We start from the raw sequence: 115,343 nt of genomic DNA, 5'->3' as shown, positions 1-115,343 counted from the left end.
CAGCTCGGCAGTGTTCCAGGCACTGTGGGCCTCACCGATACTCGCCAGCATTTCACAGACGACGTTGAGGTGCCCCTCGAGGGCAAAGTGGCCGTGCTGGCAGACACGCTCCAGGTCCGCGAGGCAGCGCTCGGCGTCTTCGAGGCGCTCACCGATGAAATCGTTGGCGCGGGCCAGCTGCTCGGCATCGGTGAACAGCTCGGCATTGATCTCGTGCACGCGGTTACGCACAGCTTCGATCGCATCGTTCCAGCTGCGATCTTCGTTCGCATCGGCAAACAGGGCAAAAATCCCCGGGCGGCCGGATTTCTTATGCTCCAGCAGCATGTCGGTGATGCCGCCGTAGGCGGAAACCACAAATACGCGCTGGTACAGCCCATCGTTGCCGGCCTTGCCGTTCTTGTAAATGATGTTGTCGCGAACTGCGGCATAGTCACTCATTGACGTGCCGCCGATTTTTTCTACCGTATGGAGGTTCATGGTCTTCCTGTAAGGTTTGTCGTGAGCTCGGGTGAAAAAGCGGCGCCCGCAGGCGCCGCTTCAGGACACAACACCTTTATTTCTTGTCGGAAACCTCTTCAGCTTCCAGTTCGTAGGCGCCTTCCGCGTTATGGACTTCCTTGCCATGCAGCGGCGGGTTGAACACACACGCCATCTTCATTTCTTTCTTCGCACGCAGGATATGCTTGTCGTGCTTGTCGAGGATGTAGATGGTGCCCGGCTGGATCGGGTACACCTTGCCGTCCTCGATGGTTTCCACTTCACCCTCACCGGAGATGCAGTACACAGACTCCAGGTGGTTCTGGTAGTGCAGGTGCAGGTTTGCGCCCTCGTAAATGGTGGTGATGTGGAATGAGAAGCCCATGTTGTCGTTTTTCAGCAGCAGGCGGGTGCTTTCCCAGCCTTCGGAAACAATGCGACGGTCACTTTTTTCGGCTTCTTGAAGGTTTCTAACAATCATCTCTGTTCTCTCATCCAATCCTGTTAATTCGGCAAGCTCGTTCAAAGGGGCCGCGGATCAGGCGGCACCCGCGAGTGCTTCTTTGCTGGTCTCGCTACCGCTGTCATCGGCGAAGAAATCGTGCTCTTCCGGCACGTCGTTGCTCTTCAGCACTTTCTGTACCGCCGCCTCGACGATATCCAGGCCGCGCTTCAGGTTCTCATCGCTGATGGTCAGCGGGCACAGGGTCTTCACTACCTGGTCGTCGGCACCACTGGTCTCAATCACCAGGCCGTGCTTGAACGCTTCTTTGGTGATCTGACCGGCCAGATCACCGCTGATGCAGTTCAGGCCGCGCATCATGCCGCGTCCGCGGGTGGTCATGTTGCCCTCACCGTACTTCTCGACGATGGCGCTCATGCGCTGTTCGATGTACTCGCCCTTGCGCTGTACTTCCTTGGCAAACTTGTCATCGCTCCAGTAGTGGTCGATAGCAGCCTTGGCAGTGACAAATGCCAGGTTGTTCCCGCGGAAAGTGCCGTTGTGCTCACCCGGCTTCCACTGGTCCAGTTCCGGGCTCATCAGTACCACCGCGAACGGCAGGCCGTAGCCACTCAGGGACTTGGACAGGGTGACGATATCCGGCTTGATGCCCGCTTCCTCGAAGCTGAAGAAAGAACCGGTACGGCCACAACCCGCCTGGATGTCATCGACGATCAGCAGTACGTCATGCTTGCGGCACACCGCTTCCAGGTTGCGCAGCCACTCGATGCTGCACGCGTTGATACCACCTTCACCCTGTACGGTTTCCACCATCACAGCTGCCGGATGGTCGACACCGGAAGAGGAGTCGGACAGGACCTTGTCCAGGTAGGCAGTGGTGTCGATGTCGTCACCCAGGTAACCCTCGTAAGGCATACGGGTGATGCCGCTCATGCTCACGCCGGCCGCACCGCGGTGGTGGGAGTTACCGGTGGCAGCCAGGGCGCCCATGCTGCAGCCGTGGAAACCGTTGGTGAAGGAGATGATGTTCTCGCGACCCTTGTACTTGCGCGCGATCTTCAGCGCCGCTTCCACCGCATTGGTGCCGGTGGGGCCGGTGAACTGCATCACGTATTCCATGTTGCGCGGCTTGAGGATCTTCTCGGAGAAGGCCTCCAGGAACTCACCCTTGGCCTTGGTGTGCAGGTCCAGACCGTGGGTGATGCCGTCCGCCTGGATGTACTCCAGCAGGGCTTCCTTGAAGACCGGGTTGTTGTGACCGTAGTTCAGGGTGCCGGCGCCACCGAGGAAGTCCAGGTACTGGTTGCCTTCCTCGTCGTACAGGTATTCAGCCTGGGCCTTGTTGAAAATGCGGGGGAAAGCGCGGGCGTAGCTTTGTACTTCTGATTCGATCTCGTCAAAAACTTTCATGTTGGCAACCTTTGGTTGGTTAATTGTCAGTTCGCAAAAAGTTAAGAAATGGGGAGTGCGTCAATCGCCTCAGCACTGGGCCTCTACATCGAAGGGGCCGATACGCAGCAGCATCTCGCTGTCGTGGGCACCCTTGAAGTGACGCTCGCGGTCGAACATCACCGATTCCTTGCATTCGGTGCCCAGCTTGCGGGCGAGACCGCGGAACAGGGCCCAGGAGGCTTCGTTGTCGGGCGTGATCGTCGTCTCCAGGTAGCGCACCTGCGCACAGCCCGGGCGGGAGAGGATGTCGCGGATCATGCGACCGGCGAGGCCCATGCCGCGGCCTTCCTCTGCCACCGCCACCTGCCATACGAACAGGGTGTCAGGGCGCTGTGGGACCAGGTAACCGGAGACGAAACCGCCGAGCTTGCCGTCCACTTCAGCGGCGACGCTGGTATCGGCGAAATGGCTGGCCTGCAACAGGTTGCAGTAGATGGAGTTCTCATCCAGGGGCGGGCAACGGTTGATCAGGCGATGCACGTCGGCACCGTCCTCACTGACCGGTTGGCGCAGCAGGGCTTCCTTCTTGCCGGCGGAACCCTGCCGCGCGGTGACCTTTTCTTCGGGAGACTCGTCAGTCTTGCTGTCCGAGCTTCCGCTCTGCGGATTGGCAACGCTTGTGGCGCTCAAATCAATACCTTTAGTCGTCAAATGGTTAGAGTGCGTTTAAACGAGGGCTTTCGCACCTCACCTTAAACAAAAAAGGTCAAATTTGACCTTTAATGAAGATAATTGTTTACTGCTCTAAACAATTTTTTGCATAGTACTCTAAACAAACGCCACGACGCAAGGCCAAACCCCATGCAAGTTGATCAAAAAGCACGCAAACCCCGCACTGAGACGGACGCCCCGGGCGCCGCCAGCGGTGTTGCGCGCCGAAGGGAATCAGCCGCGCAAACAACATTTGACAATCACCGGGCAGGACATAAAGTCGCGCACAGGCACCTCTCCCGCCGCGAACTGCAGAGCCTGCTACTGATGGACAAGATTGAAGAAGTACTGATCACCCTCCGGCGCCTGATCCGGGCCACCGACCTGCACTCCAAGCAGCTGGTCAAGACAGCCGGCCTCACCGCGCCACAGCTGTTGCTGCTGCAGGCGATCCGTGAAAAGGGCCAGGTCACCATCGGTGCCCTGGCGAAAGAGATCAGTCTCAGCCAGGCGACAGTCACCACCATCCTCGACCGCCTGGAGAAACGCGGCCTCGTCTATCGGGAGCGCTCCTCCGAGGACAAGCGCAAGGTGCACGCCTATCTCACTGAAAAAGGCATGGACTTTATCCGGGACGCCCCGACCCCCCTGCAGGAGCACTTCGTGCGTCAATTCCGCGACCTGCGCGACTGGGAGCAGTCCATGATCATTTCCTCCCTGCAGCGTGTGGCACTGATGATGGATGCCGAGCACATCGATGCCTCGCCGGTGCTCGACGTGGGAGACCTGACCAGGAAGGTGAGCCGGCAACATCCGGAAGCACATGAGGGCCATGAAGACCGCGGGGATCATGACGACCACGAAGAGGGCGGGCGCTGAGCGGCGCAGATTCCCTTGCCCTCTCGCGACACAGCCGAATAATTCCCGGGATAATTTGCCACTTGGTGCAAGCTTCCGGCGATCTGGCCGAATAATTTATGCAATCGTTGCATTCCCCTTAGAGTCCGGTATAAAAGGGCCAACAACACTGGGCGGTTTCCGGTCGTAAACCGCGACCGCCAATCAGGGCAACAGACGCGCACCACACACAACAAGAAAAAAATTAAAAACACAATAAGTGGAAGAGTTCCCGGCATCAGCCAGTAAGGGAACCGAGCGCGCAGACAAACAGGCCGGCCAGCGCCCTGGCGCTTCCGACGCACTCCGGCTATTAGGGTTCCCGCCGTTTCATGGCCCGGAACCGGCACCCCTGCGCTGCCCAGTGAGCATGGAATTCGCCAACAACAAGAACCTGCCGCATGGCTGGCAAGGTTTAAGAAGAAGGCAGGGCGAGGGGATCACCACATGGCCTGTTTACAGCATCCGGACACGGAGCAGTCCGTCTACCTGCTGGCACATCACACCATCGGCCGCCGTCAGGGCGCTGCCGACACCCGCATTGCCAGCGCGGAGATTTCCGGTATTCACGCCGCCATCCAATGGACCGGCACCCACTGGAATGTCCGCGACCTGAGCCGCAACGGCACCTGGCTGAATGGCCAGCCCCTCATCCCCGCACGCAACTACCAATTGCAGCTCGGCGACAAACTGGCTTTTGGCCGCGCCACCAACCCGGCCTGGGTGGTGGAAAACCTCGATGCACCGACCAACCTGCTGATCGACCTCAATACCGGCGACGCCCAGGAACTGGAGCAATACCACCTGCTGCCGGATGAGGAGGACCCCGTCGCCAGCCTGCACTTCAACCCGGTCTCAGGCCAGTGGTTGTTCGAGCTTACCGGCCACGACGGCACCGGGGAGCACGCCCGCCCCGTCAAGCATGGCCAGCGGCTCGACTGCGGCCCCCACAGCTGGCAGCTGTTCCTGGCCGACAACGAGGGGGCCACCAGTGAAGTGGCCCTGCAGCAGCTCACCATCGCTGCGTTCAACCTGCGCTTCGCCGTCAGCCACCACGAGGAACACGTACAGCTGAGGGTCGCCCGCGAAGACATTGATGTCGACCTGCCGGCACGCAGCCATAACTACCTGCTGCTGTACCTCGCACGGGCGCGCATCCGCGACATGGAAAGCGGCGCAGATCCGGATGCCCAGGGCTGGGTGCCCATCCAGGTCGCCACCCGCGAGCTGGGGATCACCGTCAATCACCTGAACACACAGCTGTTCCGGGCACGCAAGCAGATCGGTGAGGCACTGCCGGATTCCATCGACACCTCCAATCTGGTGGAGCGGCGCACCTGGGAAATGCGTCTCGGCTGCAGACAGCTGGAAATCTACAAAGGGTCCAACCTCGAGGCGAGTACAGCAGAGATCAACGAGCCCGCCATATAAAACGCGGAAGCATCCGGCAGCGGGGATCCGGAAAAAGAACAACATCATGGCCAGGGATGGCAGAGCAAAATTAAGGGCTACTCAGCCAGACCATGACGTCAGAGCAACAACCGTTTTACATCGGCCGTTACAGGGTCACCGCGCGCCTCGGCGCTGGCGGCATGGGCGTGGTCTACCTGGCCACCGACGAGCGCCTGCATCGCCAGGTGGCCGTCAAGTGCCTGCAGGAAAACCCCACCAGCGCTAACGCTCCACAGCGCATCCGCCAGGAAGCGCTGTTACTGGCCCAGCTCAACCACCCGAACATCGTCCAGATCTATGACGTCGTCGAAGAAGAGACGGAAGACGGGGACAACCTGGCGCTGGTGATGGAGTTCGTCGACGGCTGCACCCTGAACCAGTGGCAGCGTGAACGCACCCCCAGCCTGCGCCAGCGCGTGGCGCTGTTAAAACAGATCTGCCACGGCCTCGCCCGCGCCCACAGCGCCGGCATCATCCACCGCGACCTGAAGGCAGACAACATCCTGGTGGACGAGAACGGCACCGCCAAGATCACTGACTTCGGCATTGCCAAAAACTGGCGCCAACACAGCGACCTGACCCGCGAGCAGCATATCGCCGGCAGCTGGGGCGCCATGTCACCAGAGCAGGCACTGGGCAAGCCGCTGGACAACCGCTGCGACCTGTTTGCCCTGGGGGTACTCGCCTACCGCCTGCTGTGTGGCCAGAACCCGTTTGGCGACCATGAAAGCCCGTTCGTGATTGTCGATCGTATCGTCAACAGCGAGCACCCATCCGCCTGCAAACTGAACCCGGACCTGCCGCCGGCGCTGAGCCATTTGCTCGACCGGCTCTTGGCCAAGGAACCGGATAAACGCCCGCTGCATGCCAGCGCCGTGGCCGAAGAGCTGGGTAATATCCTGCAACAGCTGGCCGGGGATGTCGGTGAGAGCACCGCCAGCCTGACCGCGACCGTCACCGCTGAAGCCTTTCACCAGCGGCGGCAACGCTTTGGCAGCCTGCGCCGATGGCTCGCGGGGGGCGGCATCGCCGCGGTGGCGAGCTCAATCGTGGCAGGCACACTGCTGCTCAGCCAGGCCAAACCGGAAACATCCGGGCAGTACATCGCCATCGTTGCCCCGGCAGAAAACAGCCTGAAAAGCCGCGAGACACGGCAGCTAGGCAACAACGTCCTGAGCGCACTGAAGCAGGATCTCTCCAACCGCGAGGGCCTGCTGCTGGTGCCCTATTCCGAATCCCAGCAGCTGGCCGGCAAATCACTGCGGGACCAGGCCGAGGCGCTGAACGCCGACCTGCTGCTGCACCCTTCCCTGAGCTGTAATATCGAGCAGTGCGAAACCGCGCTGGAACTGATCGATGCCGACAGCCTGGCGGTGGTCGCCAGCCGCAGCACTCTCCTGGCCGTGGACGAGAGCACCGAGAGCCGCGCGCGCATACTGCAGCAGATGAACAAGCTGCTGCCGGCCCACGCGACGCGCTCCAGCACTGTGGCATTTGACCTGAGCGACGCCGATTACGAGCGCTACCTGCGCGTGTTCGAGCTGCGTGATGACGACGCCCATGTGCCGCAATACCTGGACGAACTGGAGCAACTGCAGCAGCGCGCACCCGCTTTCACCCCGCTGTACCGGATGTTCGCCGAGCTGGCTATCGACCAGCGTTACAACAGCCGCGACCTGGCGGCCACCGAGCGGCTGGAAAAATTTATCGACCGCGCGCCACCAACAATCACCGACCACCCGGACCTGCTCAGCGCACGCTTGCGCCTCGCCGTCTACCGCGAAGACCGGGCCACAGCGGAGCAACTGCTGGAACGCCTGAAGCTGATCCTGCCGGATCGGGCCAACTACCACTTCCTCAAGGCCGCCGCCCACCAGCACCTGGGGGATTACGAAGAGGCGCTGGCCAACGCCGACCGCGCACTGACTCTGCGCCGCAGCTACACCCATATGGTGCAGAAAGCCATGGCGCTCAGTGCCGGCGGTCAGATGGAGGCCGCCAGGCCGCTGCTGCTGCAGGCCCTGACCATGAGCGAAAACAATATCGACGCCCTCTCCCTGCTGGCCGCCAACGAACTGGACTCGGGCAACCCACAGGAAACCCTGCGGCTGCTGGGTAGCCTGGGCCTCGACAACATGGGGCCGATGGATCTGTACAACCTCTGCCTGGCCCACTACATCGAGCGCCAGTTCGAGCGCGCAGACCAGTGCTTCGCCAAACAATCACAGTGGTCGCCGGGAGATGCGGAAACCCTGCTCTACCGCGCCGAAATCGCAAACGCACAGCAGAAACCTGAGCGCGCGCGAAAGTTTGCCGAACAGGCTCTGTCCGTGGTGGACGGGCGCGACGACTGGGAAGGACTGCTGATGCAGGCCCGCGCCCATGCCGAACTGGGTGAGTCCGCGCCGGCAATCGAAAAACTGATCCGCATCGGCCGCGATGCCCCGGACGATATCTACGTGAACTTCGCCCGCGCGCAGGTGTACGTCACCACCGGCGACCTGTACTCGGCCAAGGCGCACCTGCGCAAGACACTGGACCTGGGGCTATCGCCAATCTGGTTCGGGACCGCGCCTTTTGCACCGGTGTGCGAGCAGGAGCAGTTCGCCGACCTGCGCCGCGATTACCCGGATCTGTGCAGTGGTAACCGGGTGGCACGTACTGCAGCGGCCGGCACCGGCGAGGGCTGAGGCTCACTTATACCGGGCATCACTGCGCGGAATTAGTCGCCGCGGCGCAAAACCGGTAAACTGGCGCCTGCTCTCTCAGGGAAGACGGGAGCACCCGAATACAGGCTGGCCACAAGAATAAACCGTCATGGAAATCGCCGAACCCGAACAAAAACAGCTTGGCCGCTACCGCATCGAGCGCACGCTGGGCGCAGGCGGTATGGGCGTGGTTTACCTGGCCAATGACACCAAACTGCACCGCCCGGTGGCCATCAAGAAGCTGCGCGACGACGCCACCAGCGCCACCGCCCGCGCGCGCATCCAGTCCGAGGCGCAGCTGCTCGCCCGCCTGAACCACTCCAATATCGTGCAGCTGTACGATGTGCTGGAAGAGCGCGACGGCATCGCCCTGGTGATGGAATACGTCGAGGGCACCACTCTCAAGCAGTGGATGCGCGAGGCCAGCCCCACCCTACGGGACAAGCTCAGCCTGCTGATCCAGCTCTGCCACGGCCTCACCGAGGCGCACTCGCTTGGCATCATCCACCGCGACCTGAAGCCGGACAATATCCTCATCGCCCGCGGCGGCGCCGACGGCTTTACTGCCAAGATCACCGACTTCGGCATCGCCAAATCCCTGCAGGCCAGCGAGAGCATCACCCGCGAGGATCACGTCGCCGGCACCGTCGAGGTCATGTCGCCGGAGCAGCTGCAGGGCTACCCACTGTGCCCGCGCAGCGACCTGTTCAGCCTCGGCACCATCGCCTACGAACTGCTGTGCGGCAGCCGCCCGTTTGATCAAGGCGACAAGGGCGAAAACGGCCCCATGGCCCTGGCCCAGCGCGTGGTGCATGACCCACATATGCCGCCGCAACAGGCCAACCCGGAACTACCGGAACCCTTCGCCGCCCTGCTGGACCGGTTACTGGCCAAGAACCCGGAGCAGCGCCCGGAAACCGCCGAACAGGTGGCCGAAGCCCTGGGCTTTTTGCGCACCGAAGGCTCCAACACCATCACCGGCGACTACTCCGAAACCGTCACCCGCCTGCTGCGCAAACCACCCAACAAACGCAAGCGTCTGCTGGCCACACTGGCCGGCCTGGCCGTACTCGGCAGCGCCGGCTACTGGGGTTGGAAGGAAATTACAAAATTAGAGCCGCAATATATCGCTGTGCTACCGGTACAGATCGAAGGTGAGATCCGGGGAGGCCAGGAACTCAAATCTCTTACGAAAACAATGGTTAAGCAGGCACTAATCGGTTCAACATTGAATTTAAAGACCTCAGCACTTGTTGCTTATGAACCAGAGAAAGCTTCACCCCTCGAAACACAGCTCAGCGCCCTCAGGGATAAAGGGGCTACTGGTGCTATTTCCGCGAAACTTGATTGCGCACAGCAACGCTGTGACATCAACATAGAATTGATAAACCCAACTAATGAAAAAATAATCAATCAAGTCGGATTCACTATTCTCCCACTCAAGAGACCGGAATCGTCCTATCGAATATCAAGCGCTGCGCGGGAGCTTTTTACTGAGAAATACCGTAAAGAAACGCTCCCCCCTCCTATGCAGAAAGACGATTACGATACCTACCTTGCTATTGCTTCTCGAATAGAGAATAAAAATTCGTTCGCATCGGATGAGGCCAGCCTTGTAAGACTACTCAATAAGTACCCAACCCACCCAAACCTCTACAGAGCAGTTACGTGGCTTGCCATCAACCTATATATCGCGAATAACAACCTAGACTTTATTACTAAAGGCTTGGTAAACCTTGAAAGGGCGAAAGCACACAACGTCGATCAAGCACTGATTCTAGAGCTAGAGTTCCTGCTAAAAAGCCAGCAAGAAAACCCAGAAGGTCTAGACAGAATGATTGCAGACCTTCAGGCTCTAGACTTTCCATCTGCATCCTTACTGACAGAATACGCTCGGCTTTTGTACAGAAAGGGAGACCACAAGGAAAGCCTTCAAATTGCGAAAGATGCTTCCGTAATTAACCCTACTCCCGAAAGCCTCTACTTATTGGGTATAAACCAGTACATTCAGGGGGAGTACGAAAAGTCCATAAATACACTAATGAGATGCATAACACTTAACCCACAGCACTGGAGTTCGCAGTCGCTACTGGCAAGCATTTTTGTTGAGCAAGGTGATTACTTCAAGGGAGAGCAAGTTCTACTTAAAATACCAGCTGAGCAACTAACATGGTATGAGCATACAAATTTTGGCACCATTTATTTTTTCCAGAAAAAGTACAAAAAAGCACTCCAATCATACAATCAAGCGCTAATCATATCGCCTGACAACGCGACAACCCTCGGAAACATAGCGGACACTTATTTGTCGCTAGGTGACCATGAAGCGGCAAAAGAAACATTTCTGAAGTTGAAAAACGTTACCGCGAGCGCCAGCGACGCAGAAGGGAAAAAGTTCTTTGCGTTATCGTTGGCATATCTCGGAGAAATTGACCCCGCTATCAAGCTCACACATGCTCTAATCCAAGAATATCCAAACAACACAAACATAAAGTACATGGCGGCGCAAATATATGCTCTTGCGGGAGAAAACCGCTCAGCATCTTATTACATCGAGGATCTGATAGCCCAAGGCATGGACAGAGAGTGGTTCTCACTGCCAGTATTTAGCCAAGTCTGTGTAAGCGCGAGCGCAGCCGTAAAGGCTGCGCTATGCCAGTAATTAGACTGGCCTCACGGCCATGGTAGGGTCTGCCGACAACACGACAGCTCCAGTAGCATCTTGAGCGGCCCACTTGAATGAGAAGCCATTGGCGGTCTGCTTATTGGCCTTCAGGTCAATCTCGAGGAACTGCGGACTGCCGTTCATCTTCTTGGCTTTCTTGATCGCACCCAGACCACCATTCACTTCGTCATAGGTCTCCATGCCATCGTCATTGCCGCCGATCTTCTGGTGATCCGCAAAGACCAGCTCGGTACCGATCAGCTCAACGACCAGCGTGGCCTTGCCGGAATTTTCTGGATTTGCCTTGGCGCCTTCGAAAATGATGTGGATGGTCTCGATGGCCTCACCGCTGTTCTTATCCTTGAACTCCCACTGCTGGTCAGCGCCGGTGGGCTTGAGGGTGAAGTTGAAGGTTACATCCTGCTGTTCCGGTACGGTGTAAGCGGTTGCTACGTCTGTCATATTCCACTCCTGGAAATCTTCTGGTCATTGTTTCCCTGAATACCGCGCAGGGCATTGTTGTTCTCATTTACCGGCGCCCCCAAGACCCCGGTGGAAATGCGCGCTGGATAGGATAATGCCAACCGTGACCGGAACTCCATCACAAATTCATAAAAAAACCGGCAGTCAGTAGCCTGACTGCCGGCCGTAAATGATGGTCCCAGCCATCGACGGTTACAACAACACTATCAAGAGCGAAATGGAGCCTCCTTGCCCCCGCCAGGCCCTTCCCCATAACGCCGGCAGCTTGGGCTCTGTGGTTGCCGGGCCGGCCTGGCGATCCAGCTTGCGCTGAATCCTTTTTCCTTTACCGAGCTGTGCCACTGGGTGCACAGGATTCCGGTCCTTCGGAAAAACGTTGAGGAGTGGCATCCTGCCGGGGCACCGCGTAAACCCCCTACGCTGCCCGCTCCTCAACCTCGATGTGTACTTTACGGATGGAGCCATTACAGGTCGATCACACGCCATTACACGCCATTACACACAACCGCTCTCATCCAATGCAGCACGCATAAAGCCACAGCGCCCAATGCGAAGGCCGGGCGCTGGGGCGGGTATTTCGAACCGTCGGCGACAGGACGTCGCCGCCGGAGCGTACAGGGATGTATTCACAGCGTTTCGAAATACCCGCCCCTGCGCCCTGCCGCCCCTCATCTCCAAACAAATGCCGCTCCTCAAGTAATTCAGAACCAAGAGACACCCGCGAAAGGAACTCAGCCAGCTATAACAAAAGGAAGGACATTCACTGCCTGATCCCAAGCAGCACGGACAGCGAGGCCATGACCGATCCCATCGACGACGCCAAACGCCTCTCCCCAAGACGCAACAGCTCCCAGGCCACCAGCATGGCCGAGCTCGCCTATGAGCAGCTGCGCCACTTCGGCATCGCGCCGGAAAGCGACCACGGCGCCCTGTTGCAGGACGCGGCGCAACAGCTGTACCGCGCCCAGGGCAGCCTGGCGGAACTCTGCGTCCGCAGCGCCGAACTGCTGAAAGGCCTCGATTGCAACGACCGCATCGCCTATTTCAACGCCAAGCGCTTTATGAGCTTCCAGCTGGCGAAGATGCTGCACGACCTGCAGGGGCCATTGCGAGCGAGCTTCCGCGCGCTACAGGGCGAAGAGGATTTCAACGCAACGACACGGGGCGGCTACCCGCTGTTCGACAATATCCCCGCGATCTTTGCCGCCACCCCGGTGATCGCCCGCACCGCCACCTATATCTATGCCTGCACCGAATGGATCGACGACGCCTTCCGCGGCCGCGAACCCAGCCACGATATCTACTCGCGCCTGCTGAACCCCACTTCCATTGCGCTGGCCAACGCCATGGTCACGCTGGAGTGCGGCCCGTATGCGGGGGAATACCTGGCGTGGAATTTCAATTCCGGCATGGCCGCCATCGACGCCCTGCTGGCCAACCAGCTGTGCCGGGGCGATATCCTGATCGTCTCCCGCCATATCTATGGCGGCGTGCACCAGCTGCTGTGCGACCACTATGCCCGCTCTGACAAACTGGGGATTACCCTCGTCTGGTTCGACGGCATCACCGGCGAGGACTTCCAGCAGTGCCTGGACGCCGCCCGCCACATGCACCGGGATACGCTGGCCAATGGCGCGCGCATGCACGTGTATATCGAGTCCCCCTGCAACCCCCACGGCACCATGCTGGATGTGCCCGACATCTGCACCATCGCCCACGACCACGAACTGCTGGTGATGCTGGACTCCACCCTCGCCACCCCCTACCTGCACCAGCCACTGCGACGCACCGACCGCAACCGACGGCCGGACTTTGTCGTGCACTCCTACACCAAGGATATCGACGGTGGCGGCACCGCTACTGCCGGCGTGGTAATCGGCCCGGTGCACCGCATGTTTATCCCCAAGGGCGATACCGTGCAGGGGCTCGATTGGAGCCAGTGCCTGTTCTGGGATGTGTATTACATCAAGGGCGCGTTTCTGGACGCGGACAAGGCCTGGCAGGTGCATGAAGGCATGCGCACGCTGGAAATGCGTATGCTGAAGAAGTGCATCAACACCCTGTGCCTGAGCCACTTCCTCGCCAGCCACAGCAAGATCCGTGTCAACAGCCACGCGCTGGAGACCGACACCAATGCGCCACTGCGGGAAAAACTGCTGCGGTTCAAATTGCCGGTGCCGCTGTTCACCATCGACATGGAGGCGGCGCAGATTCCCACCGATGCCTTTAAGCGCTTTTTCGATGCACTGGAGCCGGCCTTCGGCCAGATGGTGAGTCTGGGGCAGACCAACACCATGGTGCTTTGTCCGGCGCTGACCTCCCACTCGGAACTCTCGCCTGAGGACCAGCGCGCAGCGGATATCTACCCCACCACGCTGCGCATTTCTGTCGGTGACGAGGACATGGCGCAGCTGGTAGCGCACCTGATCAGCTGCGCCAAGCTGCACCTGGACCCGGTGAGCCCACATTTCAGCAGCGGCTTTATGGGGCCGCGGGAGGCGGACGAAATTTTTGCGCGTTTTTATCTGGAAGTGCACGAGCGCGTGGCGCGGCATTTTCCGCGGGTGGCGGATTATTTGTGAGTGCTTACTTGCAGGCGCAGCGCCCTGCTCACTGGATACCGGCCTTCGCCGGCATGATGAGTGAGGTGGTTTATTGAGTCCGTCGTCACCCCGGCGCAGGCCGGGGTCCAGTTGCCACGGCGGTTCGACGCTGCACCGGCTCCTGTGCCACACCCACTGGATACCGGCCTGCGCCGGCATGACGGCATAAGTAAATAATCACTTGCACGACAAAGGGCACTGCCTCTCCTTCGTCACCCCGGCGCAGGCCGGGGTCCAGGTGCTGCGAAGGTTCGACTTGGCACCAGGTCCTGTGCCACAACCTCTGGATACCGGCCTGCGCCGGTATGACGGCATAAGTAAATAATCACTTGCACGACAAAGTGCACTGCCTCTCCTTCGTCACCCCGGCGCAGGCCGGGGTCCAGGTGCCACGGCGGTTCGACGCTGCACCGGGCCTTGTGCCACTCCCGCTGGATACCGGCCTGCGCCGGTATGACGAGTGAGGTCGTCTATTGAGACCGTCGTCACCCCGGCGCAGGCCGGGGTCCAGGTGCTGCGAAGGTTCAACTCTGCACCGGGTCCTGTGCCACACCCTCTGGATACCGGCCTCAGCCGGTATGACGAGTGAGGTGGTTTATTGAGACCGTCGTCACCCCGGCGCAGGCAGGGGTCCAGGTGCTGCGAAGGTTCGACGCTGCACCGGACCCTGTGCCACACCCTCTGGATACCGGCCTTCGCCGGTATGACGAGTGAGGTGGTTTATTGAGACCGTCGTCACCCCGGCGCAGGCAGGGGTCTAGGTGCTGCGAAGGTTCGACTCTGCACCGGACCCTGTGCCACACCCTCTGGATACCGGCCTGCGCCGGTATGACGAGTGAGGTGGTTTATTGAGTCCGTCGTCAACCTGTTACAGGCCGGGGTCCATTGACTGCGGCGGTTCAACTCTACGCCGGGTCCTGTGCCACACCCTCTGGATACCGGCCTCCGCCAGTATGACGAGTGAGGTGGTTTATTGAGTCCGTCGTCACCCCGGCGCAGGCCGGGGTCCAGATGCTGCGGCGGTTCGATTCTGCTCCGGGTCCTGTGCGAAACTTACTGGACACCGGCCTTCGCCGGTATGACGATGCTGGATGATTCTCACGCCTGCATCGTTAAGTCGCTTTCCGGATATACCCACAGCAAAGACTCACTCACCACCCCGGTGGCAATCGCTGCCACTCGTCGGCGACCAGGTACAATTGACAGGCAAGCCGGCCCACTCTGGACTAACTTACTTGTGCACGCATTACCGCCGCCGCACGCAGTCAGTGCGGTCTGGCGGAGCACAAAGCAAAGATAAAATGGTCTCGCGCGGGCGCCGGGGCGAAGCTTGTTGCGCCTGCCCTTATCCCGTAAGATCAAAGCCTTTCTGCCCATAATTTAAACAAAGCCAATGCCGAACCTTCGCGCCCGCCTGCTGGCCCTGTTGTTGTGTTGTATTCCCGGCTTCGCCATGGCGCAGAGCTACGAACAGCTCTATAGCGATTACCGCGGCGCCCTCTACCAGATCCGCCTGATCGAAAAATCCTCCAATTCCAAGGCCGGCCTCGGCTCCGGTTTCCAGATTTCCGCCGATGGTCTCGTGGCCACCAATTACCACGTGGTCGCGGACGCCGTGAGCGAACCGGAAAAATACCGGCTGGAATACCTGTCCGTGGATGGGGTCGAAGGCAGCCTGAGCCTGCTGGATATCGACGTCATCAACGATCTGGCCATCCTGCGCATGGACAAGCCCGGCAACCAGTACCTGATCCTCGCTGAAGAAACCCCGCGCAAGGGCGAGACCATCTTCGCCCTGGGCAACCCGCTGGACCTGGGCATGACCCTGATCCCCGGCACCTACAACGGTATTGCCAGTGGCAGCTTTTACGACCGCATCCATTTCGCCGGCTCCATCAACCCCGGCATGAGCGGCGGCCCGGTAATCAATTCTGCCGGCAACGTAGTGGGCATCAATGTGGCCACGGCCGGAAACCAGGTGAGTTTCCTGGTGCCGGTGGAAAAGCTGGCGAAACTGCGCCAGCACCTGGGCATCGAGGGCAAGGCCAAGAACCTGCAACAGGTGACCCACGAGCAGCTGCTGCAGAACCAGCAGGAGATCATCGACCAGGTCCTGAAAGCGGAGTGGAAACTGCGCCCGCTGGGAGACGCCGAAGTGGTGGGCGAGATCGTCCCCGCCATCCAGTGCTGGGGCAATACCCAGGAGGGTGACGACAACCCGGTGACCCGTATCGACAAAGGCTGCACCGGCCAGGATGTGGTGTACCTCTCCGAGACCTTCAACACCGGCCGCATCGAGTATGAATTTTTCTGGCTGGAGGCGGAGGAAGACCTGCTGCCGGCCCGCTTCTACAACTATTACGAAGACCAGATGAGCCGCTTCGCCCCAGGCAACGACGCGGGCGAGGATGACGTCACCGAATTCAAGTGCCGCCAGGCCTTCACAGAACAACCGCGCACGGCCGGCGAGAACGGCGAAAAGAGCACCCCCATCGTCGCCCGCACCAGCTACTGCGTGCGCCGCTACAAGGAATTCCCGGACCTGTACGACGTGTTCTACCTGAGCCTCAGTGTCGACAAGGAAGACCGGGCACTGGTGAGCCATTTCACGCTGTCCGGGTTCACCAAGGAATCCGCCGCCGCATTCTCTGAGAAGTTCACGAGCGAGATCCAATGGCACTGATCATCGAAGAGCTGAACCGCGCCCAGCGGGTACAGACCCGCTATCGCATGGACGGCGACCGCTTCACCATCGGCCGCGGCTACGACAACGACGCCATTCTCGAAGACGTGCACGCGGATGCCCACCATGTGGAGATCGTCCGCAGCGAGGATGGCGGTTACCTGCTGCGGGACAGGAATTCGGTCAACGGCACCCAGCTGATGCGCAACCAGCGCGAGACCGGGGTGGAGGCCGGCGAGGTTAGCGAGCGCCGTATCGTGTCCGGCGACGAGATCCAGCTGGGTCGCACCCATTTCCGCCTCGTGGATACCGAGGAGCCCATGGACGAAGCAGTGCCGCTGCACTCGCTGGAAAACCTGTTTTCGCGGCTGGCGAGCCCGGTCAAGGCCGTCTCCCTGCTGGTGCTGGCAGGGCTGCTGACCCTGTTGATCGCCTACCTGGGCACGGCGGAAGAGTTCCGCTGGACCGGCGCCATCAATATATTCTTCGGCAGCATCTTCGGCCTGCTGGTGTACGCCGGCGCCTGGGCGCTGATCGGGCGGGTGGTACACCACGAATCCATGTTTTTCACCCAGCTGGCGATCGCCGCGCTGGGTGCGCTGATCTTTGCCGGCTGGGAATGGTTCAGTACCTTCCTGGACTACAACTTCGCCATGGGCAACCTGGTGGAGATCATCAATGTGGCCATCCTGGCCATGTTACTGCCGGCCATGCTGTGGTCCGCCATCTATCTGGCGACGAACATCACCCCCAAGTGGCGCCTGGCCGCCGCAGTGATCCTGCCCTGGGGGTTCCTCGGCCTGACACTGCTGGAGCAGGTAGGCAACATGGCGGAGTTCGACGGCATTCCGCAGATCAGCACCGAGATCAAACACAAGGACATGCTGGTCCGCTCGCCGGTGCCGCTGGACGAATTCGTGGCCAAGACCCCGTCGCTGTTCGATATCCCCATCGAACAGGAAGACAAGGCCGCAGATGAAGCCGCAACCGAGAGTGAGCCGGAAGCCAAGGCCGCCAACGGCGATGACAGCACTCATAACCACACTGCCGGTAGTCGAGAGGAGGCAGCTGCGTGACCAATCCATTCTGGAGTCCCGCCCTGGCGGAACTGCAGCCCTATGTGCCGGGCGAACAGCCCCGCGGGCGCAAGCTCATCAAACTGAATACCAACGAGAACCCCTACCCGCCGTCAAAGCGCGCTATGGCCACCCTGGCCGACCCGGCGCTGCCGGAGGCACTGCGTCGCTACCCGGACCCCGAGTCGGTGGACCTGTGTGCGGCCATCGCCACTCACTGCGGCGTGAGGCCGGAACAGGTGTTCGTCGGCAATGGCTCCGACGAGGTGCTTGCGCACGCGTTCTACAGTTTTTTCCGCCGTGAGGAACCGCTGCTGTTCCCGGATATCACTTACAGTTTCTACCCCGTCTACTGCCAGCTGTACGGGATCGAGTTCGCCACTCCGACACTGCGCGACGATTTCACCGTGGACGTGGATGACTATGCCGGCCCCGCGGCCGGTGTGATCCTGCCCAACCCGAATGCGCCCACTGGCCGCATCCTGCCGCTGGACGAAATCGAGCGACTGCTGCAGCTGCATCCGGCCCGGGTTGTGGCAGTGGACGAAGCCTATATCGATTTCGGCGGCGACAGCGCTGCAGCGCTGATCGACCGTTACCCGAACCTGCTGGTGATCCGCACCCTGTCCAAGTCCCACGCGCTCGCGGGCCTGCGCCTCGGTTATGCCCTGGGCCAGCCGCATTTGATCGAAGGGCTGCAGCGCACCAAGAACTCCTTCAATTCCTATCCCATCGACAGCGTGGCCCAGCAGCTGGGCGCCGCCGCCATCAGCGACGAGACGTGGCTGGAGGAAACCAGCAGCAAAGTGATGGCGACCCGCAGCCGCGTGGCCGAGGCCCTGCACGAGCTGGACTTCGAGGTGGTGCCATCCATGGCCAATTTCGTGCTGGCCCGCCCGCGCGGGATGAGCGCAGAGAAGGTCTACGGTGCCCTGCGGGAATACGGCATTCTGGTTCGGTATTTCAACAAACCGCGCATCAGCGAGTACCTGCGCATCTCCATCGGCACCGATGAGGAAATGGACGCGCTGCTGGATGCGCTGCGGAAAATCCTGCCGGCAGCGGGCACTTCGCGGGGCCGCTGAGGTCTTTCCCTATAATGGGCGGCACCGGCGTGCAATTTTACATTGGCGCGTCCACCGCCCTAACCGAAGGAAATTTTGTCGCAGCCTATGGTTTTTGATCGTCTGAAAACTCTGCTCGCCACGCTTCTGGCGCTCTCACTCGCCGCGCCGGCCCTGGCCCAGCAGGAGGAGAACCCCTGGGCCAAAGTGCAGCGCCCGTCGTCACAGCAATCTGCCAGTATCGGTACCTACACCAACGGCTGCCTCGCCGGGGCCGCGGAGATGCCGATGCGGGGCGAAGGCTTCCAGCTGGTGCGCACCGGCCGTAACCGCCACTTCGGACACCCGGACACTATCCGTTTCCTGGAGGAGTTCTCCCGCCGGGTGGCCCGCAATGACCTTGGCCGCATCCAGATCGGCGATATGTCCATGCCCCGCGGCGGCCCGTTTAATTCCGGCCACCGCAGCCACCAGATGGGGCTGGATATCGATATCTGGTACAGCCAGGACTGGCGCGCGCAGGAGCGCCCGCTGACAGAGTGGGAGCGGGACAACGTTTCCCCGGTGCCGCTGGCGGACGAGCAGGAGCACCGCATGCTGGAGGAGAACTGGGACCCGCGCGTGCCGAAAATCCTGCGCATCGCCTCTGAGGACGAGCGGGTGGAACGCATCTTCGTACACCCGACCATCAAGCGGAAAATGTGCGAGCTGGCCGGTGACGACAACGAGTGGCTGCGCAAGGTGCGCCCCTGGTGGGGACACAACTACCATTTCCATGTGCGCCTCACCTGTCCCGAGGGTGATCGCACCTGCAAGCCCCAGCGCCCGCCCCGTGGTGATCCCTGCGGCCCGGATCTGGACTGGTGGTTCAGCGATGAGTTCTACGCCATGCTGCGCGGCGAGACGCCGACACCAGAGCGGCCCGAGCCCAAACCGTTGCCGAAACAGTGCCAGCAGGTGCTGATCGCCCCCTGATATTCCGGGAGCGAAAACTCCGACTAAGCTGAACCATGCCGGCCAGACCGCAGTGGGAAGCTGTCGTTTAAGGCCCTGCCTGAAGGCCGAAGAGAGAAGCACGATAAAAGGGAATTCCATGAGCCAGCCATCCCCCAACCCGATCCAGGTCTTGCTGATCTGCGGCGGCGGCAGCAGTGAACACGAGGTGTCCCTGCGCACGGCGGACTTCATCGAGAAGCAGTTGCAGGGCATCGGTGACATCACCCTCACACGGGTGGAAATGGACGGCAACGGCCGCCTGACAGACCGCGATGGCGGCGTGCACTACCTGAGTCAGCAGCGCCAGCTGGTAGGTGAGGATGGCAGCGGGTGGGATGTGCACTATGTCATTCCCTCCATCCACGGCTATCCCGGCGAAACCGGTGACCTGCAGAGCCAGCTGGAACTGTTTGGCATCCCCTATTTCGGCTGCGGCCCCGAGGCCAGCAAAGTCTGTTTCAACAAGATCACCACCAAGCTGTGGCTGTCCGCCCTAGGGATCGACAACACCCCCTATCAGTTCCTGTGCAGCAACGACGGCGAGGAGACCGCCAAGGCCACCATGGCCCTGCAGGAGTGGGGCGCAGTATTCGTCAAGGCTTCGAGTCAGGGCTCCTCGGTGGGCTGCTTCAAGGTGACCGAAGAAGAGCAGATGGCGGAGGCACTGGAGCAGGCCTTTGCCCTGTCACCCTATGTGCTGGTGGAAAAGTGCCTGAAGGTGCGCGAGCTGGAGGTAGCCGCCTACACCTACGAGGGCGAGCTGGTCATTACCCCGCCCGGAGAAGTCTGTGCGCCGGAAGATACTTTCTACAGTTACGAGGAAAAATATGCCGAGGGCAGTCGCGCCAGAACCTTTGTGGAGGCAGAAGGCCTGAGTGAGGCGCAACTGGGCTGGATACACGAAGCCTCCAAGCGCGCCTTTACCGGCCTGCAACTGGAGGATCTGTCGCGGATCGACTTCTTCCTGACCGCCAATGGCGATATCTATCTCAACGAAGTGAACACCTTTCCCGGCATGACGCCAATCTCCATGTTCCCGAAGATGCTCGCCAACGCCGGGCACGATTTCAGCCACTACCTTTCCAGCCTCATCCGCGAGGCCGTCAACGGCTGAGGTATCCATCCCACGTAATGCGATTCTCTCACCTCCAGGACTGGACCCCGGCCTTCGCCGGGGTGACGACACAAGGAATGCCCCCAACTCTCGTCATACCGGCACAGGCCGAATCCAGAGAGAAGTAGCCAACGCTCAGTCTAGGGTCAAAACACTCGAGCATATGGACCCCGGCCTGCGCCGGGGTGACGGGGGAGTGACAGAGAGAGTGACCGCCCACCCATGTCGTCATACCGGCGAAGGCCGGTATCCAGAGGGAGCGGTGAAGTGGCACAGACTTAATTCAGGGTCGAAACACACGAGCACATGGCTCCCGCCTGCGCCGGAGTGACGGGGGAGTGACGGAGAGAGTGGCCGCCCACCCCCTGTCGTCATACCGGCGCAGGCCGAATCCAGAGAGAAATAGCCAACGCTCAGTGCAGGGTCAAAACACTCGAGAATATGGACCCCGGCCTTCGCCGGGGTGACGGAGAGAGTGACCGCACCCCATGTCGTCATACCGGCGCAGGCCGGTATCCAGAGGAGGTAGCGAAGTGGCACAGACTCGATACAGAGTCGCAACACACGAGCACATGGCCCCGGCCTGCGCCGGGGTGACGAGGCAACTGGGCTCTTGGCCGGTCTTCAGACCAGCCAGCCCTCCTGGCGCATATTCGAAAATTGCCCGCGCAGGAATTCCATCTGGTCCCCGCGGATCCGGTCACTGTTGATCAGCGCCAGGTACTCCGCGGGGTTGGGACAGAACGGCAGGGCCAGCAGCTCCATATCGATATCCTGCAGCAACCGGTTGCCCTTGTGCTGGTTGCAGCGGCGACAGGCGGTGACCACGTTTTCCCAGACATCCTTGCCGCCCCGAGACACCGGCTGTACATGGTCGCGGGTGAGCTCTGAAAGCGTGAAATCCTTGCCACAATAGAGGCAGGTCTGGGCATCGCGGAAAAACAGGGCGCGGTTGGTGAGCGGTGGGCGGCGCCGTGGACGCGCCATGCGCTCGCCGCCACAGGCGATGATTGCCGCCAGGTCCAGAGTCGAGCGCTCACCCATGCGGTTGATACCGCCGTGCACCGTCTGCACTACCCCACCCAGTGACCAGGTCACCAGTTCGCGCACGTAGAGGCAGGCCGCCTCCTGCCAGTTGAGCCACTCCAGTGGCTGCCCCGCCAGGTTCAGGCGCAAGATTCTCGCTTCTCTCGCTTGCATAGGCGCTACTCCCCGGTTTCCCTGCTCAACAATGACTGTTTGCCGGACCGGCACGAACGGCCCGGTCGCGGGCGCACGGCAATGGCTGCGCCCGGAAAGCAACAGGGCCCCGTCGGTCTGCCGGCGGGGCCCTGGAAGGAATTCGGGGTAGAAAAGTCTGCCACTCGCGTAAGCGCTATGCGCGAGAAGAGCAGGAAATGTGTCAGCACTGAGTCACTGAACGCTTCACCCTCCGCCGGCCGCGGGGAAATTACTGGCCGGCTCCGTTTGATTAAAGCGGATAATTATTTCAGTTTCCAGACAGCAGACGGGATGATGGCGCCCAACACGGCGTCAAATTCATGTTGAGCCACTGGAAGACCGATTCTGCCCCCCCCCTGAACGTAAAACACCGCCCAGGCAATCCGGCCCGGGCGGTGCGTCTCACAGGATGGTGCCCATTTCCCTTGGGCGTGTGGTTCACTCCGTTGAACCGTGGGCTCGATTCCCTTGAGCCCTCTGCCCGCTTCCCTCGAGCGTTGCGGCACAGTCCTTTTTTCCTTCGCCGCCTTGCTGTCGTCCCTCTAAAAATCCTTTTTGTAGTCCCTTTTTCTTCCTTGTGCTTCCGTGCTTTTCCGCGTCCCTGCAGCCTGGCATCCTTGCCTTTCTGCGTCCCTGCTTTCAGGCTTCCATGCCCTTCTGCGTCCTTGCAATACCATTATCGTCCGCCGGCCAGAAGCTGCCAGAGGGAAAAAGCTGAATTTATTGTGCGATATGTCACACAGCCTGAAGACATCGGCCCGGGTATCGAAGCGCGCAGGGGGAGTAGAGGAGAGAATCCGAAGGGTAAAATGTAAAACACCGCCCAGGCAATCCGGCCCGGACGGTGCGTCTCACAGGATGGTGCTCAGTTCCCTTGAGCTGCGGCGCAGTCCCTTTATCCCTTGCCGCGGTTTTTGCAGTCCCTTAAGCATCCTTGCACTCTCATTATGGACATTGCGGCAAAAAAAAGTAGGGGAAATCGGCTGAATTTGTTGTGCGATATATCTCACAAGACGGAGACATATCTCACACGGACCGGGCGGGAAGGACGGGGCGACACCCCATGTGGTACAAAAGAATCAAATAGCGAACGGCCTTTACTATAGGCGCAATAATTACCGGATCAACCTTTACCGTGAACAACCTGTTGAAATACGCGCTCATTTTTATCGCACTAGTCATCTTCGGCGCATTCCTCCTTGTGGCGCTCATTCCCGGAGTCAATGTGCCCTGGCAGCAACTCACCGGCACGGCGGATACCGACGAAGAAACCGTGGAGCGTGAACTTGTGGTCGCGGATGGTTTCAGCGTCACACTCTTTGCCGATGATGTCCCCAATGCCCGCTGGCTGGCGGTCACCCGTAACGGCGATGTTCTGGTGTCGCAACCCCGGCGTGGTCAGGTAAGCCTGCTGCGCGCGGATGCCAATGAAGATGGGCGCGCCGACGGCCAACGGGTACTGATCGATGGTCTGCGCCGCCCCCATGGCCTGTTCCTGCACGAGGACTGGTTGTATATCGCCGAGAGCGATGCAGTGGGCCGGGTGCCGTTCGACCACTCGGACCGGCGCCTAGCCGGCAGCTACCAGCGCATCGTCAAGGGGCTCGATGACAGCGGCAATCACTGGACCAAGACCATCGATCTGGGGCCGGACGGCTGGGTCTACCTGAGCAGCGGCTCCAGCTGCAACGTATGCGAGGAAGAAAACCCGCGCCGCGCCACCATCATGCGCTTCAAGCCCGAGGGCGGTGAGCCGGAAATCTTCGCTACAGGCCTGCGCAACAGCGTTGGCTTCGACTGGTCGCCGGTGAGCGGTGAGCTCTACGCCACCGACAACGGCCGCGACTGGCTCGGCGACGACTTCCCGCCGGATGAACTGAACCGGGTTAAGAAAGGCGCCTTCTACGGATGGCCCTACGCCAACGGCAACCGGGTACCAGACCCGGATTTTGGCGTCGATGCCAGCGCGGAAATCGAGCAGAAAATCGACAAATCCACTCCGCCGGTGCACGGCTTCCGCGCCCACAACGCCCCGCTTGGCATCCATTTCCTCGAGAGTCCATTGCAGCCCAGAGGTTATTGGGATTCCGCCCTGGTGGCGCTGCACGGCAGCTGGAACCGCAGTGAAAAGGACGGCTACAAGGTGGTGTCACTACACTGGGACGCCAGTGGCAATATCCGCGAGCGCGACTTCCTGCAGGGCTTCCTCTCAGACGACGGCGAGACGGTTTTCGGTCGGCCGGTGGCTTTTGCCGAGGACGCCAATGGCAACATCTATATCTCCGATGATTATGCCGGTGCGGTTTACCGCGTCAGGGCGGGCAAGAATCCCAGGGGCGGCACCATTCCTGGCAACCGGCCGCCCATCCAGGCGCCGCCAAAGCCACAACCCATTGACAGTGGTGCGGCCCAGCGGGGTGAGGAGATCTATCAGCGCTTCGACTGTGCGCGTTGCCACGCTGAGCAGATGCCTCTGCGCAACCTGGCGAGGAAATATTCCCTGCAGCAACTGGCGGACTACTTTGACACCCCCACCCCACCGATGCCGAAGTATGATTTCAGTGCAACCCAGAAGCGGGCCCTGGCCCATTACCTGATGTCGCTGGAGCACAGAATCGAAAGCACAGCGCCTCTCAATTGACCACCTGTGCGCCAGCCGCTAAGGTTGCGCGCACGACGAGACCCGGGCCCACGAGTACCCTCAACAGCCCGATGCCAGAGCAGAGACAGGCAGGAACGGAATGGCGGCGAAGAAGCAAGCAGCAACCTTTGAGCAGGCCCTTGAGGAACTGGAGCAGCTGGTGGAGCGGCTCGAGGCGGGCGACCTGCCCCTGGAGGAGGCCCTGGCAGACTTCGAGCGCGGCGTGAAACTCACTCGCGAGTGCCAGCAGAAGCTGGCCAGCGCCGAACAGAAGGTCAAGGTGCTGATGGAGCAGAATGGCACTGTGCAGGAAGCGCCTTTCGACAGCGGTGACAACAGTGAGACAGGCGAAAACGACAACAACCCCGGGCAGGGTTTCTGACGCGTGCCGGCTTCCAACGCGGTGAGCCTTTCGGCTTTCCTCGAAGCGTCGTCGGAGCGGGTGGAGGCCCGGTTGCAGGCGGCGCTGGCCCCTTCGGTCCCCGCCGCAGACAACCTGTTTGCCGCCATGCACTACAGCGCCCTCGGCCCTGGCAAGCGGCTGCGGCCCGCGCTGGTCTACGCCTGTGCCCGTATCGTACAGGGCGAGCACTTTGACCCCGCCCGCTGCGACGGTGCTGCGGCAGCACTGGAGTGCATCCACGCCTACTCCCTGATTCACGACGACCTGCCGGCCATGGACGATGACGACCTGCGACGGGGGCGCCCCACGTGCCATATCGCCTATGACGAGGCCACTGCGATCCTCGCCGGCGATGCGCTGCAGACCCTGGCCTTCGAACTGGTACTGCACTCCGAAGCCGAGCCCCGCCTGAAGGTGCGCATATTGGAAGAGCTGACCGCGGGCGCCGGCGCCCGCGGTATGGTTTCCGGGCAGGCCATCGACCTGGCTTCGGTCAACCGCACACTGGACCTGGCCCAGCTGGAAGCCATGCACCGCCTGAAGACCGGCGCCCTGATCCGCACCAGCGCCCGCATCGGCGCCCTCCTCGGCGGCGCCGATGAAGTGCAGCTGGCCGCCGTCACCCGCTACGCCGAGGCGATCGGGCTGGCATTCCAGGTGCAGGATGACATCCTCGATGTGACGGCCGACACCGCCACCCTGGGCAAGACCCAGGGCGCCGATGCCGCACGCAACAAGCCCACCTATGTCTCGCTGCTGGGGCTCGAGGGCGCGCGCCAGAAGCTGGAGGGCCTGCACCGGGATGCCCGCGAGGCGCTGGAAACCGTGCGCGGCGACACAGGCCTGCTGGAACAACTCGCGGACTATATCGCCCATCGCAGTCACTGACTGCCGCGATCCGGTGCGCGGAACACCCCGACTACTGTGGCGGAGCGCGCCCCGGGGGCCGTTCAGGATGCAATCTCCCCCCCGCGGGCATACAATCCCTTTTCACACTTTTGTTGCAATTGATACGTTCGATGTTCGACGAAATCCCCCGTACTCGACCGCAGACACCGCTGCTCGATCGCATCGACAGCCCGGCCCAGCTGCGCGCCCTCGACGAGCGCCAGTTGCCCGAGCTGGCCAGCCAGCTGCGCGAGTACCTGCTTTACTGTGTCGGCCAGACCGGCGGCCACTTCGGTGCCGGTCTCGGCGTGGTGGAGCTGACCATTGCCCTGCACTACATCTACAACACCCCGGATGACCGTCTGGTGTGGGATGTGGGCCACCAGACCTACCCGCACAAGATCCTGACCGGACGTCGTGAGGAGATGCTGACGATCCGCCAGCAGGGCGGTCTGTCCGGTTTCCCTAAGCGCAGCGAAAGCCCCTACGATACGTTTGGCGTCGGGCATTCCAGTACCTCTATCAGTGCCGCCCTGGGGATGGCCCTTGGCTCGCCAGACGAGCGCAAGGTGGTGGCGGTGATCGGCGATGGCGCCATGACCGCGGGCATGGCCTTCGAGGCGCTGAACCACGCCGCCCATACCGGCAGGGACATGCTGGTGGTGCTGAATGACAACCGCATGTCGATCTCCAAGAATGTGGGCGGCCTCGCCACCTACTTTGCCAAGATCCTCGCCAGCAAGACCTACCTGTCCATGCGCGAGGGCAGCCGCCGCATCCTGTCCAAGATCCCCAAGGCGTGGCAGCTGGCGCGCCGCACCGAGGAACACGTGAAGGGGATGATCACCCCCGGGACCCTGTTCGAGGAACTGGGCTTCAACTACGTGGGCCCGGTGGACGGTCACAACCTCCACGACATGGTGCACACCCTGCGTAACCTGCGCGGCCAGCGCGGCCCGCAACTGCTGCATATCGTCACCACCAAGGGCAAGGGCTTCGGCCCCGCCGAGGAAGATCCGGTGGGCTACCACGCACTGAACAAGCTGGAGCCGGAGCCCAAGGTGCAGGTGGCCGTCTCCAGCAGCAAGCGCAAGCTGCCCAAGTACCAGGACATCTTCGGCCAGTGGCTGTGCGATACCGCCGAGCAGGATGAGCGCCTGATCGGCATCACCCCCGCCATGTGCGAGGGTTCGGGCATGGTGGACTTTGCCGAGCGCTTCCCGGAGCGCTTCCACGACGTGGCCATCGCCGAACAGCACGCCGTGACCCTGGCGGCGGGCCTGGCCTGCGAGGGCCAGAAACCGGTCGTGGCCATTTACTCCACCTTCCTGCAGCGCGGCTATGACCAGATGGTGCACGATGTGGCCATCCAGGACCTGGATGTTACCTTCGCCATCGACCGCGCGGGCCTGGTGGGCGAAGACGGCCCCACCCATGCAGGAAGTTTCGACCTCACTTTCATGCGCTGTCTGCCCAACCTGGTGATCGCTGCGCCCAGCGACGAGAACGAATGCCGGCAGCTGCTCTTCACGGCCTACCAGCATGAAGGGCCCGCCGCGGTACGCTACCCTCGCGGCACCGGTCCGGGCGTGGAGATCCAGCGCGAAATGACGGCGCTGCCCATCGGCAAGGCGCGCATGATGCGGGAAGGCAACCAGGTGGCGATCCTCAACTTCGGCACCCTGCTGGAGCCCGCCATGGCAGCGGCGGAGAAACTCGGTGCCACCGTGGTGGATATGCGCTGGGTGAAGCCACTGGACGAAGTGCTGATCGACCAGCTGGCCGCCAGTCACCAGCTGCTGGTGACCCTGGAGGAAAACACTATTGCCGGCGGCGCCGGCAGCGCGGTGATGGAATACCTCAACAGCACCGGTACGCTGATTCCGCTGCTGCAGCTGGGCCTGCCGGACAGGATCATCGAGCATGGCAAACACCCCGACCTTCTGGCCGGGATCGGACTCGATGCGACCGGTATCGAGCACAGCATCCACCGGCGCCTGCAACAACTTGACGACAAGCACTTTCGCGGCCAGGCCGCGGCCCTCTAGGGCCTGCGGCACCGCACATCAATAAAGAACCGCTTTCGCGCAAGCTGGCTACGACCAGAGCGCGCCTGACCAGATTTAAGGGGGGACTATGTCCTTGATGCGTAAAACCGCACTGGCCGCGGCGGCACTGTTTGCCGCCGCCGGCGCTTCCGCCATGGAGCAGGAAGCCTTCGACAAGGCCTTTGACGCCATGCCCAAGAAAGGGGCCGAGGCGAAACTCGAGGCCCTGCAGGACCTCCGCTACCAGTGGCTAATGGAAAGCTTCCCGAGCTGGGCCACCTACCAGGGCTACCCCGGGGTCAACGACCGCTGGACGGACGAATCCCTGGAGGGCATCAAGCGCCGCCGCGAGCAGACCCGCCGCATGCTGGCCGCCAGCCGCCATATCGATGCGGCCAAACTGCCGGATGAGCGCCAGCTGGACCAGCAGCTGCTGTACCAGGACCTGCTTAGCGAGGTGAAAGGCTTCCAGTTCCCGCAGCACCTGCTGCCAGTGACCCATATGAGCGGCATCCAGCGCAACGTGCCGGGTGTGCTGGCGGCCATGCCCAAGCGCAACGCGGCCGACTACGACGACATCATCATCCGCCTCGATAGCCTGCCCCTGCTGATCCAGCAGACCCGCGCGCTGATGGTGGAGGGACTGGAAAAGCAGATCACCCCGCCGCAGATCACCCTGCGCGACCTGCCGGCGCAGATCCGCGCCCTGATCCCGGAAGACCCGAGTGAGAGCCCGCTGATGAAGGCGTTCGCGGAAATGCCGGACAGTATTCCCGCCGCCCAGCAGAAGCGCCTGCGCAATCGCGCCCTTGCGCTCTACCACCGGGAGCTGGTGCCGGCCTGGCGCGACCTGGCGGAATTCGTCGAGCGCGAATACATCCCCGGTGCGCGGGTGGATACTGCCTTTACCAGCCTGCCGGACGGCGCCCGCTGGTATGCCCACAAGGTCCGCGACAACACCACCACCGCGCTGAGCCCGGAAGAGATCCATCGCATCGGCCTGGAAGAAGTGAAGCGTATCCGTGGGGAGATGGAGAAGGTCATCGCCAAAACCGGTTTTGACGGCGACTTCGCCGCCTTCACCGACTTTCTGCGCAACGACCCGCAGTTCTACCACACCAGCCGCGAAGACCTGATGCGCGATTACCGCGACATCGCCAAGCGCATCGATGGTGAGCTGCCGAAGCTGTTCCGTACCCTGCCGCGCCTCCCCTATGGTGTGAAACGCATCCCCAGCTACTCGGAGAAGTCGCAGACCACCGCCTATTACCAGCCAGGCTCCATGGAAGCCGGCCGCGCGGGAGTGTTCTTCGCCAACACTTACAACCTGGACAGCCGACCCAAGTGGGAGATGGAAGCGCTGACCGTGCATGAGGCCATGCCGGGCCACCACCTGCAGATCGCCCTGGCACAGGAAATCGAGGGTGTACACCCGCTGCGTCGCGTGAGTCGCTACACCGCCTTCGTCGAGGGCTGGGGTCTCTACTCCGAGAGCCTCGGCTATGACCTCGGCCTGTACACCGACCCCTACAGCGAGTTCGGCGCCCTCACCTACGATATGTGGCGCGCGGTGCGTCTGGTCGTGGATACCGGCATGCACCAGCTGGGCTGGAGCCGCGAGCAGGCCATCGAGTACTTCATGAATAACAGCGCCAAGCCGCGCCACGACATCACCGTGGAGATCGACCGCTACCTGGTGTGGCCGGGCCAGGCCCTGGCCTACAAGCTGGGCCAGCTGAAGATCAAGGACCTGCGCGCCAATGCCGAGCAGCAGCTGGGTAATAATTTCGATATCCGCAGCTTCCACGACGAGCTGCTGGGTGCCGGTGCCCTGCCGCTGAATGTGCTGGAAAGCCGCATGAACGACTGGATCGTGGCCCAGGGCGGCCAGGCCGCTGCCGCGCCCGGTGAGCCGACCCAGGCGGGCGAAGTGACCCCGAGCAGCTGACCCTCTCCCGTCTTTTCTACGTAAGGGCGAACCTCGTGTTCGCCCTTTTTCGTTGGCGAGCCCTCGCGCGGGCGTGGTGATGCGAAGACGCTGGTGTCGATCGCTAGCAGTGCCTTATTAAATAGCCGCATGCCCCGGAGCCAGAGTAGAAAAGGCGAACACAGGGTTCGCCCCTACATCGCCAGCAACTGCCCCACCATCGCGCCCAGCTGCATGTCGCTGAGGACGCCGAAATGGCTGAGGCTGATATTGCCGGCGCGATCCACCAGCACCGTGGAAGGTGTGCCCTGCAGGCCCAGTTTGGCCATGGTCACCGGCACCGGGCCGTTCTCTGCAGGCTGGTCGATGGCAATGGGAAACGGCACGCGGAATTCGGCGACGTAGACGCGCAGGGCATCGACGTCCATCACCCGGTGATGCTCAAACACCGTGTGCAGGCCGATCAACTGGAAGTCGTCCGCTGCAAAGCACTCAGCAACGGCCGACGCCTGGGGCGTGGCGCGGGTGACACAGGCCGGGCACAGCATCTGGAAGGCATGGAGCATGACGACCTTACCGCGCAGAACCTCGAGCCTGAGTGGCTCTTCCGTATTGAGCCAGCTGCTGGCCGTGATCTCCGGCGCGGGGGGGGAATGTCTGCGGCAAGACGGCCTCCTGGGCGAACGGGCGCAAGCGATGGTGACACCCGCTCAGTGTAGGCGGCCGCTACAGCCCCCGTCTTACTCACCCCCTAGGCTTACTCGTCACCGCGCTGTTTGCGCGTGCGGGCATGGCCCTGCACCTCGCGGTAAAACTGCCCCAAAGCCCGGTCCTCGGCCCTCTGCTCCGCCAGGGTGCGCTGGTTGCGGCTGATTTCCCGTACCAGCTTGCGCCAGTTACGCAGCCGCCGTTCATCCAAAGTCCCCAGCTCCAGCGCCGCCTGCACCGCACAACCGGGCTCCGCTTCGTGGACACAGTCCTTGAAACGGCATTGCCGGGCCAGGGCATCGATATCGTCAAATGCTGCGGTGATGCCCTCCTCGCCACCGGCCAGGCCCAGTTCGCGCATGCCGGGACTGTCCAGCAGCAGGCAGCCATCCGGCAGTGGGTAGAGCGCGCGGTGGCGCGTGGTATGCCTGCCCTTGCTGTCGTCCTCACGGATTCCGGCAGTCGCCGCCAGCTGCATGCCGGACAGGGTATTCAGTAGTGAGGACTTACCCACACCGGAGGAGCCCAGCATCGCGATGGTTTCTCCCGGACCAAACCAGGCACGCAGGGCCGCGACACTATCGGGTTCCAGGGCATTGACCGCCAGCACCGGCAGGTCCCGCAGCCCCTTCACGGCCTCCAGGTAGTCGCCGGTTTCGGCGCAGAGGTCGGCTTTGGTCAGCACCAGGTAGGCGCGGCTGCCCGCGGCCCGGGTCAGGGCCAGATAGCGCTCTATTCGCGAGAGATTAAAGTCCTGATTGCAGGAGGCCACGATCAACACGCTGTCCACATTGGCAGCGATCAGCTGCACCCGCTCCGCGCCCGGCGCCATACGCCGGAACAGGCTGCTGCGCTCCAGCAGGCGCCGGTAGCCACCGGTGCCGCGCTCCAGCAACAGCCAGTCCCCCACGGTGGGACGCTGCTCCACGGCAGCCGGCAGGTGAACTCCACCGAGGGAAAAGGAATGTTCACCGGTTTCGCCGGCCACTTCCAGACGGTTGCGGTGCACCGCCATCACCCGCAGCGGCTCGCACAGCTCATACTCTTCGAGGCTCAACTGTTGCTGGAAGAAAGGTTTCCAGCCCAGTTTTTCCAGCGGGGACTGCACCCGCTCCGGGGATAGGCGGCCGGGGCCGCTATTGCCGCGTCCGAAGGGGGGGCGGCGGGAAATCAACGATCGACTCACGGTACAAGACCTCATTGCGCACGTGGCGCACTACTGCCGCGGTGTTGTTCGCCACGGCATCGGACAAAGAGGATGGAAGGCTTCCGGAGAGGGAAACCCGACGTCAGGAAAAACCGTCAAGCCGGGCTCAGACGCGATTCAGCGGGGAACCCGGCGAAGGGAACACACAATCACTGGTCGTCCTCCGCTGGTAATGAATTCGGGGGGAGAATGTAGCACCACCCTCGGCGCCGGACAATTCCCCAGAAAAGCGAAAAGCCGGCAATTGCCGGCTTTCGTACCAAATTCTCGCAGGTGCATCACCTTTCTCGACCCACGAAAATCTGATGGTTTTGAGTGTAGACGCTGGGAGAAGTTCCGCACGCGTTTTACTCGAGAGTGAGGATCACTCAGGCAGATTGCTGTGCCGTGACGTTTTTATAAAAAATTTGTGACACTTCTCAAACCTTTCTCTAGACCCCAGTCAACTTACCATCTCCCTCCCCCCGGGGTGGGAGGCCCCGTCTTGCCCCCCGGGTTTCAATGAACTGATGGGGAGAAGTCTGTGGTACCCCCAATACCCGAACCGAAGATAACAAGAACCCCGGAACCATTATGCGACTGATGAAGAACACACCAGCAGGTGGCCGCCTTCCCTTTGCACTGGGCGCGCTGATCCTCGCTTTCCAGCAAAACGGCCATACCGCCGACACCCCCGACCCGACCTCGGTGAATATTCCCGGCACCATCCAGATTCAGATCGGCTGCCCCGGTGACTGGCAGCCGGAATGCGCCGCCAGCATGCTCAGCTACGACAGCTACGACGACAAGTGGCAGGGGAGCTTTTTCATCCCCGCCGGCTACTGGGAGTACAAGGCCGCTTTGAATGGCAGCTGGCACGAGAACTACGGCCAGGGCGCCAACCGCAACGGCGCGAACATCTCGCTAAACCTGGATGCAGGCGGCGAGGTGAAATTCATCTACGACCACGAAACCCACTGGATCACCGATAACGTCAACAGCACCATCGCCACAGTGGCGGGCAATTTCCAGTACCAACTGGGCTGTCCCGGCGACTGGCAGCCGGACTGCCTGCAGAGCTGGATGCAGGATGCCGACGGCGACGGCATCTACACCTTCATCACCAATGGATTAAAAGCCGGCAACTACGAGTTCAAGGTGGCGCTGAACGAAAACTGGGGTGAAAGCTACGGCAACAATGGCGGCAACGTGCCGTTCACCGTGGCCAATGACAACGATGAAATCTATTTCGCCTTCGACAGCGCCAGCAAACAGGTCACGGTCAGTACTGACGGCGTCCCCCGCGGCGACCTCAGCCTCGACAAGGCACACTGGGTCGATGGCGATACCTTTGCCTGGAACATCAGCCTGCAGGAGGGCGACACCGTCAAACTGCATTACAGTGCCGATGCCGAGCTACAGCTGACTGCCGACGGCGTCGCCGGTGATGGTGCCGTGGTCCTGCATTATCGTGCAGACAGTCTGCAGGGCGAAGCCGCCGAGAAATTCCCGCACCTGTCGGGCTTCAACCGCTTTAGCTTGCCCACAGGCGCCCCGTCAGCAGAAGACCTGGCGACACAGCAGCTGGCGCTCGCGGTCTACTCCGCCGACGGCGAACTGCGCGATGCGACAGGTGTGCAGATGGCCGGCGCACTGGACGACCGCTTCGCCTATGACGGTGAACTGGGGGCGATCGTCGGTGAAACGGATGTCGCCTTCAAGCTCTGGGCGCCCACCGCCCGCTCGGTAAAGCTGTATCTGTTCAGTGACGCCGGTCAGGAAAGTGCCGATACCGTCGTGCCGATGACCCGCAACGAAAACAGCGGCACCTGGTCTGCCAGCGTCGACAAGGGCTGGGACCGCAAGTTTTACCTGTACGAGGTGGAGGTTTACTCCTACTTCAGCCGCCAGGTGGAAACCAACCTGGTCACGGACCCCTACTCTCTCAGTCTGTCCATGAACAGCGGTAAGAGCCAGGTGGTGAACCTGGACGACGCCGACCTGAAACCGGCCGGCTGGGAGCAGGTGAAAAAACCCGCGCTCCACAATGCCGAAGACATCAGCGTTTACGAATTGCACGCGCGTGATTTCAGTATCGAGGATAACTCGGTTTCCGAAAAAGCCCGCGGCACCTTCGCAGCCTTCGCCGAGCGTGAAAGCCGCGGCATGGAGCACCTTGGCAGCCTGGCCCGTGCCGGCCTTACCCACGTGCACCTGCTGCCGGCATTCGACTTCGCTACCGTGAACGAGAACCGCGCTCAACAGGCGGAAGCCCCTGACCTCACCGCGTTCGCTTCAGACAGCACCGAACAACAGGCGGCGGTCACCGCCATCCGCGATGCGGACGGTTTCAACTGGGGCTACGATCCGCTGCACTTTACTGTGCCGGAGGGCAGCTACAGCACCGATCCCGACGGTGTAGCGCGCATCCGAGAGTTCCGCGAGATGGTGCAGTCCCTGAGCCGTTCCGGCCTGCGCGTAGTCATGGACGTGGTTTACAACCACACCAGCTCCTTCGGCCAGTACGACAATTCCGTCCTCGACAAGATCGTGCCCGGCTACTATCACCGCCGTAATCTGGAAGGCGGCGTGGAGATGAGCAGCTGCTGCGCCAATACCGCCAGTGAGCACACCATGATGGAAAAACTCATGGTCGATTCCATGCTGACCTGGGCCCGGGCCTACAAAGTGGATGGTTTCCGTTTCGACCTGATGGGCCACCACAGCCGCGATAACATCCTCAATACCCTGACCGCACTGCAGTCACTGACGCTGGAAAAGGACGGTGTGGACGGCAACAGCCTGTATTTGTACGGCGAGGGCTGGAATTTTGGCGAGGTCGCCAACGATGCCCGCTTTGTGCAGGCCCGCCAGTCCAATATGGCCGGCACCGGCGTGGGCACCTTCAATGATCGCCTCCGTGACAGTGTGCGCGGTGGCAACCCCTTCGGCGGCTTTGAGGAGCAGGGCTTCGGCACTGGTCTGTACACCGACTCCAATGGCAAGTTTGGAGGTTGGAATGAACGTGCAACGCTGCTCACCCTGGCGGACAAGGTCCGAGTCTCGCTGGCCGGTAACCTGCGCGACTATCCACTGCTGGATTCCTCGGGCAATGTGATCACCGGTGAGCAGCTGGTCTATAACGGCCAGCCTACCGGCTACGTCGATGATCCGCAGGAATCCATCAACTACATCGCCGCCCACGACAACGAGACCCTGTTCGACGGCGTGCAGCTGAAAGCCAACCGCACGGCCTCGCTGGAAGAGCGGGTGCGCATGCAGGTATTCAGCAACTCGCTGGTGCTGTTTGCCCAGGGCATTCCGTTCATCCACGCCGGGCAGGAATTCCTGCGCTCCAAATCCATGGACCGCGACAGCTACAATTCCGGCGACTGGTTCAATGCGCTGGACTGGAGTTTCGAAACCGGCAACTGGGGCGCGGGCCTGCCGATCGCGGACAAGAATGAGGACAAGTGGCCGTTGATGGCGCCGCTGCTGGCGAACCCGGATATCGCGCCGCAGAAATCCCACCGCCTGTGGACCAGCGCGATGTTCCGCGAGCAGCTGGCGATCCGCAACAGCTCACCGCTGTTCCGCCTGCCGACAGGGATGGCTGTGATCGACCACGTCAGTTTCCTGAATACCGGCCCGGCGCAGGTTCCGGGACTGATCGCCATGCAGCTGGACGATGCGCAAGCCGAATACGATGAAAAGAATCGTCGTATCCTGGTGCTGTTCAACGGTGACAACGATACGGTGCAGTTCCACCACGAAGACGTGGCCGGCCTGCCCTACCGCCTGCATCCCCTGCAGCAGGACAGCGCCGACCCGCGCCTGGCCGATGTGGCCTTCGACCGTGACAGCGGCACTTTCACCCTGCCGGGCCGCACAACGGCGGTATTCGTGCTGGGACGCAACGAGCGGACGGAGAAAATGCTGGCGAAGTAACATTTCCCGGTAACGGGAAAAGTCCAGGGGCGGCCAATCGGCCGCCCTTTTTGTTAAGGCGACTCCTGCCCCACTAATCGATATGAGGGCGGCAAAGCACCGGGGCGGGCATTTTGAAACGCTGTGAATACATCCCTGTACGCTCCGTCGGCGACGTCCCTGTCGCCGACGGTTCAAAATACCCGCCCCGGCCCTTTGCCTTCAGTTCAGGTTTCCGAGCCAGCTCTGCGCTCTTGATCTTTCAATGTAGTCACCGCAAAACCAAAAAGGACGGCCATTGCCGTCCTTTTGTCTCATCAAGCAAGGCCTGAAGGCCTTACTCTTTCTCGCCGGCCTCGTCCTCATCCTCGAACAGATGCCCCAGCTTGCCCTTCTTGGTGGACAGGTATTTCACATTGTGGGGATTGCGGCCGGTCTGGTGTGGCAGGCGCTCGGTGACTTTGATGCCGAGTTCCTCCAGCGCTTTCACTTTGCGGGGGTTATTGGTCATCAGGCGGATGGATTTCGCCCCCAGGTGCTTGAGCATTTCCTTGAGGATGGAATAGTCCCGCATATCGGCACCAAAGCCCAGCTGCTCATTGGCTTCCACCGTATCGGCTCCGGAGTCCTGCAAATGGTAGGCGCGGATCTTGTTCAGCAGGCCGATGCCCCGGCCTTCCTGGCGCAGGTAAAAGATGGCTCCGCGACCCTCCATGGCAATGCGGTGCATGGCATGCTGCAGTTGCGCACCGCAGTCGCAGCGGAGGGAAAACAGTGCATCCCCGGTGAGGCATTCGGAATGGATACGGGCCAGCAGCGGCTCATCGGTATCCGTATCACCCATGGTGAGGACGACATGCTCCTTGCCCGATTCCGTATCCTCGAAACCGTGCATTTCGAACATGCCCCAGGGAGTGGGCAACTTCGAGGACTCCACGAAACGAATGGTCAAACTCTTACCTCATTAATCCATGACGGCGAACACAGTGCACCGTCAAAAAGTCAGTTGCGTGCACGCAGGATCAGTACACCACGTTGCTGCTGCATATCCACCCGGCTGAGAAAGCTGTTGCCGAGCAGGGTAATTTCCGGGAAGTCACCGCCATGCACTGTGGCATCCACGTTGTGCAACTTGATGCCGCCGATGGTCACACTGTCGAGGGTCAGGCGATAGGCACTGGCGATGCCACTGGCGGTGGATACACGTATCGGCTGGGCCCGCTCCAGGTTCAGCCCCAGGCGCCGTGCGGTCGGATAATTGAAGGCGATACTGGTGGCTCCGGTATCCACCATCATATTGACCCTGCGCCCGTTGACCCAGCCACTGGTGCTGTAGTGCCCGCGGCTGTCCGGCATCAGACGGACCTCGGCACGGGAGGCCTGTTCGTAGCGCGCCGCCACCGGCGCCTCGAGCGTCAGCCGCTGCTGCCGCCCGCCGACGCGGATGAGGGCGTAACCGGCGCTGGCTTCCACCAGCTGCACGCCCTCAGGAGAAGTCTGCCCTGCCCTCAGCACGCGCTGCTTGCCGTCCACTTCCAGCATGGCACTGGTGCCAAACAGCGCCTTCAGCTGCACATCCTGGGCGAGGGCCGCCGGGGCGAGCAAGACAGACAACAAGAGAGAGGCAATTTTCTGCATCGGTCTTTCCTAACCAATGATCAGTGCGGTCAGCTGCAGGACCAGCGCTGCGTAAACGGCCGCCAGTATATCGTCCAGCATGATACCCACACCACCGTGCACCCGCCGGTCCACCCAGCCGATGGGCTGCGGCTTGGCGATATCAAAAATGCGGAACAGCACGAATCCATACAGGGCCCAGCCCCAGCCGGCCGGGGCCATGAACATGGTCAGCCAGTAACCCACCATTTCATCCCAGACGATACCACCGTGATCGTGCACGCCCATCCTGCGCGACGCCGCACCGCACAGGTAACAGCCCAGCAGGCCCGTGGCGACCACCACCCCCAGATACAGCGCTGGTGAAAGATGCTGCAGCGGCCACCAGAGGGGTATGGCGGCCAGGGTGCCGAAGGTACCGGGCGCTTTCGGGGCCAGGCCGGAGCCGAAACCGAAAGCCAGCAGCATGGTGGGGCTGCGCAGCAACTGGGAAAAGGTTGGCTGGTTCATCGAGTCCTGCTGTTCCGTGCCCGGTGTCCGCCGCGCGGTCCCGGTTGATCAAAAGTGCTGGTAGCCCGCATGCTTCGGGGCCCAGCTCTGGCCATGACGGCGCGCCAGCACCCGGGGTTCACCCGCGGCATCCACCAGGGTGCCGATGCGCACGGCACCGGTATCCATCTGCTCCAGTTCGGCCACCCTCGCAGCGGGCACGGTGAAACAGAGCTGGTAATCGTCACCGCCGGTTGCCGCCAGTTCCCGTGCCTGCGTTCCAGCAAGTTCCCGCGCCAGTGGTGCGACGGGCAGCGCCTCGAGTTCCACTTCTGCGGAAACACCGCTGGCCCGGCAGATATGGCCAAGGTCCGCCAGCAGGCCATCGGAGATATCGATGGCGGCACTGGCCAGTGGCGCGATGGATTCCGCCAACGCCAGCTGCGGTTCCGGCCAGTAAAAGGCGGCGTCAGCCGCCTGGGACAATTCGCTGTCCACCTGTTCTTTGCCCAGCACCACCCGCAATGCCGCCGCTGCGGCACCCAGAGGCCCGGAGACGTAAACCGCATCGCCGACAGAGGCGCCGTCACGGCGCAGCGGCTTCTGCGCGCAGCCGGTCACCTGGACGGTGATGGAAAGGGGACCGGCGGTGGTATCACCACCCACCAGGGAAATGCCATATTCCCGCGCAGTTTCCAGCAGGCCCCGGGAGAAGCCCTGCAGCCACTTGCGGCTGGCCGTGGGCAGCGTCAGTGCCAGAGTAAACCACAGCGGCTTGGCGCCCATTGCCGCAAGATCACTGAGATTCACCCGCAGCGCGCGACTGGCGATTTTGGCGGGATCGGCAGCCTCGGGAAAGTGCCGACCGGCCACCAGGGTATCGACACTGGTGGCAAGCACAGATCCCGCCGGCGGTTGCAGCAGGGCACAGTCATCGCCGATACCGAGGATCACGCTGTCACCCGTGGGGGCGCCGGCGAAATAATCGCGAATGATATCGAACTCACCGACGCGGGCCATGGGCGCTTACTGCTTGTCCGCTTTCACTTCTGCCGCGCGCAGGTCGGCGGCGGTCTTGTCGAGGATGCCGTTGATGAACTTGAAGGCGTCCGTCGGACCGAACTTCTTCGCCAGCGCCACCGCCTCGTTGATCACCACCTTGTAAGGCACGTCGATACGGTTTTTCAGCTCATAGGTCGACATGCGCAGCAGCGCCCGCGAAACCGGGTCCAGGTCTTCGATCTTGCGGTCCAGATGCGGCGCGAAGGCACCTTCGACTTCATCGAGGTTCTTTGCCACGCCGTAGAACAGGTCGCGGAAGTACTCCACGTCCGTCTTGCTCAGGTCGTTGTCGGCGTGAAACTCGGCCTCGATGGCATTGAGGCTGGCGCCAGCCATCTGCCATTGATAGAGCGCCTGCATGGCGTAGTGGCGCGCCTTGCGGCGCGCAGATGCGGTAACGGTCATTGTCAATTCCGATAATTACCTAGTTCGAGCGGCCATGCCGTTCTCTAAATTGAAAAGTCACGAGAGGGGACTCTGTAAAGCGTAGCGAGCGCGTGCCTGGTGGTGACCGCCGGAGCGGAGGAAGCGGAGTGTACAGCTAGTACATGAGCATTCCGAGCACCGCCGGCCGCCGCCAGGCATACGCGCAGTAGCTTTCAGAGTTCCCTAGATTTTGCCCAGCAGGGACACCATCTCCAGCGCAGTCTCAGCGGCCTCGCAGCCCTTGTTACCTGCCTTGGTGCCGGAGCGCTCGATGGCCTGCTCGATAGAGTCCACGGTCAGCACGCCAAAAGTGACCGGCACACCGGCGTCCAGGGATACCTGGGCCAGGCCCTTGGTGCACTCACCGGCCACGTATTCAAAGTGTGGGGTACCGCCGCGGATCACGGCGCCCAGGGCGATGATGGCATCGAACTTGCCGGTGGCCGCCAGTTTCTTGGCTGCCAGCGGGAACTCGAACGCCCCCGGGGCATAGTAGATGGTGATGTCTTCGTCCTTGATGCCCTTGCGGCGCAGGGTATCCAGGGCACCGTCTTTCAGGCTTTCCACCACAAAGCTGTTCCAGCGGCTCACCAGCAGCGCATACTTGCCGCCGCAGTTCACGAAATCGCCTTCGATGGTTTGAATATTGCTCATGGTCTGCTTTCCATTTCCCGGCGGGCTCACCGGTGGTTACCGATGTCCACCTGCTTCTGGCGCGGAGATCACTCTTCCCCGACGTTGATGATTTCCTCCACTTCCAGGTCGAAACCGGAAATGGCATTGAACTTGAAGGGCGCGCTCATCAGGCGCATCTTGCGCACCTTGAGGTCGCGCAGGATCTGCGAGCCGGTCCCCACCTGCTTGTACACCAGGTCGGAACTGGGGCGCTGCTGCTTGCCGCTGATCAGCCAGTCGATACTCTCTTCGATCTCTTCAGTGGTCTCGTTGTGGCAGATCACTACCACCACGCCCTTGCCCTCTCTGGCGACGCGTTCCATAGCGCGGCGGAAGGTCCAGGGCTCGAATTTTTCATCGCCGCGGCGGATGGTCAGAACGTCGCGCAGGGTGTTGGCCACGTGTACCCGCACCAGGGTCGGCTCCTCCGGCGTCGGCTGGCCGAGGATGAACGCGAAGTGGCGCTCACGGCGGGCCTTGTCGAGGTAGGTGCGCAGCTTGAACTCACCGAACTCGGTGTGTACCTGACGCTCGTTGGTGCACTCGACGGTCTTCTCGTTGAGAGCGCGATAGTTGATCAGGTCGGCGATGGTACCGATCTTCAGATTGTGCTTGTTGGCGAAGGTCTCGAGATCCGGGCGGCGCGCCATGGTGCCGTCCTCGTTCATGATCTCGACGATGACCGCTGAGGCCTCGAAGCCCGCCAGGCGCGCCAGGTCACAGCCCGCCTCGGTGTGGCCGGCGCGGCTCAGCACGCCGCCGGGCTGGGCCATGATCGGGAAGATATGGCCCGGCTGCACGATGTCGCTGGGCTTGGCGTTGCGGGCCACGGCGGCGCGAATGGTACGGGCGCGGTCGGCGGCGGAGATACCGGTAGTCACCCCTTCTGCTGCCTCGATGGACACGGTGAAATTGGTGCTGAACTGGGCGCCGTTATCGCGGGACATGAGCGGCAGGTCCAGCTGCTCGCAGCGCTCGCGGCTCATGGGCATGCAGATCAGGCCGCGGGCGTGGGTGGCCATGAAGTTGATGTCTTCGGCGCGTACCTGCTCCGCCGCCATCACGAGGTCACCCTCGTTCTCACGGTCCTCGTCATCCATCAGGATCACCATCTTGCCCTGGCGGATGTCGTCGATCAGTTCTTCAACCGTATTCAGTTCCATAAAACTCTCTAGTCTGTGACTTTCTGCCTGCAGCACAGGCACTGGCGGCGCTGCTACCGGTGTGTGCTTGCGGGACACGCCGGCATCAGCGCCTTCGCATCACCTGCAAGTATTCGTTCAGGGTTTGTAAAACCCGTGCTGGGCCAGGAATTCCATCGTCAGTCCTTCGCTCTGGGGCTCCGCGGCTTTATCACCCAGCAGCAGTCGCTCCAGGTAACGGGCAATCAGGTCCACCTCCAGGTTTACCCGGGTGCCGGCCTGGTAGCCGCCCATGATGGTCTCCTGCAGCGTGTGGGGCACGATGGTCAGTTCGAACTCGGCACCCTCCACCGCATTCACCGTCAGGCTGGTGCCATCGACGGTAATGGAGCCCTTGTGGGCAATGTATTTTGCCAGCCCCTGCGGTGCCCGCAGGCGGAATCGCTCCGCGCGGGCCTCGCGTTTGCGCCACGCCACCTCGCCGATGCCATCCACGTGGCCGCTGACGATGTGGCCGCCGAGACGGGTCTGCGGGGTCAGCGCCTTCTCCAGGTTGACCCGGTCGCCGCGCTGCCAGTCGCCCACCGTGGTCACCGCCAGCGTCTCGGCGGAGACATCCGCCCAGTAACCGTCGCCGGGCAGGTCGACCACCGTCAGGCACACACCGTTGGTGGCAATACTGTCACCGAGCTGCACATCGGAAAGGTCCAGCTTGCCGCTCTCCACCCGCACGCGCAGGTCACCCCCCTGGGGCTTGAGCTCGGTAATTCGGCCGACGGCCTCGATTATGCCGGTAAACATCGCGGGCACCTTCAGGGTTGTTCGGTTTGCGGCGCTAGCGCTCGATATCGGTGGTGGCAATGATGCGCCAGTCGTGCCCGACGGCACGCATCTCTGTAATGGTAATCGGCAACACCGATCCCATCCGGTCAATGGCCAGCTCAAACAGGGGCCGCCCGGTGCTGCCGAGCAGCTTGGGGGCCATATAGACGATCAGCTCATCCACATGGCCGCGGTACAGGAACTCGCCGGACAGGGTCGCGCCACTCTCCACCAGTACCTCGTTGCACTGGCGCCGGGCCAGTTCCTGCAACAGCGCCAGCAGATCCACACGACCGTTGCTGTCTGCGGGCAGCTCGATGACTTCGGCGCCGGCCTTTTCCAGGCGCTGACGCCGCTCGGCATCGGCACCTGGCGTCGTGACCACCAATGTGGGGGCATCACCCTGCAATATAAAGGCCCGCGACGGGGTGCGCAGGCGGCTGTCGACGATCACCCGCAGTGGCTGCACCTCGGCGGCGGATTCGGCCGCGAGCAATTCGAGCGCCATCTCGTCGGCGCGCACATTCAGGTTCGGGTTGTCGAAACGGACAGTCTCGACGCCGGTGATGATGGCACAGCTGCGGGCGCGCAGGCGCTGCACATCGGCCCGTGCCGCCGGTCCCGTGACCCACTTGGACTCGCCACTGGCCATGGCCGTGCGTCCATCCAGGCTCATGGCGGACTTGCTCCGCACCAGGGGCAGGCCCAGGGTCATACGCTTGATAAAGCCCGGGTTCAGGGCCCGGCACTGCTCCTCGAGCAGCGGCCCCTCCACTTCGATGCCGGCGTCTTTCAGTTTCTGCAGGCCGCTGCCGGCCACCGCCGGATTTGGGTCTTCCATGCCGAAGACCACCTTCGCTACGCCGGCCTCGATGAGGGCGTCGGCGCAGGGACCGGTCTTGCCGGTATGGCTGCAGGGTTCCAGCGTGACGTAAACGATCGCGCCGCGGGCCCGCTCGCCGGCATCCTTCAGCGCCTCGATCTCGGCATGGGGCAGCCCGGCGCGGCGGTGCCAGCCTTCGCCGAGAATATTGCCGGCGGCATCGGCGATGACACTGCCGACCCGCGGATTGGGCATGGTGGTGTAGAGGCCGTATTCAGCCAGCTGTATGGCCCGCGCCATCAGCTCCCTGGGAGTAAAACTCATGGACTCTCCGCACGCTTCTTGGTGGTCAGGCGGTCGATCTCCTCGGCAAACTCACTCACGTCCTCAAAGCGGCGGTATACCGAGGCGAAGCGGACATAGGCCACCTGGTCCAGTTCCCGCAGCTGCTCCATCACCAGCTCGCCGATGGTGCGGGCCGGCAGTTCGCGCTCGCCAGTGGCCTGCAGGGCATGCTTGATCTGCGCCACGGCGGACTCCACCCGTTCGGTGCTGACCGGGCGCTTTTCCACCGCCCGCTGGATACCGGCGCGGAGCTTCTCCTCGTTGAAGGGCTCGCGCTGGCCGTTTTCCTTTACCACGCGGGGCAGAAGCAGTTCGGCGGTCTCGAAGGTGGTAAAGCGCTCGTGGCACTCGAGGCACTCGCGCCGCCGGCGAACCTGGTCGCCCTCAGCCACGAGCCGGGAATCCACTACCTTGGTTTCTTCTGCGCTGCAGAAAGGACAGTGCATGGGAGTTTGGCCCTATCGGAAAATGGGCCGCAGTTTACCATAGCCGGCGCCCGACAGGGCGCCAGTCAGCGCGGGACCGCCGCAGGGCTAGAGGGTTTCGCGTTCGATGATGCGCTGCCAGAGGCGCTGGCGCAGGGCGAGGATATCCCCGTCGGTGGGAGGGGCCAGCCAGGCATTGCCCATATTGTCTGTGTCCGGGTAGACGATCGGATTCGCCAGCAGGGCATCATCCACCAGTTCCCGGGCCTCCAGGTTGGCATTGGCATACTGCAGCTCGTTGCTGATCTCGGCAATCACCTGGGGCCGCAGCAGGTAGTTCATGAACGCATACGCCTCGTCGACATTGGGCGCCGCTGCCGTCAGGGCCACCACATCGATCCACAGCGGGAAGCCCTCCCGCGGCGTGATATAGCGGATCTCGAAGTCATTGCCCTGCTCGCGGGCGTCGGCCTGTGCCTGCAGGATATCGCCACTCCATCCGTGTACCAGGCAGTGCTTGCCACTGGACAGGTTCTCCACATAGTTGCCGGAGTCGAAGTCGGTCACATGAAGGCGCACCTTCGCCAGCAGGTTGGCCACCATCAGCTGGTGCGCCGTGCTCATGCTGCTGGGATCCTTGCCAATGTACTTGAGGCCCACATCGAAGATTTCCTCCGGCGAGCGCAGCAGGGTCACACCGCAGTGATCGAGTTTGGCCAGCCGCTCCGGGTCAAACAGCAGGTCCCAGCTGTCCTCGGGCAACCGCCCTCCAAAGGCTTCACGCACGGCGGCCACGTTGTAGCCGATACCGACCGTACCCCAGAGAAACGGGAAGGCGTATCGGTTCTGGGGATCATAAACCTGAAGGCGCTCCAGGAAGCGGGGGTCATTGGCAGACCAGCGCGGCAGGCGACTGCGATCCAGCGGAGCAAGAAGACCGGCCTTGATGTAACTGGAGAGGCTTTCAGAACCGGGAATAATGATGTCGAACTGGCGCCCCCGGCTGATCCAGGTCTGTTCGAGCTCTTCGATATCGTCGAACTCGTAATAGTGCACCTTGATACCGGTCTCGGCCTCGAACCGGGCCAGGGTATTTTCGCCGATGTAGTCGGACCAGTTGGCGACGTGCAGCTCCCGGGCCTCCGCCAGCGGGACCAGCAGTAGCGAAAATGCGCACAACAGCAGATTCCTTGCTCTCACATTGACCTCCAGTTGGCATGCCGCCCCCGCGGACAGCCACTGTTCCTGTTACAGACATGTCACTCCGGGAAAGCAGTCCCGTGCGAATCGACCACTCCCGAAAAGCAACCGGATGCGGGCTACCTCGCGCAAGCCGGTCAGACCCACGACAACTGAAAGGAGACTCTACCCCAGCCGCCGCTCAATCACACCTCCCCCGGGCCACCTGGCAGCGACCCGGGGGGACACTTTCAGCCACTCAGCCCTGGTGAATTTCCTGGGCGGCACGCTCGCCGGTGCTGATGGCACCATCGATGTAGCCGAACATTTCCAAGGCGGTGTGCTCACCACAGAAATGAATGTTGCCTTCTTTCAGGCCTGCTGCCCCCCACCACTCGGTGTAGTCGCCGAAGGTCTGCGTGGAATAGGAGCCTTTGGACCAGGGGTTGGCCGCCCACTTGGACAGCATGGCCTTGCCGGTAAAGGCGGCGCTGGTGCCAGGGAACACATTATCCACGATACCGAAGAAGTGATTGAGATCCTTACTGGAGGGCGCAGCAAACGGCTTGTCGCTGCCAATCTGCTTGCCGTAATCCCCTCCGAAGAAATTCACCAGAATGCCATCAGTGCTGCCAGTGACAGAGGTGGAATCCCAGGTATCGAACAGCTCCGGTCGGCCGACATAGGTTACACCGTTCGGAGTGAACTGCTCGCCGTTGATGACGGTCGGCTGGGTCCATGGGCGGGTCGCGCCGTGCACCGCCAGCTTGCCGTTGGAACCAAAGGCCATGCGCTCGATCGCCATGCGCTTCTGCGGGCGGAAACCGCCATAGATGCGGGGATCGATATCCACATCCTTCAGCATGGAGAATGGGATTGCCAGCACCAGACGGTCGCAGGCGTGTTCGTAGCCGTCCTCGAACACCAGGTTGTAGGGGCCGTTGAGAGAACCCTGGACAGCCACCAGTTTGCGACCGGTTTCCACAGTGCCTTCCGGCAACTCGTCGACCATGCGGGTTACCAGCTGGTCGTTGCCGCCGGCGATACGGAAGCGCTCATCGGTGCCCGCCAGCGGCAGCGCGGTGTTCACCGGGTTCCAGGCCAGCAGGTAGATCAGGTTCAGCGCTGTGGTGTGCTCGGGCTGGATGCCGTATTCGGCGACGATATCCGCCTGGAACACCTGTCCCATATTGGAGTTGGCACCAATGCCGACATGGTCCAGCCAGCTGTTCACGTCGATGTAATCCAGCTCGCGGTGGAAGGCATTGTTCCACTCGTAGGTGGGAACCCAGGGAGCATCCTGCTGGGCACGCTTGAAGATCTTGTAAACTTCGCGCCACTCAGCGTTCAGCTGGTGCTCGGTGTAGTGCTGGCCATTGACGTAGTACAGCTCGTTGCCGCCGGGCACCGCATTGCCATTCACATCCTCAACATCCAGGCCCAGCTGGCTGGCCAGGTTACGGGCATAGGTATGCTCGGTGGAGATGAGCTCACCGCCCCGCTCTACCGGGCGACCGAAGATGCTGCGGTTGGTGCTGACGCGGCCACCGATCCGGGTGTTGCCTTCGAACACCTTGGAGGTAGCGCCGTTGTACTGGTACAGGCGGTGAGCGCAGCGAATGCCGGCAATACCGCCACCGATAATGGCGACGCGGCCGGGATCAGTGGCTCCGCCCGCAATCGCCTGCGCCGGACGCGAGACGGTGCTGGCGGCACCGGCGGTGCCCAGCACCGCAGCGCCCAGGCCCAGCTGCTTGAGGAACTGGCGGCGTCCCTCTTCAGAGGCATTCTTGCCCGCGAACCTGGAGCCTTCGTTGATGATATCGAGGCTCTCGTCGGCGGAGATACCGGTCTTGTCGGAGAGTTCTTCGGCAGCGCGCAGGCGGCGCAGGAGACCCGCGATAGGGGAGAGGGACTTTCGGCTCTTCATCTTCTTCTTCCTAAAGCCAGTAAGTTTCCGGCCCCCGAACCGCAGGGCCGCTGGTGAATCCGATCCTTAGCTGTCAGCACAAACGGCCCGGGTGGCGGAACTGCTTTCCAAAATTCCCGGCACTCTAGCGATAGCAGGCTGTTTTTTTATTCTGATTAGAAATATGTTGCGCGCTATTCTACATACCTGCCCGAAAAAATCGAACAATGATTCGAAAAAAGTCACAAAACTAGAAAAATAATCCAGCGGCAGAAGAGAACATCCGCACAGGGAGGCGCCAGAGCGCGGACTACGGGCACGGGGCAGGCGTCGGACAACGAGCAGGCAAAAAAAAGCGGCTCAGTGAGCCGCTTTCTCGGGGAGGGAAAATCAGTCTTTCTTGTAGACCGGGAACTTGGCGCAGATATCGAGCACCTTCTGCTTCACGTCGGCGATGGTCGCTTCAGCATCGCCCTTCTCCAGGGCATCCAGCACGTCACAGATCCAGTGGGTCAGCTGCTGGGTCTCGGCCACGCCGAAGCCTCGGGTGGTGATGGCCGGGGTGCCGACACGCAGGCCACTGGTGATGAACGGGGAGCGTGGATCGTTCGGCACCGCGTTCTTATTCACGGTGATGTTCGCACGGCCCAGGGCCTCGTCCGCGTCCTTACCGGTATACTCCTTGCCGATCAGGTCCACCAGCATCAGGTGGTCATCGGTACCGCCAGAGACGATGTTGATACCCCGATCCAGGAAGGTTTCCGCCATGGCGCGGGCGTTCTCCACCACTTTCTTCTGGTAGGCCTTGTAATCCGGGCTCATGGCTTCCTTGAAGGAAACCGCCTTGGCCGCGATCACGTGCATCAGCGGGCCGCCCTGGCCACCGGGGAATACCGCAGAATTGAGCTTCTTCTCGATGTCGGCATTGGCGCGGGCCAGGATGATGCCGCCGCGCGGGCCGCGCAGGGTCTTGTGGGTGGTGGAGGTCACCACGTCGGCGTGGGGGATCGGCGACGGGTACTCACCGGCCGCCACCAGGCCCGCCACGTGGGCCATATCCACCAGCAGGTAGGCACCGACCTTGTCGGCAATTTCGCGGAAACGGGCCCAGTCCATGATGCGGCTGTAGGCGGAGAAGCCGCCGACGATCATCTTCGGCTTGTGTTCCAGCGCCAGGCGCTCCACTTCCTCGTAATCCACCTCGCCGGTTTCCGGGTTGAGGCCGTACTGCACCGCGTTGTAGATCTTGCCGGAGAAGTTCACCCGGGCACCGTGGGTCAGGTGGCCGCCGTGGGCCAGGCTCATGCCCAGCACGGTGTCGCCCGGTTCACACAGGGCCTGGTACACAGCCGCGTTGGCCTGGGAACCGGAGTGCGGCTGTACGTTGGCGTAATCGGCACCGAACAACTGCTTGGCACGCTCGATCGCCAGCACTTCCACCTTGTCCACGTACTCACAGCCACCGTAATAGCGCTTGCCGGGATAGCCCTCGGCATACTTGTTGGTCATGGAGCTGCCCTGAGCCTCCATCACCATCGGGCTGGTGTAGTTCTCGGAAGCAATCAGCTCGATATGCTCTTCCTGGCGGCGGTTCTCCTCCTCGATGGCTTCCCAGACTTCCGGGTCAAAGGAGGAAAGTGTGACTGATGGATCAAACATGGTTTTCCCTCGGTAAAGCGAGCTGATGACTGACTGGGTCTATCGGCAGCGGCCGTACTACGGGGCCGGGGTCGCGGGCTATTACCCACCCTGCGGGATAGCGCGAAAAGTGCGAGCCGGGGCCGTCACCGAAAGCCTGGGTATTCTAGAAAGGCGCGCATTGTACACCAAGGCGGGAGCCAATGCGCCAGAACGAAGACGCGGCCCGGAGGCCGCGTGGAGACAGGGTCTTAGAAGGTCAGGGTCATGGTGCCGGACCAGAAACCGATGTCTTCCTCGATCATGGTGTACTCGAGTTCGACATTGGTGTTCGGGCTCATATCGAAGCCGATACCGCCGCCCAGGGAGATGCCGGTGTCATCGCTGCTGGCACTGCCAACGCTCACATCTTCATACAGCAGGCCAAAGCGACCCTTGAAGTAGATGTCGCCGTAGGAGCGGTAGGTGCCGTAACCGGCCAGGGTCTGCACGTCGACGTCGACGTCGTTCTGGAATACATCCGCCTCACCGCTGATCAGGGAGTTGGTGTACTCCGCCTCTAAGCCCCAGCCGGACGGCAGGGTGTAGCCGCCACGCAGGCCGACGTTGATCGGGCTGTCGGCGTTACGGAAGTCGATGTCCATCAGGCCAGCAGTCGCGCCCCAGTAGGCAGTTCCCTGGCTCTGGGCGTTGACGCCAGCAGAACAGGCCAGCAACAGCGCAGCGGCGCCGGTAGCAATCTTACGCATAGGATTTCCCCAATACTTGTTGTTCAGAAATTTGCGCGGATTCTAGCCGCGTTTTATCCCGCAGAACAGTTACCGGAGTCACAGTCGTACGCAGTAAACGCCGCAGGGCACTCTCTGACTGCCCGCCGGGACGATTGGTTCCACTGATCTATTTCCATTTAGCCGGCCTATGGAACACTATTCCGCCTCAATGGACACTGGCGAATCAGAATCAACAACCGGGACAGCAATACAGATCAATTGATCTAATTCCACCTTGGCGGCGACGGTACCCGGCACATTCACCGTGGTATCGGGACTCCCGCCGCAAGTTTACCGCGGGGTCCCTGTTCCATACTAACTGCCAACTACCGATCCCGGCCCTGCTCTATCGTCTGGCAGGAGCGCAGGGGCAGCTGCCACCCAAGAAGACACAGGCGCCGATCACCGCAGTGTTTGATCCAGGTCAAGTGTCCACTATCCCACTCTCCCAGAATGACGGTAAACCTTCAGCGCGGCCGCCACGGGAGATCGCCATGCATTACCTTTACCGCCAACTGTGCGATGACCATCACAACATGCAGAAGCTACTCGACGCCTTTGACCGGCTGCTGCGCGACCTGACCCGCAGGGACCGTGATCCGGAAACCCTGAGCCTGATTCTCGACGCACTGGATTACATCAGCATCTACCCCGATCGCTGGCACCATCCGGTCGAGGACCTGGCCATGCAGAAACTACTGGCAAAGGACGGCGCCGATTGCGAGGCGATCGAGACCACGCAACAGGAGCACCGGAAGATCACCGCCGCGACCCGGCGTATGAATGCGCTGTTTTATGCGGTCGCCAACGATGCTGCGGTGGAACGCAGTCGGCTGATGCGCGCCAGCCGCGACTATCTGCAGCTGCAGCGAGCACACATGCAACGGGAGAACACACGTATCTTCCCGCAGTTTGCCGCCATGCTCACTGCGGACGACTGGGCACAGGTGGAAGAGAAACTGCGACATCAACGGGACCCGTTGTTCAGTTCAGACCTGAGGCGACTGTACGAATCACTGCACCATTACATCGTCGATATCTACGAACCGGAACGCGTCACCGCCTGAGCCACTGGCCGGGAAGCGGGGGACACAGGAAAAACAGAGAAAAGGAAGCTGGAATGCGCAAACCCGACAAGCACGGCCTGTCTCTCGGCATCGAAAGGATTGGCCGCGAGTTCTTTCTCTACATCAGAGTCGTGGGCAAGCTGACCCACGATGACTATGAGATCATCACACCGATGCTGGAAAGCGCCCTGAGTGCCGTGGCCCACCCCCGCGTCAAGGCACTGGTGGACATCACCGAGTTACATGGCTGGGAATTGCGCGCGGCCTGGGACGATCTGAAACTGGGCCTGCGCCACGGAAGCGAGTTTTCCCATATCGCCGTGATTGGTGAAGAGGGCTGGCAGGAGCTGGCCACCAAGGTCGCCGGCTGGTTCACCGCCGCCAGCACCCGTTATTTTGAAGATCGCTGTGATGCGCTGGAGTGGCTGGCGGAAGCTGAAAAAACCGACGATGGCAAAATCGAAGAAAACACCGGTGCCTAGGCACCGGCGTCTTCGTAGCTACAGTGGGTGCCGGCGAGCTCGCTGAGCGCAATCAGATCGAGAATTTCCACCTCGCGACCGCGCACGGCGATCATCTTCTCGCGCTGGAACTTGGTCAGCAGGCGGCTGACGGTCTCGGCCGTCAGCCCCAGGTAGTTGGCAATATCCGTGCGCGGCATCGACAGCACGAAGGCAGTGGCCGAATAGCCGCGGCGGGAATAGCGGCTGGAAATATTCATCAACAGCGCAGCCATACGCGTCTCCGCGGAGCGCTTGCCGAGCAGCAACAGCGTCTCGTTTTCCTTTTTCAGCTCTTCCGAGAAGATGTTGTAGATCTGGTGCTGCAGGGCGGGCACTTCCTGAGCGAGCCCCTCAAGCTGGGCGAAGGGCAGCACACATACGGAACTGTCCTCCAGCGCCTCGGCGAAACTGGAGTGCATGCGGCCGCTATAGGCATCGAGACCCAGCAGCTCGCCGGGCAGGGCGAAGTGCGTCACCTGGGTATCGCCATCGGCGGCGATGACAGTCGACTTGAAACTACCGGAGCGGATTGCAAACAGATTGGTGAACGGATCGCCGGCCCGGTACAGGGCTTCACCAGCCCGCAGCATGCGGCGCTTGCCGGTAATCTTTTCCAGCCGGTCGATCTCCTCCCCTGACAGGCCCGCGGGCAGGCACAGGCGCCTGACCGAGCAGTTTCCACAATTTACCGCGGAGAGAGTGTCTTTCATGGGCGGGCGATCGACAGAAGGTGGCAAAACGCCATTGTAACGCCTCGGCGCAGGGCTGTCGCACCCCATCAGATCACCTTCGAGTAGCGCGGAGTCTCCGCACGATGGGCCAAATAGGCATCGAAGGCTGCGGCCACATGTCGCACGAACCAGCGCCCCAGCGGCGTGATCCACAGCCGCTGGTCATTCTCTCCGATCAGGCCATCCGCCCGCAGCGGCGCCAGTCGCGCCAGTTCCGGGGCAAAGTAAACATCAAAGGCCGCTCCCGCTCGGCGGGAGACCTCAGCCTTGTCCAGGCTGAGCCGGCACATCAGCTCCATGATCACGTACTGGCGCAGGCGGTCGTCGGCAGAGAGCTGCCAGCCGCGGAAGACCGCCGAGCCGCGCTCAGCGATCGCCCCGTTGTAGTCCTTGAGGCGGTGATGGTTCTGCCAGTAACCGTCGGCGCTGTAGCTGATCGCCGAGGCTCCGAGCCCCACCAGCGCATCGGCGGGCATCAGGGTATAACCCTGGAAGTTGCGCTGCAGTTCACCGGCGCGGGCGGCTCGGGCCATGGTGTCGTCGCGGCGGGCGAAGTGATCCATGCCCAGATAGTCGTATCCGGCCTCCTCCAGTGCCTGAACCGCGGCCAGCTGCATCTCCACTTTTTCCCGCGCGTCCGGCACCGCGTCGGTATCGATCAGGCGTTGGGCCCTGAAACGTTGAGGCAGGTGCGCGTAGTGATAGAGGGCGATGCGGTCTGGGGCCAGCTCCACGACCTGGCCGATGGTATCCCGCAGTGTTTCCAGGCTCTGGTGCGGCAGGCCGTAGATCAGATCGTAGGAGATGGATTCAAAATCCTGCCGGCGCGCCTCTTCAGTCAACTCCCGTACCTGCCCGGAGGTACAGATTCGATTGATCGCCCGCTGCACGGTCAGATCGAAATCCTGGATTCCGAGGCTCAGGCGGTTGAAACCCAGATCGCGCAGGGTGGCGAGGCTCTCCAGCTCCAGGGTGCGGGGATCCGCCTCGATGCCGTATTCCCGCCCCACGCCGCCGAGGTTGAACGTCTCGCCCAGCCCTTCGACCAGGCGTCGCAGGTCGCCGTCATTGAGAAAAGTTGGGGTACCACCGCCCAGGTGCAGCTGCACCACCGGCACATCGGCTACCCGCTCTCGGTAGCTGCGCGCTTCCGCCAGCAGCTGCTCCAGGTAGCCCGAGGCCAGCCCATACTGCTGGGTCACCACCTTGTTGCAGGCACAGAAGTAACACAGGGACCGGCAGAACGGGATATGCACATAGAGCGACAGCGTGCGGATGTCTTGCAGCGCGGCCCAGGGCTCGGCCCCGCCCAGATCGCCAAAGCGGTCTGCGGTGGGATAGGACGTGTAGCGCGGACAGGAAGAGCCGTAGCGGTTGAGGAGCGCCGCACTGGGTACGGAATCGGCATGCACCATTGGTTTACACCTGTGGAAAATCGATGGTGCAAGCCTAAGGGGACGGAACCGGGCGGCTCTTGATGCACATCAAGCCGCCCCCGGAGTCAGTCGCCGGCGGGGCGCCGGAACAGGTTCTGGATACTGGAGAAATCCAGCCGGCGGTTGGCATCGTCACCCCCGTGCAGCTGGTAGAGGTTCTTGGCCAGGGCTCCCAAGGGCGTGGATGTGGCGCTGCCGGCGGCGGTGTCCATGGCCAGGCCCAAGTCCTTCAGCATCAACGCCACGGAGAAGCCGCCGCTGTAGCCACGGGAGGCGGGCACCCCCTCCATGACACCCGGGAAGGGGTTGTATTTATCCAGCGACCAGTTGTCACCGGAACTGGCTTTCATGATGTCCGACAGCACTTTCGGGTCCAGGCCATTGTCCACCCCCAACTGCAGCGCCTCGGCGGTGCCGATCATGTGGATCGCCAGCAACATGTTGTTGCAGATCTTGGCCACCTGGCCGCAGCCGGCCGGCCCGGCATGGAAGATGTTGGCGCCCATGGCCGACAGTACCGGCCGTGCCGCTTCCACCGCCGATGCCTCACCTCCGCACATAAAGGACAGCGTGCCGGCCGCCGCGGCAGCGGTGCCACCGGACACCGGTGCATCGATGGCGCGGATACCACGCTCGCCCGCCGCGGCAATGAGCTGGCGTGCATCACTGGCGGCGATGGTGGAGCAGTCGATCACCCGGGTTTCAGGGCCCAGTACCTGCAACAAACCCCGTACGCCTAAGTAGAGTTCCTTGACGATGCCGCCATTGGGCAACATCGAGATCACCACGTCGGCACCGCTGGCAGCAGCGTGGGCACTGTCGGCCGCAGCACAACCGCCCTGCCGCGCCTGCTCCAGGGCTGGCGCGGCAGGGTCGAAAGCGGTGACCGCGAAGCCGCCTTTGACCAGGTTCGCGGCCATGGGGCCACCCATATTACCCAGGCCGAGAAATGCGATGTTTTCCATGAGGTTGTTCCTCTGCTTTTATTGCTCTTATTCCCTGATCCCCAGTCAGTAGCCCAACAACTGCAGGGCCTAGAGGTCCGCCAGTGGGTGGTCCCCGGACCAGGGGGGGGTGAAGCACCGCTCGACGGCCTGCCATTCGATCCCGGCCAGGTTTGCCGGCTGCCACTGGGGCGAGCGGTCCTTGTCGATCAGCAGCGCACGGACACCCTCGCGGAAATGCCCGCTGGCACACAGGTTAACAGCCAGTACCAGCTCCATCCGGAACACTTCCGCCAGAGACTGGTGGCGGCCGCGGCGCAGCTGCTCCCACACGATCCACGGTGTCAGCGGCGAGCCCCCTGCCAGAGTCTTCGCGGCTTTCAGCAACCACTCGTCGTCTCCGTCGTAAGCGGTAATGGCCTCACACACCTCGGGCAGGGTGGAAAAGTCGGTCAGGGCCTGGATCTGGTCATAGTGGGCACGCAGGTTGGAGGCGGGCTGGTGGTCCGGGCGCAGCTCCAGTCCCTTCAGGCAATCGCCAACCAGGCGATGGTTCTCACTCTCGTGTTCGCAGAATGGCAGATCAGCGAGGGCATCCAGGGTGGCCAGGCGCTCGTTGTCGGCAACCAGGCGGTCGGCCAGGCCGGCGAACAGGGCATCACTGCCGTTGAACTGGGCCCCCGTGAGGCCGAGGAACAGGCCCAGCCGTCCGGGCATGCGGTTCAGGAACCAGCTGCCGCCTACATCCGGAAACAGGCCGATGGTCACTTCCGGCATGGCCAGGCGGGTGCGCTCGGTAACGATGCGGTGACTGGCGCCGGCCATGATGCCGATACCGCCCCCCATGACGATACCGTCCCCCCAGACCACGATTGGCTTGGGGTAGGTATGGATGCGGTAGTCGAGCCGGTATTCGCGCGAGAAGAACTCAGTGGTGTAGTCGGTCTTCGGCGCCTCACCGTAGCCGTTGGAGGCCTTGTACAATGACACCACATCGCCACCGGCACAGAAGCCCTTTTCCCCACTGCCCTCAACCCAGATGCAGGCGACGCTGTCATCGGTCGCCCACTCCTGCAGCTGTCGGTCCAGCAGCTCGATCATCTCCAGGTTCAGCGCATTGAGCGCTTTGGGGAGGTTGAGGGTCGCCAGCGCCAGTGCGCCGCGGCGGGAAAACAGTACGGGGGGATCCTGATCCATGACTCTGCATTATTTGTATGACTTCCGGGCTGAAGAGTTAAACATACATCCTCCATTCCGTCAGCCGGCTGCCGCCGGTGGGTCCCCGAACGGGCCGGTTGCACTTTTCCGGCAACCTGCTAAGTTGCGCGCAAATTCTGAGCGATTCCCACCGTCCATCAAAAACGGAACTCCAACGGAACCCTAAATGGCTGAATACGTCTACACCATGAACCGGGTGGGCAAAGTAGTGCCGCCCAAACGCGAAATCCTCAAGGACATCTCCCTGTCCTTTTTCCCCGGCGCCAAGATCGGCGTGCTGGGCCTGAACGGCGCCGGTAAGTCCACCCTGTTGCGCATCATGGCCGGCGTCGACCAGGACTATAACGGTGAAGCCCGCGCCATGCCGGGCATCAAGGTAGGCTACCTGCCGCAGGAGCCGCAACTGGACCCGGCCAAGACCGTGCGCGGCAACGTCGAAGACGGCATGCGCGAAGCCATCGATGCACTGGCGGGCCTCGAGCAGGTCTACGCCGACTATGCCGAGCCGGATGCCGACTTCGATGCGCTGGCCAAGAAGCAGCAGCACTATGAAGACGTGATCCAGGCCTGGGATGCCCATAACCTGGAGCATCGTCTCGAAGTGGCCGCAGACGCCCTGCGCCTGCCACCGTGGGATGCCGATGTGAACAATCTGTCCGGCGGTGAAAAGCGCCGCGTGGCCCTGTGCCGCCTACTGCTGTCCCGCCCGGATATGCTGCTGCTGGACGAGCCCACCAACCACCTCGACGCAGAGAGTGTGTACTGGCTCGAACGCTTCCTGCACGACTTCGATGGCACCGTGGTGGCCATCACCCACGACCGCTATTTCCTCGACAACGTCGCCGGCTGGATTCTGGAACTGGACCGTGGCCACGGCATTCCCTGGGAAGGCAACTACACCACCTGGCTGGAACAGAAGGAGAAGCGCCTGGAGCAGGAGCAGAAGGGTGAACAGGCCCGTGCGAAGGCGATGCAGAAGGAACTGGAATGGGCGCGCCAGAACCCGAAGGGCCGCCAGTCCAAGAACAAGGCCCGTCTGTCCCGACTGGAAGAAATGCAGTCCCAGGAATTCCAGGCCCGCAACGAGACCAACGAGATCTACATTCCGCCGGGTGAGCGCCTGGGCGACAACGTGATCGAACTGGTCAATGTGAGCAAAGCTTTCGGCGATCGCGTACTGATCGACAACCTGTCCTTCCGGGTACCGAAAGGTGCCATCGTCGGTATCGTCGGCGGCAACGGCGCGGGTAAGTCCACCCTGTTCCGCATGATCAATGGCACCGAAAAGCCCGATTCCGGTGAGATCAAGATCGGTGAAACCGTACAGATCGCCAGCGTCGACCAGAGCCGCGAAAACCTGGACGACAACAAGACCGTGTGGGAAGCCGTGTCCGACGGTCACGACATGCTCAAGATCAACAACTATGAAGTGGGCTCGCGCAACTATATCGGCCGTTTCAACTTCAAGGGTTCCGACCAGCAGAAGCGCGTGGGCGAGCTGTCCGGTGGTGAGCGCGGCCGCCTGCACCTGGCCTACACCCTCAAGCAGGGTGCCAACGTACTGTTGCTCGACGAACCGTCCAACGACCTGGATATCGAAACCCTGCGCGCACTGGAAGAAGCACTGCTGAACTTCCCCGGCTGTGCCCTGGTAATCTCCCACGACCGCTGGTTCCTGGACCGGGTCGCCACCCACATCCTGGCCTACGAAGGCGAGAGCGAGGTGGTGTTCTTCGAGGGCAACTACACCGAGTACCACGAGGACTTCGTCCAGCGTAAGGGTGAAGATGCCACACCGCATCGCATGCACTACAAGAAGCTGAAGACCTGATCCTGCTGATGGAATAGCGAAGGCGGCCTGAAGGCCGCCTTTTTTATGCCGCTTTATGCCGCGCGTTCGCTGAAGTTCCCGGCCGGCCGGTACATTGCCTCACCTTGCGGACCAGCGGGAATTCATCAACGCACTACCAGGCGGAGCGATGTGTACTACTGGCCCCGCTCATAGGCTTCCAGTGTTGCCTTCAGATAACGCGTTTTGGCTGCCTGCCCGGGCAGTTCCCTGGCCAGTGCCGTATAGAATTCGACGTTGCCGTCATTCAGATACGGACCAAGGTTCTGCGCCAGCTCCCGCGAGGCAGAGATGGAACCGGAACGCAGGGTGCGCTCGAACAGGCCGCGGACCTCAGGCTCCAGCCCCGGGTAACGCGCCAGCTCCGGCAGCGCCTTCACCAGCAGTTTTCCATCCGCAGTCCCCTCAAGCTCAGACAACAGCAGCCTGGCATGGGTAACATTGGGTTCCCGCTCTGACATAAAGCGGACGGCTTCAGCCTGGACGTGACCATTCCTGTGCGAGAGCAGTTCGGCAACCAGAAGCTCTGCCTGCGCATCAAACCCGGGCGTATCCGAAAACTGCGCTTCAAAATTGCGAAGCTTTTCTACGAGCAAATCACCCAGCAAAAAATAGCTGGCCCGGGGGTCACTATTGTCCTGGGGACAACTATTGCTCTGCTCGCAGGAGAGCAGATTCCGGATTTCTTGTGCGGCCCGTTCACGCTGTTCAAGGCGGGGATCCACTGGAGCTTCCAGTGGATCCTCCAGTAGGTCCTCGTTCGCAGCGATCGCGCTCTCCTTGTGAGCAACATCAGGCGCGACAGCCAACTCTTGTACTGCTGGACTGCCAGGCTTCGTCCGGGGAGCGTCTGCCCCAATCAACCAACTTGCCGCGCCACCAACCAGAGAGAGGGCAACCAGGATAAAGAGGAATCGCCTCATAAGGACTTGACTCCTTGATTGCGCAGGCGACGGGCACCCACTATCACGCCGAGCATCAACAGCAGCCACGACATCGTGCCGCCACCACCTGATTTTTGCGACCCATTAAAATTGGAGGCGCCACCAGTCCCTGTAGATCCCCCGGAATCACCGCTTCCGGAGCCACTGCCACTTCCAGAGCCACTGCCACCGCCCGAACCGGATGAAGCGATGCTCACCCAGTCGGCCTGGGTATTTTCACCCAGCAACTGCCCGCCATAGATATAACCGGTAATCCCCACGGTGCTTATCTTGTAATAAACGTGGTTCTCCACGCCCTGCACGAGCACCTCGTCTACAAGGTGTTCGCTGTCCAATTCGACCTCTCCGACCTCAGTGCCACCGGGAACATCCTCGATCTTGATACCCTCGCTGCGCAGCACTTTCAGGGTATCGCCGGCCTGGGGCACAATCACTTCCCCCAGGTTGGCATGGTCCCCCGCAATCACCCATTCGTCAGCACTGGCGGCACTGCCGCCATAGATATATCCCTCGGTACCATCGACGCGAACCCGGTAATAACGATAGAGCTCGGACTGATCGCGCACCACCATGTCCAGTACCTGATAGGTGGTGCCCACGGCAGTATCCACCCCGGTATCGGTTCCCCCCGGGGTCTCCCGGAGATTGATGGCCTGGATGCTTTCAATGGCCTGCCCCACTTTACGCAGCCCATCCAGCGCTACACCCCAGCACTGATGACGGTCCTGCACCGTGCGGCTGACCGGGTCGGAAACGGCTGCACTCGGATAAAGCGTGCTGACCGCGACGACATCGTACTGCAGCGACAGGCAGATAAAATCCTCCACCTGCTCAACGCAATCCAGTGCAGTGCCGTCATAAAGACAGGACTCGCCGGATTCCAGCCGCACCACACGCCCCTCCCAGTTACTGATATCGTCCGGATCGATCGTCTGAATACCGGAGCACCCATCCGAGGCCTCCATGAAACAGACAATATCCAGCCCGGTGCGGTGATCGGGATCCGACATCAGGTCAAGCCAGCTTTTGGTATCAAACTTCGCGACGAACGCTTCATCGTTGCGATACCAGGGGTCACTCGAGTCGGTCCAGCGGCATCCCTTGCTCGGCCCACCGTTGTACATGGAATAGGCCGAGCGTGCCCGCGCACGCCAGTCGCCCTCGGGGACACAGGCCTCCGTTGCCGCGTCTTCCCACGCAGTGAAATAAATATCCATGGCGTAGCCAAGATTGGCGAAGACCTGCCAGCCGGCACCGTTTTCAAGAGCATCAAAATGCCAGCGGTCATCCACTTGCATCATGCCATGCCCGTGGCCACTGTCGCCTCGAACCATCTTGAGGCGCGCATCTTCCACCGCCTCCCGGTAGTGGCTCCAGAAGGTTTCCTGCTGGGCAACTGCCAGCATCGCATGGGCCCAGGCATCGGCCTCACCGGATGCCGGGGTCTTGCGCTGACCCAGGTAGTAGAGAGCTGACTCACGGATTACTGAGTGCATCTCGTTCATGTAACGTGCGCGTTCGGCACTGCGATCCTGGCTATCGTTGAAAACCAGCGGTCCGAAATTCGCATAGGCAAACTGGGGATCCCCCCAGGGGTCCACGTCACAGCCGGATGGCACGCGGCCATAATTCCACTCGCCATCCACGCGGTTTTCGCAGAGGTAGTAATCGGGCGTATCCCATGGCGCCGCCTGAGCACTGGCCCCAACCAGCAATGTCGCAACGGCAAGGAAACGAAGGTGAGTCGTTATTCTCATATTGTGCCTTCTGATGTACGGAAAATATTTCACGCCACGCCCCTGCCGACCCAGCATGCAGGCAACCATCAGCCTGCCACTTGAGCGCTTGAGGGTCGGGGTTCCCGGGGCTTGGCAAGCCCGGGCTAGAGCAGCATTCCATACCTCTCAGAAACTGCACCGGACCCGGGCAACTCTGTATCACACGAAATACATCACAGGAATAATTTATTCCCACTAATTGATTCTCTGGGATTTTTTGGAATAATGCCAGTGGAATCGTGAAAATAAGACGGAACGGCAGAAAGCCTGCGAACTACGTCGCCATTTCACTGACAGGTGCCAGCAGAAGCCCGACCAGAGCTAAGAAAAGATGGGACTCTGAGCATCATTGCTGCGATTCGCCCCCCCGACAATGAGAGCCACGCTGAGCCCGACCGAACCTGCCTAGCGCTCGGCAGTGATCAGGATATTGCGCGGGGTTATCTCTCGATCGCAGAATTCCCCGAGCTGCACCCTTGCCCCCCCTTCCTGCAGGTACAGAGCGCGATCCAGGACCAACCACAGCTCCAGAGGCCGGCGGAAGACGTGGGTGACCAACTCCATGCGGCGAACCCTTTGCAGCCTCTGCCAACCCAGCGCCAGCCACTTTTCCTCATCCACTTCCCCCAATAGATCCAGGCGCTTACGGGCCGCTGCCCAGCTGGCGAATGCCGGGAAACCTTCTTTCAGCAACCCCTTGCGGACATTGGGTACCGGCAGATAACGATCTTGCCCGCGCAGTTCGCGCTGCAGCTCATCGAAGGCCATCCGCCAGTGCAGCTCCCGCTCCCGCAACCGGCGCACACCGGCACCAGCGGTGACCGTCTCCTGCAGGGGCAGATGCAGGTCCTCGCGAGCCAACTTCACCCGGGCCACTTCACCGGCCTGGGACATGGGCACGAAGTCGTCGGTCCTGATTACGTGATAACAGCAGGGGGAAATTGTGAGACTGGCCCCCTGGTTGGCCCGCCAGTGGCGCATCAGGGTTGTGTGCAGATCGCCGCAGGCGTGCAGGGCGACGGCATGCTCGCCGCGCCTGACCCACTGCCCTGCCTGCTCACTGAACGCGTCGCAGTGGACAAAGCGCATCGACACTCCTCTGCGGTCCGCCAGCGCCTCCCCTTTACGACAGAGTTGCGCTTGCCACTCCAGGCTGGTCACCGGGCGCCGCTGTACTGAAGAAATAAGTCGGCCGAGGTGCCCCTTGCCAGCACACCATTCCAGCAGAGGGCCAGAGCCGTTGCCGATACATCCGGCAAAGGCAAGGATCTGCTGCCACTTGCGTCCCGGGATGCCATGATCGAGGCGCTCGGGAGGAGATAGTTGCCGAGCGGTGAGCCTCGGCAGGACGCTGAGGCGTTGCAGCTCTTCAACTCCCTCCAACCACGGGGACAGCCAACGTGAAGCCGCTGCGATGTCGCCCTGCAGGCGGTGCAGCTCAGCCTCCTCCAGCGCATCGAGCGCCTGGCAGAGATCCGGATGAATTTGCGCCCAGCAGTAGTCCCGATGGTGGAACGGCCGCACCTGCCACCACTGACGACTCTGGGCCAGTAACCGGTCCAGCCACTCAAATCGCTGTGACAGTTCGTGCGCCTGCATTCTGCCCACCCACTCTTTCATTACCGCCCCTGCTCGCCCTGCACCGCTTCGCACTTCTGCCTATTTTATGCGCCCGTGATGATTGCGCCGAGCCATGGCTTCCCGCTACCCGAACGCATACACTGGAGACCAACCTCATGCTTGCACTCAGGACTGAGGAGGGAAGCCACCATGAGTATCAGCCGCTATTGTGTCGAGCTGCTGGAGGCCGCCAGTGCCTACCACGTGCGTTACGGGGATCGCCTTGCCAATCACCTGCCCATGGTCCTCATCGCCCTCGACAAGATGGGGGCCACGCGGGAACAACTGCAGAGCGCCTTCGACCGTTCCAGCGCGCACCTGGAACGCCCCCAGCTGGAACCTGCGGCGCCGCTAGCTGAAGGCGAGACCATCGCCGATCTGCGCAACCGCGAGGAGCGCTTCCCCAGTGCCCTGGCCTATTACCAGGGACAGTTACGCCAGCACGGTATCGCCGAGGCCCTCCGGCGCGAGTTGCCGCCATTACTGCCCTCTATCGGCACTGCTGCCTTTCACGGCCTGATCCGCACGGCCTACGGTATCGATGCCGGCCACCAGCAGGAGGTGGCCACCGGTCTTGCCTACTGGAATATGGAGTACCGCGAGCTGCCCGCCAGTGACGTACTGCTGCCCGTCGCAGCGGCGGAGATTCCGGCCATGGCGGCGGCGCGCTTTCCTCTCATCTCCCTGGCCCCGGGTAATATCAGCGACCATATGGCCGCCGTCACCCGTCAGGAGGACTGGCAGGAAACTCCGATACAACCGCAACAACTCGGCCTGCAGGATATCGCCGAAGTGGCGCTGGCCGCTTACCGGGGGACCGGCGACTTCACCCTGTTGCACGGCGTGACTGGCTGCCACGCCCTGCGCCTGATCCTGCCCCACTGCAGCGATCCCGAACAGGCCCTGCGTTACTTCTGGCGGGCACTGGTCATCGCCTACCTGAGTACCGGGCCGAAAGAGTTTACCGAAGCCGACCAGGACAGTCCGACCGCCGCGGAATGGGAGTCACTGCTCAAACGCGCCTGTCGCAGTGAGGACGATCATGTCATCAAGCTCTGCTACAGCGCCTGGCGGGAGGCAGAGCATTACGGCAATGACGACTATCGCGCTGCCGCCGCCCTGACCGTGGAAAGTTGAGCCCGGGAACAACCAGAACAAACAGCACCACATAAAGGCCCACCGACGGAAATCTTCCACAATGGCTCTCACCCCATCCAACATGACACCCCTGGGCACAGCGATGCCCGCTTTCACCCTGCCGGATGCCACCGGTGCTCCGCTCCGCAGCGAAGACCTCTCCGGCGGGCCGGTGCTGGTGGCCTTTATCTGCAATCACTGTCCGTTTGTTAAGCACCTGGCTGCTGAGTTTTCGGAGTTCGCCCGTCAGTATGCACCCGCCGGTCTCCAGGTCATTGCCATCAACAGCAATGACTTTGCCAGTTACCCGGACGACAGCCCGACAAGAATGCAGGAGGAAATTGCAGCGCGGGGCTATGTATTCCCCTATCTGGTAGATGAGAGCCAGGAGGTGGCGAAGGCCTTTGGGGCCGCCTGCACGCCGGATTTCTTCCTGTATGACCGGGAGCATCGTTTGGTCTACCGCGGGCAGTTTGACGATAGCCGGCCGGGCAACGGCAAACCGGTCAACGGCAGGGACCTGCGGGCAGCGGTGGATGCCGTGCTGGCGGGCGAGAGCCCGACGCAGGATCAGGTGCCCTCGGTGGGCTGCAATATCAAGTGGAAGTAGCGGGGAAAGTCAGCGGGTAACCACGGGGAGCGGTGTCACCGCCCCCCGCCTGGGCGGGCCTGTCAGCGACGCAGGAACTCGACCATCCACTTGGCGACGGCACTCTCGTGGATGTCGTTCTGCAGGGAAGCCTTGCCCTTATCCACCAGATCCTCGCCGAACACTTCAGTGCGAAGCTCCATCAGGCTCTTGGAGTAGGGCTTGGTGAATTCAGGGTGGGCCTGCATGGTCAGGATGTGATCACCGACCTGCACCATGGCGTGCGGGCAGAAATCGCTGGCGGCCAGCACTTTGGCCCCTTCCGGCAGCTCTTCCACCTGGTCCTGGTGGCTCACCAGCAGGCTGAAGTCCTTGCGGGGCTCGGACATCCACGCCGGCATGTCCTGCATCTCATAGCTGTGTACACCAATACCCCAGCCCTTACCGGACTTGCGGGTCTTGCCGCCGAGAGCTTCGGCAATCAGCTGGTGGCCAAAGCAGATACCGATGGTGGGCTTCTTCTTCTCATGCAGCTTGCGCACGAACTCCATCAGCGGCGGAATCCACGCCTTGTCCTCGTAGACACCGGTTTTACTGCCGGTCATCAGGTAGGCATCCACCTCATCGATATCTTCGGGGTAGTGCCCGTGCTGCACCTCGTAGGTCACGAATTCCAGTGTCGGATCCTGGGCGCGCAGCAGCTCGGCAAACATCTCAGGATATTCACCAAACTCCCCCACCAGTTCCTTGCGTACATCGTCGGTCTTCAATACACCTATTTTCATTATTTCACCGCTGGTTGACTGCAGAGTTGGCGGATTATGGCATATTCTGCGTGTCTTTTTTCCCATCGTCCCCGCTCCAGCCTCCCCGCCCGTCTGCTACCGCGGTGAACCGAACTGTGCAGACGCCAGCCTCCTCCTGCCAGCTGCAACCGCGGTCTAGACTGGTTACAGGAGTCCCCCTTTTCACGGAGCGAACGCCATGAAGCCAGCCCTGTCCGGTATTCTCCTGATCACCGCTTTCCTGACTGCTGCCACAGCGACCGCGGAGCACCGCGGTGGTGACTTCATCGTGCGCATCGGTTACGGGGAGGTGAACCCCAATGACGATTCCAGCTGGATTCGCCTGGACGGAACTGCGCTGGAAGACACCCGTGTGTACGTCGACAGCGGACAGAGCGCCACTTTTACCGGAACCTGGCTGTTTGCGGATCACTGGGGAATCGGCCTGCTGGCGGCGCTGCCATTCGAACACGACCTGGATGTGGCCGGACTGCCCAACCCGGCGGGAGGTCCGGCACTGGGCAAAGTGCCCCTGGGGAATCTCGAGCACCTGCCTCCCACCCTCACCATCCAGTGGTATCCGGTCTGTGTCGAATCCTGGGTGCAGCCCTACGTGGGTATCGGGGTCAATTACACCACCTTCATGGACGAAGACATCTCCGGTACCGCCAACGACTACTTCGAGAATGTACTCGGGGCCACACGCGGCGCCAGCCTCGAACTGGACTCCTCCTGGGGCCTGGCAGGTGAACTCGGTGTCGATATCGAACTCGGCCGGGGCAGCCCATGGCTCTTCAACGCCGCCCTCTGGTATCTGGACCTGGACACCGACGCCTCGATCCGCTTTCCCACCACATCCGGGTCGAGTCGTATCAAGGCCGATGTGGATGTCGATCCCTGGGTCTACACGGTCGGCATCGGCTACCGCTTCTGACCTTTACAGAGCGATTACAGAGCGATTACAGAGCGATTACAGAGCGATGATTGCAGCCATGGAGGTCAAAACCAGCCTCCATGGCTTTTAGAGAACTGAAAAAGCAATATCAGTTGCAAATAACTGCACACAAACAGCATTAAAACGCTGTTCCACCCGAGCCTGCCATTCCTGACAGGCAAGAGCCCAACCGCCCCTTCAGAGCCACTTAATTCCAATAAAAAACCCCAACTAAGGAAAAATTCCCGCGGCAGTCATTGCTTCCGCTGCATTGACTGCAGCCGGTGTCGCACATTGCCAAAACAAGAACCGGGAAAGTCACTAGGATTGCCGATCCCTGTGGCTTATGACCAGATCGCATAAGCCTCTTTCGTTCAGATCTAGACCAAGCGTTACTGACTTGTTTCCTGGAGGTTGGTTTATGACTCCTTTTGTGCACGCCGTTTTTGTCGGCGCCACCGGCCTGATTCCGGGTCTGTTTCACTCCCTGAAGCAAAGCGCTAGTCGCTGAAGCTTTGTCGAGCGTACTCAAAGAAACGGAAACAGCGAAGAGCCATGACCCTACTAATAAGAACTTCCTCACTGAGCGGCTACCCCGAACTGGTGACAGAACTGGGCGGTGACCCGGATGCCCTGCTGCGTCGCAGCCGGATTGACCCGGATAAGGTCCGCACCCTGGAGGGCTTCGTGCCGCTGTCCGCGCAAGCCGCTGCACTGGAGCACGCCGCCAAAGCCCTCGATTGTTCCGAGTTTGGCCTGCTGTTGTCCCTGCGTCAGGGGCCGGAGATCCTCGGCCCCATGGCAACCATTGCCCTGGAGGCTGAGACCGTGGGCAGCGCCCTGGAGAGCCTGACCGAATACCTGCACCAGTACTCACCCGGGCTGAACCTGCAGCTGCTGCCCTGCACCGAAACCCAGGGCGCACGGGTCGCTTTCTCGTTTGACCCGAGCCTGAAAAAGACACGCCAGGCACTGGAGCTGGCCCTCGGGGTTGCGTACAAGTCCCTGAAAATGGTCTGCGGCCCCGAGTTCCGCCCCACGGCACTGCTGATGCGTGCGGCCAGCCCGCTGCCCCATGGCCGCTACCTGGAGCACTTCCAGACCGAGGTTCGGTTCGGCAGCTCCTGCGACGCCCTGGTGCTGGCCCCTGAGCAGTTGGCCAGCCCGCTGGATTCGTCCAGCCCGGAGCTGCAACTGCCCAAGAAACAGTTTATCGACAGCGTCACTCTGGATGGCTCCCTGCCCATTCTTGAGCAGGTCAGGCACCTGATCTACGAGCTGCTGCCCGCGCAGCGCTGCAGCCTGCTGGAGATTGCCGGATTCCTGGGGCTGAACAAGCGCACCCTGCAGCGCAGGCTGGCGGAGCAGGAGATCGTGTTCGAGGAAATGCTGGACGCCATCCGCCGCGAACTGGCCGATGGCTACCTGGCGGAAACCGATATGCCGATGACCCAGGTAGCCGGACTGTTGGGCTATCGCGAGCAGAGCTCCTTCAATCGCGCGTGCCGCCGCTGGTATGAGTGCACACCTCTGCAGAAACGCCGCGAGCTCGCCTACGCGGTGAAGAATCGAGACGCCTGCCTCGAAGACTGACCTGCCGGCTCACAACGGGCGCGCTAGCGGATGCTGGCCGCGCCCCAGTAATTGAAACCGGCGAATCGCGGCGACAGCAGGTAGCCACTCTCCATCTCCCGCAGATGAAAGCCCCCACTCTCCAGCAGACGCGGTACCGGCCGGTTCAGGTTGCAGCCACCAAAGGCGCGCCGCCAAAACGGATTGAGCCGATCCTGCCAGCGCCGCACCCCGGCATCGGGGGCGGCACCGTGTTCCGAGAACAGCAACAACCCCCCGGGCTTGAGCACCCGCCGCATTTCGTCGAGTGCCCGCTGCCAGTCCGCGATAGTGCACAGGGTGTAAGTGAGCAGCACCGTGTCGACACTGTCATTTTCCAGGGGAATCTGCTCGCTGGGCAGGTCCAGCCAGCGTACCGGAACCCCGGCCCCAGCCACCCGTTTTGCCGCACGGGCGCGCATGCCCGCCGAGGGTTCCAGCCCCCAGACCAATTCCACCCGGTCCGGATCGTAAAACGGCAGGTTGAGCCCCGACCCCATACCGACTTCCAGCACCCGCCCCCGGGCTGCCGGCACCACGAGCCGGCGTTGCGCCTCAATGGGCCCCATGCCGCAGGCGAAGTCCAGCAGCCGGGGCAGGCAGTGCTCGCTGTAAAACCCCATTGTTCGTCCTCCTGCGAAAGATCGTCGGCTCGTCTTGCGAAACTACCACTCAATTCCACGTCGCGCCGCGATACCCGCTTCAAAGGCGTGCTTCAGCGGCCGCATTTCTGTCACCGTATCCGCCAGGTCACGCAGATACTGTTTCGCGCCGCGGCCGGTGATGATGACCGTCTGCGCCTCGGGCCGCTCCTCGATGGCCGCTACTACCTCGTCCCTGTCCAGCCAGCGGTAATTGAGCGCATAGGTCAGTTCATCCAGTACCACCAGGTAGGTGTCCGGGTCAGCGAGGGCGGCCCGCGCCTTTACCCACAGGGCTTCCGCCGCAGCTTTGTCCGCCTCGAAATCCTGTGTCTCCCAGGTGAAGTCGGTGCCCATCTGCTGCCACTCCAGGCGGTACCGATCGGCAGGCAGCCCCTGCAGCAGGTTCTTCTCACCACAATCCCAGGCGCCCTTGATGAACTGGGCCACAAACGCGGAATAGCCGTAACCGAGGGCACGGGTCACAGTACCCACGGCAGCCGTGGTCTTGCCTTTACCATCACCGGTATAGAGCAGTACCACGCCGCGCTCGGTCAACGCGCGGGCCACCCCCTCGTCGACAATCTTTTTGCGCTGTTCCATGCGGGCCTTGTGGCGCGCCTGTTTGTCCTGTGCCGAATCGTTATCACCGGGCTCGCTCATCACACCTCTCCGTTTTTCTGCATTTTTTCACGGCCTCAAAGATAACGCCCGCCGCGGCGAAAACCGCGACCGGCCTGTGCTCACAACCGCACTTCAAGCCCAGCGTACAGTCCCGCACCGGCAGTCTGGTATCCGGCCACCTCCCGGTAGTCGGCGTCCAGGACATTCTCGCCGCGCAGGGTCAGCAGCAGGGCTTCAGACCAGCGATAGCGTAAATTGAGATCCAGCTTGCTGTAATCGTCCAGGCGCACATCGGGCGCCCCCCAGACCGAAGGCGGGCTCAGGCGATCGGCCACCCGCTGCCAGTTGCCGCCGAGCTGCAGGCGCCCTCCGGCCAGCCGATAGGCAAGCCCAAGATTGAGCGCCCGCCCGGGCACCAGTAGCCGCTGCGCGCCGCGGGAGTCGGTGGCATCGAGCCAGGTACCGGCGAAATTCCAGTCGAGCCGTTCGTCCAGGGCGCCTGCGAGCGTCAGCTCAATACCCCGGGATTCGCTCTCACCATCGTCCTGCCCGTAGGCGCCCCAACCGCTGCTGCCGAGACTGTAATCGTAAACAATCGCGTCGGTGATGCGCTGCCGGAAGAAAACCAGCTCGGCGCGCACCTGCGGGGCCCGGCGGTATTCCGCGGCCACCTCGATGCCGTGGCTCCGCTCCGGCCCCAGTGGCATCGCCGACTCGCCCAGGTTGTAGGCCACCTCGAACGGGCTCGGGGCGCGAAAGCCGGTGCCGGCACTGCTGCGCAGCTTTAACTCGCCAACGGGCAGGGAAATTGGATAGGCCAGCGATGTCCGCCAGGTCGTGTGGTCGTCATTTTCCAGCTGGTCCCGCCGCGCGCCCAGGGTATAGAAGAGTGCGCGGTGCAATTCACCGCGCCATTCGGCGAATACCCCGAGACTGTCCAGGGCCAGTGCACGGCCACTGCTGCGATAGCCCTGCTGCTCCAGCTCGGCACCCCAGGACAGAGCACCGGCGGACAGGTTCCTCTGGCCGAGGTAATTGAGCTCCTCGATCTGGCCCCCGACAGCGAAGCTGCTCACACCGTCGCTGAGACTGTCCCGTTCGATCTCCTGCCGCGACGCGGCCAGTTCCTGTTCCAGCCCGTCGCCACGCAGGGTGGTCGCCAGCCGCACGCTGTTCTGAGTAAAGAGATCGCGACAGTCGTTGGAGGGCGTGAAGCCGCTGTAACAGTTGTCGAAACCGGTCTCCGCATTCTGATGGCGCAGCTGTGCCTCGAGGTCAATGGCATCGCTGGCAGCGTAAGCCAGCCTGGCACTGAGGGACTGGTTGCGGTAACCGTCACGCTCACCGCTGGAGTCATCTTCGCGGCTATTGAATCCGTCGCTGTGCCGCTGCGCCAGATTGAGGCTGTATTGCAGCTGCTCTGCCCGGCCGGCAATGTGTATGCTGCCCCGGCGATGGTTGTAGCGGCCGGCTTCGATGGCCGCTTCCATTTCCAGTGGAGCCTGCGGGCGGCGGGTGATGATGTTGATCACACCACCGGCTCCGGCGCCGTACATCATGCCCTGCGGGCCACGCAGCACCTCAATCCGCTCGATATCCCGCGCCTGCAGGTGCTGGAACTGCGCTGCCACCTGCGTGTTGGCCGGATCGGCAATATTGACCCCGTCGAGCAGCACCAGGGTGCGAAACTGGCTTTCGCCGCGCAGGTAAATGGCACTGACCTTGCCGGCACCGCCGTTGTTGCTGACAGCAATTCCGGGCAGGGTGCGCATCACATCCAGCAGGCTGGCATAGCCGAGCCTCTCGATGTCGCCGGCGGTTAGCACGCTCACGGATACGCCGAGTTCAGCTGCGGGAATTTCCGTGCGGCTGGCGGTAACGGACAGCTGCTCCAGCGACTCGGGAGACGCATCGGCAGCCAGTAGCACAAGTGCGGCGACCAGTGTCGTGGAAATGACCGCCGGGAGAAATGAATGATTCACAGTAGGTTCCCCAATCTCGAAAAATCAACGGATTGAGGGAGGGTGAGTGCAATCGGCACGCGGGAAGGCAGCCGCAAAACCCAACGGCAAACAGGCGCACTGACCAGACAAAGCCCTCCGCTTTATCCTCGAACTGCTGAGGGCCGGTATCGGGCTTGCGTTCAGTTCAGTGAACTGGCTCACCGTTGCGGGGGCAGCGCCGGACTGGTCGAATGACGTCACCGGACTTCCCGTTTAACCCAGCCAAGCGCAATTGCACTGCTGGGCACCCAAAGCGGAGGGGAGTATATCAACACTTGTCCTGCGGTGACTCGCCAGCGAAAAACTTTTCCGGCATTTTTCGTTTGCAGGCGTGGTTGGCACCGCAATCAAATCAGGTCGAAGACGACAAACTCCGGTTCCCCATCCCGCCAGCGGAACTCACAGCTTACGCCGTAGACATCGCCGATCATTGCGGGAGTGAAGACATCCCGGGGCGTGCCCTGGGCGCGCAGCCGCCCTTCATCCAGCAGGATGACGCGATCGCAGAATCGCGCCGCGAGGGACAGGTCGTGGAGGGCGAGAATCACCGTCTTGCCGCTATCGGCGATGCCGCGCAGGGTTTGCAGCAACTGCAGCTGGTGGCGGATATCCAGCGCCGCGGTGGGCTCGTCGGCAATCAGCAGTGGCGCCTCGCCCACCAGCAGGCGCGCCAGCTGCACCCGGCGCAGTTCGCCGCCGGAGAGCCGGGTAACGGCCCGTTGAGCGAAGTCCGCCCCGCCAACTTTCCCCAGCGCCCTGCGCACTCGCTCCTCGCGATCCTTCAGCCGTCCCCAGGGCAAAAGGCCAAGCGCCACCAGGTCGGCAGCGCTGACACTCCAGGCGGGCACTTCAGACTGCGGCAGGTAGGCGCAGAGGCGCGCGCGCGCGGCCGGTGAAAAGTCCGCGAGTGGTTGCTCATTGATGGACACCTCACCGGCGGAGGCATTCAGCACGCCGGCAAGCAACTGAAGCAGACTGCTTTTGCCCGCCCCATTGGGCCCGATCACCGCGGTCAGTTCGCCCGGGTGAAAGGCACAGCTGAGATTGTCGAGGACTCGCTGACCCTGACGCTCCAGGCAGAGCTCGCGGCAGGCGACATTGGCAGAGCGTTCCGGCTCCATCATTACAGTGCACCTCCACGTCGGGCACTGACGATCAGCCAGAAGAAGAAAGGCGCTCCGATAAATGCCGTCACGGCGCCGATGCGCAGCTCCTGTGCGCCGACAAAGTTGAGCACGAAAATATCGGCCAGCAACAGCAGCAGTGCGCCGCACAGTGCACTGGCCCACAGCAGCCGCGCCGGATCCTGGCCCACCAGCGGCCGCATCAGATGCGGCACCACCAGACCGATAAAGCCGATGGTGCCGGCCACGGCTACCGCAGCACCCACGGCGGCAGCGATCCCCAGCAGCAGTAACAACGGGTGGCGCCGGCCACCAAATCCCAGCGACGCCGCCGAGGCCTCGCCGAGCGTCAGTGCGCGCAGGTAGTTGCGGCTGGCAAACAGCAGCAAACCGCCCGCGATGATAAACGGCAGCGCCAGCAGCAACTGGTCCCAGCCCCGGTTGGCCAGCGAGCCCAGCAGCCAGAACACGATCTCCTGCATGGCGAACATGCTGGGGGCATAGTTGAGGGCCAGTGCCATCAGCGCCGACAGGAAGGCATTGATGGCCACGCCTGCCAGCACCAGGCGGCTGGCGCTGGCGCCGCGCCCGGCCAGCGCCCATACACTCAGGACTGCCACAAAAGCACCGCCGATGGCCAGCAGCGGCAACCACCAGCCGGACTGCCAGGCGAGGCCGTAATAGAGCAACAGGATGGCCGCCAGGGCCGCGCCGCTGCTCACCCCCAGTAGTGCCGGCTCAGCCAGCGGATTGCGCAACAGTCCCTGCATGGCAGCACCACCCATGCCCAGGGCAGCGCCCACCAGAATGGCCAGCAATGCCCGCGGCAGGCGCAGCTGCCACAGGATCACCGCCTCACTGCTCTCCCCGCGCCAGCTGTCACGCAGTGCGGCGGCCAGATCGATACTCACGGGGCCGCTCACCAGTGCCGCCAGCAGTGCCAGTGGCAGGGCCACTCCCAGCAGGCCGAGCGCAATCCTATTGCTGTTCAACAAGGCTCTCTCGCTTCTGTCTGAGTTTTTCCAACACGTCGGCGGCCACCAGGGCGGGGCAGAATCCCAGCTCCGCCGGCAGCGTGAAAACGCGGCCGCTATCGACATAGCGGCGGATCACCGGATGGCGCGCAGCCAGATGCGCCAGGGCAAACGTCTGCTCGCCGCCATACAGCACCAGCAGCTCCGGTTCGGCCGCGATCACCTGTTCCAGCATCACCCGCTGCAGTTGCCCTCCTTCACCACCATCGGGGTCGGCTGCCAGATTGCGAAAACCCGCCCGCTCCAGCAGCTCGTGCTCCAGCATGCCGCTGCCGTAGGTCAGGTTGTTGGCCGACAGGATCATTGCCGACAGCAGCTCCGCCGGTCGCGGTTGCTGCAGTATCTGTCCGAGCCGACCGGCCTGGCGCAGCAGCTCCGCATTGTCGTCCAGTTCGGCCGCCAGCGCCTGCAGCTGCTGCTGCAGTTGCGCCAGGTTGTGGGCATCGGGAATGGTGACCACAGGTACGCCCAGTTGCCGCAGGCGCGCCGCAGCGCGACCGCCACCGTACTGGCCCACCAGCACCAGGTCCGGCTCCAGGCCCAGTAACTCCTCGGCATGACCGCGATTGAGAGTGACATGTTCCGGCAGGGCCGCGCGGCGGTAGTGTTCATTGGCGGAAAGCCAGGTGACCGAGACGATACGTTCGTGGTCCACCCAGTCCAGCAGCAACTGGTCCACACACAGGTTCAGGGAGGCGATGCGCTCTGCCGCCGCCGTGGAAGTGCTGAACAGCAGCGCGACGAGGCACGGCCACAGGCGCGCTGCCATTGTTTTGGAGGCGCCCTCAGGCGACATCGATGGCCGCCAGCGCCTCGGCCAGCGTCTTGACCGGCACCATCTCCATGCCGTCGATATCGTTCTTCAGGCGGTTGGCGGCGGGCACGATGGCTTTGCGGAAACCGTGCTTGGCAGCCTCGCGCAGGCGTTCCTGGCCTGAGGGCACCGGGCGGATTTCCCCGGCCAGTCCCACCTCACCGAATACCATCAGGTCGCGGGGCAGCGGCCGGTTGCGGAAACTGGACACCACCGCCAGCAGCAGCGTCAGGTCGGCACTGGTCTCCATTACCTTGACCCCGCCCACCACGTTGATGAACACATCCTGGTCCCCCACCAGCACGCCGCCGTGGCGGTGCAGCACTGCCAGCAGCATATTGAGGCGGTTCTGGTCCAGGCCCACTGCCACCCGGCGCGGGTTGCCCAGGCTGCTGTCATCCACCAACGCCTGCAGTTCCACCAGCAGTGGGCGGGTGCCCTCCCACACGGAAGTCACCACGGAGCCGGCTGCCACCTCTTCCGCGCGCTGCAGGAAAATCGCCGAGGGGTTGGAGACTTCCTTCAGGCCCTGCTCGGTCATGGCGAACACCCCCAGCTCGTTGACCGCGCCAAAGCGGTTCTTGTGCGCGCGCAGGGTGCGGAAACGGGAATCGTGGGTGCCCTCCAGCAAGATGGAACAGTCGATGATGTGCTCGAGCACCTTGGGGCCGGCGAGGCTGCCATCCTTGGTCACGTGGCCAACCAGAATCAACGCCGTGCCGGTCTGCTTGGCATAGCGGGTCAGGTAGGCAGCGCTCTCGCGCACCTGGGCCACGGAGCCCGGCGCCGACTGCACCTCGCTCATGTGCATGACCTGGATGGAGTCCACCACCATTACCCGCGGCTGCACTTCTTTCGCGATATGGCAGATGCGCTCTACGTCGGTCTCGGACAGCATCTGCAGCTGGTCGGCGGGCAAACCGAGGCGCTTTGCGCGCATGGCCACCTGTTGCAGCGACTCCTCGCCGGTGATGTACAGCGCCGGCATGTTCTGGGACAGGTGGCACAGGGTCTGCAACAGCACCGTCGACTTGCCGGCGCCCGGGTGACCGCCGATCAGCACCACTGAGCCCGGCACCAGGCCACCGCCCAGCACCCGGTCCAGCTCGCCGGCATTGGTGGGGATGCGCGGGAGTTCGGACAGGTCGATCTCGGACAGTTTCTGTACCCTACCCGCCCCGGCGGCACCGGCATAGCCACTCTGGGCATCGGTGAAATTGGCCGAGCGGCTGTCCTTGTGTTCCGGGCCGAGGCGCACTTCGCTGAGGCTGTTCCAGGTACCGCAGGCGCTGCACTGGCCGGCCCACTTGCTGTAGTCGGCCCCACACTCGTTGCAGACATAGGCGGTTTTGCGTTTTGCGGCCACGGGGCACTCCTCCGGCTGGGCTCAGGGGCGGGACTGGGATCGGACAGGCGCACAGTCTACCAGCCCCTTGCCGGAGGGACACCGCCTCCCCGGCCGCGGGCGACAAGGGAGCCGGATCGGCTTGGGTTACAGCTCGAACAGCCGGTTGGCACCCTGCGCCATGCGCCGGGCCTCGTTCTCCTCGAGCTCGCGGATATCGTTTATCAGTGCCCGGGTGGGCGCGGTTTCGGCGCGTGCCTGCAGGCGGCGGTATAGCGCAATCAACTCCTGGTGCACAGTCATCACATCCTGCAGCAGCGCCTCGTCGCGCGTCAGCCGCTCGAGCGCCCGGCCGTCAGCCAGGCGCTCGATGGGATGGGCGCGCAGATACTCGTAACACCAGGTATTCAGGGCACGCTCCGGCGCATCGCGCCCGTGTTCATCCACCAGCGCGGACAGGTTGCGCTCGCTCTGCGCCAGGTACTCACGCAGCAGGCCATCCCGGGAATCACCGTCATCCCGTGCACCGCTGCGCAGGTGCCGCGCCAGGGTCTGGTGCAGGACACCGGTCTGCTGGATGACATCGTTCAGGGTCTGCGCCTGCATAAAAACCTCCTTTGGTCTTTTCTGTCGGCATCTGCGGGCCCGGCCTGATCGCGGCCACTGCGCCATCGATTGCGACAGCTTTACAGGCCCTGATATAGAACTGACGTCGGTAAGGAGGATTTCAACCCCGTCAGGGGGCGATGCGGCCGCTGAGCAGGTGTCGGCCGTCGTAGGGAAAGACGATGTCGGAATCGGGCTGGTCTTCACGACAATCATGCTCAGGGCACTCAACAGTGGAGAGCAGGTGCCGAATGACATTCAGGCGTGCGCGCTTCTTGTCGTTTGCACTGACCACATACCAGGGCGCCTGTTCGCTGTGGCTTTTAGCAAACATCTCGTTGCGAGCAATGCTGTACTCATCCCAGTGGGACACGGCCGTCTCGTCGACCGGGCTGATTTTCCATTGCTTGAGGGGATCGGTATGACGCGCTTCGATCCGCTTTTTCTGCTCGGCGCGGTCGATATCCAGGTAGTACTTGATGATCTGGATGCCTGAACTGACCAGCATGCGCTCGAACGGCACCACCGATGCCATGAAATTGCGGTACTCGTGGTCGCTACAGAAGCCCATCACCCGCTCCACGCCAGCACGGTTGTACCAGCTGCGGTTGAACAGCACCATCTCCTGCCTGGATGGCAGGTGCGGCACATAGCGCTGGAAATACCAGCTGTTGCGATCGCGGTCCGACGGCTTGCCCAACGCCACCACCCGAGTCTCCCGCGGGCTGAGGTGTTCGACAATACGCTTGATGGTGCCATCCTTCCCCGCAGCATCGCGCCCCTCGAACAGGATCAGGATCTGCAGGTCGCAGGCAATCAGATGTCGCTGCAGTTTGACCAGTTCGATCTGCAGGTGACGCAATTCCTCCTTGTAGTCACCACTCCCACCTTTGCGTTTTGCCATAGTGCCCTACTCCCGTCGATTGCTTTCGCCCGCGACAACCCCTGCTGACCTGCCCGGTGCCGCCACTCGCATCAATATAGCCGGCTCACTTCCGTCACAGGGGCTCTTCAGCCAGCCGATGGCACCTCGGGGAGGTTTTCCTATCAGCACGCCCGGAAGGTATGATCGTGCAATTAGGCGCCACTCGCGCTGCGCCAGACATCCGCGGAGAACAACAATGAAGCTGGCCCGCCACCTCCGAAAACTGCACAAATGGATTTTCCTCGTTATCGGCCTGCAGGCCCTGCTGTGGACTGCCAGTGGCTTTTACATGGTGGTGATGAACTTGGACTTCATCCATGGTGATCACCTGGTGAAGAACTTGCGCGAACCCCTGCCCGATTTTTCACAGCCCCTCTACCCCACTGCGCAGATTGTCGAGGCCGGACAGGCCGTCAAGTCGGTGCAGTTGAAAGTACTTCAGGGACGACCCTACTTCCTGGTGCGGGACAGCCATGGCGAATATCGTCGCGATGCCTATAGCGGCGCCTTGATCGATACCGTCGATGCCAGGGGCGCAGCCGATCTGGCACGCCATTACTATGCCGGCGAGGGCAAGGTGGCCCGAGTGCAGTTGATCAGCTCAGATCCGCCGACAGAAATTCCGGCGCGTATTCTGCCCGTCTGGCGGGTGGACTTCGATGACCGCTTTGGTACCACTCTGTATATCGACCCGGGTACCGCGGCACTGGTCACCCGCCGCCACGACCTCTGGCGCGCCTTCGACTTCTTCTGGATGCTGCACATCATGGACTACGAGGAGCGCGCAGATGTCACCAACCCGCTGCTGCGTATCCTGATCGTCGCAAGCCTCATGGGGGCACTGGCTGGTGTGGCATTACTGCCCTTCAGTTTCCGCCTGCTGCGAAACCGCAAAAAGGGCAGGGTCAGGAGGAGCGGGAACAAGACGCGCGCTGCAAATGCACGCCGGAGAGCAACAGCATGATTCGCGTGATTGCCCGGATACACAAATGGCTCGGCCTTCTGCTCGGTCTGCAGTTGCTGGTGTGGCTGATCAGCGGCCTGGTCTTCAGCCTGCTGGATCCCAAACTGGTGTCTGGGCGGCACCTGATGGCAGAACCACAGGACATCAGTCTGATGGCACCCAGGGCCCTGCTCGGCCACGAGGCCATAGCTGCCCGCTACCCTGCGGACACGGTACTCGGCATTGAGCTGACCCACCGGCTGGGACGCCCGCTCTACCGGATCGAAACGGCGAACTACACCGAACTGCGGGATGCCCGCACTGGCCTCCCGCTCGAGGTCGATGCTGATGTCGCGGCACAGGTCGCCGCCAGTGACTACGCCGGCGACAAGCAGTTGCTGGCAAGCCCGGTATGGCTGGAGGCGCCCACGCTGGAAACCCGCAAACACGAAGGTCCGCTCTGGCGCGTCGATGTGAACGACCCTGACGGCACCACCCTGTATGTCTCCGCTGCGGACGGGCAGGTGCTGGAGCGGCGCACCGATAGCTGGCGGTTGTTCGATTTCTTCTGGATGCTGCACACCATGGACTACCGCGGGCGGGACAATTTCAACAATCCCCTGATCATCCTGGTCGGATTCGCGAGCCTGTGGCTGGCAGGCTCCGGGGCATTGCTAGTGGGACGCATGATTTCCCGGCTGCGATTGCGCAGGCGAAGCCAGCGGGCCACCGGCCCGGCAGCCTGAAACCTTATTCCACCTCCAGCGTCCCCCGGTACATCTGCATCTGGCAGGTGAAGGGATACTTGCCCGGCTCTGCCGCAGGCAGGCGCACTTCGGTGACTTCATGTACCGCCAGTTGCGCACTGACTTCCAGGTCCGGGAACAATACATATTCCGCACAGGGACTGGGATCCTCGCGGCGAAATTTCAAAGTGGCGGGGCTGCCGGCCGGCAGGAAGATGCGGTCCGGTTCATAAACGCCATCTTTTACCAGGATTTCCCTCCCTGCTGCAGGCACAGTTCTATCAGCGCCGGTCTTTCCGCTCCTGCCAGCGATCCAGAACCACCAGACGATGGCTGCGATCAGTAACAGTCCGGCCACATTCACAATCAGTGTCAGCATCAGGCAGTCTCCTCCGGCTTGAACCAGCGCAACCGGTTCGCGTTGCTCACCACAGTCACCGAGGAAAAGGCCATGGCCGCCCCGGCAATGACCGGGCTCAGCAAGGCACCGGTAAATGGATAGAGCACACCGGCAGCAATGGGGATACCCAGCACGTTATAGATAAATGCCCCGAACAGGTTCTGCTTGATATTGCGCAGCGTGCCACGGGACAGCTCAATGGCATCGGCAACACCGTGCAGGGATGAGCGCATCAGGGTGACATCGGCAGTTTCGATGGCCACATCCGTGCCCGCGCCGATGGCAAAACCTACCTCGGCCCGTGCCAGCGCCGGAGCATCATTGATGCCGTCGCCAGCCATGCCTACATGATCCCCCTGGTCCTGCAGCTCACCGACGATCCGCTCCTTGTCCTCCGGCTGCAGTTCGGCATGCACGCTGTCGATACCGAGCTGTTTCGCCACTGCATTGGCTGTGCCCTGATTGTCACCAGTCAGCATGTGAATGCGCAGGCCCAGCTTCTGCAGGCGCTTGATGGCCGAAGTTGCATCCATGCGCAATGGATCTGCCACCGCAATCACGCCCGCCATCTTGCCATCTACCGACGCGTACATTGCAGTGCTGCCCTTTTCGCCGAGTTCCTGTACTTTCTTCTGCCAGTCACCAATGTCGATGTCTTCGCGCTCCATCAGCTTGCGGTTGCCCAGCAGCACGCGCCTGCCGTCGACATCACCCTGCACACCGTGAGCCGTGATCGCTTCGAAATCCCGGGTTTCCAGCAACGTCAGCTCTCTCTCCCGTGCGGCAGAGAGCACGGCTTCCGCCAGCGGGTGTTCGGAGCCCTGTTCCAGGCTGGCCAGCAGCCGCAGCAGGTCGTCCTCACTGCCATCGAAACCGGCATCGGTCTCGATTTCGGTCAGCTGTGGCGCACCCTCGGTCAGCGTGCCGGTTTTGTCCACCACCAGCGTGTCGAGGTGACTGGCCTGCTGCAGCGCCTTGCCGTTGCGGATCAGCACACCGTATTCGGCCCCCTTGCCGACACCCACCATCACCGACATGGGCGTGGCCAGGCCCAGCGCACAGGGGCAGGCGATGATCAGGACCGAAGTGAGCACCACCAGCGTGTGGGCGGCGCGCGGATCGGGACCGAAGTTGAACCAGGCCAGCGCCGCCAGCACGGCGATGATCATGACGGTGGGCACAAAGATGGAGGAAATGGTGTCGGCAAGGCGGGCGATGGGAACGCGGGAACTCTGGGCGTTTTTGACCATTTCGATGATCTGCGCCAGCCGGGTCTCCGCACCGACCTTCTCCGCGCGGAACAGCAGGGTGCCGTTCTTGTTCAGCGTACCGGCGGAGAGAAAGTCCCCGGTGGATTTTTTTACCGGTACTGGCTCGCCGGTGAGCATGGACTCATCCACCAGGCTGCTGCCTTCGTCGACCGTGCCATCCACCGGGATTTTCTCCCCCGGACGCACGCGGATCCGATCGCCCACGGCTACCTGTTCCAGCGGCAGATCTTCCTCCCTGCCATCACGGACCACACGCGCAGTGGGGTCCTGTAACTCGAGCAGTTTCTCCACCGCCGCGCTGGTGCGCCCCCGGGCGCGCAGCTCCAGTGCCTGTCCCAGGTTAATGAGGCCGATGATCATGGCACTGGCCTCGAAGTAAACATGCCGCGCCGCCTCCGGCAGCAGCTGCGGCGCAGCGACCACCAGCATGGAGAAAGCCCATGCCGTACCGGTACCCAGAGCCACCAGGGTGTCCATATTGGCGTTGTGGTGCAGGAAGGCCCGCCAGGCGCCGGTAAAGAAGTGCCCGCCGCAATAGACCAGCACCCCCAGCGTAAGCAGGCCCACCACACCCCAGGCGCGCTGCTGTGGCGGCGTGTTGACCATCATCTCGCCACCCAGCAGCCCCCAGGCCATCAGCGGGATGCCCAGGCCCAGGGCGATGGCACAGCGCTTCAGCAGGTCCCGGTAGTGACGCTGCTCCTCGGCTCGCTGCTGCTCGCGGCGCTCGCGCTCGCTGACCCGCACCGGTTCGGCCCCGTAGCCGGCGTTTTTCACCGCGGCGATACAGGCTTCCGCCGTGGCGTCCCCCTGAACCAGCAGGGTCTTGTCGGCGAGATTGACCCGGGCATCCTCCACGCCAGGCACCTCCGCCAGCGCTCCCTCGATCTTGCGCACACAACCGGCGCAGGAGGCGCCTTCTAGGCGAAAAGTCTGCTTCAGCTCAGACATGGATACTCCTATTCCCTGTTTGGGACGGAAGGATAACGCCAGCAGGAGGGGACAGTGCAAATGGATCAGGTCAGACTGGTAACAAGGCTCCGATAAACAGCCAGGCGATTGCCAGCGTGGCGAGTGCCAGCAGAACCCGCTCGGAGAGGCTGTCGGTCTTCAGGCCCGGTAAGCCTTTGTCCCGCCAGCGCCAGACGAGAAATAGGACTCCAACCGCAAGGAACAGCAGGTTCAGAAACAGGGTGTAGTCGACCTTGAAGAACTCCCGCTCGGTCATTTTTTTCACGCTGTCATGACTGGGCAGCAGATCGAAAAAAGCAAAACCATAGTGCAGCAGCAACGCCGAACAAACCAGGATGACTAGGAAGACTGCGAGAATATACAGGGCCATCTTCCAGCCGTAATACTGGGCCTGGATGCGCAGCACCGGCAACACCACCAGGTCGCTGAAGATAAACGCCATGATGCCGGCAAAGGCCACACCGTTGTCGAATAGCACCGCTGCCAGCGGGATATTGCCCATGGAGCCGATAAAGGTGAAGAAGGCCGCTATCGGGCCGACCAGACTCTGTAATAGCACCTCCCAGAAGGCGGGGTCTGGGTCGCCGGCACCGACAAACAGGCTCTGGAAAAACGACCTGGGCACGAACACGGCAATGATGCCGGCGACGGTGAAACCCACGGTGACATCCTTCCACACCATGTGCCATTCCATCACATACTTGTTCGCCACCCGGCGCCAGCCTTCCCGGCTGCGGATCAGCTCGCGCCAGTCAGGCGGCTCGCTGTCGTCATCGCTTCCCCCCTCGGCCTTTCGCGCGCGCTTTCGAGCTTTCTCGACCAGCTTCTTCGGCGCCGTCAGGCGCACCAGCAGCCACATCAGCAGGATCAGCAGCACACCGCCGAGATATTCCCCTACGACGAACTGCCAGCTGAGGAAGACGGCGATGACAATCCCCAGTTCGATCACCAGGTTGGTGGAGGCGAGGAGGAAGGCCAGCGCCGGCACCAGGCCCGCCCCTTTGGCAAACAGGGCGCGGGTGGTGGCGAGGGCGGCGAAGGAACAGGAGCTGGAGATGAAGCCAAAGAAAGAGGCGAGCCCGACACTTTTGGGCCCGGCCTTGCCCATGCTCTGGCGCATGCGCTCGCGGGTGACAAACACCTGGATCATGCTGCTGATCAGGTAGCCGAGCCCGAAGGCCCAGAAGGCCATCCAGAAGAGGCCCAATGTGGTAATGGCAGCCTGGTGCCAGTTATCGAGAAACGTCTCCATCGTCCCGTGCCCTGTGCTGCGCCCGCTTTTCCTCTTCCCCCTGCCCCCTGCCCCTGTCGCCGGCGACCACTCCAGAGCATAGCAACACCCTGAACCAAGGGTCAGTCACAGTACCCTAACAACCGGCCTGCTCCCCGCGCAAACGACCGGACGGGGTGTTAGAATCGCGCCATGAAACACCCCCTGCTCCCGGAACGCCCGCTCTGCCTGTCGCCCACTCTGGCCGCCACCCTCGGCCTGGAGGAGGCGGTGCTGCTGACCGCACTGAGCGAACTGCTGCCGTTCCTGGCGTCGGAGTCCCATCCCGGCCGCGACTGGTACAGCGTGGAGGCGGAGCAGCTGCAGCAACTGCTGCCCTTCTGGCAGCCGGCGGATATCCAGCGGGTGGCCACCAGCCTGCGCAACCAGGGCGCCCTGTTGCTGGGTTCGGCCCCCTACGGCAGCAGCGGTCTGCTGAAGTTTGCCCTGCCCGGCGAGCACCGCGCACCGGAGCCCGCGCACCCTGCGGCTCCCGCCCGACCCAATCGCAGTGCCAACACCATTGCCCCCAACTGGCAGCCGGACCAGGAAACCCTGGCCCGCATCGCCCAGCTGGGCGTGCCGGAACACTTCGTACGCGAGCAGTTGCCCGAGTTCGTCACCTACTGGCGGGAGCGCGGTGAGTCCCGCCATTCCTTCGGCGCCCTGTTCCTGAAACAGGTCAAGAGCAAGTGGGAGGCCTACCGGGCCACTGCCCAGCGCAAGCAGCCCCTGCCACAGGGCTGGCGGCCCGGCGAAGATACCCTGAGCAAGCTGGCGGATGAGGGCGTGCCCAGCACCTTCGTGCAGCGGGGTCTGCAGCGCTTCCTTGATTACCATCGCTCCAGTGGCAAGCAGTCCATCTCCTGGGACCTGGAATTCAATGACTGGATCATGGAAGACTGGGAGAAGCAGGACACCCCGTTTATCGAGAAGCGCAAGCCGACGGCCATGACCCGCGACTGGCAACCCAGTGAGCACACCTGGGAGCAGCTGCGGCGTCTGGCCATCAACCCCAGTTTTGCCGCCGAGCTGCTGCCGGAGTTCATCTACAAGTGGCTGGAACGCGGCGGCCACAGCGCCCGCTGGGGTGAACAGTTCATCGAGTATGCCCGCGAGGAGTGGGCCTACTACTGCCAGGGTATCGAGAAGAACCCGGTGGCCAAGCCCATCTCCCGCAACTGGCAGCCCGGTAGCGACTGCTTGAGCCATCTGGTCAACCAGTGTGAAATAGACCGGGACTTCGCCCTGTCCCTGGTGCCCGAATTCATCATTTACTGGCGCGGCCAGAACGCCGCGCGCAAGAGCTGGGACGCCGTTTTCGTGCGTCATGCGCGCTACCAGTGGGCAGAGCGCAACAAGCTGGCGATAGGACAATCTCATGGCAAGCAGCAACACACCAACTCCGACAACCAGCGCACAAGAGATCGCTCCATCAGCGACCTCCTCACGGACACAAGCTGGTAACAGCGGCGAGCAGCTGAACGAACGCAAGCGCGTCCTCAACGAGGTATTTGCGCTGTTCAAACTGAACTACCACAACCAGTTCAGCGCCGCCTTCCCGGATACCGAGACCCTGCACCACGCCAAACGGCTGTGGCTGGAGGCGCTGGCCGCGTTCAGCCCGCAGGAGATCATGCAGGGGGCCAAGCGCGCCATTCTGCAGAGTGAGTACCTGCCCACCGTGCACAAGATGCTGCAGCTCTGCGCCGCGGGCGAGAACGGCCTGCCGGAGGCGCGCGCTGCCTATCGCGAGGCCTGCAACGCGCCCAGCCCCAAGACCAACTATCGCTGGAGTCACCCGGCGGTCTATCACGCCGGCCGTGAGGCCAACTGGTTCTTCCTCGCCAACAATCCGGAGTCTGTGGCCTATCCGGTGTTCGCCGAGCAGTACCGCAAGATTTGCGCCCGGGTGCTCGAAGGTGAGAAGTTGCCAGCACCGGAACAGCTGCGACTGGAAGACAACCCGGGCAAGCCGCTCTCCAAAGAGGAAAACGCGAAAAAGCTCGCCGCCCTGCGTGCCGAACTGGATCTGTAATCAACGTCTCATCTTTTTTTCCGGTCCCATCGTAAGGTATGGGGGAAAGGGGCGGATAACGCCCGGATAACAACAGCCATTTGCAAGCCAGCAGGTAATGCCATGACGCGGCCCTCTCTTCTGCTAGCGGTACCCCTACTGGCGCTGTCCAACCTGGCCAGCGCCGACTTCTACTCCCACCGGTACGCCGGCTTCAGCTTCGGCAATGCGGACCAGGCGGGCTTCTGCGAGGCGACGGATGCGCGCATCAATCGCTTCGCCTCCGACACCCAGGATGTGACCGAGCGCAGCTGTGAAGGCGCCGATCAGCTCATCAAGCTCTACGGCGGCTGGCGCTGGACCCCCAACCTGGCGGTGGAGGCCAGTGTGCAGCAGCTGGACGACAGCAATATTTCCTTCACTGTCACCAACGACCGAGGTGAATTTCTGCAGTTCGAGGAGGAAATCGAAACCCGGCTCGCCAGCGCCTATGTTGTCGGCCACCTACCGCTGTTCGGTGGTGCAAGCCTGTTTGCCAAGGCCGGCGGAGGTTTATGGACTGGGACACTGAACGGACGGCAGCGCGGCGAGCTGCTGGCTGCAGTCGAGGAAGACGGGGAGATCCGTGAAGTGCCGGTGGAGGTCCGCGGCCGCGCCGCAGAGGCCGATAATGGCTTCCACTGGAGCTACGGCGCCGGTATCAGTTACCGCAATGAGGACAACTGGACCGTGAGGGCGGAATGGGAGACTTTCCAGGATATCGGTTCCGATACCCTGCGCGGCGCCTATGACCTGGAGAGCGTGTCACTGGGCTGGAGCCTGCATTTCTGAGCAGGTTCCCGCAGCGGTCGCACCCGGGAGCCTGTAGCGCTCCAGCAGTGAAATAGCACCAGCTCCGACTGACATGGCCGCCTCGGCTTCACATTACCAAGCAGCATTGTGAAGCGGGTCGGGATTGCTCCCGGCTGCCCCCTTCCATTACTGCCTGATCTCCACGGGGGCCAGGATGCACGATTCAGGACTCCGCTAAACTAGTCTCAGGTTGCCACTCTGTGCCAGCAGCTCCCCGTCACCGGCACAGCAGAAGCCGGAGATAAAATGAAAAATCTGCCGCCAGACCCGTCCCGCCGCACTCTTTTCAAAGCAATTGGCGCCCTGACCGCAGCAGGCGCCAGCAACGGCCTGTTGACAGCATGCAGCCGCAGTAAGGACGTGGAACAGGCCGGGCTGACCTTCGCGGAAATTCCCCACAGGCTGGATGACAACCACCACCTGCCGGACGGATATCGCGCCGACATCCTGCTACGGTGGGGCGATCCGCTGCATGCCGGCGACAGCCCTTTCGACCCGGCGAACCTGGATGCGCACTCACAGGCGCGGCGCTTCGGTTACAACAATGACTTCATCGCGTTCATGCCTTTGGACGATAACGCCGGCCCCGGAGAAAACGCGCGGCACCTGGCGAGTGACAACAGTGTGCGGGGCCTGCTGTGCGTAAACCATGAATACACGCAACCGCACCTGATGTTTCCCGGCTACGACGATGGGTACAAAGCCACCCGCGGCGTGAGTGCCGAGCATGTGGCGATCGAGCAGGCCGCCTGCGGCCATGCCATCACCGAGATCGAAAAAACCAGCACCGGCTGGCAACCGGTACTGGACAGCCCCTACAACCGTCGCATCACCCTCTCCACGGCCATGGGGATCGTCGGCCCCGCCGCCGGTGACCGGCGCTTGCAGACGAGCGCGGACCCGACCGGCAAGACCGTGCTCGGCACCGTCGGCAACTGTGCCGGCGGCAAGACCCCCTGGGGCACGGTGCTGATTGCGGAAGAGGGGTTCGGCGGCGCTTTCCAGGGTGATCCGGACAATATTGCCGACCCGGTGGAGGCGCTCAATCATCACGTCTTCGATATCTCGCCAGCCAACCGCAACTGGGGCGACCACGACCCCCGGTTCGATATCGGGCAGGAGCTGCACGAACCCAACCGGTTCGGCTGGATGGTGGAGTACGATCCCTACGATCCACAATCACAACCGCGCAAACTGACCAGCCTGGGCCGCTTCGAGCACGAGGGCTTTACCCTGGTCTGCAAACCCGGGCAGCCCGTGGTGGCTTATGGCGGCGACGATGATGAACACCAGTTCGTGTACCGTTATGTCTCCCGGGACAGGTACGAGCCGGGCAAAGACAGCCACAACCGCGCCCTGCTGGTCGAGGGAACCCTGTTCGCCGGCCAGTTCAACGAGGACGGTTCCGGGCGGTGGCTGCCGCTGGTTTTCGGTCAGGGTCCGCTGAAACCTGAAAACGGCTTTCACAACCAGGCAGACGTACTGATCGATGCCCGCCGTGCCGCCGCCCTGCTCGGCGCCACGCCCATGGACCGGCCCGAGGATGTGGAGACCAACCCGGTCAACGACTGCACCTATGTGATGCTGACCAAGAACAAGCGCCGCGCCGTGGCCAATGCCGCCAACCCGCGGCCCAAGAATGCCACCGGCCATGTGCTCGAAATCGTGCCGCCCGGAATCGACGGTGCACGTGATCATGTCAGCGACCAGTTCCGCTGGAATACCTTCCTGCTGGGCGGCAACCCCAATGCCGAGGATCCCGGTGAGCGCGGTGCCTACGGCCAGCAACTGCCGGGCACCATCTCCCCCCACGGCTGGTTTGCCAACCCGGACAATGTGGCCTTCGATCTCGGTGGCAACATGTGGATCGCCACCGATGGCTGTGAGAGCTTCGGTTTCCACGACGGACTCTGGGCCATGGCCACCGAGGGGGAACTGCGCGCGGCGCCACGACACTTCTTCGGCTGCCCGCGGGGCGCGGAAGTGTGCGGACCGGAATTCACCCCGGACGGCACCACCCTGTTCGTGGCCGTACAACACCCGGCGGATGGCGGCCGCTCCACCTTCGACAAGCCCATGCACCGCTGGCCCGACAATGATCCCGCGTTACCCCCACGCCCGTCCGTGCTGGCGATCTACCGGCCCGATGGCAAGCGTGTGGGCAGCTAGTGCCGGCAGGGTCGGGACCTTGTGGCTCAGATCGAGAAGAACTGCTGGATCCCCAGCAGCACATTGGTGGTAGCGACCGAGGCAAGAATCAGCCCCATCACCCGGCTGACGATACTGGCGCCAGCATCACCGATAAAGCGGAAGATCCACTGCGCCGTGAGCAACAGCAACAGCACGATGCCCAGCACCGCGAACATTGCAGTGGCAGTGCGGAACTGGTGAATGGGGTCGAAGCGGTAATTGTCGGTCAGAACCACCGCCGCCAGCATGGCACCGGGCGAGGCGATGGACGGCACCGCGAGAGGAAAGATCGCCGTTTCGTGGCCGCCCTTGACGATCCCCACCTCCTGCTCCGGCTTGCCCTCACCGAAGATCATGGTCAGGGCAAACAGGAACAGCACCACGCCGCCCGCCACCTGGAAAGCCGACAGCGGCACGCCGATTGTCTCCAGCAGGTACTGCCCGGCCATGAGGAAAAAGAGAAGAATGGCGGCGGCCACCAATACTGCCAGCAAGGCGATCTTGCGTTTCTGCCAATCTGCATGGCGCGAGGTCACAGCGATAAACACCGGCAGTGTGCCGACCGGGTCGATGACAGCAAAGAAAAAGACAAAGCTGCTGATCCAATCGTTCAAGGGAGGCTCCGGCGCACCGTGCTACTATCGGCTTGATTCCCACTGCCGTTGCCGGGGAATCGTGAATGGGGATCTGAACCAGAAGTCTAGTGCATGACCAATCACTCACCGACCGCCCGTAGAATCGCCAAAACCATCCTCAATGGCTTCGATGCCTACTTTGCGGATTTCCAGAACATCACCCTGGGGGCCAAGGCGCGCTTTGAAACCGCCTCCTGGCAGGCGGTGCATCACGCCAACAAAGAGCGTATCGACATCTACAAGACCAAGGTGATGCAGGTCCTGAAACTGGTGCACTCGGTTACCAGCAAAGACACCACCGAGCTGGCGATCTGGCGCGAAGCCCGCGCCACTTTCGCCCAGCTGATCGCCAACCACAACAACTACGAAATTGCCGAGACCTTTTTCAACTCGGTGTTCTGCAACCAGTTCAGGCACGCCCACATTCACGACAGCAATATCTTCGTGAAGTCCTCGCGGGCCCCGGATGAGAAGCCGCTGCGGGACTACAGCATCTACATCAGTTACAGCGGTCGCGATGGCCTCGAGTACATGATCGAGGATATCCTCAATGACTACGGCTTCTCGGTGCCGTGGGAAGACCTGCCGCGGGATGTGGAGAATATCTGCAGAGTCCTGCGCGAGGGCCCCCTGGCAGCCCTGCAGAACGAGAAGCAGCTGCGGGTGGATATGCTGGAGTCGGTGTTCTACCGCAACAAGGCCGCCTACCTGGTCGGGCGGATGATGTTCGGCGGCGAAGTGATCCCGCTGCTACTGCCATGCCTGAATAACGGCCGCGGCGGGGTCTTCGTCGACACAGTACTCCACAGCAATGATTCCGCCAGTATCATCTTCAGCTTTACCCGCTCTTACTTCATGGTGGACGCACCGATTCCCTCGCGCTTCGTGCGTTTCCTCTCCACCATCATGCCACTGAAGGAGCGCTCCGAGCTGTACAACTCCATTGGCTTCCACAAGCATGGCAAGACCGAGTTCTACCGCCATATCCTCGCCCATATGAAGGTGAGCAACGACAAGTTCATCATCGCCCCCGGCATCAAGGGCATGGTCATGAGCGTATTCACGCTGCCCTCGTACCCGGTGGTCTTCAAGGTGATCAAGGACAAGTTCGACCGCCCCAAGACCGTGACCGAGGCCATCGTGCGGGAAAAATACAAGTTCGTATCACGCTCAGACCGGGTCGGTCGCATGGCGGATACCCAGGAATACTCCAACTTTATTTTCTATCGCAATCGATTCAGCCCGGAACTTCTGGAGGAACTGCAGGAAGTGGCACCCTCCAAGCTGGAGATGGATGACAAGTGGGTAATCATCAAGCACCTGTATGTGGAGCGGCGCATGGAGCCGCTCAACCTCTACCTCCAGCATGCCAGCGACGAGGAGACCCGCGAGGCGATGGAGGAATACGGCAATGCCATCAAGCAGCTGGCCGCGGCGAATATCTTCCCCGGCGACATGCTGCTGAAGAACTTCGGCGTCACCCGCCACGGCCGCGTGGTTTTCTACGACTACGATGAGCTGTGCCCACTCACTGACTGTCACTTCCGCAAGATTCCCGAGGCACACACCGCCGAGCAGGAGCTCTCCGACCAGCCCTGGTACACGGTAGATGAAGCAGACGTCTTCCCGGAAGAGTTTCGCCTGTTCTTCTCCGGCAACCCCACTGCCCGCAAGGCGTTCGAGGACGAGCACAGCGACCTGTACGACTACCGCTACTGGCAGCGCCTGCAGGAGCGCATCCGCGCCGGCCATATCGAAAGCGCCTTCCCCTACCGGCGCGCATGGCGTTTCAAGCGCCAATCCGCCCGCAAGGCCAAAGGAGGCAGTTAGGGGCTATAGTGAGTGAGAGGGACCCGAGGTAAGGAGTAAGGTAGTGCGGTTCAGCAGTCTCGCAGCGATCGTCGGCTTGGTAGCGTTGGCCTTCACCAGTGGTTGCGGCTACCTGCCCAGTGAAGACAGCGTACGCACGGCCGGCAAGTCCACCGCCCACGCCCGTATCAACGTCAAGCCGCAGACAGTGACTTGCGGCACCCCGGCCCGGGGGTTCCGCAAGCTAGGCTTCAAGGAGGTATTCACCTTCGACCGCAACGCTGACCCGGCCTTCGCCGAGTCCAGCAGGCTGCCGGCCCAGTTTGATGTCTATGCCTACGTCTGGGGCCACCAGGACTGCCGTGCCACCGACTCCTGTGACAAGGGCGACTACTACTGGCTGATCGAGCGCGGCCCGGGCAACGATTTCAGCACCTGGGTAGTGACCCCGCAGTATCCGCACTTCACCATCCAGTCCAGCTGCCGCGGCCAGCTCAAGGTGGGAGAGCGCTACCGCTTCTCGTTCAGTCGCGGCAAGCTGGTGGGGTTCAGTCGCTAGGGCTCACCCGACTTCTTCGGTTTGCGCTGGGGCCAGTTCTGCAGCCCGGCGCTTGAGGTAGCGGTAAATGGCATCCTGGGCGCGGCAGCCCTTGTCACCCTTTCCACAGAAATCAGCAATGCGGGTATTGCTCTGGTCTGCATCCAGCACCCGCGCCTTCTGGTTGTCACACCACTGCGTTTCCATGATTTTTTTCACCGTCTGCCGATGGCGCTCATCGGTGAGCGGGAAAGTCACCTCTACCCGGTGATCCAGGTTACGGGTCATCAGGTCGGCTGACGACAGCCAGATCTGTTCCTCGCCACGGTTGTGGAAGATATAGACCCGCGCGTGTTCCAGGAACTTGTCCACCAGACTGATGACCCGGATATTTTCGGACACATCGCTCACCAGCGAACACATACTGCGCACGATGATGCGCACCTGGACTCCGGCCCTGCCGGCCTGGTAGAGCCGCTCGACCACCTCCTCATCCACCAGGTTGTTGCACTTGAAAAACAATTCAGCGCGCTGACCGTCCCGGGCGGCCTCGATCTCCCGGTCGATGGCCTGCAGTAGAGCTGGACGGTTGGTATAGGGGGAGACGGCGATATTCTGATAGTCCGGGCGCAGGTGCGGCTGCTGCAGGAACTGGAAGACATTGAACGCATCGCGGCCCAACCCCTGATCGCTGGTGAGCAGGCTGAAATCACAGTAGACACGCGCGGTACTCTCATTGAAATTGCCGGTGCCAAAGTGGCTGTAATAACGCACCTCGCCGTCTTCCTCCCGCAGGATCGAGATCAGCTTGCAGTGTACCTTTAGCCCCGGCACTCCGTAGATCACCTCCACTCCCGCATCCTGCAACTCGTTAGACCAGTGGATGTTGGCCTGCTCGTCGAAGCGGGCCTGCAGCTCCACAACCGCCACCACTTTCTTGTTGTTGCGCACCGCATTGACCAGGGCCGCCACCACACGGGAGTTTTTTGCCACCCGGTAGAGGTTGATGCGAATTTCCCGCACTGCGGGATCGATGGCGGCGGAAATGAGGAAGTTGGTGATTGCGCGGAAATCGTGATAGGGGTAATACAGCAACTGGTCGCCGGCGCGCAGCTGGTTGAAGATGCTCTCGCTCTCCGGCAGGGTCGGGATCGGCTTCAGCGGCCGGTAGCGGTGCCTGGCGGAATCCGCCGGGAAACGCATGAAGTCCTTGGAATTATGGTAGCGGCCGCCGGGCGTATAACTGTCGAAACGGCCCATTTTGAGCTTTTTCTTGACCAGGTTGAGCAGCACTTCCGGCATGGCGGCATCGTGGGCCATGCGCACGGGATCCGCCTGCTTACGCTTCTTCAGGGATTTCGCAACACGGTCGACAATGTTCTGCGTGATCCCCTCGCCCAGTTCCAGCTCCGCATCCCGGCTGATCTTGAACATGTACGCTTCCGCCCTGGCGATCGGCAATACATTGCGGAACACCTCCGCCAGGCAGGCACGGATGATATTGTCGAGAACGATGTAGACCTTCTCCTGCTTGCCCTCTCGCGGCGGTATCACCATAAAGCGCGGCAGTGTATCGGTGGGAATCTCCATCGCCGCAAAGCGCTCGCCGCCATCTTCCAGCTGCAGGTAAATGGCAAAGTAAATGCTTGCTTCGTTCAGCAGCGGCATGGTGTCACGGTCATCAATAAAGAAGGGCTCCAGCTCCGGCAGCACTTCACTGTGGAAATAGTTTTCCACGAACTGCCGCTGCCGGGCTGTCAGCTGGGTTTCGTTGACCAGGTGGATATGGTGTTTGTCGAGATCGGACAGCACCTGGGTGTAGGCGGCAAAAGAACGGCGCTGCAGTCGCAATACCCGCTCGTTGATACGGTCGAGCAATTCGGCAAAGTGCTCCTTTTTTTCCTCACCTTTGGCAAAGGTGGCCACGCGCCGTACATCAGCCACGCGCACGCGGAAAAACTCATCCAGGTTGCTGGAAAAAATACCGAGGAAGCGCACGCGCTCGATGATCGGGACCGACTCGTCCTCGACCTCCTGCAGTACGCGCTCGTTGAAAGACAGCCAGCTTAGCTCTTTGGGATACAGGGGCGTATTATCGGCCATGGTTATACTGCTTTGGCATGGATCCGGCCCGGAATGCCGGCAACGGGCCCGGGCGCTTTTGGTCTAAATAGTAGGGCATATTGCTACATTCAGATGAATCTTTCATGACAGGGTGGAAACAGGTGCAAGACACGGAACGCTATGCAGCACTGGATCTCGGCTCAAACAGTTTCCACCTGCTGCTGGCGGAATTTCGCAACCAGCGTATGGTGCGCCTGCATACCGACAAGGCCATGGTACGCCTGGCCGCGGGGTTGGATGAGCAACGCAACCTGGATCCGGCGGTGGCGGAGCGTGCCCTGGAGGCACTGGTGCGCTTCCGCCCGGTACTGACCGGGCTGCCCGGCGACCATGTCCGCGTAGTCGGCACCAACACCCTGCGGGCGGCAGCCAATGCGGACGGCTTCCTGGAACGGGCAGAGGAGATCCTCGGGGTGCCGATTGAAATCATCAGCGGTATCGAGGAGGCGCGGCTGATTTTCAGTGGCGTGCTCGCCGCCGGTGACGGCCCGCCCCGGGCCCGCTGTGTGATCGACATCGGCGGCGGCTCCACCGAACTGGTGCGCGGGGAAGAAAAACCCGCCAAACTGGACAGCCTGTTTATGGGCTGCGTGTCTTACGCCCGTCGGTTCTTCCCGGACGGCGTCATTCGCGACAAGAAAACCAACCATTTCGAGCGCGCTCGCCGCGCCGCGCGGGCGGAACTGCAGGGCCTGCAGCATATGGCAGATGGCGTCGAGGTGGTGGGTGCATCGGGCACGATCAAGTCCGTTGCCCGGGTGCTGAACGACGGCGAGCTGGGTCCGATCGACAGAAAGGCCATCGACCGCCTGGCAGAGCAGGTTGCCTCCGCCAAACATATGGATGACCTCGATCTCAAGGGCCTCGAAGAGGAACGTCGCCCTGTGTTCGCTGCCGGCCTGGCGGTGCTACATGGGATTTTCTGTGAGCTGGACATCAAGGAAATGGCTGTATCGCCCTATGCAATCCGCGAGGGCATCGTCCACGATCTGGCCGGGCGCCTGCATGGTGGCGATCGCCGCGCCGACACCGTCGCCGCGCTGGTGGAGGGCGGCCAGATCGATACCGCCCAGGCCCGCCGGGTCGGCGATACCGCCACGATCCTGCTCTCACGGGTGCTGGGGGAGGCGCCCCGTGCCATGGTACAGCGGCTGCGCTGGGCTGCCGACCTGCACGAGATCGGCCTCGCCCTGTCGCACAGTGCCTTTCGCAAGCTCGGCGCCTATATGGTCGAGAATGCCGACCTGGCCGGCTTCAGCCGGAGTGAACAGGAGCACCTGGCGCACCTGATCTATAACCAGCGCGGCCGTATCAAGCCACCCCGGGAACATTATGGATTCCGCCCCGACCCCAACCTGCTGCTCTGCCTGCGCCTGGCCTGCATTGCCCACCGGGACCATACCGACCGCGATATCGATGAATGGCAGCTGGAAGCGAAGAAAAGCAGTTTCGGTCTGCATATTCCCCAAGCGTGGCTGGACCAGCACCCTGCCATCGAGGACCTGCTCTATCAGGAGGTGGAGCATTGGAAAGACCAGCCCCAGCCACTCAAACTCGAAACACCCTGATACCCGGCAGGCTGCAGGCTGGCCGGCCACTGTCCCCGCCCCCTACAATGAAAAGATATGAAGCTCAGCAACGTTTCCCTAAGCCACCACTACGCCAGTCTCGGTGAGGCCTTCGGTACACCCACTTCGCCGACGCCTTTCGAGCATCCCCGACTGATTCATGTCAATCCGGCGGTGCTGGCACAACTCGGTATCGACGTCAGTGAGGCGGATAATCCCGCCTGGGCAGAGATTGGCTGCGGTGCACAATTACTGCCGGGCAGCCGCCCCTTCGCCATGAAATACACCGGCCACCAGTTTGGCGTCTACAACCCGGAACTGGGCGATGGCCGTGCGCTTCTCCTCGGCGAACTGGATCACGATGGACGCAGCTGGGAACTGCACCTGAAAGGCGCGGGCAAGACACCCTACTCCCGCTTTGGCGACGGCCGTGCGGTGCTGCGCTCCACCATCCGCGAATACCTGGCCGGCGAGGCCCTGCACGGGCTGGGCATCCGCACGACCCGCGCACTGTGTATCGTCGGCAGCGATGAACCGGTGACCCGCGAACGCATCGAATCGGGAGCCATGCTGATCCGCGTGGCAGAGAGCCATGTGCGCTTCGGTCACTTCGAGTATTTCTTTTACACCCGCCAGCTGGAGGCACTGCAGAAGCTGATCGGCCATGTCTGCACACGTTTCCTGCCGGAAGCCGAGCAGCTGGCAGTGGCGGAACAGGCCGAAGCCCTGCTGCACTTCACCGTCGCCCGCAACGCCGAGCTGGTCGCCGCCTGGCAGGCGGTGGGATTTGCCCACGGCGTGCTCAACACCGACAACATGTCGATCATCGGTGATACCTTCGACTTTGGCCCCTACGGTTTTCTCGACGACTACGAGCCCGAGTTCATCTGCAATCACTCGGATCACACCGGCCGCTACGCGTTCGAACAACAACCGGGCGTAGTGCTGTGGAACCTCAACGCCCTGGCCCATGCACTGTCGGCCTTTGTCAGCACGGAAACACTGCGCGACTGCCTGGAGGAATTCCAGCCACGATTAGTCGAGGCCTACGCCACGCGGATGCGTGCCAAACTGGGACTGCAGCAGCCGGAAGACGGTGACCAGCAACTCTGTGCCGACCTGCTGCAACTGCTCGCCGATGGTCGCGCCGATTACACCCTGTTTTTTCGCGCCCTGGCGCATTACCGCGGGGAGCGCCCGGCGGCGGCACTGCAGGAGCTACTGCCAACCGCGCAGCACAGTGCCCTCGAAGAGTGGCTGAACCACTATGACCAGCGCCTGGCCCGTGACGGCGGCGATTCCCGCAGCCGCAACCGCGCCATGCTGACAGCCAACCCCAAGTTCATGTTGCGCAATTACCTGGCACAGCGGGTCATCGAAGAGGCAGAGAATGGCGACTACCGACCGTTGCGCACCCTGTTCACGCTCCTGCAGACCCCCTTCGACGAGCACCCGGATCACGAAACCTGGGCGGCAGCACCGCCGGAGTCCGGCAAACATATGCCGATCAGCTGCTCTTCGTGAAAACGGCACTCCATTACCAGCCGGCCACCTGCTTGCCATTTGATGACGAAGCGCTAATGCCGGCAAACATCTCTTTAAGTGTCTGAAAAAAATGGCACAAAAAACCACATCTCTTCGCCATAAAAAGTCCGAGACGTGGATTTCCCGGCCAGGAGAAAACAATAAGTGCTATAACTGAAACCTGCTGGTCAAACCTGAACCGGCGGGGGCCTGAGAGCGCCAGACAATAAATTCAATAATCAGGGGGCAAGGAGCCATGAGCACAGACCAATGGACCGGGGGTGAAGCCCTGGCCTCGCCAGAGGAATCCAAGGTTGAATCACCACTGAGCGAAGTGGAAACCCGGGTTGAAAGATCAATAGCCTGGGAAGTACCACTATATTTCTGCACATTCGGCCTATATTTCTCGCTTTACCTGTTCCGCCTCACCAGGGAACTGAAATCCCTCACCAGGCAGACTTACACCCCGTGGTTGTGGGTCTTTGTCCCATTCGTTTTCCTCGCCCAGCTGTTTGCCTACCCGGCACTGCTCAGCGGACTGGAAAAAGCAGAAGAGCGCCTCGGACTCAGCAACCCATGGAAATCCTGGGCAGCCCTGTGGGTGCTCGGTATGTGTGCGCTGACGTTCTACTTCAACCTCAACGACAAGTTCGGCTTCTTACCGGCTCTGTTCGTGTTTGCCTACGCACTCTCCTGCGTGCTGTTCGCCGTCCTCCACCAGCGCGTCAACCGGATTCGCAAGCAACTCAGTGATGTGGCTGCGCGCAAAAAGGGCAAGTCTTCATTTACTGTTCTTGAATGGCTCACCGTCATCGTCCTGATGCCTGTGGCTTTTGCCATATTGATATTCATCGGTTTTGAGAAGCAGCTGTTCGGTGGCGAGGTCATCAAGGAGCTGAAAATTGGCGACGTGGTGATGGAGGATGGCTACCCGGTATCCATCAACATTTTATCGAGGGGCTGGAAGCAGGTTGAGGTAGGATCACATTCCGATGGCGACGCCATCATTGAACTCGAGGGACACAATACGGCCACCTACATCCTGGTGTTTCACCATGGATTTGATTCAGACCTCGATGATATCTCCTCATTTCGTGTGAGCCAGGCGCAGGCTTCTCTTACCGGTGCCGAGTGCGACGAAAGCCGCAGCTTCGCGACCAACAATCTGGGCGTCAACTCCACAGTCAAATGCACCGGTGATTACTTCGGCGATCCCTACCAGATTCTCAGTAGAACCATAGAGACCGACCAGGGCTATTTTGAGCTGTACGGGGAGTACTCCGCGGCAAAGCTCAGCTTTCACCGCGGTGTCAACGACTTTCTGGCATTCGAGAAGGAGTTCAGATCACAATGGTAAAAAGCAACCTGACCACCCTTCTTTATGCGCTCGGTCTCAGCACTGGCCTGACTGCCAGCGCGCTGGCAGCAGAATCGCGGCAACTGGCCACCGGTGTCCTGTGGGAAAACCAGGCCAATCCGGAACTCATTGCCATCGCCGAGGGAATCCTGGAGCAGAGTTCCCTTCCGGATGAACTGACCCATATCTACTACCGGAATCATACCCATATTGATAAAGAGACAGTGACGTCGAGGATACAGTCCATCTGGTACTACCCTAACGCCTCTTCCATACAGAGTACGGGTAACGAGATCGTGTCCTTCAACCAGGCCAATGAAACCCTGCGACTCAAGTCCGCGCTCTCTCTGGCCAGTTCCGGTGCCACGGTCCCGTTCCAACCTGATTCGCTGCAGATCATCGACCCGGACAACTACAACACCTTCTCCGATATCAAACACGCCGTGATCGCCATACCGGGCCTGCAAGTCGGGGGCATGAGTATTCTCGAGTACGAGATCACCCTCGACAAAACCACCATGGAGATCCCCTGGTCAGACCTTTTCTTCAACCAGAAGCTGGTGGAGACCCGGGATTACCAGCTGCAGGTCACTCACTCCGGCGACACCAACATCCAGTTTTACAACGGTGGTGCCAGTGTTGACTGTGTCGAGCATGACAACGGGTTTACCTGCTCCGCCGAAAAGATCCCCGCTCTGAAAAAGGATCCCGCCGTTTACTGGTTGGACCAGCAGGACCCGGTCATTGTTACCGAGGGTGACCGGAGCTGGTCTGACATTGCAGGAATCATCAACCGCAAAGTCCGGGCCGCCATCTCGGATTCCGATGCGCTCGACCGGCTCTTCGAAGAAATCACCCATGATAAGGAGACCCTGAGCGAAAAGATCGCGGCCATCCATGAATTCACCGCCCGGGATATTCGCTACAACTCCATGTCAGAGCTGGGTCACCAGTACACTCCCCACTCGGCCGCCCTGACCGCCGCGAACCGCTACGGTGACTGCAAGGATAAATCTGCTCTGCTGATTGCCCTGCTCGAACGGCTGGACCTGAAACCCATCCCGGTTCTGGTCGCGACGGAACGCAAACGCCCCGAAAAGCTGGCCATGCCCTCCCTGGCCTATTTCGATCATATGGTTGTCTGCAGCACCTCGTCAGAGCAGCGCTTCTGTATGGATGCCACTGATGCTTCCACGGACTGGGAGACGATCTCTCCCTGGATTCAGGGCAGTGCGGCCCTGCCGCTGATCGAGGAGGCAAGCCCGATTGCCATCCCCAAACACAAATACCGCTGGCGGATGGAATCCAGTACGACCATTGCCTTCGATTCGAAGGGCGGTCAGCGGGAAGAGAACTCCCGTGTGTACTCAGGTGAGTACGCTGGCCTGATGCGCAATGCGCTGGCCGCGAAATCGGAGGAGGAGCTCGCGCAGTGGGCCCGGCAGGAGTACTCGATGACCGTCTCCGACAGGGCACAGCCCGAATTCCGCTTCGTCGGTATCGAGCCCATGACCAGTGAGCTGGAAATTCACTCCGAGGCGACTTTCGACCCGTTCCTGGATAAGAACTCTGCTCTCACCTACCAGGAACAGGACGCCTGGATGAACAGTGAGCTGCGTAGCATGAAGGTCGAGAATGTTCACTACGGCTATGACTTCCCCGGCCTGAAGGTGAACTCCAGTTTTCATTTTGACCTGGGAACCCTCTGGAAGCTCTCTTTCCCCGGAGCGACACTGGAGCTGGAGCACAAGTATGGCTCTCTGAAGAGACTGCTGGAGAAAACTGCCGATTCGAAGCTGACGGTCAGGTCCTCGCTGCAGATTCCGGCCCAGTTCGTGCCGGCAAACGAAATTGAGGATTTCAATGAGTTTCTCTCCCTTCTCAGGCGGGAAACCAACATTCAGTTCCTGGCGCAGAAGAATTCACAGCCGTGATGCCCCGGCCCGCGCTGGCGGGCCTCCCGGACCGAATCGGAGGGGAGGCATCCACCCTCCTCTGGCGCGCTCCCCGGCAACAATGCAATCGCCGCCAGAGGCTACACTAAAACAAGATTCCTTCTTTACTCAGTGACCTGGTATAAGGTCCGGGTCACATCCTTAAAGGGGCATGCACCATGATGAGAAATCTGCTGCTGGCAGCCTGCTGCCTGCTGTTCGCCGTACAGGCCAGTGCCGCTGATGTACTGGGCAAATGGCGCACCATCGACGATGAGACAGGGCAACCCAAGTCGATCGTCGAGATCTACCAGAAGGGCGGCAAATATTACGGGCGGGTCGTGGATCTGCTGATGAAGCCCGATGACACTGTCTGCGACAAGTGCCCGGGGCCCCGCAAGGGCCAGCCCATCGTGGGCATGGACGTGGTCACCGGCATGGTGAAAAACGGTGATGTATACGAAGGCGGCCAGATTCTGGACCCGAACAAGGGGAAGGTGTACGACTGCAAGTTCTGGCTCGAGGGCAAGGACCGCCTGATGGTGCGCGGCTACCTGGGTTTCTTCTACCGCACCCAGACCTGGTACCGGGTCAACTGAAGCGAGCCCCCATCCACACGATTGAATAGCCCTGCCGGCGGCGGCCATCTCAGGCTGCCGCTTCCTCCTCTCCCCCCGGATTCGCGAGCAGGAATACCAGCGGAATCGCCGCCAGACTCACCCACATCAGCATCTGGAAATCGTTCACATAGGCAATCTCGGCCGCCTGGCGCGATACCTCCTGCACCAGCGCACCCGGCAGCGCCGCCAGGGTCTCTGCATCCAGGTGCTGCCCGGGCAACAGGTGATCCGGCAGCACCAGGCGCTCACCCAGCTGCTGCTGGTTGATCCACAGGTTGCGGGTCAACAGAGCCATGACGATGGAAACCCCGATACTGCTCCCCAGGTTGCGGGACAGGCTAAACAGTGCAGTCGCCTCGCCGCGCAAAGCGGCGGGCAGGGTCGCATAGGCCAGGGTGGAGATAGGCACGAAAACCAGCCCCAGCCCCAGCCCCTGCAGGGCACCGGTCCAGATCAGTGTCGACTGGCTTACCTGCAGGTTGAAGCCCGCCATGACCTGCAGCGACAGGCTGACCAGCAGCATACCGATGATCACCAGCACACGGCCGTCGACCCGGCGCAACAGGCGCCCTACCAGCATCATACCGAGCATTACCCCGATGCCGCGTGGCATCAGCACCAGGCCGGTAGTCACCACCGGGTACCCCTTCCACTGCTGCAGATAGGAAGGCAGCAGTGCCAGGGTGGCCAGCAGGATGATCCCCACCACGAAAATGAACACCAGTCCGGAGACATAGTTGCGGTCCCGGAACAGCGCCGGCGTCAGGAACGGCTCCCGACTGGTAAACGAGTGCACCAGGAACAGCCACAGCCCCAGCGCCGAGGCAATGGCATACAGCTGGATCTCGAGGGATTCGAACCAGTGAACCTGCTCACCACGATCCAGGAGCATCTGCAGCGCGCCGACCGCCAGCGCGATCAGGCCGAAGCCGAGGGCATCGAAGCGCGTCTTCCGGGTTTCATCGGTCGGCAGGTATAAGTAAATACCCACAAACGACAAGATCCCCAGCGGCAGGTTGATATAGAACACCCAGCGCCAGGAGTAGTATTCAGTCAGCCAGCCGCCGAGCGTCGGACCGAGGATGGGCCCGAGCATAACGCCCATGCCCCAGATGCTCATGGCCGAGGCGTGGCGCTCGCGGGGGTAGGCATCCAGCAGGGTCGCCTGGGACAGGGGCACCAGGGCTGCACCGAACACGCCCTGCAACACGCGCCACAGGATCATTTCATTGAGGCTGCCGGCCTGGCCGCACAGCATGGAGGTGACGGTAAAGCCCGCCACGGACCACAGGAACAGGCGCCGACGGCCGAAACGCTGGGACAGGTAGCCTACCGGCAGGGTCATAATCGCCGCGGCGACGATATAGGAGGTCAGCACCCAGGTGATCTGATCACGGCCGGCACCGAGGCTGCCCTGCATATGGGGCAGCGCCACATTGGCGATGGTGGTGTCGAGAACCTGGATCACCGTGGCCAGCATGATACTGGCGGTAATCATCTGCCGGCGCGCGGGGCTCACCGGCTGCGCCGCGTGCATCAGAACAATACCACCCGGCCGCCATCGACACTGCCCGCAGCACGGGCTGAGACCAGCTTCGCGTCTTCACTGGTATCGATGCGCACATGGGCACTCATGCCTGCACGCAGTGTGGGCGCTTCCTTCGCCGGCAGCAGTCGCAGGCGCACCGGTACCCGCTGTACCACCTTCACCCAGTTACCGCTGGCGTTCTGCGGCGGAATCAACGCGAACTCGCTGCCACTGGCCGGGCTGACACTATCCACCTGGGCCTGCCATCGGAACCCCGGATAGGCATCCAGTACCACTTCCGCCTGTTGACCGGCCTGGATATTGGCCAGCTCGGTCTCCTTGAGATTCGCTTCTACCCACAGCCCATCGGTGCCCAGCATGCTGATCAGGCCGACACCGGCGCGGGCCATCTCACCGGGTTGTGGAATATCGTTGGCGATGACGCCATCCATCGGCGCCACGATGCGCGCGCGGGACAGCTGGTAGCGGGCCTTGTCCAGCTTGGCCTGGGCCACTTTCAAATCCGCCTGCTCTTCCAGCGGCAGCTCCGGGTTACCGCCGAGCTCGGCGCGGAGGCTGGCCAGCTTTTCGGTATTGATGGCGATCTGCGCCAAGGCACGATCCAGCTGCTGGCGCGCGTCGTCCAGCTCTGCCTCAGAGAGCGCCACACGGCCCAGTTTCTCGCTGCGGCTCAGCTGGCGGCGGTGATAGTCCGCATCCTTGCGCGCCTGCTCCAGTGCGGCTGCGGATTCGCTGAACTCTGCCCGCCGTGCCAGCAGCTGATTGCGCACCTGCGCCAGATGCGCCTCGGCTTCTGCCACTGCCAGCTGGTACGGCGTCTCGTCCAGCTGTACCAGAAGGTCACCCTTCATCACCTGCTGGTTCGCACGCACGGCCACCTCGGCCACCACGCCGCTGACCTCCGGTGACAGCGACACCTTATCTGCCTTCACGTAGGCGTTGTCAGTCTCGACGCTGCTGCCACCGCCGAACAGGGCCCAGGCCAAAACGGCCAGGGCCACAACGATCCCTGCGCAGAACCCAATCTTGCGTGCCGGCAGCGTTGCCAGTTGTTCTACCACTTGCTCACCCCTAATGATTCAGTCAGGTAACCCCGCCTCAGGCGAGGTTCTCCCGCAGTCTGCCCAGCAACCCCTGTAGCTGCTCCACTTCCGCCAGCGAAAACCCCTCCAGAGCCCTGGCGCGGGTCTCCTTTGCCAGTCCGCGCAGGACTTCCAGCGCCGGCTTGGCCGCCTCGGTCAGGTAAATACGGAAGCAGCGCCGGTCAGCGGGGTCCTGGCGCCGCTCCACCAGCCCCTCTTCCTGCAGCTTGTCCAGCTGCCGCGCCAGGCTGATAGGGGCCACGTCCATCCGCTCGGCCAGCTCCGCCTGTTTCTGCCCCTGCTCCCGCGCCAGGTGCCAGAGGACCTGCCAGCGGGAACGGCTCAGGCCATGGGCTTTGGCCAGCCGGTCAAAATTGCGCCGCAGCAGGTGCGCAGCGCTGTGGAGCTCAAAGCTCATCGCTGCCGCGGACTCGTAGACCGGCTGTTCAGGCTGTTTATCGGTACCCATAGGCCCCCCTTTTTATGAGGGCGCGTATTATAAGCATGCTTATAAAGGGTGCAAGTTGAGCAAATGGGCACAGATATCAGTCAACTGGCTTAATCGCCATGAGATGGCTGGCCCGCGGGACGATTGGAGAGGGGTAGCGGTTGAGGATCTGCCTGAAAGTGGCTATGCGTCAATCGGACTCTTGGGAAAATAGGTCCAGGCCCGGCGGACCACAAGACGTGCGGCTGGCGAGGTGCACGGAAGAACATCTTCTACCACTGCTGCAGAGAGATAAAGGTCAAACTTGCAGCACAAGGAGCCGCGCCAGAAGAGCACAAAGCAAGCAATTAATTGAAAGCCGGTAAGGCCAGAAGAAAAGACCTCGCCCTACCATCTGTAGTCAGTCATCATTTGGCCATCAATACAGCCAATGTCGTCTGAACAACCCAAACACAACTAAAGATGACGACCAATAGCGAAACACCTTTTAATCGCGCCTCTGATACACCCCGCGCGGCATCCCCCATCTTGGCTGGACTCCGCCAAACGACAAAAAGCATGGAGATGTAAACAACTAACGCAATTAATACACCAGAGACCGGCCCAACCATAGCTAAGCCGATCAAAAATGTAATACAACGCCACGTCAAATATAGTATTGCCGCTGCCCGCGAAAAACCGAGACCAAACAGGTATCCAATCGCTGCCCAAAATGATACCCCCATGAGAACCAGCTGTTTGACTGGGATAGCGTCGACCTCTCCCACGAAACCGGTAATGAGCGCCAAATGAGACAGAAATACCAGAAGAAAAAATATCCCTATTAGCGTCTCCCTGTGAAACCCACCCGACTCGCTTCGAACCGTTTCCTTTGAGACCACCTCATCCATGTCTATTTCCTTATGTAGGCAGAGTTGTATTGACTGTTTTCGGGCACGTCCAGTGCATCGCCCACACGCCCCCCTAAAACATCATTGAGACAATGGCGCCTTGCGCAACGCGACAGCTGGAGTCTGCACACTAACATACCGGCCTCCCCTGACTTGTTTAAATGCACTCTCACCAAGCGTCTCCTGATGCTCTGATTGAAGCACAATGATTGCGCTACAGGGTAATTACGCAGCAGCTTGCACCCGATATCGAGGATTAACTCCATAGTCGTTATCCCCCTTAGAACCTGGCATGAACACCAACAGGAGTGCTACTGGGATTTTAATTATTAGAACAAATAAAAGTAAGAAAAACCAACCAGACCAACCGATGTCATGAAATCGCTTTATGGCCGGCGCAAGAAGCGCCAAATATGCTAAAACACCAGTGAGATAGATAATCCAGTAAATTTCTTCTTGCGACACTTCGCCGTTGACAACAGATTCAGATTTCGACAGCGCATAATTCACGCCTAAAAGAATCACTAAAAACCAGGTCAAAACACCGAAAAGCAGAAACCACCTTCTTGGCATCCTTCCAGAAACCGAAAAATATGACCTCCAAAGCATAACCAGCCTCCTTATATTGACGCCTGAATATGGCGCGCGATGCAATCACCCCGCTTGACAGTAATTTTCGAGCTCAGCATACAAGCACGAAAGTGAAGCAAAGCTTGAGGGGTTACCATTCATTCACTATTACATCTAGCCCCACTGCCCTGAAGGAATCTGCTTCGCAATCAGCTCTGCTTCTACAGCGGCTATAATTGCCCTTTGAGCCTCGGATACATCACCCTCAGCACAGGCAACTTCATTGAGCATATGCAATAAGGACTGAACCTGGCTCTCTGTAAATAAGCGTTTTGAAGGCGCCAATATATTCTTTACTTCAGCCTCCATGATCCCAGCCTCACTCAACATATAGCTTGAACTATTAAACAATTCTGCAGCACGAGGCTCATCCAGCTTAAACTCAGATTTAAACAGCTTAACCACATAGCCCTTCAGTTCACGGGTTATTTCCCCCTCTGCTTTTGCCACCGAAACAAGCAAAAGTCCAGCCGCTTCCAATGGTCTTTCAAGCTGGTGCATTGGCTTGGTGCCAAGCTTCTTTTCCCACTTATGCCTACGGAGCCAGAAAAAGGGGTTGAAGGAATTAAGATTGACGCCAGAGTCCTGCAACCGTACCAGCGCCCAAATGAGACCAGCTAAGGCTGTAAGTATTACTATTATTATGTGCATGCTTTAACTTTCCTTATTTAGCAATAATGCCGCCGGCAGGGAAAACTTGCCTTAACTCTTTTTGAACTTTTAATATGAAACCTCTCGGATTTGTTTTATTGTCGGGAGACCCGAAAAAACATCCACCCTTCCTGAGAAATAAGTCATTTTTCCAATACAACCCTGCATTTCAGAGCCCACACTGCTACTCCTGATTTTTTCATCGGGAAAAAGTAACAACCTCAACACATTAGCTGGTGGCTTTAGGTTTTCATGTTCTCTAGACGGGATCAATTCAAGCACGTCACCTCGTGACGGCTTGTGCATATGACCAACAACCAGTACGTGATTGCCATAGTAATCTCCAAACATGCCAACGATCATGGGTACATCAGCAATGATGAATTCGCTCTTACGCTTATCTTCGCAGGCAGATAAAAATAAAACTGAAAGAAATGCAATGAACGGCTGCTTTTTCATGAAATCCTGGTGCCATGACGGCACATATAGTGCCTGCTTTTTTAGGCTCATGCTTTACCTCTCCCAGTGATTACGTCCGGTGGGCGATTTACGGGTGGCTGAAGCGTAGCTTAGGCGAACTCAGCCGAGTCGTTCCCGACGGCGACAGCCGCTCGTAAGGGGTATCCCTCATAACCCTAGTCATCCAGATCTAGGTGGCCATATATATCAAGATCCAGGGGCAGACCAGCTTCTGACAGCCACCCCAAGACTTCACTATCAAGTCCACAGCTACGATTCCAGGCTTCCAGGAAAATCCCAATGGAGATGCTCCCGTTGTACTCCCCTGCAACCTCTCTGATCTTTTCCTTTACTGGATCAAATAACTTAATCAACTCGAGCAGAGTGTCATTGATCTTTATGGGTTGGACTCCGTTAATCTCGTACTCCCAGACTCCTATCTTACTTGGTGAGCTTTTCCGCCTCCTTTTCTCACCCACGCATAGTGACTCTGTCGGGGAAATTCCGAATTTTTCAGTTAAGACTGCTGGGTCTAGCTCCTCACTGCCGAAAATTAGGGAAATAGTAAATCTGTCAACTGGACCACCGACAAACGCATGAGGCCGATACTTCCACATTGGCACAACCACGTCATCATCCATAATGGGCTCCTAACCTTCCAAACACACGCATGCTATTGCGCCTTGGCTTACTTTGTCTTGTCAGCTGTTGATTAGTTTCTCAGCTTCATGGAACAACAGAATCAGTTCGGAAATCACTTCTGGTCCGACATCAAAGCAACCTTTCAAATACACTGGATTACTAGAGCTCTCGCCAAAGTAATAACGATGCAACTGTGCTTCTATTGCCATATGCCCAATAGTATCAGTAGACCTTATCTCAAATAACAGCTGTGGATCGCCCTCAGCATGTGCGGCGTAATCTGGCTGTCGGTATTCAAATAACAGCTCATCTGGACCTCTGCTGCAAAATCTTGCAGCACCCTGCCGCCTATCCTCTAAAGCATATAACGAGTCAATAAAACGATTCAGCTCCTGCTGCGACACGTACACACCACCGTAGGATCCGCGAAAATCCTTGATATTTAGCGTTACGTCCAATTTAACCTCGGAAGCATATGATGACCTTTCCGGTTCGATCTCAATATACTCCATTGCATTACCGATCCTCATCTTCGCACTCTCCAAAACAGCTGACGCCACTCTTTGGGGTGGACTGGGAGCCGCAATGCGGCCGGAAGGCTGCCCCAGCCCCGAGGGGCGATTACAGCCGATTTCAAGCCGCCACTCTAGTCCGTCGGCACTCTAGGCCACCGCACTCTAGGCCAGCGTTACTTTAATCTCATGTCCACGTGCCAAAAACCTCTGGGATACGCTTGTCATTGCGTCTAGCAATAGATTAAAAAATGTTTCGTTATTAGCTGCCCAGCATTCCCTTACTTCCCTGGCCCACTCTTCATTGTCTGGCTCCATTTTTTCGTTGGCCCAGCAGAATAGTACATCGCTCCCTAGATGCCGCTTAGAAATTTCGGAGTTTCTCCATACAATTTCGTACGGAGCCTCCAATCCAAATCCGCCAAAAAGGCAGTCATCAAAACTGTGGAATTCCGACCCGAAGTATCCGCCAGGGCCATTGACTGCCTCTCCAATTGAGCAATAGAAATCCAATGCACTACGAATCAACTCACCAGGGATCTCTACAATGCGGCCCTGTTTTGGTATGCAACTATGGCATGTATCATGAAACCACCTTCTGCAGGCCAATCGGAGCCATTTTTACTTCTATCTGGAGTCCAGGTCGACCCACTGATTCAGCGCTTTTGGTGGAAACTTAACATTTCGCATTATTACCGCCCAGCGCCTCGAAAAGAGGCCGTCGAAGGCACGCCGACATGCTTTGACTCGTTAACTGTCACACCCAATTCTGCAAAAGTGCCCCACTAAGACTTCACTAAACACCCGATATCAGGCCACCATATCCCTCGAACGACGCAAACACCCATATTCGGTATTACATGCCCTTGATCGAGAGTTCGGATATCAACATTCTCTATGAATCTTGTGAAATCCGGCTCGTAGCTCATAGCAAGTCCTGATGCTCTGGAAATTCTTTCAGCGTCGCCCAGGGAGTATGCCGTCACTCCCAACCCATACCCATACTTCGTTTCAAACCAATATCTCGTAAGCATGCTTCTCTGGACAATTAATGCCGTGCGCAGCGGCGGCTTGCCTTGTGTGTTTTTTGCGTGAAACCAGGGGCGTAGTGACTGCACGAAAAACGCATAAGGTATGACGTCGGCCGCCGCATATTGCTAGGCGATTCCCTTTAGTTCTTGTGTCAGGCTCCTGAGCCAACCTTCTTTAAACTCTTGGGTCAATGAAAGCTTTTCGGCGAATTCTCTCTTTTGACTTAAACCAACCGAGTAAATCTGATGGGCCTGCTTAAGCGCCTTTAAGTTTCTTTCCTCTCTCGGCGGCGACATTATTTCTTCACTGCCCCATCGTTCCGGATAATTGGTTTTTGCCACTTTAAACTGGAGATTACCCAAATAATCCCAGAGCCTGCCTGGAACCGATACATTTTTAACTGTTATCTTCGGGTATTTTTCGATCCAATTCGCTTTCTGCTGCCAGCGCCACGTATTAGGACTATTCTTTGCTCTCCAGGTGATCCCTATAAAGCTAAGCTTGCGAACGATAGAAGGAAGATCCTGCCTCTCTTCTTGTGCCCATTTTTTTAGAAACTCAAACAATCCCTCAAATGTACCGCCAGAATCTACGAGGTCTGAGAAACACACACCATTTGGGTTAGAAATAATTTGCTCTGGCGAAATTCTCAACTCACTAAAATGACTTTTTAATGCTCGGTAGGCTATGGGAATCTCTCTTTCTATATCATCAATTTCTCGGAAACGATTAGAGATATTGAGTAAATCAATATTTTACTCAAAGCTCGTCTCCTGAAAAACTCCAGATAGATAGTCATAAATATTTTCGGGAGAGCGACCTACAAAGATTATTTTTTTGCCTGCGGACCTTGACACAATTAGCGAAGCACAATCAGCAATATGCTCGAGATAGCCAGAATATGCAGTCTCTGAATCAATATCGAGCAAGCGACCCAGCTGCTCTCTCTTTGTGATATTCCATCGAAATGGCTTCATTGTGTTCTCATCGCCTAAAGCCGCCAGCAGGTGCAGCTTGCCTTGTGCGCATTTTGCGCAGAAATGGTAACAAAGCGACCGCGCAAAAGGTGCCAAGCCCTGGTCGTCCCGCAGAGAGCCGAAGGGCCGGAGCGCTTCTACTAGTGCTTGTTAGGCTGGAACCCGCCGAACCACCTTTGTACATGCAGAGGAGTCCCAACTAGACAGGCCAGTTTTCACTACTTTCCTCATGGCTACTGCTGACGTGAGCAGGAAGAGTAAAGGTATACCGAACGACAACCCCCTAACCCAAACTAAAAGCGCGCGTTTCCATGCCCTACCCCAAGATATATCTTCCTCGTTGCTGGAAATCACACGAAGGCCAAGCAACATTTTTCCTGGTGTACGCCCCCAGATTTTTGTGCATGGTGCATCTAGCAGCATCATAGCGAAAAAGCCTAGAAGCGCACTGAACAGTAAACTATCTGTAAACTCATCAGAGATTTCACCGCCAAAAAGAACCCACAAAAACCCAAGCAAAAAAGAACCAATGTTTCCAAGTATTACCAGGTCTAACCAGCGCGCAACAATTCGTCGATTAGCTGTGGCCAGTTCAAAATTCTCTCCTGCATCTAAGGTATCTACGGAAGTTGCCATCTGGGGTTCCTTTTTTGATTATTGAAATACATCCATGTACCGCTAAAGCCTAACAGTTTATTTAAATGCCATAGGCTTTATATCTGCATGGCCACTACTTCCTGAGCCAAGCCCTTCGCGCCCCAAAAAATTCATTACATTCAGTGGCTTGCGAGAGACCGATTGGAAATCTACCTGAAATAAGTAGCGGTGGCTTAAGTCGGCTGGTTCGATCGTTGGCAATTGAGCATATTTCGGGATGCTGGAAAGTCAATGACTCAAGAGGGATCTCCCGCCAATAGGAGACCAGGCATTATATTTCGGCCCTGCAGCAATGGAGGCAGGCAATAACGCCCGGTTTTGGGGCGGACTTGTAGCTGCGAAGCAGCGGAAAGGCCGTCCCAGCCCCGCAGGGGCGATAACAGCCGTTTGTTATCTTTGATTAATCTAGCTGCAACTAATTAGCCCCCTATTTTCTAACTGGAACTCAAATGATTCTCCGCCTTCTGGATCCCAGCCATTTTTCTTGGCCATCATCGAGATTTCTTTGACCCAACTTGGAGTCATTGGCCCTACGCTCGAATTTCCCGGTTCATCCCAAAGCCAGTAAAAACCATCAACTTCTCTTGTAACTCTTACTGTAAGTGCACCACCAAAACCCTGAACAATTAGCTTTGCATAAGGAAGCGAATCGTTTTCACTTAGAACCCAGCGGCATTTTGAACCACTAATATCTATTGGTCGTGTACCTTTATTGGGCAAACTCATCCAAATGCGCTCTTCAGAGATAACGCCCAGCGCAGGCGCAGCCCGCGCGAAGCGCCTTTTGTGTTAATGTTTGAGCGCCAGCGAGGAACACAAAAGGTGCGTAGTGTTGGCTGTCGCCCTGCCGCTGCTTGTTATGAGTTTCATACCACCACATGACACGCGTCACAACGTCCAGTGCCCCAATACACATTTTCGTTCAGTTGTTCTCCACAGTTTGGGCAGGATGATGGCTCTCCATCCTCTGTATCATAGAACCACCAATAGTAAGTAGGCCAACTACTCGTAAGCTCTGAAGCAAGCTTCATCCCTGTAAGGTTTACTTGGCCAGTACGATCTAGCAACCTCTCCTTTGCATAGTTCTCGTATTCACCAGAATCTAACCAAAGCTCATAAAGCGCACCGAACACTCTAAAACAGCTCGCGATATCATCCGCCATTCTCGCGGAAAGGTTTAAGCGTTCAGGATCTACTTCTTTCCGGCACTTGAAGCAATTTATAGGATTATCCGTCTGCATATAGACAAGTAGTAGCCTATCAATTTGCTCGCATTCACAGACGTCTATGTCCGTAAACGGCCGCAACCTTACGTACTTAGCCATATTGACTCATAACGAGCCTGTAGAAAAACAGATTTACCACCTGATAATTCGCTGGCTCTATTCTTAATGATTTGCCTGACCAAGATTTAACCACATCCATTTTACATAATCACTCATTCAACGTCATCGTGCTGATTTTCACGCAGACGAGTGTGGATATCTCTGTGAATCAGTGAATCGCCCCATATCTCATCAACTTCTCGATGTTGTGTATCAAGCAAAAGAGTCGCCACTGCCCCTGAACCTTCTCTTTGCCACGCAGAGAGAAGCGGTTCAAGCGCTTGTTCGTACCAATGTTCCCGAAGACGGGCTCCACCACTGACATTCTGTGGCTGTAAATTGTCTTGCCCTCGAGACTATCCACCCGCTTTTTCATCCAGTCGGTCGCCGTGCGCCCATTGGTCCAGGTAGTGGATACCTGGCGCCCATGTCCATCACGGGTATCGGCAGAACTGGGGTTGCGCATGCACTGGTGTTTCAGGTGGCAGTGACGGCAGTCTGTCAGGCGACCTTCAAAGAAGAGTTTACGCTTGCCCTCGCTCACTCGCTCCTCTCTATAGAGAAGTAGCTCTTTGCCCGCTGGACAGACACAGGTCTTCCGACGCTTGTCGAACTGGAATTCGCTCGCGGGAATTACCTGCTTCACGCCAACCAACGTATCGCGGTGGCGCTTGCCGTGCTTCTCTTTTTGTCTGGCGAAGGCTTTGTCCCGGGAGCGAAACTGATTGTCGGGGATAAAGGCATTGATGCCTTCAACCTTCAGATACTCGTTGTTGGCTTCATTGGAGAACCCGGTATCGGCGGTAACGATGACCTGCTCCGCAAGAATGTTGTTGTAAATCCCGGCTTTGCGATAGCGGACGGTGAGCCCGTCAAGTACAGGCTTTAAAGTATGGTGTTCCTGCCCCTCACCGAATGCCTGGGCCTCGACAATGATCTGGTGCTTCTTGTCCACCGCCGCAACACCGTTGTAGCCCTGGATGGTGCCCTTGCTGGTGGTCATCTTGGCCGACTCGTTGTCGGTGATATTACTTTTGACTTCTTTTGGTTGTTTGCCTTGCCCCATCCTTGGGGCTGCCGTCTTTAGGAACTGATCGATCTTGTCGAAGTGTTTCTGGAGGGTTTCGGTGGCCTGTGCCAGACGCTGCTTACGCTCGCGCTCAGCGGGTTTGCGGCCATCGAGCTTCTTATGCTCTTTCAGGCAGTGCTGGATCTTCTTGCGGATCTTTGTCCGCTTCGCCTCCAGTTCCTTGAAGGTACCCGAGTGCTCCTTGCTGGCATTCGAAGACATCTTGCAGCCATCGATCGCAAACAGCTCATTACCCAGCAGTCCCTGCTGATCACAGACCATCAGTACCTGCTCAAATATCGCCTCTATCGCATCGGGATAGCTGCTGACAAAGCTGGCAATACTGTGCGGCACCGAGTCACAGGACAGCGCCTTGAAGATAATGTTGTGCTCGCACTGCCACTGGATCTCGCGGCTGGAAGTAATGCCCTTGGAGTATGCAAACAGGATGATCTTGAGCAAAATCGCCGGATCGTAGGCCGAGCGGCCGCCGGTATCATTCCGGTACTTGTCGTAGAAGGCGGAGAGATCGATATGGTTGTCGATGAGGTGATGGAGGGTAAATTCGAAGGTGCCAGGGTGCAACTGTTCTTCGAAATTGACCACAACCATCACGTCTTGGTTGTAGTTGTACCGCTTGAAGTTGGGCATGGCGGAGATCCCGTTTTATGATCCGCCAACTCTACCAAAAAACACTGGGTTTACAGGATTTTTCTACAACCAGAACGCCCGCAGCAGGGGCGACCAATGCTATGCACATTTTGTGCGAAACTGGGAGCGCAGCGACCGCACAAAATGTGCATAGCGTTGGGCGTCCCGCGGAGGCCCGAAGGACCGGAGCATCCTGCCTGCGATTGTTATAAATTGTGTGTATTCACAGTGCCACCACAATGAATGCACTGAACTTCTCCGCTAAACCAAACAGCGACTACTTTGCCCCAACCTCCAGTGGTTGCCGGATGCGGATGATTAAAGCCCTGAACGGTTAAGCACTTTCTACAATATGGACATCGGACGAAGAATGCTAAAACCAGATGAGTAAGCACTGATGCTCCGAATACACCAACAATCAAAATCAATGGAAATATGCTCGCGCCTTCTGGCAGATACATTTTTGCATACGCAAGCCATGCAAAGAACGACAGTATTGCCAACCATGATACATAAACACTCAATGCATTTAGCTTTCCCAGCACGATATTTTCTCTCTACCTCAGAAATTTATAACGCCCGGCTTTGGAGCGGACTTGCAACGGCGCAGCCGCGGAAAGGCCGTCCCAGTCCCAACGGGGCGACAACAGCCGATTGTTATAGGTTACTCGGCAAGCGACCACTCTTTAGCCTGCTTAGTCGCATTATCAATATCCGAGCCACTTAACTCGCTCTTCAACTTTATGAGATCAGTTTGGCAGCCAGCATAATCTGACTTAGAGCAAAGATAGTACCACTTGTACGCGCTAACTTTATCTCCAAGCTCCATAGCCACGCTGCCAAGCATTGCGAAACCATATCCATACCCTTCGTAGCCTGAGCGAGCATACCGCAGATACCAGTGCTCAGCTTTGTGTAAATCCTTAGTTTCACCAGCTAGATGCAGGTGACCTAGTGCCAGTAACGCGCCATCAAAGCCGCGTTCAGCGCTGAGAGTGCACCAGTTCACTGCCTTTACATAGTCTTTTTCGTTCATTGCATCCCAGCATTTAGAATATTCGTATTGGCCATCAGCAAGAGCGACTAGAGACAACAAAGAAGCAAAAACGCCGAAAATATGTTTCATAATTTTAAACGTATAACGCTTTACTCAGCGGCGTTTTGGTTGAAGAGGAGTTTTGGCGTACAGTGGCGAAGCCACGCCAAAACGGAGCGTAGACCAAAACGTCAGCTGGAGTAACTTGTTATGCATTGCTCTCGATTCTTGATGTTATCAAATAATTACATTTATCTTTTAGCCTAGGAAACTTTTCAGCTACCGCATTTAGCTGGTCTACCATCTCTTTTAAATCTAAGAATGGATATGTATCCAAATGAAGTGCAATCGATATTTTTCGCTCGTCACTACACTCAATGATCCATTTTTCAGTTTCCCTGGATATAGCTGCTCCATTATCTGATGTTGACCATATTAATATGCTATATAAATCAGCAACCACTTTCCACGGAACAGTTGAGTCGATTTCGCTGTATAAACGGTTTGTTAAGCCGTCTTCTCCACAAGACTCTACGATTTGGCCTACTAAATCGTAGCTTTTATCGTATTCCTCATTTTCTAAAGCTATACACTCTAGAGTTTCTTTTAGTAGTTTATCCATGGCACTTAGATGCATAACGCCCACGGCAGGGGCGGATTACCTTGTGCGCGATTTGCGCGAAAATGGGAGCGAAGCGACCGCGCAAAACGTGCATAAGGTAAGCCGTCCCGCCGAGGCCCGAAGGGCCGTAGCTTCACTGCCCGTGATTGTTAGGTTTTGGGCCGCTGAGCTCCGGCGTACGTTTTATATACATAGCTGAAAAGGATGTTATAGATTTCCTCATCTTCCGATCCACCATAATCAAGCTCCATAATCATTCGTACTAACGTATCAGGATCACCCGGTGGATTCTCTAGGATACTCAAATAATCTTTCGACGAAAGACAGCAGCCATATTTAGCACAAATAGTTCCTAGTAGATCTTCTAAAACATGGACAGGCAGCACTACTGGATCTTTCTTAAGCTCTTCAATAAATTCATGCTGTTTCAACCGCTTCTCGGACTTTTCTCTCTGCGATCTGCTCATTCTCGATTGAAACCTAACGCCCGGCTTTGGGGCGAACTTGGAGCCGCAAAGCGGCGTAAAGGCCGTCTCAGCTCCGCAGGAGCGATAACAGCCGCTTGTTATGAATTACTCGAAACTCCACAGTGTTTCCAAAAAAGTCTTTGGCCTATCGAAATGTGCCTTTACGTCTTCTTGATGATCCAAAGACCATGAAATTATTTCTTTAACCAATTTTGGTCCAAATTCCAGGTCTAATTTGGGCGCTTCCACCCACATTGGGCGGTCAGCGTCAGAAACAGCTTTAAATTCACTTCCAATTACCACCAATACTGGATGCGGCCCAGCCAATTCGTAATGCACGATAAACTGCTTGTCTTCTGAGTAAATCCTAAGCCAATACTCATCTTTGATATACCAATAATACAAGCGGCTCTCATAGAATAACTTTCTTCTTCCTTTGCCTTTCGATGCCATAGGTCTACTTAAAAGTCATAACGCCCGGCACAGCGGGGAAATTGGAGCGAGGAACGAGCGGAAATTTGATCCGCTTGCTGCCGCTTGTTATGAAAGCCCATAGACCAGCCCAACCACTATAAAAATACCGCTAACGACCCCGAGAGCTCGATGAACCTGCATGAGCTTTGGGCTGCGCTTTACAAGAAACGCCAAGTAAGAGCCAAGCCAAGCAATAAGCCCAAGTATGCCTAGGTTCACTAAAATTGCTGCAATCCCCTCAACCTCATATGCATTCCCAAACTTGTCGCCATACACAGCCCTACTAGATAGCAGGTTATCGAACGTAAGGAAAATCAGAAGGCCCACCACGAAGAGAACAGGGATCATTCCGACCATATATATCAAGCGGGGTCGTTTACTCATATTCATAACGCCCGCCGCACAGGCGAGCAACTTGTTGCGAGTCCAAAGCGCAAAGCGCGCATTTGTGCCGGCGCTTGTTATGGATCCCGGTCATCGAGTAATCCTTTGATAGTTGCCACTATCATAAAGAAAGTGATCAAAATAAACGCGGCAACTATTGCATGGGCAATCGGAGCTCCTACTTTTGCACCTTTTGCTTCCAGCAATCCATTTTCAGCAACATCGAGATACAACACAAAACAAACAAAAACCCCAAAGACTGAGGTTCCGATCATCTTTCTTTGGGCATATATCTTTCGCCCTAAGACAGCCTCCAAGAAGCCAGGAGAGCTAGGAGCCAACTTACGATTTAGACCCCTCCTCCGCCAACGCCTATCTTTCATCGCCGTCATTCAAGATCCATAACGCCCACGGCAGGGGCGGCTTACCTTATGCGCGATTTACGCGAAAATGGGAGCGAAGCGACCCGCGTAAAACGTACATAAGGTAAGCCGTCCCGCGGAGGCCCGAAGGGCCGCAGCTTTACTGCCCGTGATTGTTAGAGTTTGGCAGTGCTCGTAGTTGTGGAGCTATCTTCGGGTCTTCCAGGCCAAAAAACTAGCAGCACCATTGCGATTATGCTGAGGTATGGGATAAATACCGATACAGCAAGCCAGCCATTTAAACCTATATCCCGCAACCTCTTCACAGCTGGAGCTAAAGCTACCAAACCTGTCAAAGCGTAAATTAAATAAACAGCAACTTCACCAGCAATGTCGCCTAAGACAAGGCCCATGTCATACATAGCAATTAAGGTGATAAATAGAATCGTTGAAAATACGATTGGGACGATTGCGCCGAAAAGTACATAGGACTTTCGATTTATTTTACCACTCAAGTTGAAGTACGGTGAGTTCATAAATTTCCTCCATGAAAACTCTAACGCCCGCAACAGGGGCGACCAATGCTATGCACCTTTTGTGCGAAATTGGGAGCGCAGCGACCCGCACAAAAGGTGCATAGCGTTGGGCGTCCCGCGGAGGCCCGAAGGGCCGTAGCATACTGCCTGCGTTTGTTAAGTGTTTACAGCGCACGGTAATGAACATCTATGTTATGAGATGTTGCCTTGTATTCAGTGCCTTGCTTTTGGAAACAAACTTTCCGAACTTCTTTTTCTTCGTAGTTTTTACCACCAACTACTGTTTTTCCAATTGTAGAAGTACTACCGCAAAAGGATGTTTCATCGCTGGACTCAATAGTTGTATCTTCAGATTTGGAGCGTGGCAATGAGCTAGGTTTTCCAACCGCCTTCATTGACGCCAGTAATTGATTTTTGGATACAGACCTTGTATCCGAACCCATGCCTGGCACATGCAACGTTTGGCTTATTCTGTAGCTTTCACTGAGCCAAGGAGAAAACTTTGTAACATCATTACTCATGTATGCCTCTTCGAACTGCAGATAGACAGAAACTCTCTCTTCTTCTGCTTGAACGAAAGCTGATAATAATAATGTTCCTAATAGTAATTTCTTCATATTCTCTCTTACACTTAACGCCCGGCTCACCGGGTAAATTTTTGATGGCGGCTTTTGTGCGGCTTTATGCACAAAAGGTGACAGCGGAAATTTATCCGGTGCAGCCGCTTGTATGACCTAATTCCCTAAAAATCCGGTAAGGTGAGGCCCGTAACTTGCCACGAACAAGTTACCGGTGTGG

103 protein-coding genes and 1 riboswitch (1 of these 104 running past the window's edge) are annotated in these 115,343 nt (G+C 60.1%); of the genes, 38 read left to right on the top strand and 65 right to left on the bottom strand.

Annotated features, from left to right (window positions below):
* The 4 genes from LVD12_RS07490 to ectA form a co-directional block, all read right to left on the bottom strand.
* On the bottom strand, positions 1-480 hold the start of the coding sequence (locus LVD12_RS07490) for an aspartate kinase (RefSeq protein ID WP_237067060.1). The gene continues 969 nt to the left of window position 1, outside the view; the window shows 480 of its 1,449 coding nt (coding positions 1-480); the start codon lies at positions 478-480; its stop codon lies beyond the left edge, outside the window.
* A gap of 76 nt (positions 481-556) precedes the next feature.
* Positions 557-961, bottom strand: coding sequence for an ectoine synthase (locus LVD12_RS07485; RefSeq protein WP_237067058.1), 405 nt, complete (start codon positions 959-961; stop codon positions 557-559).
* A gap of 57 nt (positions 962-1,018) precedes the next feature.
* Positions 1,019-2,353, bottom strand: coding sequence for a diaminobutyrate--2-oxoglutarate transaminase (gene ectB, locus LVD12_RS07480; RefSeq protein ID WP_237067056.1), 1,335 nt, complete (start codon positions 2,351-2,353; stop codon positions 1,019-1,021).
* 69 nt (positions 2,354-2,422) lie between these two features.
* On the bottom strand, positions 2,423-3,025 hold the full coding sequence (gene ectA, locus LVD12_RS07475) for a diaminobutyrate acetyltransferase (protein ID WP_237067054.1): 603 nt from the start codon (positions 3,023-3,025) through the stop codon (positions 2,423-2,425).
* A gap of 348 nt (positions 3,026-3,373) precedes the next feature.
* Between ectA and LVD12_RS07470 the strand changes: the two genes are divergently transcribed.
* The 4 genes from LVD12_RS07470 (at position 3,374) to LVD12_RS07455 (ending at position 10,765) form a co-directional block, all read left to right on the top strand.
* Positions 3,374-3,925, top strand: a complete 552-nt coding sequence (locus LVD12_RS07470; RefSeq protein ID WP_237067052.1) for a MarR family winged helix-turn-helix transcriptional regulator — start codon at positions 3,374-3,376, stop codon at positions 3,923-3,925.
* Between the two features lie 465 nt (positions 3,926-4,390).
* The gene (locus tag LVD12_RS07465; protein WP_237067050.1) at positions 4,391-5,374 is read left to right on the top strand and encodes an FHA domain-containing protein; all 984 of its coding nucleotides are present in this window, start codon (positions 4,391-4,393) and stop codon (positions 5,372-5,374) included.
* 92 nt (positions 5,375-5,466) lie between these two features.
* Positions 5,467-8,085 (top strand): serine/threonine-protein kinase, encoded by a 2,619-nt coding sequence (locus LVD12_RS07460; protein ID WP_237067048.1) that lies wholly within the window; start codon positions 5,467-5,469, stop codon positions 8,083-8,085.
* A 127-nt stretch (positions 8,086-8,212) separates the two neighbouring features.
* Positions 8,213-10,765 carry a serine/threonine-protein kinase gene (locus tag LVD12_RS07455; RefSeq protein ID WP_237067046.1) on the top strand — a complete coding sequence of 851 codons (2,553 nt, stop codon included), beginning with the start codon at positions 8,213-8,215 and terminating at the stop codon, positions 10,763-10,765.
* On the opposite strand, the gene LVD12_RS07450 is transcribed toward LVD12_RS07455, so the two are convergent.
* Positions 10,766-11,230: a hypothetical protein gene (locus LVD12_RS07450; protein WP_237067044.1), complete on the bottom strand. Its 465-nt coding sequence runs from the start codon at positions 11,228-11,230 to the stop codon at positions 10,766-10,768.
* Positions 11,231-12,048: 818 nt separating this feature from the next.
* Here LVD12_RS07450 and LVD12_RS07445 point away from each other — a divergent pair.
* The 7 genes from LVD12_RS07445 to LVD12_RS07420 all read left to right on the top strand — a co-directional run bounded on the left by LVD12_RS07445 (position 12,049) and on the right by LVD12_RS07420 (position 20,787).
* Positions 12,049-13,833, top strand: a complete 1,785-nt coding sequence (locus LVD12_RS07445) for a trans-sulfuration enzyme family protein (RefSeq protein ID WP_237067042.1) — start codon at positions 12,049-12,051, stop codon at positions 13,831-13,833.
* Between the two features lie 350 nt (positions 13,834-14,183).
* A complete protein-coding gene (locus LVD12_RS16085) occupies positions 14,184-14,318 on the top strand; it encodes a hypothetical protein (RefSeq protein ID WP_255771651.1) in 135 nt (44 codons plus the stop codon).
* Positions 14,319-15,247: 929 nt separating this feature from the next.
* Positions 15,248-16,537 carry a S1C family serine protease gene (locus LVD12_RS07440; RefSeq protein ID WP_237067040.1) on the top strand — a complete coding sequence of 430 codons (1,290 nt, stop codon included), beginning with the start codon at positions 15,248-15,250 and terminating at the stop codon, positions 16,535-16,537.
* The gene (locus tag LVD12_RS07435) at positions 16,528-17,613 is read left to right on the top strand and encodes an FHA domain-containing protein (RefSeq protein ID WP_237067038.1); all 1,086 of its coding nucleotides are present in this window, start codon (positions 16,528-16,530) and stop codon (positions 17,611-17,613) included. The genes LVD12_RS07440 and LVD12_RS07435 overlap by 10 nt, the downstream gene beginning before the upstream one ends.
* Positions 17,610-18,698, top strand: a complete 1,089-nt coding sequence (gene hisC / locus LVD12_RS07430; RefSeq protein WP_237067036.1) for a histidinol-phosphate transaminase — start codon at positions 17,610-17,612, stop codon at positions 18,696-18,698. The genes LVD12_RS07435 and hisC overlap by 4 nt, the downstream gene beginning before the upstream one ends.
* A gap of 87 nt (positions 18,699-18,785) precedes the next feature.
* The gene (gene mepA, locus LVD12_RS07425; RefSeq protein WP_237067034.1) at positions 18,786-19,652 is read left to right on the top strand and encodes a penicillin-insensitive murein endopeptidase; all 867 of its coding nucleotides are present in this window, start codon (positions 18,786-18,788) and stop codon (positions 19,650-19,652) included.
* Between the two features lie 118 nt (positions 19,653-19,770).
* Complete coding sequence (locus LVD12_RS07420; protein ID WP_237067032.1) at positions 19,771-20,787, top strand: D-alanine--D-alanine ligase; 1,017 nt, start codon at positions 19,771-19,773, stop codon at positions 20,785-20,787.
* Positions 20,788-21,411: 624 nt separating this feature from the next.
* Here LVD12_RS07420 and LVD12_RS07415 read toward each other — a convergent pair.
* Positions 21,412-21,987, bottom strand: a complete 576-nt coding sequence (locus LVD12_RS07415; protein WP_237067030.1) for an HNH endonuclease — start codon at positions 21,985-21,987, stop codon at positions 21,412-21,414.
* A 1,156-nt stretch (positions 21,988-23,143) separates the two neighbouring features.
* On the opposite strand from LVD12_RS07415, the gene LVD12_RS07410 reads away from it, so the two are divergent.
* The 5 genes from LVD12_RS07410 (at position 23,144) to LVD12_RS07390 (ending at position 29,936) form a co-directional block, all read left to right on the top strand.
* Positions 23,144-24,649 carry a PQQ-dependent sugar dehydrogenase gene (locus LVD12_RS07410; protein WP_237067029.1) on the top strand — a complete coding sequence of 502 codons (1,506 nt, stop codon included), beginning with the start codon at positions 23,144-23,146 and terminating at the stop codon, positions 24,647-24,649.
* 100 nt (positions 24,650-24,749) lie between these two features.
* Complete coding sequence (gene xseB / locus LVD12_RS07405) at positions 24,750-25,031, top strand: exodeoxyribonuclease VII small subunit (RefSeq protein ID WP_237067027.1); 282 nt, start codon at positions 24,750-24,752, stop codon at positions 25,029-25,031.
* 3 nt (positions 25,032-25,034) lie between these two features.
* A complete protein-coding gene (locus tag LVD12_RS07400; RefSeq protein ID WP_237067025.1) occupies positions 25,035-25,940 on the top strand; it encodes a polyprenyl synthetase family protein in 906 nt (301 codons plus the stop codon).
* Between the two features lie 131 nt (positions 25,941-26,071).
* A complete protein-coding gene (gene dxs, locus LVD12_RS07395) occupies positions 26,072-27,988 on the top strand; it encodes a 1-deoxy-D-xylulose-5-phosphate synthase (RefSeq protein ID WP_237067023.1) in 1,917 nt (638 codons plus the stop codon).
* 88 nt (positions 27,989-28,076) lie between these two features.
* The gene (locus LVD12_RS07390) at positions 28,077-29,936 is read left to right on the top strand and encodes a DUF885 domain-containing protein (RefSeq protein WP_237067021.1); all 1,860 of its coding nucleotides are present in this window, start codon (positions 28,077-28,079) and stop codon (positions 29,934-29,936) included.
* Between the two features lie 173 nt (positions 29,937-30,109).
* Here the strand turns inward: LVD12_RS07390 and LVD12_RS07385 are convergent, their stop codons facing one another.
* Together LVD12_RS07385 and rsgA are read right to left on the bottom strand one after the other, a co-directional pair.
* The gene (locus LVD12_RS07385; protein ID WP_237067478.1) at positions 30,110-30,550 is read right to left on the bottom strand and encodes a redoxin family protein; all 441 of its coding nucleotides are present in this window, start codon (positions 30,548-30,550) and stop codon (positions 30,110-30,112) included.
* Positions 30,551-30,672: 122 nt separating this feature from the next.
* Positions 30,673-31,809, bottom strand: coding sequence for a ribosome small subunit-dependent GTPase A (gene rsgA, locus LVD12_RS07380; RefSeq protein WP_237067019.1), 1,137 nt, complete (start codon positions 31,807-31,809; stop codon positions 30,673-30,675).
* A 594-nt stretch (positions 31,810-32,403) separates the two neighbouring features.
* Here rsgA and pulA point away from each other — a divergent pair.
* Positions 32,404-35,757 carry a pullulanase-type alpha-1,6-glucosidase gene (gene pulA, locus LVD12_RS07375; RefSeq protein ID WP_237067018.1) on the top strand — a complete coding sequence of 1,118 codons (3,354 nt, stop codon included), beginning with the start codon at positions 32,404-32,406 and terminating at the stop codon, positions 35,755-35,757.
* Positions 35,758-36,073: 316 nt separating this feature from the next.
* Here the strand turns inward: pulA and ribA are convergent, their stop codons facing one another.
* The 14 genes from ribA to LVD12_RS07305 form a co-directional block, all read right to left on the bottom strand.
* A complete protein-coding gene (ribA, locus tag LVD12_RS07370) occupies positions 36,074-36,688 on the bottom strand; it encodes a GTP cyclohydrolase II (protein WP_237067016.1) in 615 nt (204 codons plus the stop codon).
* Positions 36,689-36,738: 50 nt separating this feature from the next.
* Complete coding sequence (locus tag LVD12_RS07365) at positions 36,739-37,374, bottom strand: retropepsin-like aspartic protease family protein (RefSeq protein ID WP_237067014.1); 636 nt, start codon at positions 37,372-37,374, stop codon at positions 36,739-36,741.
* A 9-nt stretch (positions 37,375-37,383) separates the two neighbouring features.
* Entirely contained in the window at positions 37,384-37,863 is a 480-nt protein-coding gene (locus LVD12_RS07360; RefSeq protein WP_237067012.1) for a phosphatidylglycerophosphatase A family protein, read from the bottom strand.
* A gap of 48 nt (positions 37,864-37,911) precedes the next feature.
* On the bottom strand, positions 37,912-38,862 hold the full coding sequence (gene thiL / locus LVD12_RS07355; RefSeq protein ID WP_237067010.1) for a thiamine-phosphate kinase: 951 nt from the start codon (positions 38,860-38,862) through the stop codon (positions 37,912-37,914).
* 6 nt (positions 38,863-38,868) lie between these two features.
* Positions 38,869-39,309, bottom strand: coding sequence for a transcription antitermination factor NusB (gene nusB, locus LVD12_RS07350; RefSeq protein ID WP_237067008.1), 441 nt, complete (start codon positions 39,307-39,309; stop codon positions 38,869-38,871).
* A 204-nt stretch (positions 39,310-39,513) separates the two neighbouring features.
* Complete coding sequence (ribH, locus tag LVD12_RS07345) at positions 39,514-39,984, bottom strand: 6,7-dimethyl-8-ribityllumazine synthase (protein ID WP_069946009.1); 471 nt, start codon at positions 39,982-39,984, stop codon at positions 39,514-39,516.
* A 68-nt stretch (positions 39,985-40,052) separates the two neighbouring features.
* A complete protein-coding gene (gene ribBA, locus LVD12_RS07340; protein WP_237067006.1) occupies positions 40,053-41,168 on the bottom strand; it encodes a bifunctional 3,4-dihydroxy-2-butanone-4-phosphate synthase/GTP cyclohydrolase II in 1,116 nt (371 codons plus the stop codon).
* 117 nt (positions 41,169-41,285) lie between these two features.
* Positions 41,286-41,948, bottom strand: a complete 663-nt coding sequence (locus LVD12_RS07335; RefSeq protein ID WP_237067004.1) for a riboflavin synthase — start codon at positions 41,946-41,948, stop codon at positions 41,286-41,288.
* A gap of 34 nt (positions 41,949-41,982) precedes the next feature.
* A complete protein-coding gene (ribD, locus tag LVD12_RS07330) occupies positions 41,983-43,116 on the bottom strand; it encodes a bifunctional diaminohydroxyphosphoribosylaminopyrimidine deaminase/5-amino-6-(5-phosphoribosylamino)uracil reductase RibD (RefSeq protein ID WP_237067002.1) in 1,134 nt (377 codons plus the stop codon).
* On the bottom strand, positions 43,113-43,583 hold the full coding sequence (gene nrdR / locus LVD12_RS07325; RefSeq protein WP_237067000.1) for a transcriptional regulator NrdR: 471 nt from the start codon (positions 43,581-43,583) through the stop codon (positions 43,113-43,115). Before nrdR ends, ribD begins: the two co-directional genes overlap by 4 nt.
* 87 nt (positions 43,584-43,670) lie before the next feature.
* On the bottom strand, positions 43,671-44,762 hold the full coding sequence (locus LVD12_RS07320) for an extracellular solute-binding protein (RefSeq protein WP_237066998.1): 1,092 nt from the start codon (positions 44,760-44,762) through the stop codon (positions 43,671-43,673).
* Positions 44,763-45,000: 238 nt separating this feature from the next.
* Positions 45,001-46,671, bottom strand: coding sequence for a flavin monoamine oxidase family protein (locus LVD12_RS07315; protein WP_237066996.1), 1,671 nt, complete (start codon positions 46,669-46,671; stop codon positions 45,001-45,003).
* A 369-nt stretch (positions 46,672-47,040) separates the two neighbouring features.
* The gene (gene glyA, locus LVD12_RS07310; RefSeq protein ID WP_237066994.1) at positions 47,041-48,309 is read right to left on the bottom strand and encodes a serine hydroxymethyltransferase; all 1,269 of its coding nucleotides are present in this window, start codon (positions 48,307-48,309) and stop codon (positions 47,041-47,043) included.
* 230 nt (positions 48,310-48,539) lie between these two features.
* Complete coding sequence (locus LVD12_RS07305; protein ID WP_237066992.1) at positions 48,540-49,037, bottom strand: outer membrane beta-barrel protein; 498 nt, start codon at positions 49,035-49,037, stop codon at positions 48,540-48,542.
* Positions 49,038-49,552: 515 nt separating this feature from the next.
* On the opposite strand from LVD12_RS07305, the gene LVD12_RS07300 reads away from it, so the two are divergent.
* Both LVD12_RS07300 and LVD12_RS07295 read left to right on the top strand, forming a co-directional pair.
* Positions 49,553-50,125, top strand: a complete 573-nt coding sequence (locus tag LVD12_RS07300) for a hemerythrin domain-containing protein (protein ID WP_237066990.1) — start codon at positions 49,553-49,555, stop codon at positions 50,123-50,125.
* A gap of 53 nt (positions 50,126-50,178) precedes the next feature.
* Complete coding sequence (locus tag LVD12_RS07295) at positions 50,179-50,607, top strand: SpoIIAA family protein (protein ID WP_237066988.1); 429 nt, start codon at positions 50,179-50,181, stop codon at positions 50,605-50,607.
* Here LVD12_RS07295 and fnr read toward each other — a convergent pair.
* From fnr to LVD12_RS07275, 4 genes are all read right to left on the bottom strand, one after another.
* Positions 50,604-51,338, bottom strand: a complete 735-nt coding sequence (gene fnr, locus LVD12_RS07290) for a fumarate/nitrate reduction transcriptional regulator Fnr (protein WP_237066986.1) — start codon at positions 51,336-51,338, stop codon at positions 50,604-50,606. The two genes, LVD12_RS07295 and fnr, sit on opposite strands and share 4 nt — an antisense overlap.
* A gap of 68 nt (positions 51,339-51,406) precedes the next feature.
* Positions 51,407-52,774, bottom strand: a complete 1,368-nt coding sequence (gene hemN, locus LVD12_RS07285; RefSeq protein WP_237066984.1) for an oxygen-independent coproporphyrinogen III oxidase — start codon at positions 52,772-52,774, stop codon at positions 51,407-51,409.
* An 86-nt stretch (positions 52,775-52,860) separates the two neighbouring features.
* Positions 52,861-53,760: a 3-hydroxyisobutyrate dehydrogenase gene (gene mmsB, locus LVD12_RS07280; RefSeq protein WP_237066982.1), complete on the bottom strand. Its 900-nt coding sequence runs from the start codon at positions 53,758-53,760 to the stop codon at positions 52,861-52,863.
* Positions 53,761-53,829: 69 nt separating this feature from the next.
* Complete coding sequence (locus tag LVD12_RS07275; RefSeq protein ID WP_237066980.1) at positions 53,830-54,936, bottom strand: enoyl-CoA hydratase/isomerase family protein; 1,107 nt, start codon at positions 54,934-54,936, stop codon at positions 53,830-53,832.
* Between the two features lie 187 nt (positions 54,937-55,123).
* Between LVD12_RS07275 and ettA the strand changes: the two genes are divergently transcribed.
* Positions 55,124-56,788 (top strand): energy-dependent translational throttle protein EttA, encoded by a 1,665-nt coding sequence (gene ettA, locus LVD12_RS07270; RefSeq protein ID WP_237066979.1) that lies wholly within the window; start codon positions 55,124-55,126, stop codon positions 56,786-56,788.
* A 155-nt stretch (positions 56,789-56,943) separates the two neighbouring features.
* Here the strand turns inward: ettA and LVD12_RS07265 are convergent, their stop codons facing one another.
* Positions 56,944-57,267, bottom strand: coding sequence for a hypothetical protein (locus tag LVD12_RS07265; protein WP_237066978.1), 324 nt, complete (start codon positions 57,265-57,267; stop codon positions 56,944-56,946).
* 36 nt (positions 57,268-57,303) lie between these two features.
* Between LVD12_RS07265 and LVD12_RS07260 the strand changes: the two genes are divergently transcribed.
* Complete coding sequence (locus LVD12_RS07260) at positions 57,304-57,558, top strand: hypothetical protein (protein ID WP_237066976.1); 255 nt, start codon at positions 57,304-57,306, stop codon at positions 57,556-57,558.
* Between the two features lie 167 nt (positions 57,559-57,725).
* Here LVD12_RS07260 and LVD12_RS07255 read toward each other — a convergent pair whose 3' ends face one another.
* Together LVD12_RS07255 and LVD12_RS07250 are read right to left on the bottom strand one after the other, a co-directional pair.
* Positions 57,726-59,507 (bottom strand): hypothetical protein, encoded by a 1,782-nt coding sequence (locus LVD12_RS07255; protein WP_237066974.1) that lies wholly within the window; start codon positions 59,505-59,507, stop codon positions 57,726-57,728.
* A 426-nt stretch (positions 59,508-59,933) separates the two neighbouring features.
* Positions 59,934-61,127, bottom strand: a complete 1,194-nt coding sequence (locus tag LVD12_RS07250) for a methyltransferase (protein WP_237066972.1) — start codon at positions 61,125-61,127, stop codon at positions 59,934-59,936.
* 171 nt (positions 61,128-61,298) lie between these two features.
* Here LVD12_RS07250 and LVD12_RS07245 point away from each other — a divergent pair, with 171 nt between their 5' ends.
* Together LVD12_RS07245 and LVD12_RS07240 are read left to right on the top strand one after the other, a co-directional pair.
* Complete coding sequence (locus tag LVD12_RS07245) at positions 61,299-62,285, top strand: questin oxidase family protein (protein WP_237066970.1); 987 nt, start codon at positions 61,299-61,301, stop codon at positions 62,283-62,285.
* Positions 62,286-62,346: 61 nt separating this feature from the next.
* Entirely contained in the window at positions 62,347-62,895 is a 549-nt protein-coding gene (locus LVD12_RS07240; protein WP_237066968.1) for a thioredoxin family protein, read from the top strand.
* A gap of 62 nt (positions 62,896-62,957) precedes the next feature.
* Here the strand turns inward: LVD12_RS07240 and LVD12_RS07235 are convergent, their stop codons facing one another.
* The gene (locus tag LVD12_RS07235; RefSeq protein ID WP_237066966.1) at positions 62,958-63,659 is read right to left on the bottom strand and encodes a glutamine amidotransferase-related protein; all 702 of its coding nucleotides are present in this window, start codon (positions 63,657-63,659) and stop codon (positions 62,958-62,960) included.
* Positions 63,660-63,858: 199 nt separating this feature from the next.
* Here LVD12_RS07235 and LVD12_RS07230 point away from each other — a divergent pair, with 199 nt between their 5' ends.
* Both LVD12_RS07230 and LVD12_RS07225 read left to right on the top strand, forming a co-directional pair.
* Positions 63,859-64,593 carry an OmpW/AlkL family protein gene (locus tag LVD12_RS07230; RefSeq protein WP_237066964.1) on the top strand — a complete coding sequence of 245 codons (735 nt, stop codon included), beginning with the start codon at positions 63,859-63,861 and terminating at the stop codon, positions 64,591-64,593.
* Positions 64,594-65,148: 555 nt separating this feature from the next.
* The gene (locus tag LVD12_RS07225) at positions 65,149-66,186 is read left to right on the top strand and encodes an AraC family transcriptional regulator (protein ID WP_237066962.1); all 1,038 of its coding nucleotides are present in this window, start codon (positions 65,149-65,151) and stop codon (positions 66,184-66,186) included.
* A gap of 23 nt (positions 66,187-66,209) precedes the next feature.
* Here the strand turns inward: LVD12_RS07225 and LVD12_RS07220 are convergent, their stop codons facing one another.
* The 9 genes from LVD12_RS07220 to ppk2 all read right to left on the bottom strand — a co-directional run bounded on the left by LVD12_RS07220 (position 66,210) and on the right by ppk2 (position 75,299).
* Positions 66,210-66,827 carry a class I SAM-dependent methyltransferase gene (locus tag LVD12_RS07220; protein ID WP_237066960.1) on the bottom strand — a complete coding sequence of 206 codons (618 nt, stop codon included), beginning with the start codon at positions 66,825-66,827 and terminating at the stop codon, positions 66,210-66,212.
* 42 nt (positions 66,828-66,869) lie between these two features.
* Complete coding sequence (cobO, locus tag LVD12_RS07215; RefSeq protein WP_237066958.1) at positions 66,870-67,508, bottom strand: cob(I)yrinic acid a,c-diamide adenosyltransferase; 639 nt, start codon at positions 67,506-67,508, stop codon at positions 66,870-66,872.
* 80 nt (positions 67,509-67,588) lie between these two features.
* Positions 67,589-69,451, bottom strand: coding sequence for a TonB-dependent receptor plug domain-containing protein (locus LVD12_RS07210; protein WP_237066955.1), 1,863 nt, complete (start codon positions 69,449-69,451; stop codon positions 67,589-67,591).
* 124 nt (positions 69,452-69,575) lie between these two features.
* Positions 69,576-69,739: riboswitch (cobalamin riboswitch) on the bottom strand.
* An 80-nt stretch (positions 69,740-69,819) separates the two neighbouring features.
* Positions 69,820-70,596 carry an ABC transporter ATP-binding protein gene (locus LVD12_RS07205; RefSeq protein ID WP_237066953.1) on the bottom strand — a complete coding sequence of 259 codons (777 nt, stop codon included), beginning with the start codon at positions 70,594-70,596 and terminating at the stop codon, positions 69,820-69,822.
* A complete protein-coding gene (locus LVD12_RS07200) occupies positions 70,596-71,591 on the bottom strand; it encodes a FecCD family ABC transporter permease (protein WP_237066951.1) in 996 nt (331 codons plus the stop codon). The genes LVD12_RS07205 and LVD12_RS07200 overlap by 1 nt, the downstream gene beginning before the upstream one ends.
* Positions 71,575-72,399: an ABC transporter substrate-binding protein gene (locus LVD12_RS07195; protein ID WP_237066949.1), complete on the bottom strand. Its 825-nt coding sequence runs from the start codon at positions 72,397-72,399 to the stop codon at positions 71,575-71,577. Before LVD12_RS07195 ends, LVD12_RS07200 begins: the two co-directional genes overlap by 17 nt.
* A 16-nt stretch (positions 72,400-72,415) precedes the next feature.
* Positions 72,416-73,810, bottom strand: a complete 1,395-nt coding sequence (gene radA, locus LVD12_RS07190) for a DNA repair protein RadA (protein WP_237066947.1) — start codon at positions 73,808-73,810, stop codon at positions 72,416-72,418.
* 126 nt (positions 73,811-73,936) lie between these two features.
* Positions 73,937-74,395, bottom strand: a complete 459-nt coding sequence (locus LVD12_RS07185) for a hypothetical protein (RefSeq protein WP_237066945.1) — start codon at positions 74,393-74,395, stop codon at positions 73,937-73,939.
* A 130-nt stretch (positions 74,396-74,525) separates the two neighbouring features.
* On the bottom strand, positions 74,526-75,299 hold the full coding sequence (gene ppk2, locus LVD12_RS07180) for a polyphosphate kinase 2 (protein ID WP_237066943.1): 774 nt from the start codon (positions 75,297-75,299) through the stop codon (positions 74,526-74,528).
* A 217-nt stretch (positions 75,300-75,516) separates the two neighbouring features.
* Here ppk2 and LVD12_RS07175 point away from each other — a divergent pair, with 217 nt between their 5' ends.
* A complete protein-coding gene (locus LVD12_RS07175; RefSeq protein WP_237066941.1) occupies positions 75,517-76,284 on the top strand; it encodes a hypothetical protein in 768 nt (255 codons plus the stop codon).
* Positions 76,281-77,009 carry a PepSY domain-containing protein gene (locus LVD12_RS07170; RefSeq protein ID WP_237066939.1) on the top strand — a complete coding sequence of 243 codons (729 nt, stop codon included), beginning with the start codon at positions 76,281-76,283 and terminating at the stop codon, positions 77,007-77,009. Before LVD12_RS07175 ends, LVD12_RS07170 begins: the two co-directional genes overlap by 4 nt.
* Before the next feature lie 4 nt (positions 77,010-77,013).
* Here the strand turns inward: LVD12_RS07170 and LVD12_RS07165 are convergent, their stop codons facing one another.
* The 3 genes from LVD12_RS07165 to LVD12_RS07155 all read right to left on the bottom strand — a co-directional run bounded on the left by LVD12_RS07165 (position 77,014) and on the right by LVD12_RS07155 (position 80,904).
* Positions 77,014-77,388: a cupredoxin domain-containing protein gene (locus LVD12_RS07165; RefSeq protein WP_237066937.1), complete on the bottom strand. Its 375-nt coding sequence runs from the start codon at positions 77,386-77,388 to the stop codon at positions 77,014-77,016.
* Positions 77,388-79,631 (bottom strand): heavy metal translocating P-type ATPase, encoded by a 2,244-nt coding sequence (locus LVD12_RS07160; RefSeq protein WP_237066935.1) that lies wholly within the window; start codon positions 79,629-79,631, stop codon positions 77,388-77,390. The genes LVD12_RS07165 and LVD12_RS07160 overlap by 1 nt, the downstream gene beginning before the upstream one ends.
* Positions 79,632-79,701: 70 nt before the next feature.
* Positions 79,702-80,904, bottom strand: coding sequence for a permease (locus LVD12_RS07155; protein WP_237066932.1), 1,203 nt, complete (start codon positions 80,902-80,904; stop codon positions 79,702-79,704).
* 171 nt (positions 80,905-81,075) lie between these two features.
* Between LVD12_RS07155 and LVD12_RS07150 the strand changes: the two genes are divergently transcribed.
* The 4 genes from LVD12_RS07150 (at position 81,076) to LVD12_RS07135 (ending at position 85,960) form a co-directional block, all read left to right on the top strand.
* Complete coding sequence (locus LVD12_RS07150; protein ID WP_237066931.1) at positions 81,076-82,389, top strand: DnaT-like ssDNA-binding domain-containing protein; 1,314 nt, start codon at positions 81,076-81,078, stop codon at positions 82,387-82,389.
* The gene (locus tag LVD12_RS07145; protein WP_237066929.1) at positions 82,304-82,960 is read left to right on the top strand and encodes a replication protein P; all 657 of its coding nucleotides are present in this window, start codon (positions 82,304-82,306) and stop codon (positions 82,958-82,960) included. Before LVD12_RS07150 ends, LVD12_RS07145 begins: the two co-directional genes overlap by 86 nt.
* A gap of 102 nt (positions 82,961-83,062) precedes the next feature.
* The gene (locus LVD12_RS07140; protein WP_237066927.1) at positions 83,063-83,770 is read left to right on the top strand and encodes an outer membrane beta-barrel protein; all 708 of its coding nucleotides are present in this window, start codon (positions 83,063-83,065) and stop codon (positions 83,768-83,770) included.
* A gap of 267 nt (positions 83,771-84,037) precedes the next feature.
* Positions 84,038-85,960 carry a PhoX family protein gene (locus LVD12_RS07135; protein ID WP_237066925.1) on the top strand — a complete coding sequence of 641 codons (1,923 nt, stop codon included), beginning with the start codon at positions 84,038-84,040 and terminating at the stop codon, positions 85,958-85,960.
* Positions 85,961-85,986: 26 nt separating this feature from the next.
* Here the strand turns inward: LVD12_RS07135 and LVD12_RS07130 are convergent, their stop codons facing one another.
* Entirely contained in the window at positions 85,987-86,595 is a 609-nt protein-coding gene (locus LVD12_RS07130) for a MarC family protein (protein ID WP_237066923.1), read from the bottom strand.
* Between the two features lie 93 nt (positions 86,596-86,688).
* Here LVD12_RS07130 and aceK point away from each other — a divergent pair, with 93 nt between their 5' ends.
* The gene (aceK, locus tag LVD12_RS07125; RefSeq protein ID WP_237066920.1) at positions 86,689-88,446 is read left to right on the top strand and encodes a bifunctional isocitrate dehydrogenase kinase/phosphatase; all 1,758 of its coding nucleotides are present in this window, start codon (positions 86,689-86,691) and stop codon (positions 88,444-88,446) included.
* A 43-nt stretch (positions 88,447-88,489) separates the two neighbouring features.
* Entirely contained in the window at positions 88,490-88,984 is a 495-nt protein-coding gene (locus LVD12_RS07120) for a hypothetical protein (protein WP_237066918.1), read from the top strand.
* A gap of 3 nt (positions 88,985-88,987) precedes the next feature.
* Here LVD12_RS07120 and ppk1 read toward each other — a convergent pair whose 3' ends face one another.
* A complete protein-coding gene (ppk1, locus tag LVD12_RS07115; RefSeq protein WP_237066916.1) occupies positions 88,988-91,066 on the bottom strand; it encodes a polyphosphate kinase 1 in 2,079 nt (692 codons plus the stop codon).
* 104 nt (positions 91,067-91,170) lie between these two features.
* Here ppk1 and LVD12_RS07110 point away from each other — a divergent pair, with 104 nt between their 5' ends.
* From LVD12_RS07110 to LVD12_RS07090, 5 genes are all read left to right on the top strand, one after another.
* Complete coding sequence (locus LVD12_RS07110; RefSeq protein WP_237066914.1) at positions 91,171-92,655, top strand: Ppx/GppA phosphatase family protein; 1,485 nt, start codon at positions 91,171-91,173, stop codon at positions 92,653-92,655.
* Positions 92,656-92,712: 57 nt separating this feature from the next.
* Positions 92,713-94,179 (top strand): protein adenylyltransferase SelO, encoded by a 1,467-nt coding sequence (locus LVD12_RS07105; protein WP_237066912.1) that lies wholly within the window; start codon positions 92,713-92,715, stop codon positions 94,177-94,179.
* Between the two features lie 256 nt (positions 94,180-94,435).
* Positions 94,436-95,536 (top strand): hypothetical protein, encoded by a 1,101-nt coding sequence (locus tag LVD12_RS07100; protein ID WP_237066910.1) that lies wholly within the window; start codon positions 94,436-94,438, stop codon positions 95,534-95,536.
* Positions 95,530-97,470: a DUF3857 domain-containing protein gene (locus tag LVD12_RS07095; RefSeq protein WP_237066908.1), complete on the top strand. Its 1,941-nt coding sequence runs from the start codon at positions 95,530-95,532 to the stop codon at positions 97,468-97,470. The genes LVD12_RS07100 and LVD12_RS07095 overlap by 7 nt, the downstream gene beginning before the upstream one ends.
* 179 nt (positions 97,471-97,649) lie before the next feature.
* Positions 97,650-98,069 carry a DUF2147 domain-containing protein gene (locus LVD12_RS07090; RefSeq protein ID WP_237066906.1) on the top strand — a complete coding sequence of 140 codons (420 nt, stop codon included), beginning with the start codon at positions 97,650-97,652 and terminating at the stop codon, positions 98,067-98,069.
* 49 nt (positions 98,070-98,118) lie between these two features.
* Here LVD12_RS07090 and LVD12_RS07085 read toward each other — a convergent pair whose 3' ends face one another.
* The 21 genes from LVD12_RS07085 to LVD12_RS06990 form a co-directional block, all read right to left on the bottom strand.
* Positions 98,119-99,627: a DHA2 family efflux MFS transporter permease subunit gene (locus tag LVD12_RS07085; RefSeq protein WP_237066904.1), complete on the bottom strand. Its 1,509-nt coding sequence runs from the start codon at positions 99,625-99,627 to the stop codon at positions 98,119-98,121.
* Positions 99,627-100,700: an HlyD family secretion protein gene (locus LVD12_RS07080; RefSeq protein WP_237066902.1), complete on the bottom strand. Its 1,074-nt coding sequence runs from the start codon at positions 100,698-100,700 to the stop codon at positions 99,627-99,629. Before LVD12_RS07080 ends, LVD12_RS07085 begins: the two co-directional genes overlap by 1 nt.
* 37 nt (positions 100,701-100,737) lie before the next feature.
* Positions 100,738-101,190, bottom strand: coding sequence for a MarR family winged helix-turn-helix transcriptional regulator (locus LVD12_RS07075; RefSeq protein WP_237066900.1), 453 nt, complete (start codon positions 101,188-101,190; stop codon positions 100,738-100,740).
* 386 nt (positions 101,191-101,576) lie between these two features.
* On the bottom strand, positions 101,577-102,059 hold the full coding sequence (locus tag LVD12_RS07070) for a hypothetical protein (protein WP_237066899.1): 483 nt from the start codon (positions 102,057-102,059) through the stop codon (positions 101,577-101,579).
* A gap of 225 nt (positions 102,060-102,284) precedes the next feature.
* The gene (locus LVD12_RS07065) at positions 102,285-102,668 is read right to left on the bottom strand and encodes a DUF805 domain-containing protein (protein WP_237066896.1); all 384 of its coding nucleotides are present in this window, start codon (positions 102,666-102,668) and stop codon (positions 102,285-102,287) included.
* A 135-nt stretch (positions 102,669-102,803) separates the two neighbouring features.
* Entirely contained in the window at positions 102,804-103,340 is a 537-nt protein-coding gene (locus LVD12_RS07060; RefSeq protein ID WP_237066894.1) for a TerB family tellurite resistance protein, read from the bottom strand.
* A 69-nt stretch (positions 103,341-103,409) separates the two neighbouring features.
* The gene (locus tag LVD12_RS07055; RefSeq protein ID WP_237066892.1) at positions 103,410-103,850 is read right to left on the bottom strand and encodes a hypothetical protein; all 441 of its coding nucleotides are present in this window, start codon (positions 103,848-103,850) and stop codon (positions 103,410-103,412) included.
* A gap of 125 nt (positions 103,851-103,975) precedes the next feature.
* On the bottom strand, positions 103,976-104,440 hold the full coding sequence (locus tag LVD12_RS07050; protein ID WP_237066890.1) for a DUF4279 domain-containing protein: 465 nt from the start codon (positions 104,438-104,440) through the stop codon (positions 103,976-103,978).
* Positions 104,441-104,500: 60 nt separating this feature from the next.
* Positions 104,501-104,953, bottom strand: a complete 453-nt coding sequence (locus tag LVD12_RS07045; protein ID WP_237066888.1) for a hypothetical protein — start codon at positions 104,951-104,953, stop codon at positions 104,501-104,503.
* A 165-nt stretch (positions 104,954-105,118) separates the two neighbouring features.
* Positions 105,119-105,562, bottom strand: a complete 444-nt coding sequence (locus LVD12_RS16250; protein WP_439651333.1) for a barstar family protein — start codon at positions 105,560-105,562, stop codon at positions 105,119-105,121.
* 548 nt (positions 105,563-106,110) lie between these two features.
* Positions 106,111-106,551, bottom strand: coding sequence for a hypothetical protein (locus tag LVD12_RS07040; protein WP_237066886.1), 441 nt, complete (start codon positions 106,549-106,551; stop codon positions 106,111-106,113).
* A gap of 561 nt (positions 106,552-107,112) precedes the next feature.
* Complete coding sequence (locus tag LVD12_RS07035; protein WP_237066884.1) at positions 107,113-107,598, bottom strand: RDD family protein; 486 nt, start codon at positions 107,596-107,598, stop codon at positions 107,113-107,115.
* Positions 107,599-108,024: 426 nt separating this feature from the next.
* Positions 108,025-108,345, bottom strand: a complete 321-nt coding sequence (locus LVD12_RS07030; RefSeq protein WP_237066882.1) for a hypothetical protein — start codon at positions 108,343-108,345, stop codon at positions 108,025-108,027.
* Positions 108,346-109,113: 768 nt separating this feature from the next.
* On the bottom strand, positions 109,114-110,664 hold the full coding sequence (locus LVD12_RS07025; protein ID WP_237066880.1) for a transposase: 1,551 nt from the start codon (positions 110,662-110,664) through the stop codon (positions 109,114-109,116).
* 664 nt (positions 110,665-111,328) lie between these two features.
* Entirely contained in the window at positions 111,329-111,790 is a 462-nt protein-coding gene (locus tag LVD12_RS07020) for a hypothetical protein (RefSeq protein WP_237066878.1), read from the bottom strand.
* Positions 111,791-111,908: 118 nt separating this feature from the next.
* The gene (locus tag LVD12_RS07015) at positions 111,909-112,322 is read right to left on the bottom strand and encodes a hypothetical protein (RefSeq protein ID WP_237066876.1); all 414 of its coding nucleotides are present in this window, start codon (positions 112,320-112,322) and stop codon (positions 111,909-111,911) included.
* 149 nt (positions 112,323-112,471) lie between these two features.
* Positions 112,472-112,753 (bottom strand): hypothetical protein, encoded by a 282-nt coding sequence (locus tag LVD12_RS07010; protein ID WP_237066874.1) that lies wholly within the window; start codon positions 112,751-112,753, stop codon positions 112,472-112,474.
* Between the two features lie 141 nt (positions 112,754-112,894).
* Complete coding sequence (locus LVD12_RS07005; protein ID WP_237066872.1) at positions 112,895-113,242, bottom strand: hypothetical protein; 348 nt, start codon at positions 113,240-113,242, stop codon at positions 112,895-112,897.
* 482 nt (positions 113,243-113,724) lie between these two features.
* Positions 113,725-114,039 carry a hypothetical protein gene (locus LVD12_RS07000; protein ID WP_237066870.1) on the bottom strand — a complete coding sequence of 105 codons (315 nt, stop codon included), beginning with the start codon at positions 114,037-114,039 and terminating at the stop codon, positions 113,725-113,727.
* Positions 114,040-114,185: 146 nt separating this feature from the next.
* The gene (locus tag LVD12_RS06995) at positions 114,186-114,545 is read right to left on the bottom strand and encodes a DUF805 domain-containing protein (RefSeq protein ID WP_237066868.1); all 360 of its coding nucleotides are present in this window, start codon (positions 114,543-114,545) and stop codon (positions 114,186-114,188) included.
* A gap of 164 nt (positions 114,546-114,709) precedes the next feature.
* Positions 114,710-115,162 (bottom strand): hypothetical protein, encoded by a 453-nt coding sequence (locus tag LVD12_RS06990; RefSeq protein WP_237066866.1) that lies wholly within the window; start codon positions 115,160-115,162, stop codon positions 114,710-114,712.
* Between the last annotated feature and the right edge of the window lie 181 nt (positions 115,163-115,343).

The organism is Microbulbifer guangxiensis (assembly GCF_021729075.1).
GTDB lineage: Bacteria > Pseudomonadota > Gammaproteobacteria > Pseudomonadales > Cellvibrionaceae > Microbulbifer > Microbulbifer guangxiensis.
This window is presented reverse-complemented; position numbering and strand designations above follow the sequence as displayed.

Excerpts from the sequence above, each read along its gene's own strand:
- LVD12_RS07485 (WP_237067058.1), bottom strand. The coding sequence starts at position 961 with ATGATTGTTAGAAACCTTCAAGAAGCCGAAAAAAGTGACCGTCGCATT.
- ectB (WP_237067056.1), bottom strand. The coding sequence starts at position 2,353 with ATGAAAGTTTTTGACGAGATCGAATCAGAAGTACAAAGCTACGCCCGC.
- LVD12_RS07470 (WP_237067052.1), top strand. The coding sequence starts at position 3,374 with ATGGACAAGATTGAAGAAGTACTGATCACCCTCCGGCGCCTGATCCGG.
- LVD12_RS07465 (WP_237067050.1), top strand. The coding sequence starts at position 4,391 with ATGGCCTGTTTACAGCATCCGGACACGGAGCAGTCCGTCTACCTGCTG.
- LVD12_RS07460 (WP_237067048.1), top strand. The coding sequence starts at position 5,467 with ATGACGTCAGAGCAACAACCGTTTTACATCGGCCGTTACAGGGTCACC.
- LVD12_RS07455 (WP_237067046.1), top strand. The coding sequence starts at position 8,213 with ATGGAAATCGCCGAACCCGAACAAAAACAGCTTGGCCGCTACCGCATC.
- LVD12_RS07450 (WP_237067044.1), bottom strand. The coding sequence starts at position 11,230 with ATGACAGACGTAGCAACCGCTTACACCGTACCGGAACAGCAGGATGTA.
- LVD12_RS07445 (WP_237067042.1), top strand. The coding sequence starts at position 12,049 with ATGACCGATCCCATCGACGACGCCAAACGCCTCTCCCCAAGACGCAAC.
- LVD12_RS07440 (WP_237067040.1), top strand. The coding sequence starts at position 15,248 with ATGCCGAACCTTCGCGCCCGCCTGCTGGCCCTGTTGTTGTGTTGTATT.
- LVD12_RS07435 (WP_237067038.1), top strand. The coding sequence starts at position 16,528 with ATGGCACTGATCATCGAAGAGCTGAACCGCGCCCAGCGGGTACAGACC.
- mepA (WP_237067034.1), top strand. The coding sequence starts at position 18,786 with ATGGTTTTTGATCGTCTGAAAACTCTGCTCGCCACGCTTCTGGCGCTC.
- LVD12_RS07420 (WP_237067032.1), top strand. The coding sequence starts at position 19,771 with ATGAGCCAGCCATCCCCCAACCCGATCCAGGTCTTGCTGATCTGCGGC.
- LVD12_RS07415 (WP_237067030.1), bottom strand. The coding sequence starts at position 21,987 with ATGCAAGCGAGAGAAGCGAGAATCTTGCGCCTGAACCTGGCGGGGCAG.
- xseB (WP_237067027.1), top strand. The coding sequence starts at position 24,750 with ATGGCGGCGAAGAAGCAAGCAGCAACCTTTGAGCAGGCCCTTGAGGAA.
- dxs (WP_237067023.1), top strand. The coding sequence starts at position 26,072 with ATGTTCGACGAAATCCCCCGTACTCGACCGCAGACACCGCTGCTCGAT.
- LVD12_RS07390 (WP_237067021.1), top strand. The coding sequence starts at position 28,077 with ATGTCCTTGATGCGTAAAACCGCACTGGCCGCGGCGGCACTGTTTGCC.
- pulA (WP_237067018.1), top strand. The coding sequence starts at position 32,404 with ATGCGACTGATGAAGAACACACCAGCAGGTGGCCGCCTTCCCTTTGCA.
- LVD12_RS07365 (WP_237067014.1), bottom strand. The coding sequence starts at position 37,374 with ATGCAGAAAATTGCCTCTCTCTTGTTGTCTGTCTTGCTCGCCCCGGCG.
- LVD12_RS07360 (WP_237067012.1), bottom strand. The coding sequence starts at position 37,863 with ATGAACCAGCCAACCTTTTCCCAGTTGCTGCGCAGCCCCACCATGCTG.
- thiL (WP_237067010.1), bottom strand. The coding sequence starts at position 38,862 with ATGGCCCGCGTCGGTGAGTTCGATATCATTCGCGATTATTTCGCCGGC.
- nusB (WP_237067008.1), bottom strand. The coding sequence starts at position 39,309 with ATGACCGTTACCGCATCTGCGCGCCGCAAGGCGCGCCACTACGCCATG.
- ribH (WP_069946009.1), bottom strand. The coding sequence starts at position 39,984 with ATGAGCAATATTCAAACCATCGAAGGCGATTTCGTGAACTGCGGCGGC.
- ribBA (WP_237067006.1), bottom strand. The coding sequence starts at position 41,168 with ATGGAACTGAATACGGTTGAAGAACTGATCGACGACATCCGCCAGGGC.
- LVD12_RS07335 (WP_237067004.1), bottom strand. The coding sequence starts at position 41,948 with ATGTTTACCGGCATAATCGAGGCCGTCGGCCGAATTACCGAGCTCAAG.
- ribD (WP_237067002.1), bottom strand. The coding sequence starts at position 43,116 with ATGAGTTTTACTCCCAGGGAGCTGATGGCGCGGGCCATACAGCTGGCT.
- nrdR (WP_237067000.1), bottom strand. The coding sequence starts at position 43,583 with ATGCACTGTCCTTTCTGCAGCGCAGAAGAAACCAAGGTAGTGGATTCC.
- LVD12_RS07315 (WP_237066996.1), bottom strand. The coding sequence starts at position 46,671 with ATGAAGAGCCGAAAGTCCCTCTCCCCTATCGCGGGTCTCCTGCGCCGC.
- glyA (WP_237066994.1), bottom strand. The coding sequence starts at position 48,309 with ATGTTTGATCCATCAGTCACACTTTCCTCCTTTGACCCGGAAGTCTGG.
- LVD12_RS07305 (WP_237066992.1), bottom strand. The coding sequence starts at position 49,037 with ATGCGTAAGATTGCTACCGGCGCCGCTGCGCTGTTGCTGGCCTGTTCT.
- LVD12_RS07300 (WP_237066990.1), top strand. The coding sequence starts at position 49,553 with ATGCATTACCTTTACCGCCAACTGTGCGATGACCATCACAACATGCAG.
- LVD12_RS07295 (WP_237066988.1), top strand. The coding sequence starts at position 50,179 with ATGCGCAAACCCGACAAGCACGGCCTGTCTCTCGGCATCGAAAGGATT.
- fnr (WP_237066986.1), bottom strand. The coding sequence starts at position 51,338 with ATGAAAGACACTCTCTCCGCGGTAAATTGTGGAAACTGCTCGGTCAGG.
- hemN (WP_237066984.1), bottom strand. The coding sequence starts at position 52,774 with ATGGTGCATGCCGATTCCGTACCCAGTGCGGCGCTCCTCAACCGCTAC.
- mmsB (WP_237066982.1), bottom strand. The coding sequence starts at position 53,760 with ATGGAAAACATCGCATTTCTCGGCCTGGGTAATATGGGTGGCCCCATG.
- LVD12_RS07275 (WP_237066980.1), bottom strand. The coding sequence starts at position 54,936 with ATGGATCAGGATCCCCCCGTACTGTTTTCCCGCCGCGGCGCACTGGCG.
- ettA (WP_237066979.1), top strand. The coding sequence starts at position 55,124 with ATGGCTGAATACGTCTACACCATGAACCGGGTGGGCAAAGTAGTGCCG.
- LVD12_RS07265 (WP_237066978.1), bottom strand. The coding sequence starts at position 57,267 with ATGTCAGAGCGGGAACCCAATGTTACCCATGCCAGGCTGCTGTTGTCT.
- LVD12_RS07255 (WP_237066974.1), bottom strand. The coding sequence starts at position 59,507 with ATGAGAATAACGACTCACCTTCGTTTCCTTGCCGTTGCGACATTGCTG.
- LVD12_RS07250 (WP_237066972.1), bottom strand. The coding sequence starts at position 61,127 with ATGCAGGCGCACGAACTGTCACAGCGATTTGAGTGGCTGGACCGGTTA.
- LVD12_RS07245 (WP_237066970.1), top strand. The coding sequence starts at position 61,299 with ATGAGTATCAGCCGCTATTGTGTCGAGCTGCTGGAGGCCGCCAGTGCC.
- LVD12_RS07240 (WP_237066968.1), top strand. The coding sequence starts at position 62,347 with ATGGCTCTCACCCCATCCAACATGACACCCCTGGGCACAGCGATGCCC.
- LVD12_RS07235 (WP_237066966.1), bottom strand. The coding sequence starts at position 63,659 with ATGAAAATAGGTGTATTGAAGACCGACGATGTACGCAAGGAACTGGTG.
- LVD12_RS07230 (WP_237066964.1), top strand. The coding sequence starts at position 63,859 with ATGAAGCCAGCCCTGTCCGGTATTCTCCTGATCACCGCTTTCCTGACT.
- LVD12_RS07225 (WP_237066962.1), top strand. The coding sequence starts at position 65,149 with ATGACCCTACTAATAAGAACTTCCTCACTGAGCGGCTACCCCGAACTG.
- LVD12_RS07220 (WP_237066960.1), bottom strand. The coding sequence starts at position 66,827 with ATGGGGTTTTACAGCGAGCACTGCCTGCCCCGGCTGCTGGACTTCGCC.
- cobO (WP_237066958.1), bottom strand. The coding sequence starts at position 67,508 with ATGAGCGAGCCCGGTGATAACGATTCGGCACAGGACAAACAGGCGCGC.
- LVD12_RS07205 (WP_237066953.1), bottom strand. The coding sequence starts at position 70,596 with ATGATGGAGCCGGAACGCTCTGCCAATGTCGCCTGCCGCGAGCTCTGC.
- LVD12_RS07195 (WP_237066949.1), bottom strand. The coding sequence starts at position 72,399 with ATGGCAGCGCGCCTGTGGCCGTGCCTCGTCGCGCTGCTGTTCAGCACT.
- LVD12_RS07185 (WP_237066945.1), bottom strand. The coding sequence starts at position 74,395 with ATGCAGGCGCAGACCCTGAACGATGTCATCCAGCAGACCGGTGTCCTG.
- ppk2 (WP_237066943.1), bottom strand. The coding sequence starts at position 75,299 with ATGGCAAAACGCAAAGGTGGGAGTGGTGACTACAAGGAGGAATTGCGT.
- LVD12_RS07175 (WP_237066941.1), top strand. The coding sequence starts at position 75,517 with ATGAAGCTGGCCCGCCACCTCCGAAAACTGCACAAATGGATTTTCCTC.
- LVD12_RS07170 (WP_237066939.1), top strand. The coding sequence starts at position 76,281 with ATGATTCGCGTGATTGCCCGGATACACAAATGGCTCGGCCTTCTGCTC.
- LVD12_RS07165 (WP_237066937.1), bottom strand. The coding sequence starts at position 77,388 with ATGCTGACACTGATTGTGAATGTGGCCGGACTGTTACTGATCGCAGCC.
- LVD12_RS07160 (WP_237066935.1), bottom strand. The coding sequence starts at position 79,631 with ATGTCTGAGCTGAAGCAGACTTTTCGCCTAGAAGGCGCCTCCTGCGCC.
- LVD12_RS07155 (WP_237066932.1), bottom strand. The coding sequence starts at position 80,904 with ATGGAGACGTTTCTCGATAACTGGCACCAGGCTGCCATTACCACATTG.
- LVD12_RS07150 (WP_237066931.1), top strand. The coding sequence starts at position 81,076 with ATGAAACACCCCCTGCTCCCGGAACGCCCGCTCTGCCTGTCGCCCACT.
- LVD12_RS07145 (WP_237066929.1), top strand. The coding sequence starts at position 82,304 with ATGGCAAGCAGCAACACACCAACTCCGACAACCAGCGCACAAGAGATC.
- LVD12_RS07140 (WP_237066927.1), top strand. The coding sequence starts at position 83,063 with ATGACGCGGCCCTCTCTTCTGCTAGCGGTACCCCTACTGGCGCTGTCC.
- LVD12_RS07135 (WP_237066925.1), top strand. The coding sequence starts at position 84,038 with ATGAAAAATCTGCCGCCAGACCCGTCCCGCCGCACTCTTTTCAAAGCA.
- aceK (WP_237066920.1), top strand. The coding sequence starts at position 86,689 with ATGACCAATCACTCACCGACCGCCCGTAGAATCGCCAAAACCATCCTC.
- ppk1 (WP_237066916.1), bottom strand. The coding sequence starts at position 91,066 with ATGGCCGATAATACGCCCCTGTATCCCAAAGAGCTAAGCTGGCTGTCT.
- LVD12_RS07110 (WP_237066914.1), top strand. The coding sequence starts at position 91,171 with ATGACAGGGTGGAAACAGGTGCAAGACACGGAACGCTATGCAGCACTG.
- LVD12_RS07105 (WP_237066912.1), top strand. The coding sequence starts at position 92,713 with ATGAAGCTCAGCAACGTTTCCCTAAGCCACCACTACGCCAGTCTCGGT.
- LVD12_RS07100 (WP_237066910.1), top strand. The coding sequence starts at position 94,436 with ATGAGCACAGACCAATGGACCGGGGGTGAAGCCCTGGCCTCGCCAGAG.
- LVD12_RS07095 (WP_237066908.1), top strand. The coding sequence starts at position 95,530 with ATGGTAAAAAGCAACCTGACCACCCTTCTTTATGCGCTCGGTCTCAGC.
- LVD12_RS07090 (WP_237066906.1), top strand. The coding sequence starts at position 97,650 with ATGATGAGAAATCTGCTGCTGGCAGCCTGCTGCCTGCTGTTCGCCGTA.
- LVD12_RS07085 (WP_237066904.1), bottom strand. The coding sequence starts at position 99,627 with ATGCACGCGGCGCAGCCGGTGAGCCCCGCGCGCCGGCAGATGATTACC.
- LVD12_RS07075 (WP_237066900.1), bottom strand. The coding sequence starts at position 101,190 with ATGGGTACCGATAAACAGCCTGAACAGCCGGTCTACGAGTCCGCGGCA.
- LVD12_RS07070 (WP_237066899.1), bottom strand. The coding sequence starts at position 102,059 with ATGGATGAGGTGGTCTCAAAGGAAACGGTTCGAAGCGAGTCGGGTGGG.
- LVD12_RS07065 (WP_237066896.1), bottom strand. The coding sequence starts at position 102,668 with ATGCTTTGGAGGTCATATTTTTCGGTTTCTGGAAGGATGCCAAGAAGG.
- LVD12_RS07060 (WP_237066894.1), bottom strand. The coding sequence starts at position 103,340 with ATGCACATAATAATAGTAATACTTACAGCCTTAGCTGGTCTCATTTGG.
- LVD12_RS07055 (WP_237066892.1), bottom strand. The coding sequence starts at position 103,850 with ATGAGCCTAAAAAAGCAGGCACTATATGTGCCGTCATGGCACCAGGAT.
- LVD12_RS07050 (WP_237066890.1), bottom strand. The coding sequence starts at position 104,440 with ATGGATGATGACGTGGTTGTGCCAATGTGGAAGTATCGGCCTCATGCG.
- LVD12_RS07045 (WP_237066888.1), bottom strand. The coding sequence starts at position 104,953 with ATGGAGTATATTGAGATCGAACCGGAAAGGTCATCATATGCTTCCGAG.
- LVD12_RS07035 (WP_237066884.1), bottom strand. The coding sequence starts at position 107,598 with ATGGCAACTTCCGTAGATACCTTAGATGCAGGAGAGAATTTTGAACTG.
- LVD12_RS07030 (WP_237066882.1), bottom strand. The coding sequence starts at position 108,345 with ATGAGTTTGCCCAATAAAGGTACACGACCAATAGATATTAGTGGTTCA.
- LVD12_RS07025 (WP_237066880.1), bottom strand. The coding sequence starts at position 110,664 with ATGCCCAACTTCAAGCGGTACAACTACAACCAAGACGTGATGGTTGTG.
- LVD12_RS07020 (WP_237066878.1), bottom strand. The coding sequence starts at position 111,790 with ATGAAACATATTTTCGGCGTTTTTGCTTCTTTGTTGTCTCTAGTCGCT.
- LVD12_RS07015 (WP_237066876.1), bottom strand. The coding sequence starts at position 112,322 with ATGGATAAACTACTAAAAGAAACTCTAGAGTGTATAGCTTTAGAAAAT.
- LVD12_RS07005 (WP_237066872.1), bottom strand. The coding sequence starts at position 113,242 with ATGGCATCGAAAGGCAAAGGAAGAAGAAAGTTATTCTATGAGAGCCGC.
- LVD12_RS07000 (WP_237066870.1), bottom strand. The coding sequence starts at position 114,039 with ATGACGGCGATGAAAGATAGGCGTTGGCGGAGGAGGGGTCTAAATCGT.
- LVD12_RS06995 (WP_237066868.1), bottom strand. The coding sequence starts at position 114,545 with ATGAACTCACCGTACTTCAACTTGAGTGGTAAAATAAATCGAAAGTCC.
- LVD12_RS06990 (WP_237066866.1), bottom strand. The coding sequence starts at position 115,162 with ATGAAGAAATTACTATTAGGAACATTATTATTATCAGCTTTCGTTCAA.